The 112,863-nt window shown below is 63.3% G+C and carries 100 protein-coding genes and 1 tRNA gene (2 of these 101 cut by a window edge); 34 read left to right on the plus strand and 67 right to left on the minus strand.

Annotation, left to right across the window (positions count from 1 at the left end; all coding sequences use genetic code 11):
- On the plus strand, window positions 1–1,747 hold the 3' portion of the coding sequence (locus MPC4_RS00915) for an O-linked N-acetylglucosamine transferase family protein (RefSeq protein ID WP_174510869.1). It extends 1,307 nt beyond the left edge of the window; 1,747 of the gene's 3,054 nt are visible here — the last part of the coding sequence; its start codon lies off the left edge, out of view; its stop codon occupies window positions 1,745–1,747.
- Window positions 1,748–2,016: 269 nt separating this feature from the next.
- Here the strand turns inward: MPC4_RS00915 and MPC4_RS00920 are convergent, their stop codons facing one another.
- Together MPC4_RS00920 and MPC4_RS00925 are read right to left on the minus strand one after the other, a co-directional pair.
- Window positions 2,017–2,595: a L,D-transpeptidase gene (locus MPC4_RS00920; RefSeq protein ID WP_134489878.1), complete on the minus strand. Its 579-nt coding sequence runs from the start codon at window positions 2,593–2,595 to the stop codon at window positions 2,017–2,019.
- Window positions 2,596–2,756: 161 nt separating this feature from the next.
- Window positions 2,757–3,449, minus strand: coding sequence for a glutathione S-transferase family protein (locus MPC4_RS00925; protein WP_174510870.1), 693 nt, complete (start codon window positions 3,447–3,449; stop codon window positions 2,757–2,759).
- 200 nt (window positions 3,450–3,649) lie between these two features.
- On the opposite strand from MPC4_RS00925, the gene purE reads away from it, so the two are divergent.
- The 6 genes from purE (at window position 3,650) to MPC4_RS00955 (ending at window position 8,670) form a co-directional block, all read left to right on the plus strand.
- Entirely contained in the window at window positions 3,650–4,114 is a 465-nt protein-coding gene (gene purE / locus MPC4_RS00930; RefSeq protein WP_244605978.1) for a 5-(carboxyamino)imidazole ribonucleotide mutase, read from the plus strand.
- Between the two features lie 5 nt (window positions 4,115–4,119).
- The gene (locus tag MPC4_RS00935) at window positions 4,120–5,232 is read left to right on the plus strand and encodes a 5-(carboxyamino)imidazole ribonucleotide synthase (RefSeq protein WP_134489872.1); all 1,113 of its coding nucleotides are present in this window, start codon (window positions 4,120–4,122) and stop codon (window positions 5,230–5,232) included.
- Window positions 5,233–5,405: 173 nt separating this feature from the next.
- Complete coding sequence (gene rpsU / locus MPC4_RS00940; RefSeq protein WP_134489870.1) at window positions 5,406–5,645, plus strand: 30S ribosomal protein S21; 240 nt, start codon at window positions 5,406–5,408, stop codon at window positions 5,643–5,645.
- A gap of 92 nt (window positions 5,646–5,737) precedes the next feature.
- On the plus strand, window positions 5,738–6,631 hold the full coding sequence (locus tag MPC4_RS00945) for a tetratricopeptide repeat protein (RefSeq protein ID WP_134489868.1): 894 nt from the start codon (window positions 5,738–5,740) through the stop codon (window positions 6,629–6,631).
- A gap of 276 nt (window positions 6,632–6,907) precedes the next feature.
- Window positions 6,908–7,942 (plus strand): sulfate ABC transporter substrate-binding protein, encoded by a 1,035-nt coding sequence (locus tag MPC4_RS00950; RefSeq protein WP_174510871.1) that lies wholly within the window; start codon window positions 6,908–6,910, stop codon window positions 7,940–7,942.
- Between the two features lie 128 nt (window positions 7,943–8,070).
- Window positions 8,071–8,670, plus strand: coding sequence for a nitroreductase family protein (locus MPC4_RS00955; RefSeq protein ID WP_174510872.1), 600 nt, complete (start codon window positions 8,071–8,073; stop codon window positions 8,668–8,670).
- Window positions 8,671–8,747: 77 nt separating this feature from the next.
- Here MPC4_RS00955 and MPC4_RS00960 read toward each other — a convergent pair whose 3' ends face one another.
- The 6 genes from MPC4_RS00960 to pdxR all read right to left on the minus strand — a co-directional run bounded on the left by MPC4_RS00960 (window position 8,748) and on the right by pdxR (window position 15,391).
- Complete coding sequence (locus MPC4_RS00960; RefSeq protein ID WP_134489864.1) at window positions 8,748–9,197, minus strand: RrF2 family transcriptional regulator; 450 nt, start codon at window positions 9,195–9,197, stop codon at window positions 8,748–8,750.
- Window positions 9,194–9,676, minus strand: a complete 483-nt coding sequence (dut, locus tag MPC4_RS00965; RefSeq protein WP_174510873.1) for a dUTP diphosphatase — start codon at window positions 9,674–9,676, stop codon at window positions 9,194–9,196. Before dut ends, MPC4_RS00960 begins: the two co-directional genes overlap by 4 nt.
- On the minus strand, window positions 9,673–10,929 hold the full coding sequence (gene coaBC, locus MPC4_RS00970) for a bifunctional phosphopantothenoylcysteine decarboxylase/phosphopantothenate--cysteine ligase CoaBC (protein WP_174510874.1): 1,257 nt from the start codon (window positions 10,927–10,929) through the stop codon (window positions 9,673–9,675). The genes dut and coaBC overlap by 4 nt, the downstream gene beginning before the upstream one ends.
- A 246-nt stretch (window positions 10,930–11,175) precedes the next feature.
- Entirely contained in the window at window positions 11,176–12,741 is a 1,566-nt protein-coding gene (gene ubiB / locus MPC4_RS00975) for a 2-polyprenylphenol 6-hydroxylase (protein WP_174510875.1), read from the minus strand.
- 61 nt (window positions 12,742–12,802) lie between these two features.
- Window positions 12,803–13,552 carry a bifunctional demethylmenaquinone methyltransferase/2-methoxy-6-polyprenyl-1,4-benzoquinol methylase UbiE gene (ubiE, locus tag MPC4_RS00980; RefSeq protein ID WP_174510876.1) on the minus strand — a complete coding sequence of 250 codons (750 nt, stop codon included), beginning with the start codon at window positions 13,550–13,552 and terminating at the stop codon, window positions 12,803–12,805.
- Window positions 13,553–13,927: 375 nt separating this feature from the next.
- Entirely contained in the window at window positions 13,928–15,391 is a 1,464-nt protein-coding gene (gene pdxR, locus MPC4_RS00985; protein ID WP_174510877.1) for a MocR-like pyridoxine biosynthesis transcription factor PdxR, read from the minus strand.
- 252 nt (window positions 15,392–15,643) lie between these two features.
- Between pdxR and MPC4_RS00990 the strand changes: the two genes are divergently transcribed.
- On the plus strand, window positions 15,644–17,770 hold the full coding sequence (locus MPC4_RS00990) for a molybdopterin-containing oxidoreductase family protein (RefSeq protein ID WP_174510878.1): 2,127 nt from the start codon (window positions 15,644–15,646) through the stop codon (window positions 17,768–17,770).
- A gap of 313 nt (window positions 17,771–18,083) precedes the next feature.
- On the opposite strand, the gene MPC4_RS00995 is transcribed toward MPC4_RS00990, so the two are convergent.
- Complete coding sequence (locus tag MPC4_RS00995; RefSeq protein ID WP_174510879.1) at window positions 18,084–19,328, minus strand: L,D-transpeptidase family protein; 1,245 nt, start codon at window positions 19,326–19,328, stop codon at window positions 18,084–18,086.
- A 409-nt stretch (window positions 19,329–19,737) separates the two neighbouring features.
- On the opposite strand from MPC4_RS00995, the gene MPC4_RS01000 reads away from it, so the two are divergent.
- Window positions 19,738–21,120 carry a phospholipase D-like domain-containing protein gene (locus MPC4_RS01000; RefSeq protein ID WP_174510880.1) on the plus strand — a complete coding sequence of 461 codons (1,383 nt, stop codon included), beginning with the start codon at window positions 19,738–19,740 and terminating at the stop codon, window positions 21,118–21,120.
- Between the two features lie 75 nt (window positions 21,121–21,195).
- On the opposite strand, the gene MPC4_RS01005 is transcribed toward MPC4_RS01000, so the two are convergent.
- Window positions 21,196–21,432 (minus strand): FmdB family zinc ribbon protein, encoded by a 237-nt coding sequence (locus tag MPC4_RS01005; RefSeq protein WP_174510881.1) that lies wholly within the window; start codon window positions 21,430–21,432, stop codon window positions 21,196–21,198.
- A gap of 155 nt (window positions 21,433–21,587) precedes the next feature.
- On the opposite strand from MPC4_RS01005, the gene MPC4_RS01010 reads away from it, so the two are divergent.
- The gene (locus MPC4_RS01010; RefSeq protein WP_174510882.1) at window positions 21,588–22,544 is read left to right on the plus strand and encodes an NAD(P)-dependent oxidoreductase; all 957 of its coding nucleotides are present in this window, start codon (window positions 21,588–21,590) and stop codon (window positions 22,542–22,544) included.
- 24 nt (window positions 22,545–22,568) lie between these two features.
- Here the strand turns inward: MPC4_RS01010 and lon are convergent, their stop codons facing one another.
- On the minus strand, window positions 22,569–25,004 hold the full coding sequence (gene lon, locus MPC4_RS01015; protein ID WP_174510883.1) for an endopeptidase La: 2,436 nt from the start codon (window positions 25,002–25,004) through the stop codon (window positions 22,569–22,571).
- Between the two features lie 110 nt (window positions 25,005–25,114).
- Window positions 25,115–25,522 carry an Hsp20/alpha crystallin family protein gene (locus MPC4_RS01020; RefSeq protein ID WP_174510884.1) on the minus strand — a complete coding sequence of 136 codons (408 nt, stop codon included), beginning with the start codon at window positions 25,520–25,522 and terminating at the stop codon, window positions 25,115–25,117.
- A gap of 278 nt (window positions 25,523–25,800) precedes the next feature.
- On the opposite strand from MPC4_RS01020, the gene MPC4_RS01025 reads away from it, so the two are divergent.
- From MPC4_RS01025 to MPC4_RS01035, 3 genes are all read left to right on the plus strand, one after another.
- A complete protein-coding gene (locus MPC4_RS01025) occupies window positions 25,801–27,189 on the plus strand; it encodes a hypothetical protein (protein ID WP_174510885.1) in 1,389 nt (462 codons plus the stop codon).
- Between the two features lie 420 nt (window positions 27,190–27,609).
- The gene (locus tag MPC4_RS01030) at window positions 27,610–28,395 is read left to right on the plus strand and encodes a DUF7007 domain-containing protein (protein ID WP_174510886.1); all 786 of its coding nucleotides are present in this window, start codon (window positions 27,610–27,612) and stop codon (window positions 28,393–28,395) included.
- A gap of 280 nt (window positions 28,396–28,675) precedes the next feature.
- Window positions 28,676–30,127, plus strand: a complete 1,452-nt coding sequence (locus MPC4_RS01035; protein ID WP_174510887.1) for an undecaprenyl-phosphate glucose phosphotransferase — start codon at window positions 28,676–28,678, stop codon at window positions 30,125–30,127.
- Between the two features lie 190 nt (window positions 30,128–30,317).
- On the opposite strand, the gene MPC4_RS01040 is transcribed toward MPC4_RS01035, so the two are convergent.
- From MPC4_RS01040 to mdcA, 11 genes are all read right to left on the minus strand, one after another.
- Window positions 30,318–31,493 carry a glycosyltransferase family 4 protein gene (locus MPC4_RS01040; RefSeq protein ID WP_174510888.1) on the minus strand — a complete coding sequence of 392 codons (1,176 nt, stop codon included), beginning with the start codon at window positions 31,491–31,493 and terminating at the stop codon, window positions 30,318–30,320.
- Between the two features lie 281 nt (window positions 31,494–31,774).
- Entirely contained in the window at window positions 31,775–32,164 is a 390-nt protein-coding gene (locus tag MPC4_RS01045) for a thioredoxin family protein (protein ID WP_174510889.1), read from the minus strand.
- An 85-nt stretch (window positions 32,165–32,249) separates the two neighbouring features.
- Window positions 32,250–32,825, minus strand: coding sequence for a rhodanese-like domain-containing protein (locus MPC4_RS01050; protein ID WP_174510890.1), 576 nt, complete (start codon window positions 32,823–32,825; stop codon window positions 32,250–32,252).
- Window positions 32,826–32,836: 11 nt separating this feature from the next.
- Window positions 32,837–33,670 carry a quinoprotein dehydrogenase-associated SoxYZ-like carrier gene (locus MPC4_RS01055; protein ID WP_174510891.1) on the minus strand — a complete coding sequence of 278 codons (834 nt, stop codon included), beginning with the start codon at window positions 33,668–33,670 and terminating at the stop codon, window positions 32,837–32,839.
- A gap of 172 nt (window positions 33,671–33,842) precedes the next feature.
- Entirely contained in the window at window positions 33,843–34,784 is a 942-nt protein-coding gene (locus MPC4_RS01060) for an ACP S-malonyltransferase (RefSeq protein WP_174510892.1), read from the minus strand.
- A complete protein-coding gene (mdcB, locus tag MPC4_RS01065) occupies window positions 34,781–35,701 on the minus strand; it encodes a triphosphoribosyl-dephospho-CoA synthase MdcB (RefSeq protein ID WP_244628771.1) in 921 nt (306 codons plus the stop codon). The genes MPC4_RS01060 and mdcB overlap by 4 nt, the downstream gene beginning before the upstream one ends.
- The gene (gene mdcG, locus MPC4_RS01070) at window positions 35,698–36,420 is read right to left on the minus strand and encodes a malonate decarboxylase holo-[acyl-carrier-protein] synthase (protein ID WP_174510894.1); all 723 of its coding nucleotides are present in this window, start codon (window positions 36,418–36,420) and stop codon (window positions 35,698–35,700) included. The genes mdcB and mdcG overlap by 4 nt, the downstream gene beginning before the upstream one ends.
- A complete protein-coding gene (gene mdcE / locus MPC4_RS01075; protein WP_174510895.1) occupies window positions 36,413–37,141 on the minus strand; it encodes a biotin-independent malonate decarboxylase subunit gamma in 729 nt (242 codons plus the stop codon). Before mdcE ends, mdcG begins: the two co-directional genes overlap by 8 nt.
- The gene (locus MPC4_RS01080) at window positions 37,128–38,048 is read right to left on the minus strand and encodes a biotin-independent malonate decarboxylase subunit beta (protein WP_174510896.1); all 921 of its coding nucleotides are present in this window, start codon (window positions 38,046–38,048) and stop codon (window positions 37,128–37,130) included. The genes mdcE and MPC4_RS01080 overlap by 14 nt, the downstream gene beginning before the upstream one ends.
- Window positions 38,045–38,362, minus strand: coding sequence for a malonate decarboxylase acyl carrier protein (gene mdcC, locus MPC4_RS01085; protein ID WP_174510897.1), 318 nt, complete (start codon window positions 38,360–38,362; stop codon window positions 38,045–38,047). Before mdcC ends, MPC4_RS01080 begins: the two co-directional genes overlap by 4 nt.
- Window positions 38,363–38,373: 11 nt before the next feature.
- Complete coding sequence (gene mdcA, locus MPC4_RS01090; RefSeq protein ID WP_174510898.1) at window positions 38,374–40,020, minus strand: malonate decarboxylase subunit alpha; 1,647 nt, start codon at window positions 40,018–40,020, stop codon at window positions 38,374–38,376.
- 522 nt (window positions 40,021–40,542) lie between these two features.
- Between mdcA and madL the strand changes: the two genes are divergently transcribed.
- From madL to MPC4_RS01110, 4 genes are all read left to right on the plus strand, one after another.
- A complete protein-coding gene (madL, locus tag MPC4_RS01095) occupies window positions 40,543–40,992 on the plus strand; it encodes a malonate transporter subunit MadL (protein ID WP_174510899.1) in 450 nt (149 codons plus the stop codon).
- A 5-nt stretch (window positions 40,993–40,997) separates the two neighbouring features.
- Window positions 40,998–41,762: a malonate transporter subunit MadM gene (madM, locus tag MPC4_RS01100; RefSeq protein WP_174510900.1), complete on the plus strand. Its 765-nt coding sequence runs from the start codon at window positions 40,998–41,000 to the stop codon at window positions 41,760–41,762.
- 2 nt (window positions 41,763–41,764) lie between these two features.
- Window positions 41,765–42,490, plus strand: a complete 726-nt coding sequence (locus MPC4_RS01105) for a GntR family transcriptional regulator (RefSeq protein ID WP_174510901.1) — start codon at window positions 41,765–41,767, stop codon at window positions 42,488–42,490.
- Between the two features lie 140 nt (window positions 42,491–42,630).
- A complete protein-coding gene (locus tag MPC4_RS01110; RefSeq protein WP_210253570.1) occupies window positions 42,631–43,893 on the plus strand; it encodes an alkaline phosphatase family protein in 1,263 nt (420 codons plus the stop codon).
- Between the two features lie 223 nt (window positions 43,894–44,116).
- Here the strand turns inward: MPC4_RS01110 and MPC4_RS01115 are convergent, their stop codons facing one another.
- Together MPC4_RS01115 and MPC4_RS01120 are read right to left on the minus strand one after the other, a co-directional pair.
- On the minus strand, window positions 44,117–44,539 hold the full coding sequence (locus MPC4_RS01115; protein ID WP_134489807.1) for an OsmC family protein: 423 nt from the start codon (window positions 44,537–44,539) through the stop codon (window positions 44,117–44,119).
- Window positions 44,540–44,658: 119 nt separating this feature from the next.
- Complete coding sequence (locus MPC4_RS01120; RefSeq protein ID WP_174510902.1) at window positions 44,659–45,480, minus strand: DODA-type extradiol aromatic ring-opening family dioxygenase; 822 nt, start codon at window positions 45,478–45,480, stop codon at window positions 44,659–44,661.
- 207 nt (window positions 45,481–45,687) lie between these two features.
- On the opposite strand from MPC4_RS01120, the gene MPC4_RS01125 reads away from it, so the two are divergent.
- Window positions 45,688–45,933: a hypothetical protein gene (locus MPC4_RS01125; RefSeq protein ID WP_134489803.1), complete on the plus strand. Its 246-nt coding sequence runs from the start codon at window positions 45,688–45,690 to the stop codon at window positions 45,931–45,933.
- 75 nt (window positions 45,934–46,008) lie between these two features.
- On the opposite strand, the gene MPC4_RS01130 is transcribed toward MPC4_RS01125, so the two are convergent.
- Window positions 46,009–46,647 (minus strand): YceI family protein, encoded by a 639-nt coding sequence (locus tag MPC4_RS01130; protein ID WP_134489801.1) that lies wholly within the window; start codon window positions 46,645–46,647, stop codon window positions 46,009–46,011.
- 115 nt (window positions 46,648–46,762) lie between these two features.
- Here MPC4_RS01130 and MPC4_RS01135 point away from each other — a divergent pair, with 115 nt between their 5' ends.
- Entirely contained in the window at window positions 46,763–47,686 is a 924-nt protein-coding gene (locus MPC4_RS01135) for a LysR family transcriptional regulator (RefSeq protein ID WP_174510903.1), read from the plus strand.
- A gap of 6 nt (window positions 47,687–47,692) precedes the next feature.
- Here the strand turns inward: MPC4_RS01135 and MPC4_RS01140 are convergent, their stop codons facing one another.
- The 4 genes from MPC4_RS01140 to MPC4_RS01155 form a co-directional block, all read right to left on the minus strand.
- Complete coding sequence (locus MPC4_RS01140; protein WP_174510904.1) at window positions 47,693–48,133, minus strand: DUF983 domain-containing protein; 441 nt, start codon at window positions 48,131–48,133, stop codon at window positions 47,693–47,695.
- A 244-nt stretch (window positions 48,134–48,377) separates the two neighbouring features.
- Window positions 48,378–49,772, minus strand: a complete 1,395-nt coding sequence (locus tag MPC4_RS01145) for an aminotransferase-like domain-containing protein (protein ID WP_174510905.1) — start codon at window positions 49,770–49,772, stop codon at window positions 48,378–48,380.
- 107 nt (window positions 49,773–49,879) lie between these two features.
- A complete protein-coding gene (locus MPC4_RS01150) occupies window positions 49,880–50,590 on the minus strand; it encodes a cytochrome c biogenesis CcdA family protein (protein WP_210253571.1) in 711 nt (236 codons plus the stop codon).
- Window positions 50,591–50,768: 178 nt separating this feature from the next.
- Window positions 50,769–51,983, minus strand: coding sequence for a nitrate/nitrite transporter (locus MPC4_RS01155; protein ID WP_174510907.1), 1,215 nt, complete (start codon window positions 51,981–51,983; stop codon window positions 50,769–50,771).
- A 136-nt stretch (window positions 51,984–52,119) separates the two neighbouring features.
- Between MPC4_RS01155 and MPC4_RS01160 the strand changes: the two genes are divergently transcribed.
- On the plus strand, window positions 52,120–53,856 hold the full coding sequence (locus MPC4_RS01160) for a bifunctional protein-serine/threonine kinase/phosphatase (protein ID WP_244628772.1): 1,737 nt from the start codon (window positions 52,120–52,122) through the stop codon (window positions 53,854–53,856).
- 48 nt (window positions 53,857–53,904) lie between these two features.
- Here MPC4_RS01160 and MPC4_RS01165 read toward each other — a convergent pair whose 3' ends face one another.
- On the minus strand, window positions 53,905–54,342 hold the full coding sequence (locus MPC4_RS01165) for a universal stress protein (RefSeq protein ID WP_134489791.1): 438 nt from the start codon (window positions 54,340–54,342) through the stop codon (window positions 53,905–53,907).
- Between the two features lie 591 nt (window positions 54,343–54,933).
- On the opposite strand from MPC4_RS01165, the gene MPC4_RS01170 reads away from it, so the two are divergent.
- Entirely contained in the window at window positions 54,934–55,527 is a 594-nt protein-coding gene (locus tag MPC4_RS01170; protein ID WP_174510908.1) for an HdeD family acid-resistance protein, read from the plus strand.
- Window positions 55,528–55,602: 75 nt separating this feature from the next.
- Here the strand turns inward: MPC4_RS01170 and MPC4_RS01175 are convergent, their stop codons facing one another.
- On the minus strand, window positions 55,603–57,471 hold the full coding sequence (locus MPC4_RS01175; RefSeq protein ID WP_174510909.1) for a CHASE3 domain-containing protein: 1,869 nt from the start codon (window positions 57,469–57,471) through the stop codon (window positions 55,603–55,605).
- Window positions 57,472–57,718: 247 nt separating this feature from the next.
- On the minus strand, window positions 57,719–58,198 hold the full coding sequence (locus MPC4_RS01180; protein WP_174510910.1) for a MaoC family dehydratase: 480 nt from the start codon (window positions 58,196–58,198) through the stop codon (window positions 57,719–57,721).
- A gap of 234 nt (window positions 58,199–58,432) precedes the next feature.
- Here MPC4_RS01180 and MPC4_RS01185 point away from each other — a divergent pair, with 234 nt between their 5' ends.
- Window positions 58,433–58,954: a DUF1993 domain-containing protein gene (locus MPC4_RS01185; RefSeq protein WP_174510911.1), complete on the plus strand. Its 522-nt coding sequence runs from the start codon at window positions 58,433–58,435 to the stop codon at window positions 58,952–58,954.
- A gap of 20 nt (window positions 58,955–58,974) precedes the next feature.
- Here the strand turns inward: MPC4_RS01185 and MPC4_RS01190 are convergent, their stop codons facing one another.
- From MPC4_RS01190 to MPC4_RS01215, 6 genes are all read right to left on the minus strand, one after another.
- Window positions 58,975–60,000 (minus strand): aldo/keto reductase, encoded by a 1,026-nt coding sequence (locus MPC4_RS01190; RefSeq protein ID WP_174510912.1) that lies wholly within the window; start codon window positions 59,998–60,000, stop codon window positions 58,975–58,977.
- A 115-nt stretch (window positions 60,001–60,115) separates the two neighbouring features.
- Entirely contained in the window at window positions 60,116–60,496 is a 381-nt protein-coding gene (locus tag MPC4_RS01195; protein ID WP_174510913.1) for a tautomerase family protein, read from the minus strand.
- Between the two features lie 88 nt (window positions 60,497–60,584).
- Complete coding sequence (gene ybaK / locus MPC4_RS01200) at window positions 60,585–61,058, minus strand: Cys-tRNA(Pro) deacylase (RefSeq protein WP_174510914.1); 474 nt, start codon at window positions 61,056–61,058, stop codon at window positions 60,585–60,587.
- Between the two features lie 40 nt (window positions 61,059–61,098).
- Complete coding sequence (locus MPC4_RS01205) at window positions 61,099–61,668, minus strand: group III truncated hemoglobin (RefSeq protein WP_425312409.1); 570 nt, start codon at window positions 61,666–61,668, stop codon at window positions 61,099–61,101.
- Window positions 61,658–62,056: a DUF488 domain-containing protein gene (locus MPC4_RS01210; RefSeq protein ID WP_174510915.1), complete on the minus strand. Its 399-nt coding sequence runs from the start codon at window positions 62,054–62,056 to the stop codon at window positions 61,658–61,660. The genes MPC4_RS01205 and MPC4_RS01210 overlap by 11 nt, the downstream gene beginning before the upstream one ends.
- A gap of 65 nt (window positions 62,057–62,121) precedes the next feature.
- Window positions 62,122–62,598 (minus strand): hypothetical protein, encoded by a 477-nt coding sequence (locus tag MPC4_RS01215; RefSeq protein WP_174510916.1) that lies wholly within the window; start codon window positions 62,596–62,598, stop codon window positions 62,122–62,124.
- 257 nt (window positions 62,599–62,855) lie between these two features.
- Here MPC4_RS01215 and MPC4_RS01220 point away from each other — a divergent pair, with 257 nt between their 5' ends.
- A complete protein-coding gene (locus MPC4_RS01220) occupies window positions 62,856–63,560 on the plus strand; it encodes a Crp/Fnr family transcriptional regulator (RefSeq protein ID WP_174510917.1) in 705 nt (234 codons plus the stop codon).
- Window positions 63,561–63,576: 16 nt separating this feature from the next.
- Here the strand turns inward: MPC4_RS01220 and MPC4_RS01225 are convergent, their stop codons facing one another.
- Entirely contained in the window at window positions 63,577–64,479 is a 903-nt protein-coding gene (locus tag MPC4_RS01225; RefSeq protein ID WP_174510918.1) for a LysR family transcriptional regulator, read from the minus strand.
- 143 nt (window positions 64,480–64,622) lie between these two features.
- On the opposite strand from MPC4_RS01225, the gene MPC4_RS01230 reads away from it, so the two are divergent.
- The 3 genes from MPC4_RS01230 (at window position 64,623) to MPC4_RS01240 (ending at window position 66,505) form a co-directional block, all read left to right on the plus strand.
- The gene (locus MPC4_RS01230; protein WP_134489767.1) at window positions 64,623–65,321 is read left to right on the plus strand and encodes a pirin family protein; all 699 of its coding nucleotides are present in this window, start codon (window positions 64,623–64,625) and stop codon (window positions 65,319–65,321) included.
- A 129-nt stretch (window positions 65,322–65,450) separates the two neighbouring features.
- Window positions 65,451–66,050, plus strand: coding sequence for an NAD(P)H:quinone oxidoreductase (gene wrbA / locus MPC4_RS01235; RefSeq protein WP_174510919.1), 600 nt, complete (start codon window positions 65,451–65,453; stop codon window positions 66,048–66,050).
- A gap of 62 nt (window positions 66,051–66,112) precedes the next feature.
- Window positions 66,113–66,505 carry a DoxX family protein gene (locus MPC4_RS01240; RefSeq protein ID WP_134489763.1) on the plus strand — a complete coding sequence of 131 codons (393 nt, stop codon included), beginning with the start codon at window positions 66,113–66,115 and terminating at the stop codon, window positions 66,503–66,505.
- Window positions 66,506–66,517: 12 nt separating this feature from the next.
- Here MPC4_RS01240 and MPC4_RS21445 read toward each other — a convergent pair whose 3' ends face one another.
- The 3 genes from MPC4_RS21445 to MPC4_RS01250 form a co-directional block, all read right to left on the minus strand.
- On the minus strand, window positions 66,518–66,652 hold the full coding sequence (locus tag MPC4_RS21445; RefSeq protein WP_280514701.1) for a hypothetical protein: 135 nt from the start codon (window positions 66,650–66,652) through the stop codon (window positions 66,518–66,520).
- Window positions 66,653–66,725: 73 nt separating this feature from the next.
- Window positions 66,726–67,520, minus strand: coding sequence for a CDP-diacylglycerol diphosphatase (locus tag MPC4_RS01245; protein WP_174510920.1), 795 nt, complete (start codon window positions 67,518–67,520; stop codon window positions 66,726–66,728).
- 161 nt (window positions 67,521–67,681) lie between these two features.
- Window positions 67,682–69,235 (minus strand): FAD-dependent oxidoreductase, encoded by a 1,554-nt coding sequence (locus MPC4_RS01250; protein ID WP_174510921.1) that lies wholly within the window; start codon window positions 69,233–69,235, stop codon window positions 67,682–67,684.
- Between the two features lie 239 nt (window positions 69,236–69,474).
- Between MPC4_RS01250 and MPC4_RS01255 the strand changes: the two genes are divergently transcribed.
- Complete coding sequence (locus MPC4_RS01255; RefSeq protein WP_174510922.1) at window positions 69,475–70,479, plus strand: DUF58 domain-containing protein; 1,005 nt, start codon at window positions 69,475–69,477, stop codon at window positions 70,477–70,479.
- Between the two features lie 8 nt (window positions 70,480–70,487).
- Here MPC4_RS01255 and MPC4_RS01260 read toward each other — a convergent pair whose 3' ends face one another.
- From MPC4_RS01260 to MPC4_RS01290, 7 genes are all read right to left on the minus strand, one after another.
- Window positions 70,488–73,631: an efflux RND transporter permease subunit gene (locus MPC4_RS01260; RefSeq protein WP_174510923.1), complete on the minus strand. Its 3,144-nt coding sequence runs from the start codon at window positions 73,629–73,631 to the stop codon at window positions 70,488–70,490.
- Window positions 73,632–73,635: 4 nt separating this feature from the next.
- On the minus strand, window positions 73,636–74,766 hold the full coding sequence (locus tag MPC4_RS01265) for an efflux RND transporter periplasmic adaptor subunit (protein WP_174510924.1): 1,131 nt from the start codon (window positions 74,764–74,766) through the stop codon (window positions 73,636–73,638).
- A 329-nt stretch (window positions 74,767–75,095) separates the two neighbouring features.
- Complete coding sequence (locus MPC4_RS01270; protein WP_174510925.1) at window positions 75,096–75,413, minus strand: DUF2853 family protein; 318 nt, start codon at window positions 75,411–75,413, stop codon at window positions 75,096–75,098.
- 33 nt (window positions 75,414–75,446) lie between these two features.
- The gene (gene ilvD / locus MPC4_RS01275; RefSeq protein ID WP_174510926.1) at window positions 75,447–77,297 is read right to left on the minus strand and encodes a dihydroxy-acid dehydratase; all 1,851 of its coding nucleotides are present in this window, start codon (window positions 77,295–77,297) and stop codon (window positions 75,447–75,449) included.
- Between the two features lie 142 nt (window positions 77,298–77,439).
- Complete coding sequence (locus MPC4_RS01280) at window positions 77,440–78,243, minus strand: hypothetical protein (protein WP_174510927.1); 804 nt, start codon at window positions 78,241–78,243, stop codon at window positions 77,440–77,442.
- Window positions 78,237–79,139 carry an IS1595 family transposase gene (locus MPC4_RS01285; protein ID WP_174510928.1) on the minus strand — a complete coding sequence of 301 codons (903 nt, stop codon included), beginning with the start codon at window positions 79,137–79,139 and terminating at the stop codon, window positions 78,237–78,239. Before MPC4_RS01285 ends, MPC4_RS01280 begins: the two co-directional genes overlap by 7 nt.
- A 74-nt stretch (window positions 79,140–79,213) precedes the next feature.
- A complete protein-coding gene (locus MPC4_RS01290; protein WP_174510929.1) occupies window positions 79,214–80,140 on the minus strand; it encodes a LysR substrate-binding domain-containing protein in 927 nt (308 codons plus the stop codon).
- 119 nt (window positions 80,141–80,259) lie between these two features.
- Here MPC4_RS01290 and MPC4_RS01295 point away from each other — a divergent pair, with 119 nt between their 5' ends.
- Window positions 80,260–81,483, plus strand: a complete 1,224-nt coding sequence (locus tag MPC4_RS01295) for a TDT family transporter (RefSeq protein WP_174510930.1) — start codon at window positions 80,260–80,262, stop codon at window positions 81,481–81,483.
- 17 nt (window positions 81,484–81,500) lie between these two features.
- Here the strand turns inward: MPC4_RS01295 and cobF are convergent, their stop codons facing one another.
- Window positions 81,501–82,265, minus strand: coding sequence for a precorrin-6A synthase (deacetylating) (cobF, locus tag MPC4_RS01300; RefSeq protein ID WP_174510931.1), 765 nt, complete (start codon window positions 82,263–82,265; stop codon window positions 81,501–81,503).
- A 257-nt stretch (window positions 82,266–82,522) separates the two neighbouring features.
- On the opposite strand from cobF, the gene MPC4_RS01305 reads away from it, so the two are divergent.
- Complete coding sequence (locus tag MPC4_RS01305; protein ID WP_174510932.1) at window positions 82,523–83,902, plus strand: FAD-containing oxidoreductase; 1,380 nt, start codon at window positions 82,523–82,525, stop codon at window positions 83,900–83,902.
- Window positions 83,903–83,913: 11 nt separating this feature from the next.
- On the opposite strand, the gene MPC4_RS21560 is transcribed toward MPC4_RS01305, so the two are convergent.
- The 7 genes from MPC4_RS21560 to tagH form a co-directional block, all read right to left on the minus strand.
- Complete coding sequence (locus tag MPC4_RS21560; RefSeq protein WP_342343600.1) at window positions 83,914–84,057, minus strand: hypothetical protein; 144 nt, start codon at window positions 84,055–84,057, stop codon at window positions 83,914–83,916.
- Window positions 84,058–84,451: 394 nt separating this feature from the next.
- Entirely contained in the window at window positions 84,452–86,299 is a 1,848-nt protein-coding gene (locus MPC4_RS01315; RefSeq protein ID WP_174510933.1) for a serine/threonine-protein kinase, read from the minus strand.
- The gene (locus MPC4_RS01320; RefSeq protein ID WP_174510934.1) at window positions 86,296–87,084 is read right to left on the minus strand and encodes a PP2C family protein-serine/threonine phosphatase; all 789 of its coding nucleotides are present in this window, start codon (window positions 87,082–87,084) and stop codon (window positions 86,296–86,298) included. Before MPC4_RS01320 ends, MPC4_RS01315 begins: the two co-directional genes overlap by 4 nt.
- A gap of 5 nt (window positions 87,085–87,089) precedes the next feature.
- The gene (gene tagF / locus MPC4_RS01325; protein ID WP_174510935.1) at window positions 87,090–87,764 is read right to left on the minus strand and encodes a type VI secretion system-associated protein TagF; all 675 of its coding nucleotides are present in this window, start codon (window positions 87,762–87,764) and stop codon (window positions 87,090–87,092) included.
- A 5-nt stretch (window positions 87,765–87,769) separates the two neighbouring features.
- Entirely contained in the window at window positions 87,770–91,195 is a 3,426-nt protein-coding gene (gene tssM / locus MPC4_RS01330) for a type VI secretion system membrane subunit TssM (RefSeq protein ID WP_174510936.1), read from the minus strand.
- Window positions 91,196–91,285: 90 nt separating this feature from the next.
- Window positions 91,286–92,743, minus strand: a complete 1,458-nt coding sequence (gene tssL, locus MPC4_RS01335; RefSeq protein WP_174510937.1) for a type VI secretion system protein TssL, long form — start codon at window positions 92,741–92,743, stop codon at window positions 91,286–91,288.
- A gap of 183 nt (window positions 92,744–92,926) precedes the next feature.
- Window positions 92,927–94,459: a type VI secretion system-associated FHA domain protein TagH gene (tagH, locus tag MPC4_RS01340; protein ID WP_174510938.1), complete on the minus strand. Its 1,533-nt coding sequence runs from the start codon at window positions 94,457–94,459 to the stop codon at window positions 92,927–92,929.
- A 288-nt stretch (window positions 94,460–94,747) separates the two neighbouring features.
- On the opposite strand from tagH, the gene MPC4_RS01345 reads away from it, so the two are divergent.
- The 5 genes from MPC4_RS01345 to trmD all read left to right on the plus strand — a co-directional run bounded on the left by MPC4_RS01345 (window position 94,748) and on the right by trmD (window position 101,188).
- On the plus strand, window positions 94,748–97,945 hold the full coding sequence (locus MPC4_RS01345; RefSeq protein WP_174510939.1) for a caspase family protein: 3,198 nt from the start codon (window positions 94,748–94,750) through the stop codon (window positions 97,943–97,945).
- Between the two features lie 148 nt (window positions 97,946–98,093).
- Window positions 98,094–98,168: transfer RNA gene (locus MPC4_RS01350), tRNA-Val, on the plus strand.
- Window positions 98,169–98,478: 310 nt separating this feature from the next.
- A complete protein-coding gene (locus MPC4_RS01355; RefSeq protein WP_244628774.1) occupies window positions 98,479–99,903 on the plus strand; it encodes an aspartate aminotransferase family protein in 1,425 nt (474 codons plus the stop codon).
- Window positions 99,904–99,916: 13 nt separating this feature from the next.
- Window positions 99,917–100,471 carry a ribosome maturation factor RimM gene (gene rimM, locus MPC4_RS01360; RefSeq protein ID WP_174510941.1) on the plus strand — a complete coding sequence of 185 codons (555 nt, stop codon included), beginning with the start codon at window positions 99,917–99,919 and terminating at the stop codon, window positions 100,469–100,471.
- Between the two features lie 21 nt (window positions 100,472–100,492).
- Window positions 100,493–101,188 (plus strand): tRNA (guanosine(37)-N1)-methyltransferase TrmD, encoded by a 696-nt coding sequence (gene trmD, locus MPC4_RS01365; RefSeq protein ID WP_174510942.1) that lies wholly within the window; start codon window positions 100,493–100,495, stop codon window positions 101,186–101,188.
- 43 nt (window positions 101,189–101,231) lie between these two features.
- Here the strand turns inward: trmD and MPC4_RS01370 are convergent, their stop codons facing one another.
- From MPC4_RS01370 to miaB, 9 genes are all read right to left on the minus strand, one after another.
- Window positions 101,232–103,349, minus strand: coding sequence for a glycosyltransferase (locus MPC4_RS01370; protein WP_174510943.1), 2,118 nt, complete (start codon window positions 103,347–103,349; stop codon window positions 101,232–101,234).
- Between the two features lie 718 nt (window positions 103,350–104,067).
- Window positions 104,068–104,820, minus strand: coding sequence for a tRNA (guanosine(46)-N7)-methyltransferase TrmB (gene trmB / locus MPC4_RS01375; RefSeq protein ID WP_244628795.1), 753 nt, complete (start codon window positions 104,818–104,820; stop codon window positions 104,068–104,070).
- A 118-nt stretch (window positions 104,821–104,938) separates the two neighbouring features.
- Window positions 104,939–106,135, minus strand: a complete 1,197-nt coding sequence (gene metK, locus MPC4_RS01380; RefSeq protein WP_134489717.1) for a methionine adenosyltransferase — start codon at window positions 106,133–106,135, stop codon at window positions 104,939–104,941.
- Between the two features lie 135 nt (window positions 106,136–106,270).
- Entirely contained in the window at window positions 106,271–106,765 is a 495-nt protein-coding gene (locus tag MPC4_RS01385; protein ID WP_134489714.1) for a helix-turn-helix domain-containing protein, read from the minus strand.
- A gap of 157 nt (window positions 106,766–106,922) precedes the next feature.
- Window positions 106,923–108,611, minus strand: coding sequence for an apolipoprotein N-acyltransferase (gene lnt, locus MPC4_RS01390; protein WP_174510945.1), 1,689 nt, complete (start codon window positions 108,609–108,611; stop codon window positions 106,923–106,925).
- Between the two features lie 354 nt (window positions 108,612–108,965).
- On the minus strand, window positions 108,966–110,027 hold the full coding sequence (locus MPC4_RS01395) for a hemolysin family protein (protein WP_174510946.1): 1,062 nt from the start codon (window positions 110,025–110,027) through the stop codon (window positions 108,966–108,968).
- A 2-nt stretch (window positions 110,028–110,029) separates the two neighbouring features.
- A complete protein-coding gene (gene ybeY / locus MPC4_RS01400) occupies window positions 110,030–110,518 on the minus strand; it encodes an rRNA maturation RNase YbeY (protein WP_134489708.1) in 489 nt (162 codons plus the stop codon).
- The gene (locus MPC4_RS01405; protein ID WP_244628796.1) at window positions 110,515–111,549 is read right to left on the minus strand and encodes a PhoH family protein; all 1,035 of its coding nucleotides are present in this window, start codon (window positions 111,547–111,549) and stop codon (window positions 110,515–110,517) included. Before MPC4_RS01405 ends, ybeY begins: the two co-directional genes overlap by 4 nt.
- 23 nt (window positions 111,550–111,572) lie before the next feature.
- Window positions 111,573–112,863, minus strand: partial view of a tRNA (N6-isopentenyl adenosine(37)-C2)-methylthiotransferase MiaB gene (gene miaB, locus MPC4_RS01410; protein ID WP_174511088.1) — the 3' portion only. Its footprint extends 188 nt past the window's final position; only the last 1,291 of its 1,479 coding nucleotides appear in the window; the start codon falls outside the window, past its right edge; it ends in the stop codon at window positions 111,573–111,575.

Here is a 112,863-nt window from a genome sequence, read left to right on the forward strand (position 1 = left end):
CCTGCGCGCTCTCTCAGACGACGAGGCGGCGCGCCGCATCCATGCCGACGGGATCGACATTCTGATCGACATGAAGGGCTATACCTCCGGCGCGCGAACGGGAATTCCGGCGCGGCGGCCAGCGCCCGTGCAGGCGAGCTTCATCGGCTTTCCGGGCACGATGGGGGCCGACTTCATCGATTACATTATCGCCGATCCGTTCGTCCTTCCGATGGATCAGCAAAGCGCCTTCGTCGAAAAAATCGTCCAGCTGCCGCATTGCTATCAGCCGAATGACACGCGGCGCCTCATCGCCGACGTGACGCCGACGCGCGCGCAATGCGGACTTCCCGAGCGCGGCTTCGTCTTCTGCTCATTCAACAACAGCTACAAGCTGACGCCGGCTTTCTTCGATATATGGATGCGTCTTCTTCGCGCGGCCCCTGGCAGCGTTCTTTGGCTGCTCGAAGCAAATGCGCTGGTCAAAGAGAATCTGCGCCGGCAAGCGAGCCAGCGCGGCGTTGACCCCGACCGGCTGGTCTTCGCGCCGCGCATTCCTTCGCCCGAGCATCTTGCGAGGCACCGTCTCGCCGATCTTTTTCTCGATACGCTTCCATATAACGCGCATACGACGGCGAGCGACGCGCTCTGGGCTGGGCTGCCGGTTTTGACATGCGCGGGCGACACATTCGCCGGTCGCGTCGCTGGCAGTCTTTTACATGCCGTCGGCCTGCCCGAACTCATCACGGCGTCTCTTGACGACTATGAAGCGCTGGCGGGAAAGCTGTCCTGCGGCGATCCCCGCCTCCTGCAGGGTCTTCGCCACAAGCTGCTCGGCGCGAGACTGGCTTCGCCTCTGTTCGACAGCGCGCGCTATGCGCGGCATTTCGAGGCCGCCCTGACGCAGATGTGGGAGAATCATCGCGACGGGGGCGCGCCGCGCGCTTTCGCGGTAACGGATGTCGGCGAAACGGCGCCGCCCGCGCCCTCGATCCAAAGGGTTCGCTACCGCGCGTGCCCGCTTTGCGGCGGCGGCGACATACCAGCCATTCTCGGCGCCGACTGCACCAAACACGCCCTCTACCAGCCGGCGTTGCCGCCGGTGATCAACTGGCATGAGTGCAAAGGCTGCGGGCATGTCTTCACGGAAGGGTACTTCGACGCCGCAGCGGCGGAGGTGATCTTCTCCAAAACGCATCAAAATCAGATTGTCGGCCATGACATGGAGCGCCAGCGCCCAGTTTCCGCCCGCATGGTCGAGCGCGTCGCAAGGCGCGCCGCGACAGGCCGTTGGCTCGATGTCGGCTTTGGCAACGGCTCGCTCCTGTTCACGGCGGAGGAATGGGGCTTTACGCCGGTTGGACTTGATCTGCGCAAAGAGAATGTCGCGGCGCTGAGGACGCTTGGCTATGAGGCGCACTGCGCGTCGATCGAGGAACTCGATCACGAGCAGCGCTACAGCGTCGTCAGCATGGCCGACGTGCTGGAGCATATGGCTTTTCCAAAGGCCGGGCTCCTCGCCGCGCGCGCGCTGCTGCGCCCAGGCGGCGCGCTTTTTCTCTCCATGCCGAACGCGGACAATATGGTCTGGCGCCTGCTCCATGCCAACAAGGTGAACCCCTACTGGGGCGAGATCGAGCACTACCACAACTTCACCCGCAAGCGCCTCTACGCGCTTTTGGAGGAGCATGGATTTCAGCCTGTGGAATATGGCGTCAGCGAGCGTTATCGGGTGTGCATGGAGGTCGTCGCGGTCAAGAGCGGCTGAGCCGCGCGAGCGGAGTTCGCAAATCGGCGGAAGGCGAAAGAGCCTCATAGCCTTCCGGCGTTTTCGCGCGCTGCCGGCGCCTTTTTCGCTCCGCATGGCGAGAAGAGGCAAAGCGCCTCCTCGAATCCGCCTGGGGCCGCAACGCCCGGAGCCGGATGGCGCTGATGGAATCGCGCCGCGATTCCATCCAGCTCCTGAATGCGTCGTTCAACCAATAAGTTGGAGCATGACGTCGCCCGAAAACCGGTCCCGCTTTTCGGCATCGTTCTCTAACGAAGCACGATCACTTTCGTGCCGACTTTGACTCGATCGGCGAGATCGACGACATCCCTGTTGGTCATGCGGATGCAGCCTGACGACACGGCGGCGCCGATTGTGTCCGGCTCGTTCGACCCATGAATGCGATAGAAGCTCGAGCCGAGATAGATCGCCCGCGCTCCGAGCGGATTGTCGATCCCGCCCGGCATGTGGCGCGGCAGATCGGGCCGGCGCTTGAGCATTTGTGGAGGGGGAGTCCAGCCCGGCCAGTCGCGTATCATTGTGACTTTCTTCGTGCCGGACCACGCAAAGCCCTCGCGGCCAACGCCGACGCCATATTGAATCGCTTGCCCGTTCGGAAGGACATAGTAGAGGCGGCGCTCGCTTGTCGAGACGACGACCGTTCCCGGAGGCTGGCCGCCGTCCCAGGAGACGACCCGGCGCGGGATGGCCGGTTGCTGAAAAACATTGAGAAAATCCGCGATCGGTCCCTGCGTGAGTAAACCGCCGAGCGGGTTATCGAGGGCCCAAGCCGGAGATCCGCACAAGATGACGGCAAACAGCAAGGCGCGGGTAAAACGGAGAGCCATTATTGTCCTTTGATCGTCTGCGCGTCGGAGCGAACGCAGCGGAGCGCTACTCCTGCCGCGGTTTGAGGCTAAAGTTGGGCGCGGCGCGGCTGGCGGCGCGGAGCCGGCCCAAGTTTGTTCAGCGCCGGTCAGGTTTGCGCGGCGATGTTGTGCGCGCGCAACTACCTCGACACGGCCGCGTGAATGGCCTCGCAATGACGCAGGAGGTTTGCCTGCGCCGAGACGAAAGCCTTGAGCGGCGTGTCGATGTCGAAGAAAATCATGTTGGCGATGAAGCCGTAGACGCTGGCGTCGATGCTGCTTGGCTGCGCGCCGAACAGAAAACCATCGTCGGGGACGAGATGCGCCAGCGCCTCGAGGTCGGCGAGGCCACGGGCGTAGGCCGCGTCGCGATCATAACGGCCGATCCCCTGATAGTAATAGCGCTGGAAATTATAGTCTCGCGCCTCTTCGAGGCTCTGCGCCGTCACCCCCTCGTGCGTCTTCAGGATTTGATGTCTGAACAGGGGCCAATACCGCTCGTCGCGCCAGCGCGAGTAGGACATCACCCAATAGAGGTCGTCGAGCGTTCGTCTGAGCATGAGGTCGATATCGCGCTGCGTCGCGGACATGGCGCTGTCGATCATGAGATGATGTCGATTAATGAGATGCGCGATGATCGCGTCGCTGTCGCCGATGATCTCGCCATCGTCGTCGATATAGGGCAACTGCCCGCGCGGGGCGGATCTCGCGTCGAAAATATGCTCGTGCCGGAAAGGCAGTTTGGAGAGCTTCAGGAATGCGAAGACCTTGAGCCCGTAGGGATTATTATCGGCGACGCCGAACAGTTCCGGGTATGAAAACAGCGTCAACATGCTTTTCGCCTTTTGCAGCCTTCGATCGCCTGCCGCTTAAGCGCCCCCGCGGCGCTCGGACGGGATCGCGCGGCTCAAGGCGCAGCCTCCGTGGCACAGCCTTGCGCGCCGCCTTCGCTTGGTCTATGCCGCTCCCTTCGCCGAAATTCAAAGACTTTAGGCCGCTTTTGTCCGCTCCCCAAAAACCCGTCGCCATTATCATGGGCAGCCAGTCCGATTGGGAGACGATGCGCCACGCCGCCGCCATGCTGGACGAGCTCGAGGTCGGTTTCGAGACCAGGATCGTGTCGGCCCACCGGACGCCCGACCGCCTCTACGAGTTCGCCAAGGGCGCGAAGGCGGCTGGTTTCAAGGTCATCGTCGCGGGGGCCGGCGGCGCGGCTCATCTGCCCGGCATGACGGCGTCTTTGACGGCGCTTCCGGTGCTCGGCGTTCCCATCGAGACCAAGGCGCTGCACGGACAAGATTCGCTCCTGTCGATCGTCCAGATGCCCGCTGGCGTTCCCGTCGGCGCCCTCGCGATCGGCCGCGCCGGCGCGATCAATGCGGCGCTTCTCGCGGCGGCGATTCTCGCTTTGACCGACGCGGCCCTCGACGCGCGTCTCTTCGCCTGGCGGGAGGCGCAAACACAAGCGGTGGCCGTCGAGCCCGTGCGCGAAGGCTGAGCGGCATGGCCTTTCAACTCTCCCCTGGCTCATTTGCCCCGGGCGCGCGCGTCGGCATCCTCGGCGGCGGCCAATTGGGACGCATGCTCGCAATGGCGGCGGCGGGCCTCGGCCTTAAGGCGCATATTTTTGCGCCGGAGCCGGACAGTCCCGCCTTTGACGTTTGCGTCGAGAAGACAGTCGCGGCTTACGAAGACGAAGCCGCTCTCGCTTTTTTCGCCGCCAATGTTGACGTGATCACCTATGAATTCGAAAACGTTCCGGCGCGGACGGCGGCGCTGTTGTCGGATCTTTGTCTCGTGCGGCCAAGCGCGGCGGCGCTCGCGGCCTGCCAGGATCGCCTCGTCGAAAAGGAATTTCTCGCCGATATAGGCATTCCGACCGCCGCCTATATGCGTGTCGACGACGCCGGATCAATGGCCCGCGCAGTGGCCCAGCTGGGACGCCCGTCAATTCTCAAGACGCGGCGTTTTGGCTATGACGGCAAAGGTCAGGTTCTCGTCCGCGAAGGCGCGGATCTTGCCGTCACCTTCCGCTCTCTCGGCGGCGGCCCGGCGATTCTCGAGGCGATCGTTCCTTTCGCAAAAGAGGTGTCCGTCGTCGCGGCGCGCGGCGCGGACGGCGCTTTTGCCGCCTATGACGTCTGCGAAAACAGGCACGAGAATCATATTCTGAAAGTGACGCGCGCGCCTGCCCGCATCTCTCCCGGCACGGCGGCGGAGGCCGTCGAACTGACTCGCGCCATCGCTGAGGCGCTCGATTATGTCGGGGTCATCGCAGTCGAAATGTTCGTTGTCGAGCAGGCTGGCGGCGGCGAGCAGCTCCGCGTCAACGAAATTGCGCCGCGCGTGCATAATTCCGGGCACTGGACGCTCGACGGGTCGGCGACGTCGCAATTCGAGCAGCATATCCGCGCCATTGTCGGCTGGCCGCTTGGCGCCACATGGCGGCATGGCGAAACGGTCGAGATGGAAAATCTGATCGGCGAAGAGGTCTTCGGCTTCGAGCGCGTCCTCCGGGAGCCGGGGGCGAGCCTTCATCTTTACGGCAAGGCGGAAGCCCGGGCCGGCCGCAAGATGGGGCATGTGACGCGCGTTGCGCCGGGCCACAAGGCGTGAAGCCCAAGGTTTTCGCCGCGAGCGGCGGGCGAACTCTGGACAGCGGGCCCCGATGCTGCTATTCGCCTGTCTTTCAAGTTTCAGGCGCTTTTCAGCGCCGGATTTTCTGTTCCATCATTCCTGTCGGCTCCGTCGCGCTAAGCGGCGTCTGACGTCACATCAAGGACTCATGCGTGCAAGTTCTCGTTCGCGACAATAATGTCGATCAGGCCCTCAAGGCGCTCAAGAAAAAAATGCAGCGCGAGGGCATTTTCCGCGAGATGAAGCTTCGTGGCCATTATGAGAAGCCGTCCGAAAAGCGCGCTCGCGAGAAGGCCGAAGCCATTCGCCGCGCGCGCAAGCTGGCCCGCAAGAAGATGCAGCGTGAAGGCCTCCTGCCGATGAAGCCGAAGCCTGTTCTCGGCGTTCGCTGATTTTTCACGGCTTCGATCCAAGTTCGATCATTGACGCACTTAAAGCAGGTTGGGGCCGCAAGGCTGTTCGACTGGCGGATGAGGATGACCGGATGGCGGCTTTCGCGACCAGGGCCAAGGCGACGAGGGCCAAGCGAGCGACGCCGTTGCGGCGCCTGACGGGTCCTTGCTCGGCGCTGGCGATTGCCGCTTTGGCGCTCGCAGGCTGCGAATCGACGAATAATGTGATCGGGAAGGCGGGAACCGGAGTCGCCGAGGTGGCGAGCCAGTCGCCGCAGGAAGCGCAGGCCAATCTCGCATCGCTGACCGAGGTCGTGCAGCGCAATCCCAACAGCGGGGAAGCCTATAATACGCGAGGCGTCGCTTACGCGAAGATCGGCAAATTTCCCGAAGCGATCGCCGATTTCAGTCAGGCGATCAAGATCTCGCCGAACGCCGCGACGCTGACCAATCGGGCGCTCGCCTATCGACAGGTCAACCGCAACGACGCCGCCATGACGGACTTCAACGACGCCATCGCCGCCGATCCAAATCACGCCCCCGCCTATCTCGGCCGCGCCAATCTCGAACGGGTGCAGGGCAATCTCGACGCCGCCCACGCCGATCTCGATCAGGCGATCAGGCTCAATCCCGAGAACGCGCAGGCCTTTCATGCGCGCGGCCTCATCTATCAGCGCGAAGGCAATCATCCGCAGGCGATCACCGATTTCGATAATGCGATCGATCGCGATCCCTTCGCCGGAGCGCCTTATCAGGCGCGCGGACAAAGCCTCATCGCCGTCGGTAAATACGACAAGGCGATCGAGGATTTCAACGCCGCGCTCAATGTCAACAACAAGAACCCCGACGCCTGGGCCGGCCTTGGCCTCGCCTATGAGAAATCAGGCGACCGCGCCAAAGCCGTTGAGTCCTATCAGCGCGCGCTGGTGTTTGATCCAGCCAATCAGCTCGCCAAGGACGGCCTGTCGCGAAGCGGGCATTCCTAAGACAGGACGCGGGAAAGCCGCGGACTTTACGGCCGGCGCCGTGCGGTAAAACAAAGGCGTAAAGAGCGGAATGCAATTCCGCTCAGGCGCATTCCGCTCTAAGCATCAGTTGCGAAAAAAGGGCGCCGGTTCGTCCGCGCCTGGTCCTCCAGAACGTTTCCGCGAAAGGCAAAACTTGAAAATGCGCGCCTGCCGCAACCGCGGCGCGAGCGGCGCTGCGCCTTGACTTAGATCACTGTTTCTATAGAAACAGTATACAAGTAGCGGAGCAGCTCCATGTTCAAGGCCCGGCCCTTCACCTTTGCGATTTTCGGCGCGGCTTTGGCCCTCACGACGCCGTCGCCCCTTTTCCCAGGGTCGCAGGCGCAAGCCGCGAGCGAATTGCTCAACGCCTCATATGATCCGACGCGCGAGCTTTACCGCGCGATCAGCGAAGCTTTCAGCGCCGAGTGGAAAGCCAAGACGGGAGAGACGGTGGCCGTGCGCAGCTCCCATGCCGGGTCGGGCGGGCAGGCGCGCGCGGTGATCGACGGCTTGCCGGCCGACGTCGTCACTCTGGCGCTCGCCGCCGATATCGACGCCATCGCCGGCAAGACGGGGAAGATTCCAGCCGACTGGCAGAAACGGCTGCCGAACAATTCGACCCCCTATACATCGACGATCGTGTTCCTTGTCCGCAAAGGCAATCCCAAGGGGATCAAGGACTGGGACGATCTGATCAGGCCGGGCGTCTCCGTCATTACGCCAAATCCAAAGACGTCGGGCGGCGCGCGCTGGAATTTTCTGGCCGCCTGGGGCTACGCCGCCAGAAAATTCAACGGGGACGAGGCCAGGATCAAAGACTTCGTTGCGGCGATCTACAAGAACACGCCGGTTCTTGACACAGGCGCACGCGGTTCGACCATCAGCTTCGCGCAACGTGGGCAGGGCGATGTGCTGATTTCCTGGGAAAACGACGCCTTTCTCGCCTCCGAGGAGTTCGGCAAAGACAAATTCGAAGTCGTCGCGCCTTCGGTCTCGGTTCTGACCGAGCCGCCCGTCGCCCTCGTCGATGGCAATGTCGACGCCAATAATAGCCGTAAGGTGGCCGAGGCTTTTCTGGATTTCCTTTATTCGCCGAAGGCGCAGGCGATCATCGCCAAGAACTATTATCACCCTGTCAAACCGGAATTCGCCGACCCCAGGGACCTTGCGCGTCTCGCCCATATTCCGCTGGTCACGGTCGATGGCGACTTTGGCGGGTGGCAAAAAGCGCAGGCGAAATTCTTCGCCAATGGCGGCGTATTCGATCAAATCTACGCGGGTCACTGAGGTCATTCGCGACACGGGCCAGCGTCTTCGCTAGAAGGGCCAAGCATGTTTCCGGGCTCGCTTGAGACGGCGGAGTCCTGCACGCTGATGCGCTCTTCTGACAGCAGGGCCGGACGGAGTTCCCCGATATGACAACCGCCAATTCACGCGCCGCCGATTATCCGATCGAAGCGTTGTTCCTTGAACGCTGGTCGCCGCGCGCCTTTACCGGAGAAGCGATCCCCGACGCTGATCTCCGGACGATTTTCGAGGCGGCGCGCTGGGCGCCCTCCTCGTATAATTCGCAGCCCTGGCGCTTTCTTTACGCCAAGCGCGACACGCCCGCATTCACGAAATTCCTGGGGCTCCTCAGCGAATTCAATCAGTCATGGGCCAAAAACGCCTCGATGCTGATCATCGTTCTGTCAAAGAAAGCCTTCACGCCGCCGGGCAAAACGGAGGCCGTCGCATCGCATAGTCATTCATTCGACGCCGGCGCGGCCTGGGGCTATCTGGCTCTCCAGGCCTGGCGTTCGGGTTATGCCGCGCATGCCATGACCGGCTTTGACATTCCCCGCGCGGCGATCGAACTCAACGCCCCCGACGATTGCCGGGTGGAGGCCGCAATCGCCATCGGACGCGTCGGCGACAAATCCATTCTGCCGGAAGCCGCGCGCGAAAGAGAAAAACCGAACAGCCGCAATCCGCAGTCGGACTTTGTTTTTGAAGGCGGCTTTCCGGCGTCCTGAACTTAGGAGGGCGCCCGATAGCATGATGCAGAAAAGTTGCAGACTTTTCGGATCAACATCATGCGTTAAAGCAAAGGCTATATCGTGAAATCGGTCCCCGGCGGCGCATCGTCGGTGAGTTTCAGCTCTTCGGCGCGGTGGCAGATATCGTCGATGGTGATGATGTCGAGCTCTTTCAGGAAGGCGGCGCCCGCCAACTCCACCATCGGCGCGATGACATCGCCGATCAGCTTGCAGGCAACGCCCTCGCTGCTTTCGATCGTCGTTTCGTTCAACACGGCGCGAAGGATGTCCGCCGCCGTGATCTTGCGCCTCTCGCGCGCCAGCTCATAGCCCCCGCGCGGGCCGCGCAGACCCTTCAAAATGTTCGCCCGCACGAGCGCCTGAAGCAAAGTTTCGAGGTGGCGCGGCGGCAGATCGAGACGGGCGGCGAGGGATTTCGCGGCGACGGGAAGCGGGCGGGAATGGATGGCGATGTCGGCCACCGCCGCAATGGCGAGAAGAGCGCGGCGCGAAAGCACAATCATCGCGGCGTTTCCTTGTCGGTCATCTGGCCTGTCGATCCGAAGCCGTTCGCGCCGCGCGCGGTGTCCGCCAGCTCTAGCGTCGTAAAAAGGCCGGCCCGGATCACCGGGGCGAAGACAAGTTGCGCGATGCGGTCGCCCCGGGCGATCTCGAAGGGCGCGGCGCCATGATTGATCAGGATGACGCCGATTTCGCCACGGTAATCAGCATCGATCGTGCCCGGCGCGTTGAGGACTGTGACCCCGGCCTTCGCCGCGAGGCCCGATCTTGGCCTGATCTGACCTTCATAATCGGAGGGGATCGCAAGCGCGATGCCGGTCGGGATGACAAGACGTCCGCCAGGCGGCAGCGTGACCGTCGTCGCGGTCGGCAGGGCGGCGAGGAGATCCATTCCGGCCGCTCCCGCGCTTTGGTAGGAGGGTAAGGGAAGGCCCATGCCGTTCGGCAGGATCTTCACGCCAACGGCGAGCGGCTGGCTCATTGGCGCGCCTCGCTTAGCTTTTTGGCGAATGCCGCGACGAGCCGCGCCGCCACTTCCGTCTTGGTGAGGTTCGGCCAGCTTTCCCTGCCTGCCGCGCTGATCAGCGTCACCTCATTGCGATCGCCGCCGAAAACATTGGCGCCCGCTCCGACGTGATTGGCGACGATGATGTCGCAGCCTTTGCTGAGACGCTTGGCTTCGGCGTGTTCGATCAGCCTATCCGTCTCGGCGGCGAAGCCGGCGACGAGCGCGGGCCGGTCGCGTTTGCGCCGCCCTATGGCCGCGAGAATATCCGGGTTTTCGACGAGCGCGAGGCTCGGCGGGTTTTTAGCCCCCTTCTTGATCTTCTCGGGAGCGGCTTCCACGACGCGCCAGTCCGCGACCGCCGCGGCGCCGACGAAAATATCGGCCGGAAGCGCCTGCTCGACCGCCTGCTGCATCTCGCGCGCGGTCTCGACATGGATCGTCGTCACGCCCCAGGGATCGGCGAGCGCCACCGGTCCGCTAACGAGCGTCACTTCAGCTCCGGCTTCGCGCGCGGCGGCGGCGATCGCATGACCCTGCTTGCCGGACGAGCGATTGCCGATATAGCGCACCGGATCGATCGGCTCATGAGTCGGGCCCGAGGTCACGATCACGCGGCGCCCCTTGAGCGCGGCGGTTGACGGACGCGCAAAACCTTCCGGCAGCGGCAGAACCGTGTCCGTAGCGAGAGCGGCCTCGATGGCGGCGACGATTTCAAGCGGCTCGCTCATCCGGCCGGGGCCATATTCGCCGCAGGCCATGTCGCCGTTCTGAGGCCCCTCGAAGATCACCCCGTCCCCTTGCAAGGCGGCGATGTTGCGCTGGGTCGGCTTCGCAAGCCACATGCGCAGATTCATCGCCGGCGCGACGAGAATTTTCTTGTCGGTGGCGAGGAGCAGGGTCGAGGCGAGGTCATCGGCGAGGCCATGCGCCATCTTGGCCAGAAGGTCAGCCGTGGCGGGAGCGACGACGACGAGATCGGCGTCGCGGGACAATTCGATATGGCCCATAGTCGCCTCGCTGGTCAGAGCGAAAAGATCGGCGAAGACCTGCTCGCCCGAAAGGCTTGCGACGGAAAGCGGCGTCACGAAATGATGCGCCGCGGCGGTCATGACGGCGCGCACAAAGGCACCCCTTTCGAGCAGGCGCCGGATAAGATCGAGCGTCTTATACGCCGCGACGCCGCCGCCTATGACGAGAAGGATTCGTTTTCCTGGCAATTGGCTCATGCGGCCAAACATCCCCCCCGGGCGAACAAGCGCGGATTACGACAGCGCGCGCTCATTGTTTCTTTTTTACGCATGATCGAGGTTTGATTTGAACCTCGATACCTTTTTTATCTGTTTCTAACGCAAGGCGCGAAATCCGCAACTCACGCGATGGCGTTGGTTCGGGCCTTGGACCGAGAATTCGGCTGAAGCCGGGGGCTTTAGGCGGACACGATGGTTGAAATACGGCCTGGCGGCGGCTTTCGCCTATCGCAGCAGCAGCACGAGCGCGGCGCCGGCAATAATCCACAGGGCGATATGGCCAAGACGGGCGCCGCGCGCGGCCGCCTCTCCCATGCGGCTGAGAGCGTTATCGGAGAGTTCAAGTCCCCCTTCCGCCATATCCTCTATCTGCGTCAAGACATTTTCCGCGCGCAGAAGCGCCGAAGGCAGTTGAGAAGCGAAGCGCCCCAGCGTCTGCGCGGCCCGGCCGGCGTCCTGCAACTTGCCGATAGGCCCGAGATTCTGCTCGATCCAGGCGCGGACGACAGGTTCGGCCGTCGCCCACATGTTGAGTTTTGGATCGAGCGTGCGGCCGACGCCTTCGACGACCACCATGGTTTTTTGCAGCAGCACGAGTTCGGTCCGCGTCTTCATGTCGAACAGCCCGGTAATCTCGAAAAGAAGCGTCAGAAGCTTCGCCATCGAGATTTGATCGGCTGTGCGGGCATGGATCGGCTCGCCGATGGCGCGAATGGCCTGCGCGAAATCCTCGACCTTATGGATGCGCGGCACATAGCCCGCCTCGAAATGCACCTCGGCGACGCGCCGGTAATCGCGCTTGATGAAACCGTAGAGAATCTCCGCCAGAAACCGCCGCTCATTGAAGCCAAGGCGTCCCATGATGCCGAAATCGACGGCGGTCAGACGGCCCTCGGAATCGACGAAGAGATTGCCCTGATGCATGTCGGCATGAAAAAATCCGTCGCGCATCGCGTGGCGCAGGAACGACTGGATGACGATGCGCCCGAGGTCCGGCAGGTCATAACCCTTGGCGGCAAGCGCGGAAATATCGGACAAAGGGACGCCATCGACCCATTCGAGGGTCAGCACCTCCTTCGCCGTCCGGTCCCAGTCGATTTTCGGGATCCGGAAATCCTGATCGGCGGCCGCGTTCTCGGCAAATTCCGACGCGGCCGCGGCCTCCAGGCGAAAGTCCATCTCCATTTTGACCGAGCGGGCCATGGTGTCGATCACTTCGACGGGCTTCAGGCGGCGGATGTCGTCAATCCAGCGCTCGGCCAGCCGCGCGGCGAAATACATATCGCCGAGATCGCGCCGGAACCGCCGCTCGACGCCGGGGCGCAGCACTTTGACGGCGACGTCGCGCTCGCCGGTTTCATCTTTCACGCGGCCCTTGTGGACCTGCGCGATCGAGGCGGCGGCGACCGGCTCGCCGAGGCTGACGAAGACCTCCGCGAGCGGCCGGCCGAAGGCCGCTTCGATCGTTGCGATGGCGATTTCGCGCGAAAACGGCGCCATCCGGTCCTGCAGCAGCTCGAGATGGCGCACGACGTCCGCGCCGACGACGTCCGGCCGCGTCGCGAGGAACTGGCCGAGCTTGACGTAGGACGGCCCGAGCGCGCTGATCGCGGCGGGAAGATTGCTGAGGCCAGGCCGTCCCGTGCGCCGCGCGACGAGCTTCGCCACCGCCAGCGGCAGCCGCGCGGCCGGCGGCAGAATGGCGGGATCGACATCGCTGAAGACGCCGGCGCGCGCCAGCACGAAACCGGCGCGGGTCAATCGGTAAAGGGAGCCGAAGAGAAAAACCACGCCGCCCCGCCTACAGCGTTTTCAAGCGAAACGGCGCTGGGCCTTGCGAATCGACCATGATCTAGAGCTTCCAGCCGGAATGGATAGCGACGACGCCGCCGGAAAGGCGCGTGAATGTGGCGCGCTCCAGTCCGGCGGCGGCGATCTTGTCGCGAAAACTTTCGGCGTCGGGAAAGCGCGCGATCGATTCGACGAGATAGCGATAGGCGTCGGCGTCTCCCGTCACCCATTGGCCAAGGCGCGGAATGGCGCTGAACGAATAGGCTTCATAGAGGCGGTCGAGGAACGGCACGTCGACGTTGGAGAATTCGAGGCAGAGAAACCGGCCGCCGCGTTTCAGGACGCGCCGCGCCTCCGCCAGCGCAACGTCGATGCGCGGCACGTTGCGGATGCCGAAAGCGATCGTATAGGCGTCGAAGGAATTGTCCGGGAACGGCAGATCCTCGGCGTTGGCCTGCACGAATTCGAGCTTTGCGTCGAAAGGGCGCTTGGCGGCGCGCGCCCGCCCGACGTCAAGCATGTCGGCGTTGATGTCGAGCACCACGATTTCGGTCAGTCTTGAGCCCGCCTTGGCGATGCGGAAAGCGATGTCGCCGGTGCCGCCCGCGACGTCGAGATGGCGGAACGGCGCCTTTCGCGAAGGATGGACTTTTGCGGCGAAAATATCCTTCCAGACGCGGTGCAGGCCGGCGGACATCAGATCGTTCATCAGGTCGTAGCGCGACGCGACCTTGTGGAAAACCTCGTCCACCCGGGCCTGCTTGTCTTGCAGGGGGACGCGGGAAAAACCGAAATGCGTCTCTTCGGACATGGATTCTTGCGCTCGAGCCGGCGGGCTGGTTGATTTAAGGATGCGCGACCATAGCGGCTGATTTAGGCAATGGCTATGCGGAGGTGATGGGAGGAGTGCGGCAATTTGAATGTCGGCGAAGGGTGGTTTTCCGGCTGTCAGCTTGCGAACCGCGATGCGCGGAGCAGGACATTCGGTTCACGGCTGGGTCGGGCCGAGGGCGGGATGGCGGGTTTTAGGTGCGTGGCGCGGTAAAGCATACCTTGGCGCGAGCGGGCGTTTCGCGGCTTCCGGCCCGAAGCAGAAATGGCGATCGGCTGACGGGGGCTGGCGTGAGAAGTTGCTTGTAGCGACGCCCCTCGCGTCCGATCACGGGCGCCCCGTGAGGCTGAGGCTTTATTTTAGGATGAATAGCTGACGGAGCGCCGTCACGGCGGTTTGGATTTTCGCCACGTCGAGGGATGAATACCCAAAAACAAGGATGTCATCGTTTGGTGCGTCATCGAAATCGAATGCCGCACCACTCGATAGCGCGTAGACGCCCACGCCAATTTCACGCGCCTTGAGCTGTATCTCCCGTGCTCTGGGGAAATCTTGCGGAAGCTGCCAAACGAGATGCAGTCCGCTTTCGGTTCCCGAAATCTTCGGTTCTTTAAAGTTGGCGTTAAGGGATGCGACGAGGCAGTCCCGCCGCGACATATAGATTTGCCGCAACTTCCGCAAATGTCGGTCAAAATGCCCGTCGTTGATGAAAAATGAGAGCGCACTCTGCTCAAGCCAAGATTGGCCGTTGCTCATTCGCGCCTTAAGCAATCTCGCCTCATCCCATCTTATACGCGGCAATGCGGCAAAACCGATCCGGAGACCGGCCCCCACGGATTTCGAGAAAGTACCGACATAAAAGACGCGCCGCCCGCGATCGAGGCCGGCCAAGGCAGTCAGCGGTGGTCCGTCGTATCGGAAGTCGCTGTCATAATCGTCCTCAATGATGAAACTGTCGGTTTCATCGGCCCATCGGAGAAGTGCGAGACGCCGGCTTAGGGTCATCACCACGCCCGTGGGAAATTGGTGGGAGGGCGTCACGTAGAGCAGATTCCCGCGCGCGGTCGGAAGACATTCTGTTTGAATGCCTTCTTCATCGACTGGCACTGGATGCAAGGGAAGCGTCGCGCTGTTGAAGAGCATTGACGCGCCCAGGTAGCACGGATTTTCAATACAGAGCTGGCGGGTATGCGACCGCAGGAGGCTCAGAACCAGATTTAATGCATCCTGTCCGCCCCCGGTAACGATGATTTGGTTGTGTGTGATAGCCATGCCGCGAGTTCTGCCGAGGTGGTGGGCGATGGCCTCCCTCAACTCCGGAAGCCCAGCAGGATCGCAATAATCGGTGAGGTGAGAGGTCTCCCTTGAAAGCAATCGATTCACGATGCGCCGCCAGGTCATGAGCGGGAACGCCGTTGGATCAGAGCGGCCCACCCAGAAATCATAGGCTGGCCGTTGGGCGCCGCCGCCAGATGAACCCGCAAAGCAAAGAAGAGGCTCGCTCGATGCTGGCAGTATTGGCCCGTTGTCCTGTGCCAGGCCGCCGTTCTGGATGAGAAGCAAGTCGTCGGGCGGGATGGCTGACACATAGACGCCTGCTGTCCCACGGGCCTCGACATAGCCTTCACCGGCCAATCGATCATAGGCGTTCGTCACCGTATTGCGGGAGACGTTAAGTCGCTCGGCCAGGATCCGGCTCGGCGTTAAAGTCATTCCGGCCTTTAGCTGTCCATTCAGAATCATCTGCCGGACCTGTTCGAAGATCTGCGTCTGGAGCGATTTTTCAGTCCTTTGGGCCAAAGAGAGTGTTAGTTCCATTCGCGTTTCCTCTTCCGTTCTCGGCTCCAGCGCGATCCACGGTCGCGGCGCAGGTTCAGCGCGCGGCAATGGTAACCTCGCTCGCGCCACCAAACGTCGTCGCCGAGCGAGGGGCGCCTTGGCGCCATAAAACATGTCACAATTGGCTCTTACGCTAAGCCAATTTTCAAGCTGTTTATCAGCCAAAGAGTGCGCAAAGACAGGTCTCCACGACACCTGTCCCGAAAGCACGGCAACGCAGGGGAGGCGCATATGAACGAGCTTACGGAGCCAAAAACCTTCTTTGGCGGCTGTCCGCATGACTGTCCCGACACTTGTTCGATGATTTTCGAGGTCAGCGGCGGCGTCCTGCAGGGCGTGAGGGGAAACCCCGACCATCCGATGACGCGCGGCGGCCTCTGCGTGAAACTCAAGGATTACGAGCTTCGGCACTATCACCCCGACCGGGTTCTTTACCCGCTTCGTCGTGTTGGGCCTAAAGGATCTAAACAATTCGAGCGCATAACCTGGGACGAGGCGCTCGATGAGATCGTAACGCGCTGGAAGGCGATTATCGCCGATCACGGCCCGCAGGCGATCATCCCCTACAGCTATCTCGGGCATCAAGGGCTCGTGCACGGTCTGAATGGAGGCGACGCCTTCTTTAACCGCCTGGGGGCGACCGTCTGCGAGCGGACATTCTGCGGTGAGGGCTCCTGCACGGCTTGGCTGCTGACCGTTGGCCCAACAGCTGGCCTCGACCCCGAGAGCTACATTCACTCGAAGTACATCGTAATCTGGGCGTGCAATAGCGTCAGCACCAACCTGCATCACTGGGCCATCGTTCGCGATGCCCAGAAGGCGGGCGCCAAGGTCGTCGTTATCGACGCCTACTCCTCGCGCACCGCCAAGGCTGCGGATTGGCACATTTGTCCCAAGCCTGGGACCGATGCGGCGCTGGCGATGGCGCTGATCAATTCGATCATCGAAGAGGGTCTGGTCGACCAGGACTATGTCGATAATTACACAAAAGGCTTTGAGGACCTGAAAGAGCGTGCTCGCACCCGGACGCCGGAATGGGCCGAGGCAATTACCGGCGTGCCCGCGGCTGACATCCGCAAGCTCGCTTACGAACTCGCGACCGCACAACCAGCCGCCATTCGGATGGGCGTCGCGCTCGAACGTCATTTTGGCGGCGGCCAAACCATCCGCGCCGTCACCTGTATCCCGGCGCTGACGGGCGCGTGGCGCCATGTCGGCGGCGGCGCAACCCAGTTCCCCGTCTGGGAGCATCCCTACAAGTTCGACGTGATCTGCCGGCCCGACCTCATTCCCGAGGGCACGCGTGTCGTCAACAACCTGCAGATCGGCCGTGCGCTAACTGGTGAACTGCCTCTCGACCCGCCGATCATGTCGATGATGTGCTGGAATTCGAATCCGGTCACACAGGCGCCGGAGACCGATAAGATCGTTCAAGGCCTGATGCGGGACGATCTGTTTTTGGTCTCTGCCGAACACTTTATCTCGGATACGGCATCGTACGCCGATATTGTTCTGCCGGCGTCCATGGGCGCGGAAATGGAGGATATGATCCTATCGTGGGGCCACCTCTACCTCACCTATAATACGAAATGCGCGGACTCGCCCGGCGAGGCGATCCCGAATAATGAGATCTTCCGCCGCCTCGCCGCCCGGATGGGTTTCGAAGAAGAAAACTTCAAATGGACGGATTCGGAGTGCCTTGAGCACTATGTGGATTGGTCTTCACCCGCCTGCGAGGGCATCGACCTTGCCTACTTGCGTCAGCACGGTTTTGCGCGGCTTAAGGTTGGAACCCCTGACGACCGCGCGCCACATCGAGAAGGGAATTTCCCGACGGCCTCCGGCAAATGCGAGTTACGGATCGATGGCGCCAAAAATTTCGTCGCCGGTCCATTCCGGCAGATGTACGAAGGCTTCCAACCTGGCGAGGATTTGGACCCATTGCCGGACTACGTGGGATCGCGAGAGTCGCACACGAACGATCCCGAACTAGCCAAGAGGTATCCGCTCAACATCGTCTCGCCGAAGAGCCATGGATTTTTGAATTCGTGCTACGCCAACATGGACCACAAGATTAAAGGCCAAGGCGAACAGTTCGTTTTGATCAACCGGGTCGACGCGGACCGGCGCGCCATCGTCGATGGGGACCGCGTTCAGGTCGCCAACGATCGCGGCGCCTTTAAGGGCGTCGCCCGCATCACCGGCGACGTCAATCCGGGGGTCGTCGTCGCGACGCTCGGCTATTGGCGCCAGCTCAACGACGGCACGGTCAATAGCGTTAGCTCCTCAGCTTTCGCAGACATGGGCCATGCTCCGTCTTTCTCGGACAACCTCGTCGAGGTCACGCGAGCCAACTGAGTTGCCTGGGGACGGTGGGGGATCGCTGCGCATAGCGAACGGTCACCTACCGGCCGAATCGTTCCCTTTTGCGCGGCGGACGCCATCCGGCCGTCGGGCCTCAATGGCCGCTTTCCTCCCCGTCCCGGTCAACAAGGCACTCGGGCGCCGCGTCCGCTTTCGGGAAGCCGGTTAGGATACCTCGGCGGCGGAGATGGGCGCGAAGCCGTCGGCGCCGAGCGGCGCTGAACGTCCGCTCCAGAGATCGCGTAACGGGCCGGCCTATGACAAGCAAGGGTCGGCATCCGACTTTCAAACCGACCCGCCGAAACCCTCAATCGAACCAGACCGCCGGCAGCACCGGCATGCCGCCCGCGATGGTGGATTGCGCGGGCGCGGGGCGTCCGAGGCTGTAGCAAAACGGCGCCGGGGCGAGGGTTATCGGTTCGGTTTGCGGCATCGGCGCCACGCGAGCCGCCGCGAGGATGATCCGCGGCTGGTCCGCGGCCGGCGCGTCCATCCTCGGTTGATCCGCCGCGGCCTTCGTGGCTTCCGGTCCCCTGCCGATCGCGTCGGGACAGCCGCCCTTGCGGGCGCAAACGCCTCTGGCCGGAGAGAGAACCTCATCCACCCCGGCGAAGGCGAGCGCCTCCGGCCGGCTGACGTCGCCAAGATGGGCGCCTTTGCGCAGCAGCGCGGCGAAATAGGGGTTCTGCCCGCCGTCCGAATAGGTCGTGCGCACGGCGGCGCTTCCCTCCTTGATGAAGGCGGCGACGCGCGCCTGCTCGCGCGCATGGCGGGCGGCGGCGAGAAGCTCATTGGCCGGGTCCTTTGAGGGCGCAAAGGCGTAGCGGCCGTTGACGACGCTGACGTCGAGCTCCTCGCCCGTCGCCTCGAACCGGTCGGACCCCTCCTTCAATTCGCGCCAGAAGGCGATGTTGGGGTCGGAGCGGTAGCGCGCCATGTTTTGCGCGCTCATGCGGAAAGGATAGGACTGGAACTGGAAGGCGCTCTGGCCGCCCCGCAGCGCCTCGCGCGCGAGGGCGAAGATCTCCGCGACCTGCCTGTCGGTCATGGCGAAGCATCCGGCCGAGGAGCAGGTGCCATGCACCATAACGTCCGACCCCGAACCGCCGTGCGCGCGGTCATAGGCGTTCGGATAGCCGGTGTCAAAGGAAAGGTAATAGTGCGAATAGGGGTTCATCTGGTGCGGCCCGACGGCGTAGAAGCCCTCCGGCGTCTGGCGGTCGCCCTGCCTTGTCTTCGGTCCCAGCGCGCCCGACCAGCGGCAGATCGGGAAGCTTTTCAGGAAGACATAACGTCCGCTCTTGTTCAGCTTCCAGACCTCGATCTCCGATTCTTTCTTGTAGGCGCGCATCAGGATCGGGGCGTCGGGCGTCGTGTCGCGCGCCGCCATCAGCGCGAGCGTCGCCGCCGGTATGGGCAGCTCGCCCTTTGACGCGCCGGCGGCGGCGGCCCCCGCCATGAACAGCGCGGCCAGCAGAGCGGCGATCAATGCGGCGGCGCGGCGCGGTTCCTTCAAAGTCTCGATCCGTGTCTTATCAATAAGTTGGAGCATGATTTCCATCATGCTTGGGGACGCGGCCTCCCGGCTTTGGCTCCGCCAGAACCGGATTTATCTTGTATCTCTCGAATTTGCGGCGGCAATAGGGGATTGACGCTTGCCTCTGCGTAAGCGCGTAAGGTTAAAATTTCAGCCGCCGGGCTGGAGAGCGGAAGCTGATGTGTCTTCATGGGGAGCGAGGAATTCAATGAATGCCAAGCCTGCGCCGGAAAGCCTGCGCCGGAAGGCCTGCGCGCGGCTGGCGAAGGTCACGCAAGGCGGGGCCGCCGCGTCCGCGGACGGCGGCCTTATCGCGTCATAAACCATTTTCAGGCGATAGAATGCGTCCTGCTCGCCTAGAAGGAATGCGCCCACGCAAGAGGCGCCTCTTGTCAATTGGGGCAGGTTAGGCTCAGTGATCGCGATGTTTGATTCGATTATCGCTTCCAATTTTTCGATGATCGCGGGCGTGGCGATGACCATCCTGATCATCCCGCGCATGCTGCGCCAGCGCCGTTCGGCCGCCAGCACGACAGCGTGGATGCTGGCGATCCTGCTGATCCCCTGGCTCGGCATTCCCGCTTATTTCGTGCTGGGCGGACGCAAGCTCAAGGGCGCCCAGCTGCTGAAGCCGCCGCTCGGCTCGGCCGAGCCGGTTGTCGGGCTGCCGCCCGGCGAGGCCAGCGCCGACCGGCTGGTGCAGAGCTATGGCCTGCCGCCGGCGCGTTTTGGCAACCGGTTTATCCTTTGCGCCGATGGGGTCGACATCTACCGCCGCTTCATGGAGACGATCGACAGCGCCGAAAAACACATCCATATGGCGAGCTTCATCCTGCATCCAGACCCTGTTGGCCTCGCCATCGTCGAGGCGCTGGCGAGGCGCGCACGCTCCGGCCTCGACGTGCGCCTTATGCTCGACGGCGTCGGATCGTTTTCGACGTCGAAGCGCTCGCTCGATCCGTTGGTGCGGGCCGGCGGCGAGGTCGCCTTCTTTCTTCCCGTGCGCCTCGCGCATTTCACCCGCACCAATATGCGCAATCATCGCAAGATGCTGATCGCCGACGATGTGAGGGTCGTCGCGGGCGGCGCCAATGTCGCGGTCGAATATATGGGCCCAGAGCCGGATCCGAAGCGGTGGCGCGATTTGTCTTTTCTGCTCGAAGGTCCGGCCGTTCGCGATTACGCGGCGCTGTTTGCAGCCGACTGGCAATTCGTTACCGGCGAGCGCATCAAAACTTCGCCCCCGCCGCCAGCGGCGCCGGGTTTCGGAGAAGCTGTGGTGCAGATCGCGCCTTCAGGCCCGGATGTTCCGGGCGATCCCGTCTATGCCGCCATCGTATCGGCCGCTTTCGCGGCGCGGCGGCGCCTTTGGATCGTGACGCCTTATTTCATTCCGCCGGAAGGACTCGCGGAAGCGCTGGCTCTCGCGGCTCATCGCGGCGTCGACGTGCGCGTTTACGTGCCGGACCCTTCCAATCATTTCATCGCGGACCTTGCCCGCGGCCAGCCGCTGCGCGACGCCGCGGCGGCGGGCGTCAGCGTCATCCGTTTCATCGGCGGCATGGTGCATGCGAAAATCCTCGTCGTCGACGATGGTCTCGCTATGGTCGGCTCGGTCAATATCGACCCGCGCAGCCTGTTCCTGAATTTTGAGGCGAACGCCATTGTCTATGGCGCCGAACAGGTCGGCGCCGTCGCGGCATGGATCGAGAACCTGCACGACACGACGCAAAAGGGCGTGACGCCCGTCTCGGATTTACGCGATACGATTGAAGGAGTCGCGCGGATGCTCGACCCGCTGCTTTGAGGCGGGATGACTGCGTCAGCCGGACTGGATCATTTCAGACAGTCATTTTAACTGATCGCGAATGCGCCGCTTCGGCTAAGCCTTCTTCGTTTGCAGCTCCTGCTTGCTGAAATTTGAAAGGTCTCCTTCTCGCGCCGCGGCCTTGCGCCATGATTTTGCGACGGCTGGATATTTTATGTCGACGCAGATCCTGGCGATCTGCTGTTGCAGTTTCTCGCTGGCGCAGGACGGACACGCCGGGACATCGGAAGTCCGAACCAGGAGCTCGAAGTCGGCATCGCAGTCTTGGCATTTGTAAGCGTAGAGCGGCATAAAATCCTCGCGTTGCTCGTCGACGTGACTGGCACGGCCCTTTTTTCGGCGGCCGGAGCACGGGATCGAAGCAACTTTTGCGCCGGGCGTTTTGTCCTGAAAACGACAATGGCGCGGCTGTCTCCGATTTTGCGACGCGCTCGAAGGAGCCATTGATGAAAATCATTCTTGAGGGCGCCCCCAGCCGCGCTGAGTTGCAGGATGTCGCGGCCCGCCACGGCGTTGAACTTGTCAGCGTCGATAGTCTTGCCGATTTTGTCAGAGAGCTGCCCGAGGCCGACGCGCTCTGGACCGACCCGACCGTTTATGACGCCGAACGCGCGGCCGCCCTCAAACGCGACGCCGGCCGTCTCAAATGGATTCAACTGAAGAGCATGGGGTTCGACATCGTAAAGCGTTACAGCGCGCCCGGCGGCGTTGTCGTCACCAATGCGGGGGACGCCTATGCGCCTTTTGTCGCCGAACATGCGCTCGCCCTGCTGCTGGCGCTCTTTCGGCGGCTCCCCGACGCCCTCGGCCAGATGGCCAAGCACGAATGGGACCCCGCGATCGGTGCGGGGATGAAAACGCTCGATGAGGCCGTCGTGACAATTTTCGGCTTCGGCAACATCGGGCGGGAGATCGCCGCAAGGCTGCGCCCTTTTGGAGCGCGCATCATCGCGGTGAACCGAGCCGGAACGCCCCAGCCGCTCGCTGATGAAACGTTCTCCCGCGATCAGCTCGGCGAGGCGCTGAAGGTCAGCGACGCCCTCATCGTCGCGGCCCCGCTGACGGAGAGCACGCGCCATGCCATCGGCGCCGATGAGCTCGCCGCGCTGCCCCGGCGCGCGGTTGTCGTCAATATCGCCCGCGGCGAGATCATCGACGCGGGCGCTCTTTCCGCGGCGCTCGAAAAGGGCGTCATCGCCGGGGCGGGTCTCGACGTCACCGATCCCGAGCCGCCGCCATCCGACGATCCGCTGTGGACCTGCAGGAATGTCGTCATCACGCCGCATGTCGCGGTGATGGGCGGGGAACTCCCCTCACGCCGCCTCGCGGCCATCGTCGAACGCAACCTCGTGCGCTTCATGAAGGGCGAGGAGCTGGAACATTGCGTCTCCCTGAAAGACTGACGGCGCCGTTCCTCGCGCCTCGTCTCAGCCTGGCGTCGCAATCGCCGCTGCTTCCTTGCCTTCAAAGGCCGCGGCCACGGCGTCGTCGACGCGCTCCAGCCAGACGAATTCCAGGCGCTCGCGCGCATCAGGCGGAATGTCGTCATAATCGCGCCGGTTTCGGGCCGGGAGAAGGACGCGGGTCAATCCCGCGCGCGCCGCCGCGACGACCTTTTCCTTGATGCCGCCGACGGGCAGCACGAGGCCGCGCAGACTGATCTCGCCGGTCATGGCGGTGTCGTTGCGAACGAGGCGCCCGGTCAGGACCGAAACCAGCGCGACAAACATCGCAACGCCGGCGCTCGGGCCGTCCTTTGGCGTCGCGCCGGCCGGCACATGGACGTGAATGTCCGTCTTGTCGAAGGTCTCCGGATCGATCCCGAGATCCGCCGCACGGCTCTTGACGAGGCTGAGGGCGGCCTGAACGCTTTCGCGCATGACCTCGCCGAGCTGGCCGGTGAGAATGAGCTTGCCGTGGCCGGGCGTTTTCGTCGCTTCGATGAAGAGGATGTCGCCGCCGACGGGCGTCCAGGCGAGGCCGGTTGCGACGCCGGGCAGGCTGACGCGCATTGCGACTTCATCCTCGAAGCGCGGCGGCCCGAGAAGTTCGGCGAGGTCGGCGCGGGTGATATGCGCATGGCTGGCGCTGCCCTCCGCGATGCGGACCGCGACATGGCGCAGCGCGCGGCCGATTTCCCGCTCGAGATTGCGCACGCCGGCCTCGCGCGTATAGCCGCGGATGACGTCGGCGAGCGCGTCATCGTCGATCTCGACCTGATCCTGCGTCAAGCCGTTCGCCTCGAGCTGGCGGCGGACAAGATAGCGGCGCGCGATCTGCAGCTTTTCGGAATCCGTATAGCCGGCGAGGCTGATGATCTCCATACGGTCGCGCAGCGGACCCGGGATGGTGTCGAGCAGATTGGCGGTGGCGATAAAGACCACGCGGGACAAATCGAAAGGAACGGCCAGATAATTGTCGCGAAACGTGCCGTTCTGTTCGGGGTCCAGCACTTCGAGCATGGCGGAGGCCGGATCGCCATGAATGCCGGAGCCCATCTTGTCGATCTCGTCGAGCATCATGACGCAGTTGCGCGCGCCGGCCTTGCGGATGGCCTGAATGATATTGCCGGGCAGGGCGCCGACATAGGTGCGGCGGTGGCCCCTGATTTCGGCCTCGTCGTGAACGCCGCCGAGGCTGACGCGGACGAATTTGCGGCTCATGGCGCGGGCGATGGATTGGCCGAGCGAGGTCTTGCCGACGCCGGGCGGCCCGACAAAGCAAAGGATCGGCGCCTTGCCCCGCGGCGCGAGCTTGCGCACCGCGAGGTATTCGACGATGCGCTGCTTGATCTTTTCGAGGCCGAAATGGTCCGCGTCGAGAATGCGGCGCGCTTCCGCGATGTCGATTGGCGCTTCATCTGGAAGCGCCCAGGGCAATTCGATCAGCCAGTCGAGATAGGTGCGGATCATGCCATATTCGCCCGCGGCGTCGGGCATGCGCTCCAGCCTGCGCAATTCCTTGCGCGCGGCCTCTTCGACTTCCGGAGGCATGCCGGCCTTGGCGATCGCCTCAGTCAGCTCGGCGATCTCCTGCGCCTTGCCGTCGCCTTCGCCGAGCTGGCGCTGGATCGAGGCCATCTGTTCGCGCAGCAGGATCTCGCGCTGGCGTTCATCGAGGGAGGCCTTGGTCTGGCGGCTGATCTCCTGCGAGAGGCGGAGCACCTCGATGCGCTGGGCGAGCAGCCGGGCGATCTTGTCCATGCGCGCGGGCAGGTCGATGGTTTCGAGAATGTCCTGCTTTTGCTCCGGCGTTGCATCCATATAGGCGGCGACGAGGTCGCTGAGGGCCGCCGGCGAGGGCGCATTATTGACGGCGGCGATCAGTTCGGGCGGCGTCTGCGGCAGCAGCTGCAGCGCCTCCGACGCCTGGCCCTGGAGATGCACGAAACGCGCTTCAATGTCGGGCGAGCGGACGTCCTGCTCCTCGATGCGCCGTACGCGCGCGGCGAGGAAGGGCTTCTCCTTCACGAATTCTTCGACGTAGAAACGCTGCTCGCCCTGGCAGATCAGATGATGGCCGCCATCCTGCGCGGTGACGTAGCGCAAGATCGTCGCGACGACGCCCATGCGATGCATGCTCAGCGGCGTTGGATCGTCCTCCGCGGGGTCGCGCTGCATGAGGAGGCCGATCGGGCGTCCCTGGCGCACAGCCTCCTGCGCCGCCGCGATCGACGCCGGCCGGCCGATCGTCACCGGCATGACGACGCCGGGAAACAGCACGAAGCCGCGAACCGGCACGATGATCAGCGCGTCCTTGTGCGGATCGGCGTCGTTCGTGTCCGCGGCGGGGGCGGCGGCGCCGGTCGCGGCGTCTGCGGCGTGGACGGCCTGTGCAAAGAGCGGGGAGGCGAAGCGCGACATGGCGGGATTTCCGGTTGGACGATGATCTTGCAGGAAATAGCCGACGCCTGGCTGAGATCATTCGTCAAAATAGGGAAGTGATGAGCAGGACGGATTTAGCTCATCGCGCTCTAAATCACTTTACGCAGGACGATGGCGAGACAGCCATTGGCCGCCGAAGGCCGCAAAACTTCATAGCGGCCGGGCGGCAGCGGCAGCGTCCGTTCGAAGCGTCCCTGCGGCAGCTCCAGGCGATGGATCGCGGCGGTTCTGAACTCCGGCGGCAGCAGCCGTTCGCCCGCGATCACCAGTTGACCGTTCTCGATCGCCACCTTGATGTTTTGCGGATCGACGCCGGGCAGCGCCGCCAGCACGATCACTTCGCGGTCGGTCTCGACGACGTCGACGGGCGGCTCCCAGCTGGATTTGCGGCTTTGGCTCGAGGCGAGCTGGAAGAGCTGGCGATGAAGACGGTCCGCGCGCGCCAGCATATCCACCGCGTCGGACCACATCCAGGCCCGCGCATCCGGGTTCTTCATGCCAATTCCTCCGTCAGTAGGGCTCGGGCGGACCTTTGCGGGCGGCGGCCTCGTGCGACCGCCGCCGATATGCTTTTAACCGCCCGAACACCATCACGCAAACGCCGGAGGCAACGTGATCCCGCCGCCCGGCTCGCGAGCTTGTGTTGGTTCAGGCCGCTGGAATCTTCCTCAAGGCGTTACGCAGGGTTTATGATCCTGTCCGCCCATTTTGGCCGGACGCCGCGCATTAGGATGCCTTCGAAGCGCCCCTGGCGAAGAACGGGTTGGGAGCAAATATGAGCTTGCGCGCTTTGACCCTCGCTTTAGCGATTGCCCTTGGCCTCGCGGGGGCCTCCGCGGCCGCCCCTGACGCGTCCGAGCCGAACCCGTGGAGGGGCAAGATCAATGGGTATGACGCTTACCTTCCTGACCTCGCAAAACCCGCGCGGGCGGCTTTCATCAATATCAGCCCGGTGTGGCTGCCCGACGGCGAGCCAAACTGGCGCGCCGCCGCCGCCGAGTTCAACAGCATCCAGCTCGATTTGCCGCTGACCTATTCCGACCCTGAGGGCAACGCAAAGAAGATTCTCGACACGCTGCGGGCGGCGGCCCGCCGACTCCCGAACCACCCCGAGATCGAGAATCTCAACGTCGTATTGTTCGGCTTTTCGGTCGGCGCGGCGGCGGCGGGCGGAACCGCGTCCAGCCCGCTTCTCTCAAACGCCGATTCGCGACTGCCGCCGCAAAGGGTTCTCGCCGTCATCGGCCTCGATGAACTTGATCAGCCGCCCTATCAGGCGCCGGCGTGGGTTCCGCAATTATTCCTTTCCGATCCGGACGACGGCTTTGGCGGACTTTTAACCGACGTCGAGGATGCAAACCCCAAGATTACGCACGACGCCTTCGCCCGCAACCTCGCCGCAAAAGCCGGCGCGCCCCTCACCTTGATCAGCCAGCCGGGGCATTGGCATGGCGGCTCGGTGCATGGATATCAGCATAGAATCGACTTTCGGTTTCTGCGGGTCTGGCTTGAGGAAGTGCTGAAGCTGCGCCTGCCCGCGACGCCTCCGCTCGCCGGCCCCGCTCTTGCGCCGGACTGGCGGAACCACGCGGGATGGCTTGGGACTTACGACGTCGCGGTCAGGACGTCGACACAGCCCTGGGGCGACGGCGAGCGCATGGTCAATGTTGCGATCAGCCCGCGCGACGGCTACCACGATCCGCGACCGTTCATCTGGCTGCCGAGCGAACGCGCCGCGAAGGTCTGGCGCGCTTACGCCGCCACGGGCAATATGCCGCCGCTGACGCCAGACGAGCCAATGACGCCTCTTGGCGCTTTCATCCGCCCCGGCTCCGATCCCACAGCCAAGGTCAACGATGCGATGGCGGCGGTTTCATCGGATCCAGGCGCCGCCGCCGCGCTGCCTTCCGTGAATTGCGGCTTCGGCGGCGTCGGCGCCGATGCGTCGGTGCTGGTCGCCTTCGACCGGGCGATCAAGGCGGGGGAGGCTGCAAGCGAAGGCGTCGCGGCTGTCGACGCTCCGCCTGAGTTCTGGTCGAACGTCATGATCATCAGGCTGAAGAGCCTTGCGAGCGCGGGCCGGCTGAAGCTTACCTTGAGCAAGCTCACGCCCGCCGACGGCGGCCAGCCCGTTGACGCGGTGGTCACGGCGTCCTGCCGGTGACGACGACGCCTTAGCGGAGCGTCCCGGCGCCAGCGCGCCGATCGTCGTCTTTGGAAGCGTCCCCGGAGGGCCGCGCGGTCGGGCTTGAGCCGGCGGCGGCGAACGTCTCCCTTTCATTCAAATGCCGAACATCTTTTTAGATCAGCGGCAAAGTTTCAAGGTCATCTTACCTTGCCAGCGCTGACCAGGCAGCGGCGCAACTTAAAATTGAGTGAATAAGGCAGGCGGGATCTTGGCGATTTACCGTAGAGAATAAATGATTATTAAAAACTGCGATCCCATCGAAATGATGTAATATATTTTCGATGGTTTTCAGACTGATTATTAGGACGGCGCAGTTTTTTACAAAGCTCTAGCTTTGATCGTCAAAGGCCCCCGAAACGCTTTTGATCGGCGGTTCATATTTGGAGGGATGCGGTTATGCCCTATTTTTTTGATCGGCTGGAGGTGGAGTTGCCTCCTCTGACGCTGGCCGAGATCGGAGGCGCCGATCAGGGTCCGACGCCTTCGCTTTGGAGCAGGCTGGCGGCCCGTCCTTCGCCGAAGCCGGCTTTGAGCCCGTGGGGCGAGGTCGCCGATGCGAGGGAAATCGCCCCGGGCATCATGTGGTTTGCGACGCAAACGAGAAGCGGCTACCAGCTTTCTCCCTCGCGTCAGAAAGCCTTGCCGCGCTATCTGCGGACAGAGGACCGCTGGTACGAAGATACAACGGAATGGGCTGCCGTCGCCGTCGTGTTCGATCGAATCTTTGACAGAATGCCGTCGGGCGCGGCGACGGGCCATCAGTCGCTTTATCAGATCGGCAAGGAAACCCTGCGGCAGTGGAAACCGGAAGAATATGAATCCTGGTTTCAGACGACCTTGGACCCGGACGAGATCTGGAGCCTCGCAGTTATGCAATTCCATCGGCTTCGCGCCGACCACTGGATCGTCATCGATGTTTTCGACGATCGTCACGCGTTCGTTCCGGCGGGGCATCTTCATGCTCGGGCGAAGCGAGGGGGCGATCCGCCATACAGCGCCGAAGCCGGTGGAGCCAAGGCTCTGAGCCGCTGGTTCCGCGTGCACGCCCACGAGTTTACGCATAGGCGCGGCAGGCCGTTTCATATCGATCCGGTGAAACATCCTGAAATTGACGAGCCGAACTGCGCCGCGCGGTTTTTAGACGCGAATCACACCGAATTTGGCGAAGCCTTCGCGATGTGAGGGTTTTCTCGCAGGGCGCGTTAGGGGGCGGCGAGCTATCTGCGCTTGCCAGCCCGTATTGTCGCTCGGCTGATGGACCGACCGCTTAATGTGCAGCTTCGCGCAAGGTTCCTGAAGCACTGTCTCCGCGATCGCACGCATTGAAGCAATATCGGCGACGCGCAGCACAGGCTCAAAACTCAACTCCCCATGCGGCCGCAAACGGCATGACATCCGCACTGGCCTCGGCTCGCCCGGCATTGCGCCGCTTTATTATTTCCGCGCCAAGGACAATCGAGTGATGGTCAGCCTAGTCCAAAGCACGATCGGCAGACGCGCCGCGAAGCCGTTCTCGACGCCTGTCTTTATTGGCGTCGTGCGCGTCCTCGATTTCGCGCTTTTTCTTTTCGCCGCCTGTCTTGCGGCGAATGGACTCGCCGCCTGCTTCGAGGCGCCTTTGCCTGGTCCTTCCATGCTCGCCGCAATCATCGGCGCGTCGACCGGTTGCGCCATCCTCGCCTCGACGGGCTGCTATGCGATTGATCGCCTGCGCGTCGCGCAAACGCAGATGTGGGGGATCCTGAAAGCGGTTGTTCTCGCGGATGGCGCCGTGATCGCCTGCCTGTTCCTCGCCAATGCGCAGGCGCCGCCGCTTCGCGCCTTTCCCTTCGCCTTCGCGGCTTCGGGGCTTTTGACGCTGGCCGGCTTCCGCTTTGCCCTCGCGGCGTTGATGCGGCGCTGGATACAGGCCGGACGCTTTCGCCGCCGCATCGCCGTCGTCGCCGTGAGCGACTTCAGCCGTGAATTCATCGAGCGGCTGCGAACTGAACCGGAGGCCTTCGAGATCGTTGGGATCTACGACGACCGCTTACGCTCCGGCCGAGTCCCTGCGACGCACGCCAATGTCGCCGTTCGGGGTTCGGTCGCCGATCTCGTGCGCGATAGCCGCGAAGAGAAAATCGAGTTGATCGCCGTTGCGCTGCCGCTCAGCGCGGCGCAGCGCATCTTGGATGTATTGGAGCAATTGAGCAGCACGGTCGCGGATGTCTGCCTCACCACGGACCTTGCCGGCCTCGCCTATCGCGGACATCAGTTCCGCGTCGTCGGCTCGAACCCGGTCATCTCGATCGGCGAAAATCCTCTGAAGGACTGGCGGGCCGCGAAGAAGCTCTGTTTCGACTATGTCGTCGGCGGGCTGGCCCTCATTTTTCTTTCGCCTCTGTTTGCCATGCTCGCTTTGATCATCCGGCTCGACAGCCCCGGACCGATCCTGTTCCGCCAACCTCGCCTCGGTTTCAACAACAGGATGTTCGTCTGCTATAAATTTCGCACCATGTATGCGGATATGACGGATGTCATGGCGGATCGCCAAACGACGCGCGACGATCCACGCATCACGCGGGTTGGAAAATGGCTGCGCAAATCCAGTCTTGACGAGCTGACGCAACTTTTCAATGTGATGAATGGCACGATGTCGTTGGTCGGACCACGACCACATGCGCCAAACACCAAGGCGGCCGATCGGCTGTTCGCGGATGTGGTGCAACAATATGCGCTACGTCATCGCGTCAAGCCCGGCATTACCGGCTGGGCGCAGGTCAATGGCTGGCGCGGCGAGACGACAACCATCGAACAGGTAGAGAACCGCGTGCGCTGCGATCTGTTTTATATCGACAATTGGTCTGTGCTTTTCGATATCAAGATTGGCGTCATGACCATCCTGCGCGAGATTCATAGTGAAAACGCATTCTGAACCAGATTGCTTTATTCCGCAGCGCGAGGCCGGAAGTTGCAGGCTCTTCGGACCAATAACGCGCGTTAATACAAAAGCTTAAAGAGAGGAATGCGATTCCGCGACGAACGAATGAGTCGGGATAGCCAGGGACGGGAGGCGCTCGGCATAGAACAGGCCGCTTCAGTCCTCACGCTATCGCCCATCGCGTTCAAGGCTGCAATGACACCTTTCCGCCTGAAGCAAATTTGTGCCGGAGCGCATCGCTGGACAATTCCTCCAGGATGGCGTCGAGGTGAAGGCGAAAGTTCGTGTTGAGATATTTCCGCTCGACCTTCTGACGGCCGCGTTCGCCCATCGCCTTCGCCAGCCCGGGCTGCGTCAGCAGGTCGTGGAGCCGATCCGCCAACGCTGAAACATTGGTCGGATCGATGACGTATCCGTCAACGCCATCCGATACGATTTCACTCGGCGCGCCAACCGAACTGCAGATGACCGGCAAGCCGTGTTGCCACGCCTCGAGATAGACAATGCCAAATCCCTCCTTGTTGGACGGCATGGCGAAGACCGAGGCCCGCGCGTAGGCCTTTTGCAAATCCCGATCGTCGAGGCGCCCGTGAAATGTGACGTTGTCGTCAAGACCCAGTCCCCTCGCCATCGCTTCAAGCTCGGGCCGTAGGGCGCCGTCGCCCACGATCTCATATCTGACGCCTGGCAGTCTCTCTTTCAGGGCGGCCACGGCGGTGATCATCAAGCCGACGTTTTTCTCGCGATCGGCGGAGCCGAGACGGGCGACCGTCAAAATTGTGAGAGGCTGCCCGGCGGAAGCGGCGGCCGCGCCTTCCAACGGATCGACCGCGTTCGGCAGCACCCTGAATTTTTCTGGCGCGACGTGAAATTCCCGCGCCATGACATCCGCCGTGAATTGGCTAACCGAGGCGATCCGAGTCAGCACGCCGATCAACGGCGTTTCGTAGAAACGCTTCTTGCGGTGGATTTGCTGATTCCACACGTCGTCCCCGTGCACGAACATCAAAATCGGCAGTTTGGGGCGAAATAGTCGGACCGCGATGGCGATGGGAAGCAGATTGATAAGGCCCAGAACCAGAATATCGGCTTCCATTACTCCGGCCCAAACGGACGCGATGAAAAATCGCCACCGTCCTTTAGGCGTCGCAATATCGAGCCCGTCGAAGGTTGGAATCTCGACCCCGTCGTCGCCAGCCAATATTGCAAGCGCGGACTGCTTTTGCCGGCCATCGCGTGAGCGCGACGCTACATTGACCAGCACCCGCCGGTTGAAATTCTGCAGGCCGCCAACGCATGAATAGGTCTCGAGCATGCAGATGACCGGGCGCGTCTTTTTGCGCCGCCAAATTGACAGCATAGCAGCCTCACGAATACGAATGACTGATGAATATGAATAAAGTTCAATAAGCGTTAGATATCGAATCGAATATTTTGCGATTAGCCAAGGATCAGCGGCGCAACATTCAGTATATACCGCCGTTTTTTCAAAGTCTTGACGCGAATGGGTAACCAGCGGGTTGAAAAACGCCGAGGACGCAGGTTGAGGCGCCATGCCGGCAGAGCGCGCGCGCCGTCAGCTCCGGCCAGCCCATGCTCATCGCGGCGCCCGGCGCGGCGCTTTCGTCGGGACGCATCCAGCTAAAGCGTCTTTTCAAGGAGTTGCTCGATCCATTCGGCTTGCGTCTCGCCAATGGAGCGGCCTGTCTCCTGCGTCCCCTTGAAGCAGATCAAGGTGCTTTGCAGATGCGCGCCAAAGCGGCGCACCAGCTCCTTTTGCGTGTCGAAATCTACGTTGAAAATCTCGAGTTCCTTGAAGCGCGGATCCGTGCGCAGCTTTTCGATGATTGGCTTTTGCGCCGCGCACACTGGACACCACGGCGCGGTGATTTCGACGAGGATCGGCTTGCCCGCCTTTTGCGCCGCTTCAAAAGCGCTTTGATCGAAGGGCGTTGGCGGCCCTCCGGCGAGAGCCGCGTGGAAGCTGAGAGCGGCGATCGAGGCGGCAAGCAAAGCGCGGCGACTGAGCATGGCTTAACCCCTTTGGGCTGATCCTCGGCCCGGCGCCCGCGGGCGCCATCCGCCCGAGGGCCCCTGATTGCAGCCGCGCCGTCGGTTATCGCGGCTGATCTGCCGGGTCGGCCTCCGCCCAGACCGGATCGGCCTTGACGGTGGCGGGGTCGCGCTCGGCCTGCCAGCCCTCCAGTCCTTCCGGGTACCAGTAAACCTCTTTGTAGCCGAGCCCGACCAGACGTTTGGCGGCGTTCCAGCTGCCCCAGCATTCGGGATGGCAGAAGGTGACGATAGGGCGCGACAGATCTCCGCCCGTCAGATCCGCGATGCGGCGGGCGAATGCGTCTGCAAAGGGCGCGTCGGACGATCCGCCGCCAGCGCCCGGCATCCACACAGCGCCCGGGATCGACCTGTGCGCCGGCATCCAGGGAGCCGACGCCGCCATGGACGGCGGCTTCTTGTCGGCGAGCGCGACATCGATCAGCACGGGCTTTTTTTCAGCGAGGAGCCTGGTCAGAGCCGCGGTGTCGAGGACGCTCGCGCCTTCGACCGTGTTCGGCGTATAGCCGTGCATCGGCCCCTGCCAGAGGCCGGCCGGCTCCGGCACATGGCCGGGACTGTCGGCCGGCGCCGCGGCGATCAAGGCGAGGCCGAAAGCAATCGCAGTGAAATGGCGCATGTTCGCCGATCTCAATTGCTCAGCTGCGGCCCGGGAAAACTCTTTTCCCAATGGGCTTTGTCGCTGTCGTCGACGGCGATCTTGACCTCGCCCTGCGGCACGAGGCCGAAGCTGATCACCGGGTTGCTGGCGAGCGAAATATCGGTTGAAAGATCGAACACTTTTTTATCGCCAGTCGTGACGCTGATCGACTGGATATAGCGCGCCGGCGTATACATGCGGCTGATCTGATCCATCTGCATCCCGTTGAAGTTTGGATGGCGCACCATGAGCGTCGCTTGCGTCGCCTTGCCCGGCGCGGCGTCCGGCGGGAATTTCAGTCTGATGTCGCCGATGTCCTTCATCGCTTCTTCATTGGACATGCCCATCGGCGCGGAGCATCCGCCCGCCGCCTTGATGAACCTGACGGCCTCGTAAAGTCCGCCGTCCGCCGTTTCCGCTATGGCATGGACATTCGTGTAGGTGTTGACGCGCACGCGAAGCTTGATTTCGCGGGGATCGGCGGCGGGTCCGAAGATAAAATGCGCGGCGACGGGCGAGGGATTGTCGTCGATGATGAGATACATGCCTTTGATCGGCTCTTTGCCGGAGAGCGTGACGGTCATCGGCACGAGAGAAGCGTCCTCCGCGCGAAGCGACGTTCCGAGCTCTATGACGCCCGCGCCATCCTTCGGCGCGCGATCGCCGAACACTGTCTTGGCGATGTCCTGCCAGCGGGCTTCCCGCTCCGCCGGATCATCGCCCGCCGCCGCCCGCGCAGGAGGCGAGGCCATGAAGGCGGCCGTCAACGCCGCCAGCGCAAAGCCGAAGGAAGCAACGGCCCTTGGCGCGAAAAATGCCCGCATTTTCATCTCCTCCAAGCGGTCTCATCGGTCTTGTGGACGCCGGATGCGCGCCGCCGATATTTTTTGATTTTGAACGTATAAACGTATAAACGGGGACAGGCAACTTCGCCATATCTGTTCCCGCCTCCAAACAAATGTGGGTTCTCGCCTTAAAAAGCAAGACAGCGCCCCGTCAGCCCGGACTTTTTGCGAGCCAGGCTCTGACCCCATCAAGACCGCGGAAATCTTCGAGACCGCGCGCCGGGATTTTGGGATAGGCCTCGCTCGTCATATTCGCCAGCGCCCGCCCGGGGCCAAGCTCGATAAATCTATCGACGCCTGCCTCGACGCAGGCCTCAAGGCAGGCCACCCAGTCGATCGTTTGCGAAATCTGAGCGGCGAGCTTGTCGAGGCCCGTTTCGACATTCAGCACGGCCGCGGCGTCAATGCCGCTGAGGAGGCGCATGCGCGACGGCGGGCGTTGCAGCGGCCGCTCTGCCGCTAAAGCTTGGCGATAGCGCGCGCTGGCGGCTTTGAGGCGGGGGGTGTGAGAGGCGGCGTTGACTTTGAGCGCGCCCGCCTTGGAGGCTCCCTGGCGCAGCGCCTCATCGCACAACGCGCCGAGTTCAATGCGATCGCCGCCGAGAATAAAGGTTTCGCCGGGGTTGATGATGGCGATGGCGCAAGCGTGACGCGCGCAGAGCGCGTCGATGCGCTGGCGGTCGAGGCCGCGGACGAAGGCGAGGCCATCGCCGGGAGCGCCCGCTTCATCCATCATCGCCGCCCGTTGCCGAGCAAGATCAATCGTCGCCGCCGGCGTAAAAAGCCCCGCGCAGCCCCAGGCCGCCAGCTCCCCGATGCTGTAGCCCGCGATCGTGGTGCGTCCGGAAAGGGATTCGACGACCGACGTGAGAGCCGCGAAGCCCGCGAGCGCCTGCGTCACGCAAAGAATTTGCCCGGCCGCGTTGGCGTGCATCGTCGCATCGCTGCTTTCATGAACGAAGGCGCGCGGATCGCAGCCGAGCGCCTCAGTCGCCGCGGCGAAGACGCCGGCGGCTTCCGGCGCGTCCGCCGTCAGGGCGAACATGTCGCGATGCTGGGCTCCCTGGCCCGAGCAGAGGATGGCGAGCGTCATTGCGCCCCGCGCGCATGATCGAATTCGCTCCGCATGGATCGGGCAGGTCGCTCGACCGCGCGGACAAAAAGGCTCATGCTCAGGAGATCAGCCGAACCGCCGGGGCTGAGACGGCGCGCGACGAATTCGTCATGGACGCGGGCCGCCCTTTCGCGCCAGCCTGGTGCGCCGACGCCGCCCCGGTCCAGAAACTCCGCCGCGCGCCTTTGCGCGAAGGCGAGGCCCTCGGCGCCGCCGCGATGCAGAATATTGGTGTCCGCGACGCCAGCGATGAGCGCGAAGATCGCCTGCACCCGCGCGGCTTCCGGATCATGCGGCGCAAGCCTTAGACCTTCGTCGAGAGCGGGCGCGCCCAAACCATAGACGCTTGGAAATCCCGTCGCCGCTTCGCCCCTCGCGCCGCTCGCGCCATATCTGCGGGCCGCCCGCGATCCATGGCTATGCGGCGCGGCGGGGCCTTCGTGGATCGCCCGCCCCCAACGGCGGCTGACGGTCGCGCCAAGCGTTGGTTCGCGGGCGTTGCGCAAGGCGGCGGCGGCGCAAAGGAGGCCAAGGCCGAAGATCGCGCCTCTATGGGTGTTGACGCCGCCGGTCGCCGCCAGCATCTCGGCTTCCGCCGCCATGCCGACGCCGCGCAGGCGATCCATATCGGCGCCGGCGCCGGCGGCCTTTGCGATCGCCGCGAAAAACGGTTCGAGACCCCCCGCGCTGCGATGAAGCAAAGCGGCGTCCATATCGGCGTGGCTGCCATTATCGACATGGCTGACGAGGCCGGGCTTTGGCCAGGTCTCGACCTCGAGGCGAAGACAGGCCGTGGCGAGCGCGCCGATCGCTTCCGGCGTCAAGGCGGCCTTTTCGCCGCTCGCCGGGTTTTGGGGCGCTCGCGGGCAGACGCGTAGAGCAAGCGCGGCGCTCACGAGGCGGCGCGCCAGTCTCGCGCTCCCCGAGTCGCGACGCCCGGAGTAAGGAATGCGCGCCGCGGCCATAGAGCGACGTCTTTGATGGTCTTGACGAGGATTTCTTCGGCTCCAGCGGCGAGTTCGCGCCAGTTTCCTGCAAAGCCCACATCGAGCCGCAGGATCTCGCCGTCGAGCCGCATGGGAGCGCCGGCGTCGATCCGCGCCAGCCCTTCAAGCAGCGCCGCGACGTCAGCGTCGGGCGCGACGGCGAAAAGAAGATCGAGGTCGGAGGAGGGGCTCAAATAATCGAGGCCGGTCAGGGCGGACCAGGCAAGGGCGCCGAAAACGCGCGGCTCAACGCCAACGCCATTGCAAAAGTGTAAGATCGCCTCGATCGCCGGGCGCCACCCTGCTGGCGCGAAGGCTGCGCAATCGGCGAGAAGCGGCGGCGGCTCAAGGCTCAAAATCGCGCCCGGCGCGAGTTGCAAAGCGATGCGCTTCTTGCCATGCGCAGGCGGCAACGGAACGCCGGCCGGAACGAGGTCTCTTGCGTCGCAAGGCGCGCGGCGCCGGGCGATCAGCGGGCGGTCCGCCAGAACCCAATCCTTGAGGAGCGGGTCCGTGAGGTCCGGCCGTTCGGCGAGCATCAAGGCGTAAGCTTGCGCCTCGACGCGAAGCAGCGCGTGGCGCGCGGGCGAAGCTGGCGTTCCCCACGCCGCGAACAAACGGTCAGACATCGCTGGCCGCGAGGGACTGGACGCGCAACGCTATGTCCGCGGCTTTGGGTCTCCCGCCGCGCGCCTTGCCGAGGGCGTCGCGGTGATCGCCGGCGGTCGGTTGGCGTTGAAGCAGCTCCGATAGCTGCGCGGCAAGCGATCTATTCGGGTCCCAGCTTTCGAGCACGGCGCCGGTCTGCGCGAGATTATCGAGCCCCGGCGCAAAGACGGGGGTCGATTTCGCCTTCTCTTTCAACACGTCGATGGAAAGCTTCGTCACGCGCGACATGGATGGCAGGTCCATCACTTCGGGGTCGGCGCCCGGCAGGGCGACCAGAACGCGCGTCGAAAGCGCGGTGGCGATGAAGGCGCCCGCAGCGGTGTGGCCATAGAGCAGGCCGATCGTCGCTATGCCGCGCAAATCAGCGAGGATCAGGCATTTTGACAGATGCGCGAGATATTCGCTGAGGCCCAGCATCTCGTCGCGCTTGCTCATGCGCTGGCTGTCGCTGTCGACGAGAACGAGCAGGGGCCCCGTGTGGCCCGCCTCGATGACCGCCAGCACCTTTCGCGCCAATTTCACCGCGCCGTCGACGCCGAGCGCGGCCCTGTGCGCAATGCCGATCACTTCAGTGCGGGCGCCGTTTTCTAAAGGCCCCGAACCGGAGACAAGCCCTTCATCGTCGACCACGACATCATGGCCTTGGGGGAAGAGCGAGGCCAGGATTTCATCGGGCGTCATGGCTTTTCTCCTGAACCGCGTCGGCGATCTCGATGAAGGCGTCGGTTTCCATGTCGGGAATTTTTTCGGGCGCGGCGACGCCGAGCTTGGCCCAGATTTCCGTCGCGTCCGCGCAGGCGCCGAAGCGCTCCAGCCTTTGTTCGAGCCGCGCCTGCTCGGCCAGCATGGAGGCGAGATCGAAGCGCGGAGCGGTTTGGATCAGTTCCAGCGCCGCCTCGCGAAAACTCTCGATCGAATCATCGGCAAAACCATCGGCGACGCCAAGCAGGCGGCGGCTCTTGCCGCCCATCGTCCGCCAGACGAGCGCGCGGTCTTGTGAATCGAATTCCTCGACGCCTTTGTTGGTCTCGATCACTTCGGGGCCCGAGACGCTGATGCGGCCTTGCTCGGAGATCACAAGAGCGCTGCAACAGCCGGAGATCAATCCGCCGCCGCCATAACAGCCGGCGCGGCCGCCGATCAGTCCGATGACGCGCCCGCCAGCGGCGCGCAAGTCAAGGACGGCGCGCATGATCTCCGCGATCGCCAGTTCTCCGGCGTTCGCTTCCTGCAGCCGGACCCCGCCCGTATCGAACAGGATGAGCACGTCGCTGACATTTGCGCGGGCGGCGCGCAAAAGCCCGACAAGCTTCGCGCCATGCACTTCGCCGAAGGCGCCGCCCATGAAGCGGCCTTCCTGCGCGGCGATGAAAAGTTTTTTGCCCTTGAGCGTCCCGCGCCCGACGACCATGCCGTCGTCGAACTGCCTGGGCAGGTCGAAGATATCGAGATGCGGGCTTTCTTCGCGCTCCGCCGGGCCGATGAATTCCTGGAAACTGCCGGGATCGACGAGGCCCGCGATGCGCGCGCGGGCGCTCGCCTCGTACCAGCTCACAAGGGCGGGATGGGCGTTCAGCAAGGCGCTCAAGCGCTTTCCTCCTCGATCAGCCGCAGCCCCTGGGCGAGCCGCAAGGCGACGGTATCCGGCCGCGCGCCGCCATCATTGATCGACATGCGCAATCCTCCGGGCGAATAGCGCTCGACGAAATCGGCGACGACCGCCGACCAGACTTCCCCGAAGCCATGCGCGGCGGTGGCGACGTCGATCAGGCAATCCTCATCCGGCAGCATGCGCTCGACCAGCACTTCGAGATTGCCGGAGGCGACGACGCCGACGATCGCCTCGCGCTTCGTTCCCGACGCGGGCTTTCTGGTTTTATGACGAAATGTGAGATTTTCCATTGGTCCGCTCCTCACCAGTTGCGGAATTTCGACGGCGGCCGGTAGAGACCGCCCGACCAGCGCACAAGGTCCTTGATTGATCGCGCCGCGAGCAGGCTGCGGTCGGCGTCGAGCACGTCGACGCCAAGATCTTCCGGGCGCTGAATGACGCCGCGTTCGCGCAGGCGCCGCACCATTTTGGCGTCGCGCCCGCGGCCGACTTCTGTATAACCCGCGACGCCCCGCACGGCCTGTTCCCGCTCATCCCTGTCGCGGCAGAGGAGGAGATTGGCGATTCCCTCCTCGGTCACAATATGCGTCACATCGTCAGCGTAGATCATCACCGGCGCCAGATCGAGATGCAGTCTTTCAGCGAGCGCGATAGCGTCGAGCTTTTCAACGAATGTCGGCGCATTGCCCTCGCCAAAGGTCTCGCCGATCTGGACGACGAGTTTCCGCCCCCGACGCAGAGCGGGGCTGCCGTCGGGGTCCGCCTCCTTGCCAGCCTGTAGCCAGGGCTGGCTTGGATGGCGCCGTCCGCGTGCGTCGGAACCCATGTTCGGCGCGCCGCCAAAGCCGGCGATGCGCGAAGTCGTGACCGTTGAGCTGTTGCCGTTGACGTCGATCTGCAGCGTCGAGCCGATGAACATGTCGCAGGCGTAAAGCCCGGCGGTCTGGCAGAAGGCGCGGTTGGAGCGCAGCGATCCATCGGGCCCGGTGAAATAAATGTCGGAGCGCGCCTCGATATAATCATCCATGCCGACCTCGGAGCCGAAGCAATGGATCTGCTCGACGAAGCCGGATTCGATCGCCGGAATCAATGTCGGATGCGGGTTCAGCGCCCAGCGCGTCGCAATTTTGCCCTTGAGGCCAAGACGCTCGGCGAAGGTCGGCAGCAACAGTTCGATCGCCGCCGTGTTGAAACCGATGCCATGGTTCAGCCGCTTCACGCCATAGGGGGCGTAAATGCCTTTTATCGCCAGCATCGCGGTGAGGATCTGCGTTTCGGTGATGGCGCCTGGATCGCGCGTAAACAGCGGCTCGACATAAAACGGTTTGGGCGCCTCGATGACGAAATGAACGCGGTCGCCCGGGATATCGACGCGCGGCACCTTGTCGACGATGGCGTTCACTTGCGCGATCACGACGCCGCTCTTGAAGGCCGCCGCCTCGACGACCGTCGGCGTGTCCTCGGTGTTGGGTCCGGTGTAGAGATTGCCGTCGCGGTCCGCGCTGACCGCCGCGATCAGCGCGACATTGGGGGTCAGATCTATGAAGTAGCGCGCGAACAGCTCGAGGTAGGTATGGACGGCGCCAAGCTCGATCTGGCCGCCGAACAGCATTTTCGCGATGCGCGCCGCCTGCGGGCCGGAATAAGCGTAATCGAGCCGCTTCGCGACGCCGATTTCAAAGACATCGAGGTGCTCGGGCAGCACGACGCCCGACTGCACCATATGGAGATCGTGGATCTTGGCCGGGTCGACGTCCGCGAGCGCCCTTGCGAGCAGATCCGCCTGTTTCTGATTGTCGCCTTCGAGGCAGACGCGATCGAAGGGTTTTATCACCGCTTCGAGAAGGGCGACGGCCATGTCGGCGCCGACGATCTTGCCCGCCGCCAGCGATGCCCCCGCTGTGATCCGCTGCGCCCGCTCCGCCCGCTCCGCGCCCCATTGGCTCATGCTTCGCCCCTCGACATTCATTGGTTGGCACGGGCTTCGGGCGGCGGCCAATGTGCCGACGCCCCCGGCCGCCGCGTCAGGCGCCGCGCCTGGTCGTGTTGTATACAAAAATATGAGAAAATCAATACGCCGTATACACAAAGTCCGTAAAAGCCGACAGCCTCCCTTACGCATTCCCAGCTGCTCCAAGCGCGAGCTTAATCTTGGCCAGCTTGGTCAAACTTATCGATGAGTGGCATAAAGCGCCATGTAATCAATAAATTGGAGACACAGAATAGCTCGCCAGGCTGTCGCATGGACCAAATCAAAAGGACTTGCCGGCTTGCGAAGTTACAGTTCGCCCGCGCGCGCCTGGATCTTTTTCGCGCTGGTTGCGTATACAAGATTGCGTTTTTAGTATCATCACGTATACTTCTGTCGCCGCCAGCAAGAGCGGCGCTTTTGCAGGAGGAAACGCGGAATGAGCCTTAGCCGTCTCATCATTGGCGCGTCGCGCCGCGACTTTGCCAGGAGCGCGGGATCATGACGATTTTCGGCGTCGCCCTTCTTTCGATCTGCACCCTCATCGGCGTCTTTCTCGGCGATGTTCTCGGTCTCCTTCTCGGCGTCAAGGCGAATGTCGGCGGCGTCGGCCTTGCGATGATGCTGCTGATCGCGGCGCGCGTCTGGCTGCAGAAGTCAGGCGCCCTCTCCCACGGCGTCAAGCTGGGCGTCGAGTTCTGGGGCACGATGTATATCCCCATCGTCGTCGCAATGGCGTCTCAGCAAAATGTCGTCGCGGCGCTTCGCGGCGGCCCGCTGGTGCTTGTGACGGCGATCGGGACCGTCATCGCCTGTTTCGGCGCGACGGCGCTCATCGGGCGGATCGGCAGAGAGCGGCCCTCGGACGTCCATGATGAAGCCGAGGTCGAACGTGGCGGCGAGATTATTTCCGGCGATCTCGTTCCCGATGCTCCGGGCAAAAAGGCTTGATGCTCATGATGCATATGATCCAGCACATCTTCATCGAGCAAAGCCTCGTCGCCGCCTTCGCCTTCGTCGGCGTCGTCATGTGGGTTTCGCTCATCATTTCAAAACGGCTGACCATGGGGCGCATCCACGGCTCGGCCATCGCGATCGTCATGGGTCTTGGCCTTGCCTATGTCGGCGGCCTTGTCACCGGCGGCCAGAAAGGGATCGCCGACATGCCCGTCTTTGCCGGAATCGGCCTTCTCGGCGGCGCCATGCTGCGCGATTTCGCGATCGTCGCGACGGCCTTCGAGGTCGATGTCGTTGAGGCGCGCAAAGCGGGAATGCTCGGCGTTTTCGCTCTCGTGATCGGCACCGTGCTTCCCTTCATCATCGGCGCCGCGGCCGCGGTGGCCTTCGGCTATTCGGACGCCGTGAGCATCACGACGATCGGCGCCGGCGCGATCACCTATATCGTTGGCCCCGTCACCGGAGCGGCGCTCGGCGCGAGTTCGACCGTCATCGCGCTTGCGATCGCAACAGGCGTGCTGAAAGCCGTGCTCATCATGGTGACGACGCCGATGCTCGCCCGCTTTGTCGGCCTCGACAATCCGCGCTCCGCCATGGCTTTCGGCGGCTTGATGGGAACGGTGAGCGGCGTCGCCGGCGGGCTCGCCGCGACAGATCCGAAACTGGTGCCCTATGGCGCTTTGACGGCGACATTTCATACAGGCATCGGTTGCCTTGTCGGACCGTCCATTCTCTATCTGGCGGTCCGCGCGATAACAGGATGACTATGGCCAGGATCACGCAAAGCAGCAACGGCAAAATTGAGTCGTCGCCACTCTCCACAAAACGCAACCGCGAAGATCCGGGCCTGCTGTCGGATCAGATCCGTAACGCTCTTACCGATGAAATCGCGTCGGGCAAGCTCCCCGCCGGCGCGGCGCTCGATGAGCAGGATCTCGCCAATCGCTTCGGGGCCTCGCGCACGCCGGTGCGAGAGGCGCTTCGCCAATTATCGGTCAGCGGCCTCGTCGAGATGAGGCCGAGGCGGGGGGTCGTCGTCACGCGCCTGACGCCGGAGCAGATCATGGATATGTTCGAGACGACGGCGGAAGTTGAGGCGATGTGCGTGAGGCTCGCCACCTATCGCATGACGCCGCTCGAACGCAGCCATTTGCTCGATCTGCACGAGGCTTCGCGCAGTCTCGTCGAAAAGGGCGACATCGACGGCTATGACGCCTTCAACAGCCGTTTCCACGAGGCGATCTATCTCGCAACCCACAACAGTTTCATGGCCGAGCAGGCGCTCGCGATCCGCGCGCGGCTCAAATCATTCCGCCGCACGCAATTGCGCCAAGCCGACCGCATCCATCGCTCGCGGGACGAACATGAGGGCATCATGGTCGCCATCGCGCAAGGTGACGGCGAGGAGGCCTCGCGGCGAATGCGGGCGCATATGCTGAACGCTGCGAGCGCTATTGGCGGCTATATCGCGGCGCATTCGATCGCGGACTGAGACTTCGCCGACGCGTGATAATGCCGAATTCCACACTTTGGAAGTGAAGTTGTCATATCGGAGTTATATGCAACCGCCTCATGTTGAACTGACGCGCTCAGGCTGTGCTGGGCGGGCGTCTTTTTTAACGGGGGGGCTAAATGATCAGGTTGCTTCGGTTGGCGTTTGCGTCGCTGGCTTTCGCCGCGGCCTTGGCGATGCCCGGGACCGCGTCGTCACGGGATTGGGATTGGCATGGTCCTGGCGGCTCTCACCGAATCGAACATGTGTTCGTCATAACTTTGGAGAACGAGGGCTATGACGTCACCTTCGGCGCCGCCTCGAAGGCGCCCTATCTGTCGCAGACCCTGAAGGCGAAAGGCGCGTTGCTGACGCAATATTTCGGCACGGGGCATTTTAGCCTTGATAACTATATCGCCATGATCAGCGGTCAGGCGGCGACCAACGAGACGCGCGCTGATTGCCAGACCTACGCCGATTTCCAGCTAAGCGGCATGACGGCGGACGGCCAGGCGATCGGCATCGGCTGCGTTTACCCAAGAACGATCAAAACCCTGCCGGATCAGATGAGAGCGGCCGGCAAGACGTGGCGCGCCTATATGGAGGATATGGGCGCCGATCCCAGCCGGGAAGCGTCAACCTGCGGTCATCCCGTTCTCAACGCGGCCGACAACACGCAGAACGCCGAAGCGCCGAACGCCAAAGCGCCTCGAGGCGATCAATACGCGAGCCGGCATAATCCTTTCGTTTATTTCCATTCCATCATCGACTCCGCCGATTGCGAGGCCAATGTCGTCAATCTCGATCGCCTGTCTCACGACATCGCATTTGAGGCGACGACGCCCAATTTTGTTTTCATCACGCCCAATCTTTGCAATGACGGGCATGACGCGCCTTGCGTCAACGGTCAGCCCGGCGGCCTCGTTTCGGCGGATCAATTTCTGCAGAAATGGGTTCCGATCATCATGGCGTCGCCTGCCTATCAGCGCGGCGGCCTTTTGGTCATCAATTTTGACGAAGGCGGAATTGGGAGCATCACCAAAAATGCGTCCGGCGGCTATGTCATCAGCACACCGGGAGAGAGCTGCTGTAGCGAACAGCCGGGACCAAATCTCGGATCGTTTCCGCAAACCATCAAGATCGGCTCGTATACGCTCACCAATCAGGCGTTTGGCGGCGATAGGTCGGGCGCCCTGTTGCTTTCGCCTTTCATCAAGCCGGGCTCCGTCTCCAACACGCCCTTTAACCATTATTCTCTGCTGAAGACCGTGGAGGATATATTCGGCCTCGATTACCTCGGTTACGCGGCCCAGCCTGGCCTTGTCGGCTTCTTTGGTTGCGTCTCTTCGGACATCGCCGTGAACACTGAAGATCAATTCTCTACTTGCAAGCAGCGCCGATAATTCGGCTTTTGCGGGCGGGTTCTGGCGGGCGGGATGTGGCGGGCGAGCGTCAGGCTCGCCCGTTTTTCCTGTCTGAACGAATCGTTCGGGACGCTGCAATCCAACAGGGGCATCCAACAGGGATATGGCGCCGCTGTGAGGTTAGCGGCGTCCCGTTCTCACAACACGGGACCCCGGGGCGGGGCGCCGCCGCGGCCTGCCTCAGGCCGGCACGGCGTCCGCGTCAGACGAGAGCCGCGTCGAGCGTGATTTCCGCTTTCAGAAGTTTGGAAACCGGGCAGCCTTGTTTGGCCTTGTTGGCGAGTTCGAGGAAAGTCGCCTGATCGGCCCCCGGCACTTGCGCGCGCAAAGTGAGATGCACCTTGGTGATGGTGAAACCGTCGCCCTCTTTCTCGAGCGTCACTTCCGCCGTCGTGTCCATCTGTTCGGCGGTGAGCTTGGCCTCACCGAGAATGAGCGAGAGCGCCATGGTGAAGCAGCCGGCGTGCGCGGCGCCGATGAGTTCCTCCGGATTGGTGCCGGGCTGACCCTCAAAACGGCTGGCGAAGCCGTAAGGATAGGCCTTCAAGGCGCCGCTTTCGGTCGAGATGGAGCCTTTGCCGTCCTTGATGCCGCCCTGCCAGGCGGCCGATCCGGTTTTTTTCATGGATGTTCTCCTTGCGCTCGTTCGGCGCGCATCCTGCCCGCCGCACTGAGCGATGACCTAAAACCGGCGGCGTGACAAGAAGGTTCCAAGCTGCAAGCAACAGCGCAGCTCAGCGCCGATCAGCCAAAACGGTAGCCCGAAATGGGGGCGCCGAAAACATGGTCGCTATAGTCCCTGACGCCCTGATCGGCCCCGGCGGCGCCCGCCGCGACCATCAGCGGGATCAGATGATCCTCATAAGGCTGGCTGATGCGTGCGCCGGGCGCCTGATCCCACGCGGCCAAAGCGGCGTCGCGGGCGGCGGGGTCAGCGTTCGTCACGGCTTTGGTCAGCCATGCGTCGAATGTTTCGGCGACGGCGAGCACGCGGCGGTCGGCGCCATAGAAATTTTGCAGATTGTGGAAGCTGAGGCCGCTCCCGATAATCAGCACGCCCTCGTCGCGCAAGGGCGCCAGAGCGCGGCCGATGGCGATATGGCGCGCGGGATCGAGCGGATGGACCATGGAGAGCTGAACCACCGGAATATCGGCGTCTGGATATAACAGCAGCAGCGGGATGAAGACGCCATGATCGAAGCCGCGCGACAAATCCTCGCCGCTGTCGATCCCGGCGGCTTTCAGGCGAGCGATGACCTCGGCGGCAAGTTCTGGATCACCGGGCGAGGGATAGCGCAAATCGTAGGTGTGCGGCGGAAAGCCGAAATAATCATAGATCAGCGGCGGATTGGCGGCCGCGGTAACGGTCGGACGGTTTTCCTGCCAATGGCCGGAAATAATCAGGATCGCGCGCGGGCGCTGCTGGCCGACGGCGGCCGGGATGCCGCGCAGGTAAGCCTCCATGGCTTTCCATGCGTTCGGGGCTTTGGCTGGCGGGTCCATGAAGAAACACGGGCCGCCGCCATGCGGGATGAACCAGACGGGCAGGCGGTTTGTTGCAGTCATGGAGCCAGCTTTCTCTTTTTCACTTTTTTGGCGGCCAAACGACTCGGCCATGATAGCGGCCTGAGCCCGATCTGCTCAAGTCCATTGTCCTGTTTGCGACACGCTCTTGCGCGCACGCCTCTGATCCACCGCGGCAGGAACCTTGCTTATCGGCGGCGCGGGCGCGCCGGCGCGCGGATCCGCGAGAGATATTGACGGGGATGTTACATGCCAGCAGATTCGGGTTTCTTCGTGGATTGGGACGGAAACACGCGAAGCACCTCGGATCCAGGGGGCGGCTATCTCTGCGAGATCGACGTTCCAGCCCGCTATGTCGCCGTCACAACCAGGAGCGGCGCGCTGGTCCATGAGGGCACGCTCTACAAGACCCTGGCCGATGTCGAGAAGGCCGGACTGAAGACGCGGTTCGTGCCTGGATCGCATCCCTGGGGCCGTCCTGAAGACGGTTTTTGATCCGAACTTGCAGCGTCGCGCCGCCGGCAAAGCAGGCTCGCGGCGGCGCGGGCGGTCGAGAGGATTGCGGACCGCTTACTCCTGCCGCTCGAACCCCGCGCTGATAATGAGATCGACCTCGTCGCCGATGAGCGGCAGATAAGTCTTCACGCCGAAATCGCTGCGCTTGATCGAGCCCGTCGCATTGAAGCCGGCGGTATATTTCTTGTTCAGCGGGTTGACCCCGGCGTCGTTGAATGTGACGGCGAGCGTGACGGGCTTGGTGACGCCGTGAAAGGTCAGATCGCCGGTGAGCTTGCCGGTTCCCTTGCCGGTCTCGACGACTTTGACCGACTTGAACGTAATGTCGGGAAATTTCGCGGCGTCGAACCATTGGTCGCCCTTCAGCTCGCCGTCGAGCTTGGCGTTGCTGGTCGAGACCGTGTTGGTTGGAATGTGGATCTCGACGGCGCTTTTTGCCGGCGCCTTCGGGTCGAGGTCCAGCGTGCCCGTGACATTGGTGAATTCGCCGTACCAGGTCGTAAAGCCCATATGCGAAACGCTGAACAGAACGCGGGTATGAATAGGATCGACCGCATAGGCGCCGGGCTGGACGGCGGCGGGATTGGTCTTGCGCGCGGACGTGGCGGGCGGCTCGGCCTTGACGCTCGACCCGGCGAGGGGCGACGTCAGAAGGGCCGCGCCGAGGAGGACTGGAAAGAGTTTTTGCAACATGGCTTTGGCTCGCTCTCCGTGGGGCTGAATGCGCCCCAGATCGGCGTGACATAGCCGCATCTTTGTGCCAAAAAAACTGATAAAGAATTGATAAACTCTATCCGAAAGTTCGATAATGTCCGTCTCGGCCCCGTCGTTCGACCAGTTGCGCGTCTTGCTGGCGGTTGTCGAGGAAGGCAGCTTTTCCGGCGCCGCGCGGCGGCTGAACCGGGCGCAATCGGCGATCACCTACGCCGTCCAGCGACTGGAGGAGCAGCTCGGCGTCGCCCTTTTCGACCGCGCGGGCTACCGTCCGATCCTGACCGAAGCCGGGCAAACGCTGCTGCCGCGCGCGCGGCTCATCGCGGACGAGATGCAGGCTCTTTGCAATCATGCAGAGGGGGTCAACGCCGGCATTGAGCCTGAACTGCGGCTTGTTGTCGACGCAATGTTCCCGATGTGCGCCCTTGTCGAGGCGCTGCGCGATTTCAGCGGGCGCTTTCCTTCGGCCCCGCCGCGGATTTTCGTCGAGACTTTGGGCTCTGCAACCGAACTGGTGCTGAACGAGACCTGCGCCATTGGGCTGCTCTTGGGCTTCAACAGCGATTTTGAATCGCTGCAACGGCAGAAGCTCATGGAAATCGCCATGATTCCCGTCGCCGCGCCAGATCATCCGCTCGGGCTCATGGGCCGCGCCGTCGGTAAGGAAGAGCTTCGCCAGCATGTGCAACTCGTCCTTTCGGACCGCTCGGGGCTCTCGGGCAGCCGAGATTATGGCGTGTTCTCGCCGAAGACATGGCGGCTCGCCGATCTTGGCGCGAAGCACGCCATGCTGAAGGCCGGGCTTGGCTGGGGGAGCCTGCCGGCTCACCTTGTTGAAGAGGATCTGGCGGCGGGCCATTTGCGCCGGATCGAGATTCTGGCGGAGGACGGCGCAGTCGAGACTGTGACGCTGCCGCTCTGCTCCGCCTATCGCCGCGATCGGCCGCCGGGTCCAGCCGGGCGATGGCTGCTCAATCATCTCGCCGGGTTGACGGAAATCCGGAAGATCGCCGGATGAGCGTCCTCAAAGGACGCTCTTGGCCTCGACGTCCGGTCCGCGCACGCTTTCCCTCGGAGACGCCGCGAAGCGGCCTTCCTCCGCCTTGTAGAAATATTGGCTCGCCACCAGCCAGCCCTTGAGCGGTCGGAGCGGCAAAATGCAGGAGATCAGCAGCACGGGCAGGCTGGTCACGAGATGAACCCAGAGCGGCGGCGCATAGGCATAGTCGAGCCAGACGGCGAAGAAAACCGCGGGGACGCAGAAGAAGCAGATGACGAAGAAGGCCGGGCCGTCGGCCGGATCCGCGAATGAATAATCGAGGCGGCACACCTCGCACTCTCGTCGCAGCTTCAGAAAACCCTGGAAGAGATGCCCCTTGCCGCAGCGCGGACACCGCCCTCTGACGCCCGTGCGAATCGGGCTGAGCGGCGGCCACTCCTCCTTTGTCTTGAATTCATCAATCATCGACCTGTTCCAATCCCGCAAATTGTATGTAATCAATCTGCGCGCCCGTAGCTTTCCGGAAGCCAAATCCGCCCTGCCCGAGTCCGAAAACGTTCCACATGGGCAGAATTGACATCACATTGTATGTAGACAGGCGCCCCGCCTTGTCAAGCGCAGCCGTGCGCCGGCTCTGCGGCGCCAATGTCGCAGTGCGCCGCGCGCCCAGGTGATCGCGTGGAGATGGGCGCTGGATCGCTGGCCGCGGCTAAACCACCGTCGAGGACATCGCGGGCGATTGCGCGAGAAGATCAGCGATGATCTCGAGGCTTTGCGCAAGCTCCTGCCGCGTCGCCGCCGCGCCAAGGCCAAGCCGGACCGCTTCCGGCGGCGCCGACAGCGCGAAGGCGTCGCTGGCGACGACGCTGACGCCGGCCGTGCGCAGCAAGCTGACGAATTCGCCGCGCGTCCAGGGCGCCGGCAGCCTGAGCCAGAGATGAAACGCTTCTTTATTGGCGCCGCGCGCCGCGATTGGGAGCTTCTCTGCGACGATCGTCCGCCGCGCCGCGGTCTCCTTACGGATGGCGGCGAGCGCGGCCTCGGCGACGCCGTCGTCGATCCAGCGTGTCGCGATCGCGGCGGTCAGCGGCGAGGCCATCCCCATTGTGGCGCGGATGGCGCCCGCGAGACGGGCGGCCATCCTGGCGTCCGGGGCGACGAGATAGGCGATGCGCAGCGCCGGAGACAGGCATTTGCCGAGGCCCGCGACATGATAGACGAGATCGGGCGCCAGAGCTGCGAGCGGCGGCGGCCCGTGCTTCGGCAGCAGGCCGTAGGCGTCGTCCTCGATGATCGGAACCTTATGGCGGAGCGCCAGCGCGGCGAGCGCCTCGCGCCGCCCGAGCGACATGGTGGCGGTGGTCGGATTATGCAGCGTCGGCGTGCAATAGAGGGCTTTGGGCCGCTCCTTGCGGCAGATTGCGTCGAAGGCCTCCGGCACGACGCCTTCCGTGTCGATTGCGACCTCAGTAAGCTTGATGCGCAGATGCGCCGCCAGCGCGCGAAAGCCGGGATAGGTCAGCGCCTCGGCGCAGATGGTTTCTCCGGGCGCGGCGATGAGGCTCAAGATGGCGAGCAGGGCGCCTTGCGCGCCGGGAGCGACCAGCACGCGCTCGCTTGAAACCCCAGGCAGACGCTCCGCGAGCCAATGCGCGCCAGCGGCGCGGTCGGCGCTCGCGCCGCCCGGCTCCTGGTAGCGCATCAGGAGACCAAGGCCGTGGCTCGCTTCGAGTTTGGCCATGGCTTCCCACATCCGCGAGGACAAAGCTGGATCGTCAAAGCGCGGCGGCAGATTCATGCTCATGTCAATGAGGCCGCTCGCTGGACCCCCCTGAGGCGCCGCCCGCTTCTGGCGGACGTAGGTGCCTTGCCCGACTCTGCCCTCGATGAGGCCGCGCCGGCGCGCCTCGGCATAGGCGCGGCTGACCGTCGTGAAGTCGATTCCCAGCGAATCGGCGAGCGTCCTCTGCGGAGGCAGGCGGACGCCGCCTGCAAGCGCGCCGGTGAGAATGTCGGCGGCGATGGCGTCGGCGATGGCGAGATAGAGAGGGCCTGCCGCTTTTCTGATCGACGGCGTCCAGACGCCTGCGTCAATATCGTCCATCGCGGCTCCTTGCTGCGGTTACCTGCGGCAAATTCTATCGATGTATGTATATTGTATGCTTATGTTGCTGCGCAAGGGTGTTTGCGACGCCAGTTCCGCGAGGACGTTCAGAACCGCGTCGTCAAGGCGATGAGCCAAGCAGGGCTTGCCGAAAGCGCCGCCGCCTCCAATGCGCGGTCGAACCCCGTGAGAATCGCGAGGCCGGCGGCGATCAGGACGATCGCGAAGGCGGCGCGCCCGAGCCGCGCCGTCCGTCCGGCCATCCAGCGCCCGCGCGCGGCAAGCCGGCCAAAGCCGTAGCCGACGCCAAGCAGCGCGAGCGCCGCCCCCAGCGAAAACAGAAACATCGTCGCGATCGCAGCGGCGACCGAGCCGCCGCTGGCGGCGAGCGCAAAGGCCGCCCCCAGGGTCGGGCCAACGCAAGGGGCCCAAGCGAAAGCCAGCACGACTCCCGCCCCGGCAAAGCCCCAGAGGCCCGCGGATGGCAAATGTTTTGAAAGACCCTCGCCCCATTGCGACAGGGAGGAAAGCGCTCGCTCCGATCCAAGGCCGAGCGCCGGGATCAGGATGATGACGCCGGCGGCCACCATGATCGCCGCCGCGATGGCGCGAACGAAGCCGGCGTCGCCAAGCCCGACGCCAAAAGAGGCGATGGCGCCGCCAACGACGCCAAAGGTCAGGGCGAGCCCCAAAGCCAGCGCGATCGGACCGCGCGGATCGCGCGATCGCGCGCCGGCGATGATGATCGGCGCCAGCGGCAGCACGCAGGGGCTGAAAACGCTGAGCAATCCAGCGATGAAGGCGAGCCCGAGGTTCATAGTGTCAACGGCCGCCTGCGCCCGCGCGATTTTTTCCTCCGCTGTGCTGCACGACGGGCCGGCTCCTTGCATGATGAGCGATCGCAGTCTGACGCGAAAAATCAGCCGCGCCGACGGCGTCTTTTGCGCATCATAGCCGGTTTTGCAAAGGAAGTGGGGCGCAGGCCGTGGATTGAGGTCAGATCCTCGCGGCGGTGAGACTCGCGGATCCCCACGTCGTGCGCCAGCGCGTTTTCACCGACGTCAGGCCGACGAGAGCCAGCACAGCAAGTGCGGCGAAGATCATGAGGCCGAGCTGATAGCTGCCGGTCAGCTGCTTTGAAAAGCCAAGGCTCGAGGCGAGGAAAAAGCCGCCGACGCCGCCGGTCATGCCGATAAGGCCCGTCATCACCCCCATTTCGGCCCTGAATCGCTGAGGCACGAGCTGAAAGACGGCGCCATTGCCCATGCCGAGCGCCAGCATCCCGATGATGAAGATCGCCAGCGCCATGCCCGCCTGGGGCAGATGGAAGCTGACGATGGCGAGCACGGCCGCGGCGACGGAATACATGATGGTCAGCGTCCTGATGCCGCCGATGCGGTCGGCGAGCGCGCCGCCGATCGGGCGCACCATTGAACCGGCGAAAACCGCCGCGGCGGTGAAATAGCCAGCGCTGATCGCGCTGAGGCTATATTCTGTATTGAAGTAGATGGTCAGGGATGACGCGAGCCCGGAAAAGCCGCCGAACGTCACGGCGTAGAAGAACATGAACCACCAGCTGTCCGGTATTTTCAGCACCGCCATATATTCCTTCAAGGTTTTCGGCGGCGGCGTCGTCGGGCTGTCTTTGGCGAAGACCGCATAGACGACGAAGGCGATGATGAGCGGTATCGCGGCAAGGCCAATGACATTGATCCAGCCATAGGCGGCGGCGAGCGCCGGCGCGAAAAGCGCGGCGAAGACCGTGCCGGAATTGCCGGCGCCTGCGATGCCGAGCGCGATTCCCTGATATTGCGGCGGATACCAGCGCGAGGCGAGCGGAAGCGCGACGGCGAAGGACGCGCCGGCGAAGCCGAGCACGAGCCCGAACAGCAGGATCTGGGCGAAACTGTCTATGCCGATCAGCCAGGCGGCGGCGACGCCAAGGATCACGATCGTCTGGCCGACGAGACCGGCGGCCTTCGGCTTCACGCGATCGACGAGAACGCCCATGACGACGCGCAGCAAGGCCCCCGCGAGAATGGGGACCGCCACCATCAAGCCTTTCTGGGCTGGATCAAGATGCAGGCTGCTGGCGATCTGAACGCCGAGCGGGCCGAGGATCACCCACACCATGAAGCTCATGTCGAAATAGAAGAAAGCAGAAAGGAGAGTTGGTAAATGGCCTGCTTTTAAGAACTCTCGCTTGATCATCGCCCCTCGCGTATCGTTATTATGGATGGCCTCCCGCCAAATCTTGGCGCATCGGACCGTTCTTGAAGAAAGCAATCGTTGTGCCGGTTGAAACAAAAGCGCGCGCGTCCGCCGCCGACCCGCGGAGCCTTCGCCATTGACCCGGGACCCGCCGCCTCTTATCGCCGACAGCGGATCTGCCCCGCTCGACGTGCAAGCCGGCCTCAAAAGCGAGCGCGGCCGTCGTGAGCGCAACGAGGATTACGCGGGCGTCTATTTCGGCACGCCGGATCAAAGGGCGCGGCTTGGCGTCGTCGCGGCGATCGCCGACGGAATCGGCGGCGCCAAGGGCGGGCGCGTCGCGGCGGAGCTTGCCGTGCGCAGCTTCATCGACGGTTATCTCAGCCAATCGGAGACGCGCGGCGTGCGGCTCGCCGGCGCAAGATGCCTTGAGGCGATCAATCGCTGGACCCATGCGATGGGACGCGCCGACGCCGGCCTGCAGGACATGGGCTCGACCTTCACCGCTTTGATTTTGCGCGGGCGCCAGGCGCATATTCTGCACGTCGGCGATTCCCGGCTCTATCGTCTGCGAGACGATCGATTGAGCCTTTTGACCAATGACCACACGCTGAGAGGGGCGGGGCGCAACCACATATTGACGCGCGCGATCGGGCCGGCGGCAGGGCTCCAGATTGACTATGTGATGGAGGACGCGCGCCCGCATGACCGCTTCCTTCTATGCAGCGACGGCGTTCACGGCGTTCTGTCCGAACGGGCGCTGGAGGCGGAGCTGGCCCGCCGCGCCGCCCCGGAGGAGACGGCGGCGCAAATCGTCGATGCGGCGATCGACGCCCGCGGCGGCGACAACGCCACGGCCCTGGTGATTGACGTATTGAGTCTTCCGGCCGCCAATCTCGCGGATTTGCAACTGGCGGCCGCCGCCATTCCGATCGCGCCGCCGCCAAACGCCGGCGCACGCGTCGATGATTATTTTTTAGGCGCCATGATCTCCGATGGCCCCTACAGCCGCGTGTTTAGCGGGATCGACGAGGCGACGCACCAGCCGGTTATTGTCAAGTTTCCGAAACCGTTGATCGCCGCCGACGCCGTTCTGCGGCAGGCTTTTCTGCGCGAAAGCTGGATCGCGACGCGCGTGCGCAGCCCCTTTGTGGCTGAGTGCGTCGAGGTACCATCGCAGCGGCGAAGCTGCCTCTATACGGTGATGCCGCTCTACCAAGGCGAGACGCTGGAGCGCCGGCTCCTGCGCGCGCCGACGATCCGCCTCGCCTCGGGGCTCGGCATTGCGATCAAGCTCGCCAAGGCGGTGGCGGCGCTGCACCGCGCCGGCGTCATCCATCGCGATGTGAAGCCGGATAATGTCATCCTTCAGCCGGACGGCGGATTGAAGCTGGTCGATCTCGGCGTCGCCCGGCTGCCGCAACTTGAGGATGTGCCGATGGCCGCGGCGCCTGGCACGCCGAGCTTCATGGCGCCGGAACTGATCGCGGGAGCCGCGGGGGACGAGAAGTCGGATCAGTTTGCGCTGGGCGTCACAATCTTTCGGATGTTTACGGGCGCGCTGCCCTATGGCGAAATCGAGCCGTTTTCGCATCCGCGCTTCGGCCGTCCTGTGGCGCTGACGAAATTGCGCCCGGATCTCCCGGCCTGGCTCGACAGGCTTCTTGCCCGCGCCTTCGCGCTCCGGCCGGAAGACAGGTTCGACGATGTGCTGGAGTTGATCTTCGAGCTCGAACATGGCGCCGACCGCGCGCGGCCCATCGATGACGCGCCTGCGCCGCTCTATGAGCGCAACCCGCTGATCGTCTGGAAGGCAATCTCGGCGATGCTGGCGGCGGCGCTCATTGCGGCGCTCGCCCTGCATCGGCATTGACGTCGCCGGTTCCGATCAGATCAAGCTTCGGCTTGAAACGTTCCGCTCTCACCGATGGACGAGCACCGGCACCTTGCAATGGGTCAGCACCTTCGAAGTCTCGCTGCCGAGGATCAGCGCCGAGATGCCTTTGCGGCCATGTGAGGCCATGATGATCAAATCGGCGCCTTTTGAGGCCGCCGTGTCGATGATCGCCTGATAGGGGCGGTCATCCTCGACCTGAAGCGTCTCGACGGGAACGCCGGCCGCCACCGCCACGGCTGAGGCCTCGCCGAGGGTTTTTTCCGCCTGTTCTGCGAGGCGGGTGGTATAGTCATCGGGCGTGTCTTCAATCATCGCAGCTTCAGCCGAGAAAACGCGGAAGGGCAGGGTGACCGTGAGAATCGTGACCTTCGCGCCGATCGCTTTCGCCAGCTCGACGCCGTGGCTGACCGCCTTCGACGCCAGTTCAGAACCATCGGTCGGGATAAGGATGTTGCTATACACGGGGGCTTCCTCCTTGGTCTTGATGATTTGAAGGCGTCTTGGGCCTTGATGATTTGAAGCTGTCTTGACGATTTAGGGAGCGGCTCGAAACCGCGCCGACACCGGCCTACTCATGATACATGACGTAAGCGTTGACGCTGATCAATCCGTGATCGAAATACGCCCTTATGGCTTTTTAGGAAGGCGGCCGCCTTTACCGGGGCTTGCAAAGGAGCGCTCCAGAATTGTTGCCGGGCGTCACGCGATAAAGACTCGATCAAAGCATTATCGCGCGAAAGCGCCGCCAATTTGTTTAGAGATAGTGCGACAGAATAAAGAACTCTGGAGCGCAATCCTGGAAAAGGTGTAGACTTTTTCGCGTAGTCTCATGCGCCCGAAGAATGAGATGACGAGCATGATCGATTCGGCGTCGAAACATCGTGCGTCTTGCGGCCTTTGTCGCCGCTGTGCGCGCTGGCATGAGCTGGATCTTCCGCTGAAATCGTTGCGGCGCAGGGTTGCGGCCGACGATTGCTTCCCGTGGTTTGACGCATCGCGCCGCCGATCACGCCCTTGATCAAGACCGCCAACGATTAGAATAGGAGAAATATCATGATCGACTCACCTGCGGCGAGACCACTCGGTCCGTCCGGCATTTCAGCCGCGTTCGGCAAATCCATAGGCGGGCATTGGAAGCTCTTTCTCGCCGAAGGGGCCATCCTTGTCGTGCTCGGCATCCTCGCGGTGCTTGCTCCCTTCCTCGCCGGCGTCGCCGCCACGATCTTCATCGGCTGGCTGTTTCTGTTCGCGGGCGTCTCCGGATTGATATTCTCCTACCAGTCGCGGACGGCGCCCGGCTTCTGGTGGGCGTTGCTCTCATCTGCGGTCGCGTTGCTGGCGGGCATCGCCCTGCTGTGGAGCCCCCTTGCCGGTCTTTTTACTCTGACAGTGGTGTTGATCGCCTATTTCATCGTCGACGGCGTGCTCACCATCCTGCTCGGACTCGAGCATCGCCGCGAATTGACGGACCGGTGGCAATGGATCGTCGTCAACGGCGTCATCGACCTGGTGCTCGCCGCCATCCTTATATCCGGCCTTCCGGGCTCTGTCCTTTGGGCGCTGGGCCTGCTCGTCGGCATCGATCTCATTTTCGGCGGCGCCTCCATCATCAGCCTGGCGCTGGCGGCGCGCAAAGCAGCCGCCTGAGCTCCTCCAACTCCTGCGCGCAACGCCATGCATTTCTGTTTCACGCGAGGCTCTCGCTGCTTCGCGTGGCGGGCCTTATTCCGCCCCCTTCAACACGGCGCGGACCTTTCGCGCCAATTGCTCCAGGGTAAACGGCTTTGTCAGGAAATTAACGTCGCGATCCAGCACGCCATTGTGAATCACGGCGTTGCGGCTGAAGCCTGTCGTATAGATAACTTTCAGGCCGGGGCGCTGGCGCAGAGCCTCCTCCGCCAGACTGCGCCCGCTCATCTCGGGCATCACGACATCCGTGAACAAAAGACTGATATCGGGACGTTCAGCGATGATCCGCAGCGCTGTCGCGGGACCATCAGCCTGAAGCGCGGTGTAGCCGAGATCATGGAAAGCCGCGGACGCGAGGCGAAGCATTCGGTCTTCGTCCTCGACAACAAGGACGACAATATCCGGGCTTCCCATCGGAACGACGGCGGCCGCCGCCGCGGGCGAGGACGCCGGCTCGGTATCATCTCCGAAAAAGCGCGGCAGGTAGATCTTGATCGCTGTTCCCTGTTTAGGCTCGGAGTAGATTTTGACGTGGCCGCCCGACTGCTTCACGAAGCCGAACACCTGGCTCAAGCCGAGCCCGGTTCCCTTGCCGATCCCCTTGGTCGTGTAGAAGGGATCGAACGCTTTGGCGGCGACTTCTGGCGCCATGCCGACTCCGGTGTCAGTCACTGTGACGAGAACATACTGGCCCGCCGGAACGCCGACATGCTGCGCGGCGTAAACGTCGTCGAGACTGGCGTTTCCGGTTTCGATCGTGAGCCTGCCGCCGTCCGGCATGGCGTCGCGTCCATTGACGGCGAGATTGAGGACGGCGCTTTCGAGTTCGCTCGGGTCGACGAATGTGCGCCACAGGCCGCCGGCCAGAACGGTCTCGACCTTGACCATCTCGCCGAGCGTGCGGCGGAGCAGATCGGACATGCCCGCGACGAATTTGTTGCAATCGACGGCCTGCGGAGAAAGCGGCTGCTGGCGGGCGAAAGCGAGCAGACGGTGCGTTAGCACCGCCGCGCGTTCCGCGCCGTCGAGCGCGCTATCTGCGAATTTCAGGAAATCTTTTTCGCCGCGCTCCGCCCGTCGTTTCAACAGGTTCAGGCTGCTAATGATCACCGCCAGCATATTGTTGAAATCATGCGCTATGCCGCCGGTCAGATGGCCGATAGCCTCGAGCTTTTGTGATTGCCGCAACTGTTGTTCGAGGCGCTCCTTTTGCTGTGATTCTTCAAGCACTTTCGTGTTGGCTACTCGAAGCGCTTCGTTGGCGTCCGCGATCTTTGCGAAGAGCCGCTGGCTGTCTTTGATCGTCAGCGCGCCGAGCACGATCGCGAGGAGCAACGCCAATATTTCTCCGGTGCGGGTCAGAGCCGCGGCGCGAGCCGAATAGGCCTGCCTTTCCACCAGGATTTGCTGTTCGGCGGCGCTCATTCGCTGCACCGCTTCGCGCGCGCGGCGCATCAAGGCCTGGCCTCTGTCGCTGCGCACCTCCTCAAGCGCGTCCTCCATCCTGCCGTCGCGAACGAGTTCTATCGTTTTGCGCAGTTCGGCAAGTTTTTCCTGGACGTCGACGCGGAGCGCCGCCAGCGCCGCGACCCGATGTTGGTTATCGGAGACCCTGGCGCCGAGAGCGGCGAATTCGGCGTCGAGTTCCCGCACGGCGGCTTCATAGGGGAGAAGATAGCTTTCCTTTTCAGTCAGGAGAAAGCCGCGCTGGCCCGTTTCGGCGTCCTGCACCAATGAGAAAACGTGGGCGAGACGAAGTTCGATGTCGAGGGAGCGCTGAACATTCGCCTGATCGCGCTGCTGGCGCGCGTTGATAAGGACGGTGGCGACGATGACGCCGAGCAACAGCGTGAAAGCGATAAGCAGGGAGACAATGGAGCGCTTCCTCAGGAAGGTCGGCATCAAAAGTCCCTTTTCGCGGCGCCGACGCCCTTCACATGAAGAATATCTTGCACATGAAGAATACTTGTCAAAGCGCCAGTTCGTCCACGCTTGATATGTATAAAACTAGACAAAGCGCGGGCGCGCGATGAAAAAGACAATAACTCTCCTCGCAAAGCGCGACAAGATTGCGGCTCATGTTGATTCGTGTCAGGCGTGCGGGCCGTGTCGCCGCCGGCGACCCGGTCGCGTCAACTCCGGCGGCTTCTCAGACCGATGGGGGCAGCCGGCGCGCGACGACCAGTTTCGCCGTGAGGATCTGCACGACTTCGCCGCGCTGATTGCGCGTTTCGCTGCGCACCGTGACCATTCCGCGTTCGGGCCGTGAGCGCGAAGGCTTTATGTCGATGATTTCGCTTTCGACTCGAAGCCGGTCGCCCGGCCGGGTTGGCCGCGGCCACGCGACCTCGCCGCCAGCGCCGATGACGCCGCCCGCGAGCGGCGCGCCGCCTTCGACGAGAAGCTTCATCGTGATAGACGCCGTATGCCAGCCGCTGGCGGCGAGGCCGCCGAAGAGCGAGTCTTTCGCCGACTCATCGTCGAGATGGAAGGGCTGAGGATCGAATTTGGCGGCGAAGGCCTTGATCTCGGCCTCGTCCATCGTGTGCGAGCCGCTGACGAAGCGCTGGCCGATTTTGAGATCGTCGAGATAAAACAGGCTGCTTTCCTCGCCCTTGCTCTGTTCCATCAGACATCTCCAAGGCTACTTACGATTTCTCTGCTCCGGCCAAACCGCCGGCGCGACGCTGGCATTCGCTCCCGCCGTGTCACGAAAATGCAGTCCAGCACAGAGAGGCCGGGAAAGCATCCCGCCATCGAGCGACATGATGCGTTAAATCAATGATTTGAGGAGCAGGATTCGATTCCGCCCGGACGCATTCTGCTGTAAGAGGCAGATCGCACGGGAAAGACAAGGACGACGATGGCGATTTCGCTCTACGACGGAAGCGTGAACAGTTACCTGCAGACGCTGGACGCGGTCAACGGCTTCCTGGACCGGGGCCTCTCGCATTGCCGAAACAACAACATTAACCCGGAGGAAATCGTCGAGACGCGCCTGTTCCCGGACATGCGGCCCTTCCGCTTCCAGATCCAGTCCGTCGTCCACCATTCCGTAAACGCGATCGAGGCCATTAAAAGCGGCCTGATCGGTCTGCCGGGCGAGAGGCCGCTCCATGACTACGCAGGCCTGCAAGGGCTCATCAACGATGCGCGGAGCGCTTTACGCAAGCTGACGCCGGAAGAGATCAACGCCCGCGAAGGAGCCGACGTCATATTCAAGGTCGGCGACTCCGAACGGCTTTTTACGGCGGAGGGATTTTTGATGTCGTTCTCCCTGCCCAATTTCCATTTCCACGCAACAACAGCCTACGACATCCTTCGGATGAAAGGCGCGCCCCTCGGCAAGCGCGACTATATGGGCGCGCTGCGCCTCAAGGCGTGAGGCGCAACGGCGGCGGTGGCTCAGACGGGCGGAGGATTGCGTTCGGCAAAATCGTGCTGATGCCAATAAGGATAGGCCGGCGTCCGATGGCTCGCCGCGTCCAGTCTGGCGATCTGTTCAGGGGTCAAGGACCAGCCGACGGCGCCGAGGTTTTGCCGCAGTTGCGTCTCGTCGCGCGCGCCGATGATGACGCTCGATACGGTCGGCCTCTGAAGCAGCCAGTTCAACGCGATCTGCGGCACGGATTTGCCGGTCTCCTTCGCGATTTCGTCGAGAGCGTCGACAACGCGATAGAGGTATTCCTCCTCGATCTGCGGGCCCTTGTCGCCGGTCTTATGGAGCCGGCTGGTCTCGGGAAGCGGCTGGCCGCGCCGGATCTTTCCGGTAAGCCGCCCCCAGCCGAGCGGGCTCCACACCATCGCGCCCACTTTCTGGTCGAGCCCCAGCGGCATCAGCTCCCATTCATAGTCGCGCCCAACAAGCGAATAATAGGCCTGATTGGCGATATAGCGCGGCAGATTGTAGCGATCTGCCACGGCCAGCGATTTCATGAGATGCCAGCCGGAGAAATTCGAGCAGCCGACATAGCGGATTTTTCCGGCTCGCACGAGGTCGTCGAGCGCTGATAGCGTCTCCTCCACGGGAGTCATGGCGTCGAAGCCATGCAGCTGAAACAAGTCGATATGATCGGTCTGCAAGCGCCGCAAGGCGGCTTCCACCGCTTCGATCAGATGAAACCGCGATGCGCCGACGTCGTTTGGACCTTCGCCCGACCGGAAGGTCGCTTTCGTGGAGATCAACGCTTCGTTGCGCCGTCCCTTGAGGGCTTCGCCAAGGATCTCTTCGGCCGCGCCCGACGAATAGATGTCGGCGCTGTCAAAGAGCGTCAGCCCGGCCTCAAGGCAAATATCGACGAGGCGGCTCGCCTCTTTGACGTCGGTCGCGCCCCACGCCGAGAAAAACTCTCCCTTGCCGCCAAATGTGCCTGTGCCGAAGCTCAAGACCGGAACGCTGAAGCCGGATCCGCCAAGACGTCTATATTCCATGTGCGGCCTCTTTCTTTGAGATTTTGCGAAACTCAGGCGCTGCCGGCAGCGCCCCTCAGCTTGGCTGTGTAACGCATGATCTCGTCCGAGCATGCGCAACTTTTCGCGAGGCTTGCTATGCGTATTGCGCCTCGCCATTGCCGAAGGACCAGTTCTCCTTAGCCGTCTCGACGAGGTTGATGAAGACGTCCTCGCGACGCAGATCGAGGCGCTGATGCAATCCGTCCGCGACCGCCTTGTAGAAGGCGCGCTTCAGATCCACCGATCTTCCAGCGTTGAGAGTCACCTGAATGACGATCACGTCGTCGGTGCGTTTGATGCCGAGATAATTCTGATCGACGATGAAGTCGATTGGCGAATGCTCGGCGATGATCTGGAAGCGATCGTCGGCGGGCACGTTCAAGGTTGCGATCATGGCTTCATAGACCACGTCGCCGACGGTCTGGCGATAATGTTCCGTCTTGCCGCGGGCAAGATCGATGCGAACGAGCGGCATAAGAGGCGCCTCTTGGATTGACAGGGTCTTTTCCGTAAGCCGGGAGCGGCTCGATTGTCCAGAGCGCGCGAGCGCAAAGCCCAGGCGGTCACGCCGTCAAAGACGCGACCTTTGCTTTGAGAAGGGCGCTCGCCTCCCGCGGGTCGAGCCGCAGCTGCAAGCCGCGCTGGCCGCCGTTGACGAACACAAAGTCCTGTCCCAGGGCGGTTTCCTCGATCGCCGTTTCGACCTTGCGCTTCTGGCCGAACGGGCTGATGCCGCCGACGTGGTAGCCCGTCATCCGCTCAGCGTCGGCGGGGCGCATCATCCTCGCTGATTTGCCGCTGAAAGCCGCCGCCAGCTTCTTCATGCTGACTTCGCGATCCGAGGGAATGATGACGCAGACCGGCCTGCCGTCAACTTCCGCCATCAATGTCTTGAGAACGCGATGCGGCGGCTCGCCGATCGCTTCCGCCGCCTGCATCCCGATGCTGGCGGCGCCGGGATCGTAGACGTAGCTTCGCGTCGTAAAGGCGATTGCGGCGCGCTCAAGGGCGATGACGGCGGGCGTTCTTCTTGACATGCGCCCTTTTTATCAGGCCGCGCCCAACGGCCAAGAGGGATCAACGCTGGGGCGCGAAGCGTTCGCCCTTGCCGAGGATCACGCCCTGCGCGCCGGCGATTCCGAGCTCCAGACTTTCGGCGACGCGGCGCGCCCGCTCGATGAATTGATCGGCGGCCGCGGGCGGACAGGTCTCGCGCGCCGTTGCTTCGAACAAGGCAAGCCAGCGATCGAAATGAGCGCCTTCGATCGGCAGCGGAAGATGCATGCGCATCGGCTGGCCATGATAGCTTCCGCTCATCAGCATGAGCGATGACCAGAAGGAAAACATGCGGTGCAGATGCGGCTCCCAATCTTTGATCTTCTCGGCGAAAACCGGGCCGATCAAGGCGTCCTCCCGCACGCGGCCGTAGAAAGCGCGCACCAGCTTTTCGATCATCATATCGTCAATTCCCGTCTCGGCTTTGAGCCTTTCGACGGCCTGCGCGCGACGCGTGGCGGCAGTCTCCGTGGGCGACGGCATTTCATGATCTTTCTGTGCAAGCGCCGGGCGTGCATATCCCATATAGGCGGCGTCCGCTTCATGTGCGAAACAGGCGGGCGATGCGAATTCGTTAGGTTCATCCGCCATGGCGGCCTCTCTGGTGAGAAACGCGCGGATGGGTCCCGCGCTTTTGGAGGTAGGACGCAAGGACGATCGCCTGATTATGCTCACGATCATGCGCGGCGTAGAGCAGCGTCGCGGGGCCTTTTTGCAAGAGATCGCGCAGACGTTCAACGGCCTCCCCGTTGGCGTCGAGCTCGGCGCGATAGCGCCGCTGAAATTCCGGCCACAGCGCGGGATCGTGAGCAAACCATTCGCGCAGCTCGGTGCTGGGCGCGATGTCTTTCATCCATAGCGTCAGCGCGGCGGCGGCTTTGCTCAATCCTCTCGGCCACAAGCGATCGACCAGAATGCGCATTCCATCATCGGCGCCGGCAGGCTCGTAAGCGCGCTTCAGTTTGATTTCGATGCTCATGCAATCCCCCATAGAGGACGCCGCTGCGATAAGGCGCAATCCTCGGCGCTCGCCGCCGCGGCCATTCAGAACAAAGACCATCCCTGACTTCCGGCGACAGCGCCGAAGATCGTGACGAGGCTCAGCGCGAGCAAAACCCAATGACCGCGCTGCAAAGCGGCCAAGGCGCCGTCCGGATCGCGCCGCCCCCATTCATGGAAGCGCCGATGCAAGATCAACGGCTCCGCGATGAACAGCAAAATGGCGAAGACGAGCCAGACAAAAACCATGGCGTGCATCCACCAGAATTCGGCGAGACGAAACCGCGCCCAAATATCCAGTCGGTAGAGCATATAGAGACCGCTGAGCCCGACCAGCAAGACGGCGATGCGCGCATGGCCGGAAAAACGGCGCTCGATCGCCTCGAAAGCGGCGATGCGGTTTGGGCCGAGATCGCCGCGCCGCGCCGCCGGCAGGACCGAGAGGGTTATCATGGCGACGCCGCCGATCCAGATCACGACGGCGAGAACATGAATCGCCCTTGCGGCGATGATGTCGTTCATGGTCGATCCTCAACTTGGCGTCCGACACTGGCGATGCGGCCAGAAACGCGACTTCTCGGCGCGACGCGCAAAACATTGCGCGAAGGCGGCGCGGCGTCGTTGCTCCAGCACAAACCTTTCCCACTTTTGCCGCTCTCGTCATAGCGCGGAGGGCGTTTGAGCGGAATCGCATTCCGCTCTTTAAGTCTTTGTTTTAACGCATGATGCGGGTCCGGAAAGTTTGCAACTTTTCGGCGTTATGCTCTAGGATAGCGCGAATGAGAGCTTCTCCTCCCTTGACCCCCAGCGTCCTCGCCGCGCTGGACCTGTTCACAGGGTTGACGGCCGCCGCGCTCACCGACGTCGGCGCCCGGGCGCGCCTCCGGCATATTCCGAAAGACACGCGCATTTTTGCGCAGGGCGATGCGATCGGGCGTTGCCATGCGCTGATCGACGGTTCCGTTCGCATTTCGCAAACCGCGGGCGAGGGCGCCGAAGTCGTCATGCGTTTTATCGGCGCCCGCGAAATGTTTGGTTCGGTTGCGCTGTTCACCGACGGCCGCGCTCCGGCCGAGGCGGTCGCCTTGACCGATTGCGTCGAGATCAGCTGGAGCAAGGCCGATCTCATCGATCTCATCGCCCTTTATCCGGGCATCGGCTTGAACCTCGTCAAAATTATCGGCGCCCGCCTCGGGGAGGCGCAGGACAGGGTGCGCGAACTCTCGACCCAGCGCGTCGGGCGGCGCCTCGCCAACGCCCTGCTGCGTCTTGCCGGAGAGGACGGACGCAGCGCCGGCGAAGCCCGGATTGAGTTTCCATTGACTCGCAAAGATGTCGCCGAACTGGCGGGAACGACGCTGCACACGGCGAGCCGGATTCTGAGCGCCTGGGAAAAGGCGGGGCTGGTTTCCAGTGATCGTCAGCGTGTGACGATTTTAAGACCGTCCGGGATCAAGCGCATCGCGGACGACATCGGCGATTAGGGCGCGACCAGGAAGCTCAACCTCGCCTGGCGAGACGCTCGCCGAGAAAATCAGCCAGCACTTCGACGCGGGCGGGGCGCGGTCCGCCCGGCGGCGTCACCAGAAAGAGGCTGCCCTGCTGGGTCAGCCAATCCGTCAGCACCCTTTTGAGCCGGCCGTCCGCGAGGGCTTCCTTGACGATGAACTCCGGCAGGTCGCCAATGCCAAGGCCCGCGATCAGCGCCGGCATCAGAGCGTCGCCATTATTGGCGCGGAGCTGGCCTTTCGGTTTGACGGCGACTTCTTCCCCGGCTGCGTTGGAAAAGCGCCAGATGTCGGGCGTCTGCAAATAGGTGTAGCCAAGACAGACGTGGCGCGCCAGCTCGGCTGGATGCGCCGGACATCCGCGCCGCGCGAGATAGGAGGGCGCGGCGACGGTATAGCGCGGCGAGGCGCAGAGCCTTCGCGCAATGAGCGAGGAATCCGGCAGGAAACCGAGGCGAAGGGCGGCGTCGAAGCCGTCGCCGATCAGATCGACGACCGCGTCGCTGAGATGGAGATCGACCGAGACTTCCGGGTAAAGGTTGAGAAAATCCGGCAGGATCGGCGCGACTTCCCGCAGGCCAAACGACATCGGCGCTGCGAGCCGCACGAGGCCGCGCGGGTTCGCGGACTGCGCGAGGAGGTCGTTTTCCGCCGCCTCCGCATCGGTGACGAGGCGGGTCGCGCGCTCGGCCAGCTGTTGCCCGGCGTCGGTGAGCGCGAGACGGCGCGAGGTCCGGTTGAACAGCCGCGCGCCAAGTCTTTTCTCAAGGCGGCTCAACGCCTTCGAGACGGTCGGCGAGGACAGCCCGAGATCGGCCGCCGTCGCGGCGATGGAGCGCATTTCCACAACTTTGGCGAAGATCGCCAGTCCTTCGAGATCGGGCAGCTTTGACATTCGAATCCGGTTGATCATTAAATAATGGAAAGGGTGTCTTTCCAAGCTTTCTATTTTTTATTTCAGCTCATGCCATAGATTTGGCCCATCGGCTAGGGCATGATCTCAAAGGTCATGCGTCGAGGCCACGACGGAGACCTCAGATGATCGAGCGCAGAAACTTCAACGGACTTGGCGGCGCGGACCACGGCTGGCTGAAGGCCAAACATCATTTCTCATTCGCGAGCTATTACGACCCGAAGCGCATGGGCGTCGGCGCCCTGCGCGTCTGGAACGACGATGAAATCGCTCCGAATACCGGCTTTCCGCCGCACCCGCATTCCGACATGGAGATCATCACCTATGTCCGCGAGGGCGCGATCACGCATAAGGACAACCTTGGCAATCAGGGCCGCACGGAGGCTGGCGACGTCCAGGTGATGAGCGCGGGGACCGGCATCCGCCATTCGGAATATAATCTCGAACCCAAATCGACGAAGATCTTCCAGATCTGGATCGAACCGACGCGTCCTGGCGGCGCGCCGTCCTGGGGCGCGAAACCCTTTCCGAAAACGAGCCGCGATGGACGCCTTGTTACCCTTGCGAGCGGCTTTGCGGGCGACGGGGACGCGCTGCCGATCCGCGCCGACGCGCGGGTGCTGGGGGCGACGCTGAAGGCCGGCGAGACGATCGAATATCCGCTCGGCGCGGAGCGCGTCGGCTATCTCGTGCCGGCGACAGGCTCGGTCGACGTCAATGGCGTGCGTCTCGAGGCTCGGGACGGCGGGGCGATCCAGCACGAGGCGGCGCTGAAGATCACCGCGCTCGAGGATGCGGAGATCGTTCTCGTCGACGCCGCCTAATCGGCGGGGCTGACGTTTTCCGAGCACGGCATGTCCGAATAAAAATGAAGAGCATGGCTCCGAAGCGGTCATGCTCTCGTCATCCTGCCTTTGTTGAAGATCGAGCAGGACGTTTCCCAGGGGATCCAAATGGCAAAAGTTCTCGTTCTTTATTATTCCGCCTATGGCCATATCGAGACGATGGCGGAGGCTGTCGCGGAGGGCGCTCGCGAAGCCGGCGCGACCGTCGACGTCAAACGCGTGCCGGAGCTCGTGCCGCCGGAGGTCGCCAAGGCGTCCCATTACAAGCTCGATCAGGCGGCGCCCGTCGCAACGGTCGCCGAACTCGAACAGTACGACGCGATCATCGTGGGGACAGGCACGCGCTTTGGCCGGGTCAGTTCGCAAATGGCGAATTTCCTCGATCAGGCGGGCGGCCTTTGGGCGCGCGGCGCCTTGAACGGCAAGGTCGGCGGCGCCTTCGCCTCGTCCGCCAGCCAGCACGGCGGGCAGGAGACGACGCTGTTCTCCATCATCACCAATCTTCTCCATTTCGGCCTCGTCGTCGTCGGGCTCGACTATGGCTTTGGCGGCCAGCTTAAGCTTGACGAGGTGACTGGCGGTTCGCCCTATGGCGCGACGACGATCGCCGGCGGCGACGGCTCGCGTAAGCCAAGCCAGAACGAACTCGACGGCGCGCGCTATCAGGGCCGAAGGATCGCCGAGGTCGCCAAAAAGCTTCACGGCTGAGACGCGTTTTCGCGGCTGTCCGCCCGCCCGCGCCGGTTCCGCTGCCTCGAAGGACAGAGTCCATGGTCAATCTCGATCGCTACGCCGCCGCCATCGGCCGATTATTGCTCGTCGCGCTGTTTTTCGTCAGCGCCATTGGCAAGCTGACGGCTCCCGCCGCCACCAAAGCCTATATCGTCGCCATGGGGCTGCCGTTGCCGGATCTCGCCTTCTGGGTTTCGATCCTTGTCGAGCTATGCGGCGGCGCCCTGTTTCTCCTTGGCTACCAGACACGGATCGTCGCCGCCGGGCTGGCGCTCTATTCGATCGCGACGGCCCTCGTTTTTCATCACAATTTCGCTGAACAGAACGAGATGTTTCATTTCCTGAAGGACCTCGCCATCGCGGGCGGCTTTTTGCAGGCCGCAGCCTTTGGCGGCGGCGCCTGCAGCCTTGACGCCCGCAAGGCGGCCTAGAGCATATTCCGATCAGATCGGTTCGATCTGATGGGCAGGAATATGCTCAAGCTTTTGAATCTGGAGCGATTTCTGATCGATCGAATGACCCCATTCGATCGAAAAGCGCTCCAGAGCGCCGGCGAGCGCGCCCGCTTTGTCAACCACAAACCATGAACAAAAAGGAGAGGCAAAGCTGTGCGATCAGGGCCTTGCTTCGCGCGTTCGGGCGCCCGCGCAGCTATCGCGCCGCCACGGCGCAGCTGTGATCGAGGAGGTTTTCCGTATGAACGGCGCCGCGCGGCGCCTGCTCCGCAAGAAGGACAAAGCCCGGCTTTCCGTCCGAAAAGCGGGCGCCGATGACGGCGAGCGAATCCTCGCTCAAAGGCGCTGACCGTTTATCCTCGGCGAGCAGCCTGAAAGGGTCGGGGTCCGGCGCCTCCCCGTCGATTCGGCGGGCTCGATAGCGGGCGCCCAGCAAAGTGAAATCGGCCCAATGCGCGCCGATTTCGGCTGACCTGCCGGCAAGAGCGTCACGCACGTCCGGCCGTACGCAATCGATGTGAATGTGCAGCTGATCCTGCGTGCGCGCGCCGGCGCCGTTGATCGCCATGCCGATCTCATCGCGCGAGAGATCCCTCCGCGCATTTTTGGCGACGAGATTGCGCGCATCCCAGGCGGCGCTCCAATAATTTGGCAATCCGTCCGTGCCGATGAGCGGATCTTCGATGCCGGTGAGGCGGCGCGTTGGAATGAGCAGGAACTGTGTCTTGCCAAGAATATCCTTCAACACCGCCGATCCCTGCGCTTCGCCGCCCTCGAGATCGACCGACGCGCAGGGCGCCGAGGTATGAAGGTGCGTCTTGTCAAACACGCAAAGCCCGTGGACGATGCTCCACAGGGCGTTAGGGTCGGAAGCGGCCGCGACTCCGATCGCGGCGGCGCCGATCAGGCAGATCGCGCCAAGCGCGGCGCCAAAGCGGCGAAGGCTTTTTGCCTCGGACGCCGCCGGCGCGGGGGGAGTTTCAATCAACATGGGGCGCCGGCAATCCTTTCGACGCCTTCACTAAGCAAGGTCGTGTTGGCGCGCCAGGCTCGCCTTGCTCTGGATTCTGTAATTTGGCGCCATTTTGATCCGAAAACCCCCATTCACTTTTCGGGGGTGATGCTTAGCCTCCCGCCGCGGTTTCGTCCAGCTCAGGAAGCCCCGCATGATGCGCCGCCTCCATCTTGCGCCGCCGCGCGCTCCATGCGCTCGCGCTCTTCGAGGCAGGCCATGTCGCGGCCGATCATCACGCTCGCCATCACCTTGCCATCGAGGAGATAGCGCGCCGTGCAATCCTGCTTCTCGACGTCGCCGTCTATATTGATCGTGTCCCACTCCGCCGCATGGCCGAGATAGAGCGGCGAAAAGTCGAACTGCCTGGTCCAAAAAAACGGAACGTCGGTAAAGGGTCTTCGCGCGCCGAGCATATTCTGCGCGGCGACCTGCCCCTGCCGGACGGCGACATTCCAATGTTCGACGCGAAGCCGCTGGCCGGAGTGCGGATCGGGCCAGGCGGCGATGTCGCCCGCGGCGAAGATATCCGGATCGCTCGTGCGCAAAAACGCATCGACGACGACGCCATGATCGACCCTGAGGCCCGCGGCTTCCGCAAGCCGAAGGCGCGGCGTGACGCCGATGCCGGCCAGCACGAGATCGGCGGCCAGGCGCGCGCCGTCGTCGAGCGTGACGAACGCCCCATCGAAGGCTGCGATCTTGCGTCCAAGATGGAGCCTGACGCCATGTTTTTCATGAACGCCGACGATGGCTTTTGCGATTTCGGCTCCGAAAACGCGCGCCATAGGAGCCGTATCCTGGCTGACGACATCGACTTCAAGGCCCCGATTGCGCAAGCTCGCCGCCGCCTCGAGCCCGATGAAGCTCGACCCCAGCACGACCACGCGCCGCGCCGATTTCGCCGCCGCGACGATCGCGCGGCAATCCGCCAGCGAGCGCAGGAGATGAACCCGCGGCAGCGCCGCCCCCTCGAAATCGGGCCGGCGCGGCTCGGCTCCGGTCGCAAGAAGAAGCTTCCGGTATGGCAATTCTCGGCCATCGGCCAGCGCCGCGACATGCCGATGGGGATCGACGCTGACGACTTCCGAGCGGAGCTCGATTGCGACGCCCCGCCGGTCGAGCGGCTCGGCGCCGAGGTTGATGCGCGGGTTGTCCCATGACCCCTCGAGATAATCCTTGGTCAGCAGGGTGCGCTCATAGGGCGGCGATTCATCCTGCGAAACAAGCGTGATCCCGCCCCCGGCGCCTTCACGGCAAAGCATGTCGGCCGCGGCGAAGCCAGCGCCGCCGCCGCCGATAATGAGGAAGGGCCCTGCGCTCGCCGCGCCGGAGGGCTTCCCCGCTTGCGCCGCCTGCGGCGTCTCCAGCCGCGCCTTGCCGTCTTTGATCTCGACGCCGTAGCGTTTCAATGGCGCAAAAGCGGGCGCCGCGATGGCCTCGCCCGAGCGAAGATCGAAACAGGCCTGATGCCAGGGGCAACGCACCCGGTCGCCAACAAGCAGGCCCTCGGCCAGCGGACCTCCAAGGTGGGTGCAGGTTCCACGAAAAGCCCTGATGTCGTCGCCCCGCCGCAGAATGACGAGCGTCTTGCCGTCGAATTTGCCTCTGACGAGCCGCCCCTCCGGGATCGAGTCGACGGGGACCGGCTCATTGAAGTCAAGGGCATCGTTTTCGCTATCGTTCGCCGCCATTGGACGTCACCGGTAAAGAGTGGGATCGAAGCATTAACGCCACGGCCGCGCGAACGTTGCGCCTTCCTCTCGGGCGCAGCGCAGCATTAAGCGCTTGCACATGGGTGAAGGTCGTGGCTATCTTGGCGGTAGTCAAGAAAGCTCCATACAACGTTCCGCTGCATCGCCAGCTCCCTCTGTCGCCAGCTTCACGCTTCTGGCGGCCGGCGATCGGCTGGCGCCATGATCGAGGGATTGCAATGGGCCTTTCCTACGCCGCCATGGGCCGACTGTCAGCGCCGCGCCGGATCCGCGAAGCCTCTTCCGCCTCGCGCCACGGAGTCTATACGTCGATCGCCGATCTCGTCGCCCTCCATTCGACCGCTCGCGAGTTCAGCTTTCCCCCACGCCACCCTGTGCAGAGCCTGCATTCGGGCGGTCATCCGTCGCATCCGTTCGACGGCCATGCCTCCGAGGATGCGCTCCCGCCGCTGGCGCGAGGCGAAGAGACCGGCGTCATCGAGCGGCGCGCCGGCGCGCGCGCGCGGCAGGCCTTCGGGCCGCCAGGCTTCGAGGAGAAGGTCCGGCCGGCCCTGGTCGTCGTCGACCAGCGTCCCAACATGTTCTTCGGTTCGCGCCGCTCCATGAAATCCGTCGCGGCTGCGGAGGCGGCGGCGCTCTGCGTTTGGGGGATTCTCGATCATGGCGCGCCGATAGGCGGCGTCGTCTTCAATGATGCGCTGATCGAGCGCGTCGAGCCGCGTTGCAGCAGCACAGCCGCCATGCGGCTCATCGAGGCGGTGGCGACGCAGAACGCCGAACTGCGGGCGGATTCGACGCGAGCGCGGGGACCGTCAAAGCTCGACGCCGCGCTCGAAGCGGCCGCGCGCCTTGCGCCCCAGGATCATCTCATCGTGGTGATCAGCGATTTCGAGGGCCAGGGTCCGCGCACCCGCGAATCCCTCATCCGCCTCGCCGCGAAAAACGAGGTTCTCGCGGTTCTCGTCTATGATCCATTCCTGCTGGACCTGCCCAAGACCGGGGCCATCATCGTCAGCCGCGGCGAATTGCAGATCGATCTTGAATTCGGCAGCGGGCGCATCCGAAGGAGCCTGTTCGACTTCGCCGACGCCCGCGCGCAGGACATTCTCGCCTTCGAACGCACAATCGGGGTCCCCGTGCTGCCGCTGTCGGCGGCCGAAGAAACCGCGCCGCAGATGAGACGCTGGGTCGACCAGAGTTTTTGGCGGCAGGTCGGCGGTTAGCCCCCGCCTCACGCTTTCGGAGCGGCCGCGGCCTTCTTGCCAAAGCCGCCCTTGACCTTCTCGCGCAGCGCCTGGAACATCACATAGAGCGCCGGAATCGCGAAAATCCCGATGAAGGATGCGGCGAGCATGCCGCCGAACACCGGCGTCGAAACATTGCGCCGGGCAAGCATCGCCGCGCCCGTGCCAAACACCAGCGGCGTGAGGCCGAGAATGAAGGCGAACGACGTCATCATCACCGGCCGGAACCGCAGCCTCGCCCCCTCCGTCGCCGCCTCGAGCAAAGGCATTCCGTGCTCGCGGCGCTCCTTGGCGAATTCGACGATGAGGATGCCGTTCTTGGCGGCAAGGCCAATCAGCACGATCATGCCGATCTGCGCATAGAGATCGAGCGTCAGATGGGCGACGACGATCGCCGCGAAAGCGCCAACAATGCCGATCGTCACAGACAGCAGCACGGGCACCGGGATCGTCCAGCTTTCATAGAGCCCGACGAGGAAGAGAAAAGCGAACAGCACCGCGAAGCCGAGGATGATCGCGGTCTTGCCTTCGGCGCGCTTCTCCTGGAACGAGATGTCGGTCCATTCGCCGCTATAGCCGCGCGGCAGCGCCTTGGCGGCGACGCTCTCCATGGCGTTCAGCGCCTGACCTGACGAAACGCCCGGCGCCGGAGATCCCTGCACCGTGACGGCGAGGCGGTTGTTGTAGCGGATCAAGGCTTGCGGCCCGATCACGACTTTCGTCTCGACGAGGCTGCGCAGCGCGATCATCTGGCCGTCCTTGCTGCGGACATTGATGCGGTTGATATCCTCGATCGACTTGCGGTCGGCGGCCTCCGCCTGCGCCTGGACCTGCCAGGTCCGGCCGAACAGATTGACGTCATTGATGTAGATTCCGCCAAGCGACGTCTGCAGCGCCTGAAAAATATCGCTGATGTCGACGCCGAGGATCTGCGCCTTGTCGCGATCGATGTCGAGATAGATCGATGGATTGCTGGCCGAGAAGGTGCTGAACACGCGCGACAGCTGCGGGTCCTGATTGGCGGCGACCAGCAGGCCGCGCAGCACCTGCGACAGCGCCTTCGGGTCGCTGCCGCCCAGGGCGCGGAGCACATAGCTGAAGCCGCCGCCAGTGCCAAGCCCGATGATCGGCGGCGGCGCGAGGGGAATGGCGCGCGCGCCTCTGACGGCGGTGAGCTTCTGGCCCAGGCGCGCGATGATCGCCGGGGCGGAATCGGCCTCGCCCTTGCGTTCATCGAAGGGTTTCAGTGAAACGATGACGAAGGCGGCGTTGGGCTGCGAATAATTGTCAACGAAGTTCAGCCCGACGATCGACGAATAGTCGGCGATCGCCTCCTCCTGCTTTAAGATCTCTTCGACCTGCTTGACCGCGTCCTCGGTGCGGCCGATCGAGGCGGCGTCGGGCAATTGAACAACGACGAAAAAGGCGCCCTGATCCTCCTCCGGCAAGAAGCCCGTGGGGGTGATCTTGCTCAGCGCGACGACGCCAAAAATCGCGACGGCGACCATCACCGCGCCAATGACCGAAATGCGCACGAGGCGCGCCACCACGGCGCCATAGGCGTCGCGCACATGATCGATGCCGCGCATGACGGCGCCGATCGGACCGCGTCGAGGTCCATGATGCGGCCGCAGCAAAATCGCGCAAAGCGCGGGCGATAAGGTCAAGGCGTTGATCGCCGAGAGGAACATCGAGACAGCGACGGTGACGGCGAACTGCCGGAACAATTCGCCGCTGATTCCGGGAATGAACGCGACCGGCACGAAGACCGAGAGAAGCACGAGCGTGATGGCGATGATCGGCGCCGTGATCTCCTGCATCGCGGCCTTCGTCGCGTCGGCGGGCGAGAGTTCGGGATGCTGCTCCATCTTGGCTTCGACCGCCTCGACCACGACGATGGCGTCGTCGACGACGATGCCGATCGCCAGCACCAGCGCGAGAAGCGAGACTGTATTGGCCGAATAGCCGACGGCGTTCAGCACGACGAATGTTCCGATCAGGCTGACCGGCACGGCGATTGTCGGGATCAGCGTCGCCCGCAAATTGCCGAGGAATAGAAAGACGACGAGCACAACGAGAATGAACGCCTCGACCAGCGTGTGCTCCACGACCTCGATCGTCGCCGAGACGAAGGTCGTCGGATCGTAAGTGACTTTCCAGGCAAGATCCTCGGGAAAGTTCTTCTGCGCTTCCTCCAGCTTCTGTTTGACGGCCTTCAGCGTCTGCAGGGCGTTAGCGCCCGGCGACTGGTAGATGCCCATGAGGGTCGCTGGCGCGCCGTTGAGGCGCGTCGCGCGGTCGAGGTTCGAGGCGCCGAGTTCGACGCGCGCGACGTCGGAGAGCCGGAGCACCGAGCCGTCGGGGTTCGTGCGGATGATGATCTTGTTGAAATCCTCGATCGACGACAGGCGGCCGAGAGTCTGGATGTTCAGCTGCAATTGCTGATCGTCGGAGATCGGCCGCGCGCCGATGCGGCCGACCGCGGCCTGCACGTTCTGGCTCTTGATGGCTTTGATAAGATCGGCCGAGGTGAGCCCGAGACCCGTCAGCCTGTCCGTCTGGATCCAGATCCTGATGGCGTAGTCCTGGGGCGCAAACAGTTTTGCGTCGCCGACGCCGGCGGTGCTTCTGACGTCATCGACGAGGTTGATGGTCGCGTAATTGGAGATGAAAAGTTCGTCGTGCGTGAGCTTCGGCGAATAGAGGGCGATAACGCCAAGAAGCGCCGAGGATTGCTTTTTGACCGTCACGCCCTGCCGCTGCACGTCCTCCGGCAGTTTCGACAACGCGACCTGCACCCGGTTGTTGACGTTGACGGCGTTGATGTCGGGATTGGTTCCAAGCTCGAAAGAGGCGAGCAGCGAATAGCTGCCGTCATTGCCGCTAACGCTCTTCATGTAGATCGCCTTGTCGACGCCGACGATCTGACTTTCGAGCGGTTGGGCAATTGTGGATTCCACCACGGCGGCCGAGGCGCCGGGATAGGTGGTCGTGACGGAAACCTGCGGCGGCACGATGTCTGGATATTGCGCAATGGGGATGGCGAGCAGCGACACAAGGCCCGCGATGACCGTCACCAGCGCGATAACGATGGCGAGCCGCGGCCGGTCTACGAAAACGGATGAGATCATCGCCTCAGCTCCGGCCGGGGGTCTTGGCCGCGGGCGAAGCGATCACCGCCGCGCCGGGACGCAAGGCCTCCATCCCTTCGACGATGACTTGCTCGCCCCCTGAAAGTCCGGACTCGACGATGGCGTTCGGCCCGCTCTCACCGCCGATCTTCAGGCGCCGGACGGCGGCCTTGCCATCCTCCACGACAAATACATAGACGCCCTGCTGGTCGGCGATGAGCGCCGATTGCGGAACCAGTATTTTCTCCTCAGGCTTGGCGCCCTGCACCGAGACCTTGACCAGCTGGCCGTCGATCAGCCGGCCCTGCGGGTTCGGCACGCTCGCCCGCACCATCACGCTGTCGGTCGCCCGGTCCACCGACACATCGATGAAATTGATCTTGCCGGGGAATTCATAGGTCGATCCGTTGGAGAAGCGCAGAGTGACGACGAGGTTCGTGCTCCCGGCCCGGCGCTCATCGGCCTTCAGCTGGAGGAATTCGCGCTGGCTGACGGGGACTGTCACATACATCGGATCCTGGCTGACGATCGTCGTCAGAATGCCGCTGTCGGGTCCGACGACATTGCCTTTGGTGACGCTGGTGCGGCCGATCATGCCTGAAATCGGAGCCTTGATTTCCGTGTAGCCGAGGTTGATCTGGGCCGTCTGCAGATTGGCCTGCGCAACCAGCGCATCGCCTCGCGCCGTCTGTTCTTCGGCTGTCCTTTGGTCTCGCACGGCGGCCGAGCCAGCCTGCGTCTTGAGAAGGGTCTCGGCGCGCTCGAGCTGGGCGCTAGCGTTCGCCACCTGACCCTGCGCCTTAACCAGCGCGCCTTGGGCCTGCTGCACCGCCGCCTGGAAAGGCTCCGGCTCTATGCGGTAGAGCGGCGCGCCTTCCTTGACTATCGCGCCTTCCTTGAACAGCACCTCCTGCAGATAGCCGGTGATGCGCGCGCGCACGCTGACCCGCTCCACCGCTTCGACGCGGCCGACGAATTCCTGTGCGGGATTGATCGGCTCCTTCGCGGCGAGGACCGTGCCGACGCGCGTCGCAGCCGGGGCTTGCGCCAGCGCCGCACTCGCCGAAAGAGCGGCGGCGGGAACGACAAGGAAAAGCCGGGCAGCAAAGCTCGCGGCGAGGATCGAAAGGCGCATCGCTGTCCTCCAGGATCTGGGCCGTTGCGGCGCGACGGTCGGGGGCCGGCGACGTGATCGACGCTGCGCCGGCCTTGCGCGGTTCTGTGGCGCTGTCGGTTGAATGGGTGCGGACGGAGAAAGCAAAACAGGAATGGAGCTGATCTTTTGATTGGACCGCAGCCTGCTAGCGGCGCCTGCGAATGTCAATCTCGCGTGATCGCGCGCGGCGTCTTTTTGATCACGCGGGATTTTCGCGAACGACAGCCTCAGGCGCGCGGCCAGTGGCCGCTGCGCCCCGCGTCCCGTCGGCAACAACGGATGGCGTTAGCCTGGGCGCATAAGAACCGCTACGCGGAAAATGCCTCGAGCTTGTCGAAATGTTCCGCCAGCAGATAGTAGAAGGTCAGGCGGGATTTATTGTGCTCGTCCTTCATCGCCTCGCAAACGGCTTTGATGGCGCCGTCGAGGTCGCCACCGGTCAGTCCCAGTTTCTTTTTGAGGAAGTTTTCCCGCACCGTGTCGCGCTCGGCCGGATCGGAACAGGCGACAAAACGCGAGTCGGCCTGGCTCAACACCAGCCGATAGGTCTTTTCAAGGCCAGCGAGAGCCGCTTCATTCACCGCCTTTTTGGCGTATTTCGTGACGTCGGCAAGATGATCAGCCATCGCAATGCTTCCCCTGTCTGTTTCTATCTGCTTTCAGCGCTCCAGCTGCTCCACATCGCGCACGGCGCCGCGCGCGGCGCTGGTCGTAAAAGCGGCATAGGCTTTGAGCGCCGTCGAGACCTTTCGCGTGCGGTGCGCCGGTTTCCAGGCGGCTTTGCCCTTTTCCTGCATCGCCGCCCGGCGATGGGCGAGCTCTTCGTCCGATACGGCAAGATGAATGCGCCGGTTCGGGATGTCGATCTCGATCCGGTCGCCATCCTCGACGAGCCCAATGGCGCCGCCCTCCGCCGCTTCCGGCGAGACATGGCCGATCGAAAGTCCCGAAGTGCCGCCGGAAAAACGTCCGTCCGTGATGAGCGCGCAAGCCTTGCCGAGGCCCTTCGACTTCAGATAGCTCGTCGGATAGAGCATCTCCTGCATGCCGGGGCCGCCGCGCGGTCCTTCATAGCGGATGATGACGACGTCGCCGGCCTTGACGCCATTGCCGAGAATCCCCTCGACAGCCGAGTCCTGACTTTCGAAAACCCGCGCCGGTCCGGCGAAGACAAGGTTCAAAGCGTCGACGCCCGCTGTCTTCACGATGGCGCCATCCTCGGCGAGATTGCCGTAGAGAACGGCGAGGCCGCCATCCCTGGAATAGGCGTGTTCGGCGTCGCGGATGACGCCGGCCTTGCGATCGAGATCGGTCTCAGCCCAGCGCGCGCTCTGGCTGAAGGCGGTCTGCGTCGGCACGCCGCCGGGCGCCGCGCGATAAAATTCCGCCACCGTTTCGCTGGAGGTGCGCCGCACGTCCCAGCGCTCCAGCGCGTCCTTAAGGCTCAAAGCGTGAACGACCGGGACATCGGCATGAACGAGGCCGGCCCGCTCCAATTCGCCGAGAATGGCCATGACGCCGCCGGCCCGATGCACGTCTTCGAGATGAACGTCGGGGACGGAAGGGGCGACCTTGCACAGAACCGGCACGCGCCGCGACAGCCGGTCGATGTCCTGCATCGTGAAGTCGATCTGGCCCTCATGCGCGGCGGCGAGCAGATGCAGCACTGTATTGGTGGAGCCGCCCATCGCAATGTCGAGCGTCATGGCGTTCTCGAAGGCTTCAAAGCTCGCGATCGACCGCGGCAGGACGGTCACGTCATCCTGTTCATAATAGCGCCGCGCCAGATCGACGATAAGATGGCCAGCCTCGACGAAAAGCCGCCGGCGGTCCGCGTGCGTCGCCAGCACCGAGCCATTGCCCGGCAGCGAGAGGCCGAGCGCCTCGGTCAGGCAATTCATCGAATTGGCGGTGAACATGCCGGAGCACGAGCCGCAGGTCGGGCAGGCGGAGCGCTCTATGGCGGCGACATCCTCGGCGGAGACTTTGTCGTCCGCGGCGGCGACCATGGCGTCGATGAGGTCGAGCGCTTTCGTTTTGCCGCCGAGCAGGACCTTTCCCGCCTCCATGGGGCCGCCCGAGACGAAAACCACGGGAATGTTGAGGCGCAGCGAGGCCATCAGCATGCCGGGGGTGATCTTGTCGCAGTTGGAAATGCACACCATCGCGTCGGCGCAATGGGCGTTGACCATATATTCGACCGAATCCGCGATGATTTCCCGCGACGGCAGACTATAGAGCATCCCGTCATGGCCCATCGCGATGCCATCATCGACTGCGATCGTGTTGAATTCCTTGGCGACGCCGCCCGCCGCCTCGATCTCGCGCGCGACCAGCTGGCCGAGGTCCTTCAGATGGACATGACCCGGCACGAATTGCGTGAAGGAATTGACGACGGCGATGATCGGCTTGCCGAAATCGCTGTCCTTCATTCCCGTCGCGCGCCAGAGTCCCCGAGCGCCGGCCATGTTGCGTCCATGCGTTGTCGTGCGAGAGCGATATGGGGGCATTGGTTTGGTCCAGGCGTTTGAAATTCTGCGAACCCGCAGCTTATAGGGAAATCGATCCGGCGCGTCACCTTTTTAGGACGATTATCCCGTACTTGACTTTCTAAAACGGCTACGATATGGCTGGTTGCGACAGGCCGGCGCTCTAATAGCTTTCTGTGTATGCCTCTGGGCCTTCGGGAACGATCATGAATCCAGAGCCGGATTCATTGAGGGAAACGAAACGATAACAAAACTTCGCCCCGTGCTTTTTGTTAATGAAGTCCCTGTAAAGGATTATTCCGTAAACCCAGAAAAACGTGTTTGGCCTGATCGATTCATCCGTGAATACAGACAAACTATTGTTGTCTCTTGCGACCAAATCCCTGACGCCATCTTTGGGGATAATCGTTCCTGGGCCAACATCAATAATTGCGTTGTATTGTGGGGTGCTTGGCAACGGCTCATGCGAAATGTCGGCGGATTGATGAGTAACGAGCGCGGGAGTTCTCCCGTAGTTGGTTACAGAGATGACAACAGACCAGAGACTGTCATTCACCCTGTTAACTTTGACGCTAGAGAAGAGCCTCGGCAGTTCGATACCTATGGCCGCTTGCGCGGACAAGTCGGCGGCCTCCGCGGTTATCCGGGCAGTTTTATCTCCCCGGATCAAAAAACGAATCTGGATTGCGGAGACAATAACCAGCGCAAGGGTGAAACACGACAAGACAAATGTGAAGAACGCAACCGGATCGTCAAACGTCCGATCCCAAATTATAGCCAACCTCTCCCCGTCGGATTTGGGTGGGCCGTGCTGTGTTTTAGTATAATTGGGGCCGTTATCTTGGCGGGAATTATTTTCGGATTGCTGTGGGTTGGTGAACGACTTTGGTGGTTCGTCGAGTGCAAAACACGCGGACGAGATTATAAGTGACAAAAATAGAAGCGCTTTTTTAAATAGTGCTAGCATTCCCCGATCGCCTCTCCGAAGATGTCAGGGTTGTGGCGGTTGTTATAGCGGAACTGAAACTCGGCAACATAGAGATGCATGTATTTACGGCTGACCTTGTAGAAGCTGCCGACAATGCCGCGCTTGAAAATCGACCAGAAGCCTTCGATTTTTTGGGTATGTATAGAGCCTATAACGTATTGGCCCCTAGAGTGATCGACAATACCATGCGGGTACTCTTTGCCAAGCTTCCTGTAACCGGCCCATTGGTCGGTGCAGAGCAGGCTGACTTTGTTGGAAACGGCTTCGTTCACGAAGGCTTCGAGCGTAGCGGCGGTAACATTGGAGACAACGCGGGCGATGACATTGCCCTTGCGCTTGACCGCGCCGACGATTGGCGTCTTGCCAGAGCCGATTCCACCCGTCCCGCCGCCCTTGCCGCGCTTGTCGATATGCTTGTTTTTCGCGAGACCGCCAACGAAGGTTTCATCAACCTCGACAATTCCACCCAGTTTTATAACGTCTTCGATCAGCGCAGTCCTGACCTTGTGGCACATTTCCCACGCGGTTTTGTAGGAACCGAAGCCCATGTAGCGCATGATCTGAAGCGCGCTCATCCCTTTCTTGCTGGTCAGCATCAGGTGAATGACGCGAAACCACTCGCGGAGAGGCTTGTTGGTGTTCTCGAAGATTGTTCCCGCGAGGTGAGAAAACCGATAGCTGGTCTCTGGCGCGCATTGGTAGCACTGCCAGCTCCAAGGGCGGCTAGGGTTCTTATGGGGGTTCTCAGCGCCGCAGCGCGGGCAACGAACGCCGTCAGGCCAGCGGCGCGCAACGAGATAGGCGCAGCAAGCGTCTTCGTTCGGAAACATTTTCTCGAACTCGGCAACGCTCATTTGGTGGACTGGCTTGGGCATAGGGCAGTTCCTTCCGTCTATAAAAAAGCATGCATTGTCCTAGAACAAAGTCAAGTCAGGGATAATCGCCCTTTTTAGCGCGTGTTCCCTGCGGATCCCTTGACGGTTTCCGCAGGCGGCGCGGATTGCCCGATGATGGCGAGCAGAGCCTTCGCCGCGCGGCTCTGGCGCCGCTCGCGATGGCTCAATGCGTAAAATGCGCGGTCGGGCAGATCAAGCGGCGCCTGACGCAGCAAGCCGGCTTCGAGACTGGGCGCGGCGACCGACGCTGAGAGCGCGGTCGCGCCAAGGCCCGCCTCGACCACCGCCCGGACGGCCTCGTTGGAGGGCATTTCCATGACGACGCGAAGCGCGCGCGCATCAACGCCAAGCTGCATCAGCGCCGCCTCGAAGACGGATCGCGTGCCGGAACCCTTTTCGCGCAACACCCAGTCGCCGCGGATCAGTTCGGATGCGTCGAGCCCGGACCGTTCGGCCCACGGATGCTCCGGGCCGACGACCAGGGCCAGTTGATCGCGCGCGACGGGCGCCGCGGCGAGATGCTCGTTCTCGATGGCGCCCTCGATAAATCCGATTTCAACCGCGCCCTGCTCGACGGCGGCGGCGACCTGCGCCGTATTGCCGATCGTAAGCTTGATCTCCATCAGCGGATAGGCGCCGTGAAAAGCGACGAGGTGGCGGGGCAGCCAATAGCTGGCGATGGTCTGGCTCGCCTGTACGGTGAGCGCGCCACGCCGCAAGCCGTTGATTTCACGTAAGGTGCGTTCCGCGGACTCGGCTTGCGCCAGCACCGAACGCGCCTCGTCAAGGAAAATCCGGCCGGCCTCAGTCAGCTCGATCCGGCGCCCGACGCGATTGAAGAGTTTGGCGTCGTGGCGCGCCTCGAGCGCGGCGATGGCGCTGGAAGCCGCCGACTGCGCCAGATTGAGATCGCGCGCCGCTTGCGTCATGTGCTGGCGCTCCGCGACGGCGACGAAAATGCGAAGTTGTTCCAGTGTCATGGCGATCCTCGATTGCAAGAACAATCACAAATATAGATTATAACGATATAATCAATATGTTATCATGATTGATCGCTCCGCGCTAACTATCGCGCCACACACTGACGTGGAGCCGGATCATGACGCAAATCGATATTTTGAAGTTCCCGAACGCGGTCGCGGCGCGATCGCTCCCCTCGGGACGAAGCCGAAAATTGCAACGCTTCCGCCTGCGGGAAATCGTGCGGCAGTTCACGCCCAACTGGTTCGCCGCCACCATGGGCTCCGGCGTGCTGGCGCTGGCGCTTAATCAGTTTCCGTTCGCCATTCCGGGGCTTCATGAGACCGCGAGGGCGCTGTGGATGTTCAACATCGCCCTTTTCGTTTTGTTCAGCCTTCTCTACACGGCGCGGTGGGTTTTCTTCTTCGATGGCGCGCGGCGCATCTTCGGGCATCCGGTCGCCTCGATGTTCTTTGGCGCAATTCCGATGGGACTTGCGACGATCGTCAATGGCTTTCTCGTGTTCGGCGTTCCGCTCTGGGGCGAGAGGGCGGTCGCCATCGCCGGGGCGCTGTGGCGGGCGGATGTCGCCCTGTCGCTCGCCTGCGGCGTCCTCATTCCGTTCCTGATGTTCACGCGGCAGGATCACAGCATCGCGAAGATGACGGCGGTCTGGCTCTTGCCCGTGGTCGCGGCCGAGGTCGCCGCCGCGAGCGGCGCTTTGCTGGCGCCCCATCTCGCGCCGTCCGAGGCCTTCGGCGTCGTTATTGCGAGCTATGCGCTCTGGGCTTTTTCCGTGCCGCTGGCGATGAGCCTTCTCGTGATTTTGCTGCTGCGGCTTGCCTTGCACAAATTGCCGGAGCGGGAGATGGCGGCGTCCGGCTGGCTGGCGCTGGGGCCGATCGGCACCGGCGCTCTCGGCCTCCTGCTGCTCGGCGCTGACGCGCCGCATATTTTCGCAGCCGCCGGCCTTTCCGGCGTCGGAGAGGTCGCCTTCGGGGTCGGCGTTCTCGGCGGCGTTATGCTGTGGGGCTATGGCGCCTGGTGGCTCATGCTCGCGCTTTTGAAGACGGCTTCGTATCTCCTCCGCGGCATGCCGTTCAACATGGGTTGGTGGGGCTTTACGTTTCCGCTCGGCGTCTATGCGCTGGCGACGCTCGCCCTGGCGAATGTCACGCATCTGGCCATCTTCTCCGCGATCGGCGGCGGCTTGACCTTTGGCCTCGCCGCGCTCTGGGTGATCGTCGCGGCGCGGACGGCGCATGGGGCCTGGCGCGGCTTTCTCTTCGTCTGCCCGTGTCTTACGGTGGCCGAAACGGCTGGCGAGATCGAAGCGGAGGAAGCGGCGAAGGCGCTTCTATAAGACGGATGCTTCTCGTTTCATCCGTCTTTCGCCTTGCGCAGGAGATAGGCGTCCATCACCCAGCCGTTCTCGCGTTTCAATCGCACGCGCAGGGCCTTGATCTCGTCCTTCACGTCGGCGAGTTTGCCGGACGCCAGCAGCTCTTCAGGCGCGCCTATATTGGCGCCCCAATAGATCTCCATGTCCTCGTCATTGATGGACGCGAACGTCTGGTCGCCGTCGAGCAGCACGACGACGCTATCCGCGTCGGACGGAAATTTCTCCGCCAGTTTGCGGCCTGTGGTGACGAGGACGGATTCGCCGATGCGGTTCAAGGAGATCTTGTGCTTTGCCGCCAGCGCCTGGATGCTGCTGATGCCGGGGATGATCTCGTAATCGAAAGCGATTGCCCCGCTCGCCAGAAGGTTCTCGACGATGCGCAAGGTGCTGTCATAGAGCGCCGGATCGCCCCAGACGAGGAAGGCGCCGCATTGGTCTTCGCCGAGCTCCTCAGCGAACATGCGTTTATAGCTTTGTTCGATCGCCGCATGCCAGTCCGCGACATTGGCTTTATAGTCGGTAAAATCCTTCGCGCGCTCCGGCGTTCGAAACGTCACGAAGCGAGGCGCCTTCGCCTTGATATAACGCTCGCAGATGGCGAGGCGCTGGTTTCTGAGGCCGGCTTTTTCATCGCCCTTGTCGGGAATGAAGAAGACGTCGGCGCGGTTCAGCGCATTGATCGCCTGAACAGTCATGTAGTCCGGGTCGCCCGCGCCAATTCCGATGATCAGAATTTTCCGCAACCGCTCTCTCCTTGTCGCGCCTTCCCGTGATGCGCCTTTCGCCGAAGAATACCAGCGCCGGCTGCGGCGCAAGTTTTGTTTCGCCGGGTGACGGCGCGACCGGCTCAAGCTTGATGTCATGCGCGCCGGGATAGTATTATGGCGATAGGCGCGCCAGACAATGCGCTGGGCGGGCGATGAGCCGCTGCCAGATGGGAGGAGAAGCCGATGTCCCTTTTTATCCTCGCAGCGGCCGCGATCGTCGCCGCGAGGCTCGCGTGAGCTCCCGTTTCGACGCGATCATCATTGGCGCTGGCCAGGCCGGGCCGCCGCTCGCCGGGCGTCTCACAAAGGCGGGACTGAAAGTCGCGCTTGTCGAGCGTAAGTTTTTCGGCGGCACCTGCGTCAATACCGGCTGCATCCCCACAAAAACCCTCGTCGCCAGCGCCTATGCTGCGCATATGGCGCGGCGGGCGGCCGATTTCGGCGTCATGATCGGCGGCGGCGTCGGCGTCGACATGAAGGCGGTGAAGGCGCGCGCCGACGCCATTTCCGGCAAGGCCCGCGCTGGCGTCGAATCCTGGCTGAGAGGCATGGCGAATTGCGTAGTCTACCAGGGCCACGCTCGCTTTGAGTCGACGCGGGAGGTCCGGGTCGGCGACGACCTTTTGGAAGCCGACCGCATCTTCATCAATGTCGGCGCCCGCGCGATCATTCCGCACATGCCGGGGATCGACCGGATCAATTATTTGACCAATTCCTCCGTCTTGCAGCTCGACGCTTTGCCGAGGCGTCTCTGCATCATCGGCGGAAGCTATATCGGGCTCGAATTCGCGCAAATGTACCGCCGCTTCGGCGCTGACGTGACTGTTGTCGAGATGCGGCCGCGTCTCATCGGGCGCGAGGATGAGGATGTATCGGCGGCCGTCAAGGACATGCTCGAAAAGGAGGGCGTCGAGATCCGGCTCGACGCGGAATGCGTCAGTTTCAGATCCGAAGGCGATGTCATCGGCGTCGGCGTCAACTGCCGATCGGGCGAGCCGGAAATCTCCTGCTCGCATGTTTTGCTGGCGGTGGGCCGGCGCCCCAACACTGACGACCTCGGGCTTGACAGAGCGGGCGTTGAAATCGATGAGCGCGGCCACATTGTCGTCGATGATCAGCTGCGCACCACTGTTCCGGGCGTTTGGGCGCTCGGAGAGTGCAATGGCAAGGGGGCCTTTACCCACACCGCCTATCATGATTTCGAGATCGCCGCGGCGAATATTCTCGATGGAGATCCGCGCCGGATCAGCGACCGCATCGAGGCCTATGCGCTCTATGTCGATCCCCCTTTGGCGCGGATCGGCCTCACGGAACTCGCGGCGCGCGCCTCAGGCAGGCGCGTGCTCGTCGGAGAGCGCCCCATGACGCGGGTTGGACGCGCTGTCGAGAAGGCCGAGACGACGGGCTTCATGAGAATACTCGTCGACGCCGACAGCAGGGAAATTCTCGGTGCGACGATACTCGGGACCAGCGGAGACGAGGCGATCCACTGTATTCTTGATGTGATGTACGCCAAGGCGCCCTATACGGTTCTGCAGCGCGCCGTGCATATTCATCCAACGGTCTCGGAACTTCTTCCAACGCTGCTTGGAGAGCTTAAGCCCCTGGTTTGAGGCCCGGCGGTTCAGGCCGCCGGAAACAGATCCACCACATTGGAGATCACAACGGAGGCGGGCCGGGCGTGGCGGGAGGAGGCCGCCGCGCAGCCGCCCTCATGGGCCTGCGCGTGAGAATGCTCGGCAAGCGTATCGTTGATGATTTTTCGCACCGTCGCAAAGCATCGTCCGCAATTGGGGCTGCAGCCCAAACATTTGTAAACGGCGCCCGGCGTCCGGGGGCAAACATGGCCGTTCGACGGATCCAGGGCGGACCTGATATTGGAATCGCTCAAAACATTGCACGAGCATACGATCATTGGGAATGCCAAAATCCGAGCAACAGCGCGTCAAAGTGCAGCGTAGATCACAACTAACGCATTGCGCATGAATTTGCAATGCGCAATCAAAGATTAGAGTGAGACTAGATAAACATATCGGCTACAGCGTAGTTTAAAATCATTCAAAAATACTGATGAGTACGATCGCCGAGCGCAGCTTCCGAAAAGTCGCCTTGCCGCGAATTTGATCGCCTTGTCCTTCAGCCTCCCGTTCGCCTCTCAAGCTTCACTTATCGACTTTGAAAGATTGCGCCGCCGCGGCGATCGTTTGGCCGTTTCGCTCGGCTTCGTTCAGAATCTGCGGAAACAATTTCCCCGCCGCGCCCGCCTGGCCCGGACGCAGACCGGGCAGGACCTTCGGCGCGGCCACGGCAAGGACGAACTGCAGCTTGCCGTTGCCAAGCTCGGCGCTGGCGCGGAAGCTGAAAGTCAGAGCGTCGTCGCGCGAGCGCGTCGTCGGAATGACGCGCACCGAGCCGTCGTCGGCGACGGTGACGACGCTGACCTCGCGCCCGTCGGCGCCTGAAATCGTTCCCGTCAGCGGCTGGCCGACGCGAAGGGATGAGGCGGCGAGCTCGATTTTCAAAGGCGCAGCCGGCGTGTTGCGCAATTGACCGAGGAAGGTGACCGCAGGGCATTGCGCCGCCGCCACCTGCCGCACGCCGATATCGGCCTCATAGCCATTGGCTTGCTCGAAGGCTTGATCGAGGCTGCGAAACGGCGCCGTCGAAAGCCCGAATCCTTCGATCGCGGGACTTTGGTCGGCAAGCACGATTGGTCTCGCGAAGACGCAGTCTCCGCCATCAAATTGATTGATCATCTTGGTGATGGCTTGCAGGCGGGCGCGCTGCTCCGCCTCGGTTAGCGCCGCAGTTTTCAGCATCGCCGGCTGTTCGGGATCGAGTCTTGCGAGATTCATCGGCGCGAGTCCCGGCCGGGCGGGCGCCGTATCCGGGATCGCCGCGAGCGCTGGCGCGGAGCGCTGGGGAGGCGCCGGCTCGCGGAGGTTCGACGCGCTTTCGCTTTGCAGCAACGGGGCCGGCGGGATGATGGATGGCGGCGGATGCAGAGCCGAATAAAGGAGCGGCGCGGTCACGAGGAGGCCGACGGCGGCGGCGCCCGCCAGCATCAAAGTCAGCCGGCTGAAGCTGACGCTGGCGCGCGCCGGCTTTGCCGCCTGCGCCTGAGAGGCGCGCCGCCGCGCTGGCCGCTTGGCCCCGCTGGCGTCCGCGCGCCATGCCGCCACCTCCGCCATGGAGGCTGGCCGGTCGTCGGGGTTTGGCTGCAGCATGTGCTCGATCAGGGGACGCAGGCGCTCGTCGATGCCGCTGAGGTCCGGCACGACGCGGCGTTTTTCGATGACGTCGACATGGTTGCCGCCCATGTCGATCGGGCCGTTGCGCAAAGCTTCGGCGAGCACGAGGCCAAGACTGTAGATATCGGATTTCGGCGTGATGTGGCCGCCGAACAAGCCGAGCTGCTCGGGCGAAACATAATTATACTTGCCGGCGAAGCCGCTGCCGATCACCGTTCCTTCGTCCTCGAGACGGGTCGAACGGGCGATCCCGAAATCGATGATTTTCGCGCGCGCCATGTCGCCCGCCGGGATGATGATATTGTCCGGCGAGACATCGCGGTGCACGATGCCGCGTTCATGCGCGGCGTCGAGTCCGGCGGCGATGCGCTGCATCAGCCTTTGCACCGCGTCGAAGGCGAGCGGCCCCCCGCGCAACATCGCCGACAGCGATTGCCCGTCGACATATTCCATCGCGAGATAGGGCCGCTCCAGCACGGGATCGACCGTGAAGACATAATAGCGGACGATCGCCTCATGATAGAGGTTGTGGAGCGCGGAGGCTTCCTTCCGAAACAGCGCGAAGGCCGCCTCGGCTTCGGCGAGGTCGGAGCGGATCAGTTTGATCGCAACGATGTCGCCGGTCTGGATCGCGTGGCCCTTGTAGATTTCGCCCATGCCGCCGGCGGCGATCGGCTCGTCGATCTCATAAATGCCATTCAGCTGCGTCCCGGCCGGAATGATCGGCCGCGTCGATCCGAATGTGGCGGCCTGATTCATCGCGGCATCCAACGCGCCTGCGGCGCATTATCCTGCGCGAAGACGACTGTCGAACCACGCGGCGCGTAGTGTGTGATGACGACCGTCACATTATCAATGGCGCCGCGCTCCATGGTCAGCGCGACCAGCCTGTCGCAAGCGCCCTGGGGAGCGATGAGGCAGGCGCTTTCCAGGATTTCGGCGTCGCTGACATGCGTCGTCAATCCGTCGCTGCAGATGACGAAGACGTCGTCCTTTTCAAGCACGCCCTGGGCGACGTCGAGTTCGAGTTCATGATAGACGCCGACGGCTCGCGTGATGACGTTGCGGCGCGGCCAGGTCTGCGCCTCCTCCGCGGTCAGGACGCCCTCGGCGACGAGCTCCGCGACCTCGGTGTGATCGCGCGAAATCTGCTGGATCGCGCCCTGGCGCACCAGATAGATGCGGCTGTCGCCCGACCAGACGCAGGCGTAATAGCCCTCCCAGGCGAGAACGGCCGCGACCGTCGCGCCGATGACGATGCCGCCGCGTTCGTCGGCGATCTCGAGCAGCTGGTCATTGGCGAGGGCGAGGCGCTCGCGGCAGCGGGTCAAGAGTTCGGCGACGGAGGATGGCTCGGCGATCTTGCGCAAGGCGTCGATGACGACCGTGCTCGCCAGTTTTCCGGCTTCGTGGCCGCCCATGCCGTCAGCGACCGCGAAGATGCCGCTTTCGGGGAGCACGAGGTGCGCGTCCTCGTTTTCGAGCCGCACCTTGCCGACGTCCGTGGCGGCCCCGCTTTCGAACTTGCGCGACATGTCTTTCATGGGCCTCATCCCGATTGTACGATCGCTTGCGGACGGTTCTCTTTTTCGGCGTCCTGGAGATGACTTTGGCGCCGGCTCATCATGTCGGCAAACGTCGCGGGCGTCGGCATCGCCTCGCGCATCAGCGCCAGAGGCGGGCAGTCGGCGCCTCCGACCGTCCACCAGAATGTCGCGGTCTCGGCGGGGAGCGCCGGCTGCTCGCGCCGCATGGCGGCGAACAGCCTGGCCAGCGCGTTTTCATGCGGCGGCGCGCGCGCGGCGCCAAGCGCGGCGAGCCTTTCGACAAGGGTCTCGAAGGCGGCGTCCGGATCGAGCGCGTCAAGCAGCAGATCCTCGACCTCCGCGAACCACTGGTCGCGAGGGGCGACGTCGGGAGGCTCCAGCGCATCGGCCCCCGAGGCGGCGCCGGTCAGCGTCAGGGGAAACATCCGGCCGAGCGCATCGACGGATGGCATGAGGGCGCCCGTGAAAGCCTCGCCGCACAGCGCCGGTCCGAGCCAGAAACGCCAGATCGGCGCCGAATTGAAAATCGCTGTCCAATCGCCGGCTGCGCCCTGCTCGCGTCCTTCCTTTAGGCCAGCCTCGAGCCAGGGCTCCCAGACGCGCAGGAAAGCGCGCGGCGTCGATATCGCAATGAAATCGCGCTTGCAGGGCAGTTTTCCATAGAGGCCGCAGCGCATGGCGATCAGGCTCCGCCCGGACAATGGAAATTGCGCAATTGCGTGATGTTCAAGGGCTTCAGGGCCGCGCCCGGCGTCGCTGGCGTGGCGTTGAAGCGATAGGTCAGCTCGCGGCCCGCAAGCGAGAAAGTGGCGACCGTCGCATCGCTGTTGAGTCGCGCGGCGTCGAGCATGCGGTAGATCGACCAGACGCCGGACTGCACCAGGATAGGCGCGCGGCCGCCGGCGGGGCGGAGCGCCAGCAGGGTGCGATGATTTTCGGTCGAGCCGGGCCATTGCACCGTCGTCGGGCCAGCGCCCCCATTGATGACGGTCGCGTCAATCTCCATGCGCGCGTCTTTCACCGGCGGCGGCGTGACGGTGAAGGAAAAGCGCGGACTTGCCGGATCGGAGCCAAAAAATGCGGCTTTGAAGTCGGCGGCGAGCTCAAAGTCGGCCAATGCCGTCGGCGTCAGCTGACTGGCGAGGGCGCTGCCGTCGCGCCACTTCCATTGTGGCCCCGAGGTGTCGGCGGAGGCGAGAATATAGGAGCTGACGAACTGATCGATGAGGCCCTTTGGCCCGAACATGCGGGCGAAATCGTCAAGATCAACGTCGCGATCCGCGTTCTTGGCGAAGGGATAGCGCGTTCCGATTTTTTCCTGGCAGGTGAAGGTGACTTGCTCGCGCAGTTTCGAGACGGTCCGCGCGACGTTCGAATCTGCAATCTCGCGGAGGATGCCGGCGCCCGTGTCGTCCATCATGGCGGCGAAGGGCGCCGGCAGCTTGGCCGCGTCCGCTCTCAGTTTTTCAACGCCGCTCGTGATCCTGTCAGCCAGTTCGTCGGCCGGCGCCCCATTGGTCGCGAGACGGCTCAAATTGGCGCGGATCTCATTCAGCTGAGACAGAATTTGGTCGATCGGGCGCTGTCCCGGATCGCCCTCGACGAGACGGTGATAGGGCGCGAGCGCCCCGTCGATGATCTGCGCCGGTGGTTGGCCGGAGGCGCCGACGATGGGGCCGTCCTCCGGATTGACGCTGGCGGGCTCGACGGCGGCCGCGGCGGGCTGGCTTTCGGAAAGGGTGGTTTCGTCGCTGATCGATTCGAGGAGGCGGCTGAACGGCGAGGTGACGGAGGACGCCGCCGTCAACAGCGGATAGGACGGCCGCTCGACGGTGAGCGGGCGGATCTTCAGTCGCTCGATCGCCGTTCGCCAGGCGTCGATGAAAGCCTTGGCGTAGGCGTCGGCGAGATTTTCGCGCAGATGGTCATATTGGGCCGAGATCTCCGGCTGCTCGCCGGCCGCGCCAAGCACCCAGCGATCGCGCGCCATCTCCTCGATGACGCCGGGCAGGGCCTTGAGGAATCCCTCAAAGCCCGACTTCGTCAGAAAGTAGGGAACCGTGACGCCGTCGATCGAAGGGTCGAAGATCACAAGCGCCCCGGCGCCGCCGGCTTTGCTCGCGGTCCAATCCGGCCGCAAGCTCGCCTTCGCGCGCGCCGCGAGGATCTTCAACGCGCGGTCGGCGACGTTTTCGCGCGCGAGGGCCGCCTGCGCCTTCTCGACGAGCGGCCCGTTCAGCTGCACGAAAGAGCCATGTCCGGTCTCGAGATCGAGCATGGCGACGAGATGCTGTTCGAGCTCCTTGCGGCCCTCGCTGTTTCTTGGGCCCGGATAGAGATTTTCCGACCAGTCGCGCTCCATCCAGTTGATCAGCAATTGCCGGTCCACCGTCTCAAGGCCGCCGAGCATCAGATAGACCTTCAGCGCGTCGAACAGGGCGGCCGGATCGTTGGCGCTGGCGTCGAGCTGCTCCTCCAGCCGGTAGACGAGGCGGGGCCGCAGCATGCGTTCGAGGCCGACGCCGTAAGCGGTCTCCGCCGCCGAGCGCAGGCGCGCCGACTGATTGAGGCCGAGGCCGCCGGTCGCGGCTTCGGTCTGCCCGTCGCCATAGCCGCCTGGAAGAAAACGCAAGGCGTGCAGCGCCGGCAGGACCTTGCTGAGGTCGCGGTCGCTTACGACGTCGGACTGGCCGAGCCCGCGCGACATCGCGGCATATTTCTGCGCCGCCTCCTCGCTCTGGCTGATGCGGTCGAGGTTCTTGGCGTAGCTGACCCACCAGGCGCCGACGGCGAGGGGCGTTGCGATGAGCAGCGTCGCGAAAGCCGCCATCTTGAGCAGGCGATTGCCGCGCCGCGTCGAAACCCAGCCCGCTTCGCCGATGACGACCTTTTTGATGAGGTCCGTCAAAAAGAAGCTCTTGCCCTGGCCGGAATAGGCTGGCCGTCCAACCGCTTCGGCGCCAAATCCCCTGGCGAGCGCGCCGAGCAATTGGTCGATCGGCGTTCCTTCCTGCGTGCCCGAGGTGAAGTAAAAGCCGCGCAGGGCCGCTTTGATCTTGTAATGGGCGGGATCGAAGATGGCGTTGAGGAAGCCGGTCACGGGCGCCTGCAACGCCGCCATCTGGGCCGGGAAGCCGAATGCCAGAACGCGGCTCGCGGCGTCGTTTTCCGCCTCGAGCCGGTCGCGCGCCAGCTGCGGCAAAGGCTCGACGAGCGCCTGGAATTCGTCCGGCGCTTCCCCGACCGTCGATTTGCTCTTGTCCATGGTCTGGAAAGTCGCGCCCCACACCTGCCGCCGGGCCGCCTCGTCGAGATTGCCGAAGAATTCCATGAAGCCGATGACGAGATCGGCTTTGGTGAAAAGCGCGTAGACCGGAAAATCGACCTTCAGGCGCTGGTGCAATTCGACGAGCCGCGCCTTGATCGCCGCCGCATGCGCCGCGATCTCCTTTGGCGAAAGCGTCAGCAGGTCCTCGAGGCTGATCGCGACGAGAACGCCATTGATCGGCTGGCGCGGCCGGTTTCTCTTGAGCAGATCGAGGAAGGCGAGCCAGCTCTTCTGATCTGCTTTGGCGTCGGAATCCTGCGTCGTGTAGCGGCCCGCCGTGTCGATCAGCACGGCGTCCTCCGTGAACCACCAGTCGCAATAGCGCGTGCCGCCGACGCCCTTGACGGCGCCCGGCGTGACGCCGCCGGCGAGGGGAAACTGCAGCCCCGAATTGACGAGCGCGGTGGTTTTGCCAGAGCCGGGCGGTCCGATCAGCACATACCAGGGAAGATCGTAAAGATAGCTCGCGCGGCCCCCGCGCCCGCGCAGAACGGCGAGCGCCTCTTTCATGCGTTCGGCGAGAACCGGCGCGTCGCTGTCGTCGACGCTCATGCCGCGGGCGATCCGCTCGGCTCCCTTGCGCCGGCGGTAGAGGCGATAGACGCCGGCGCCCGCGATCAGCGCCAGCAGAATCGCGATCGCCGCGATGCGCGGCGCCGGCTCCTCCAGCGGATGGGCGTCGCGCACGACGATGAACGGGGCGGCGAACCAGATCAGCGACGCGACAGCGGCCGCGCCGACGAGGCTGATGAGGAGCCGGAGCCAGAATTTTCGATTCATCAAACTCGCCCGCCGAACCAGTTAAAAGACTGCATTACGCTCAAATAAATTTATATATCAATCAGTTAGATAATCCATGGCGGCGCTCCCTCAGTCCCTGCGCGGCACGACGATTTCAACCCGCCGGTTCTTGGCGCGTCCTTCGGGCGTGTCATTGGAGGCGATCGGCGCATCGGCTCCCTTGCCTTCGGTTTCGACCCGCTCCGGATGCGACAGGGATTGCTTCAGGAGAGCGCCGACGACCTTGGCGCGCTCGAGCGACAATTCGAAATTCGAAGCAAAGCGCGCGTTCGAGATCGGCGTATTGTCGGAATGGCCGACGACCTTGACCGCGCCTTTATCATCATCGAGCGCCATGGCGATATACATCATCAACGGCTTCACGTCGTCGAGGATCGCCGACTTGCCGGGCTGAAACAGATCCCTGTCGACGATGCGGATGACGATCTGATTGGCGCTCGAATCGACGCTCAGCGCGCCGGAGGCGATGTTCGGCGCAAGCACATTGCGGATATGTTCGAGCTGCGAGGCCTGCGCCGGCGTCGGCGGGGGCGCCGGCGGCGGCGCGACGGCGACTTTACGGCCGATCGTGACCGGCGTCAGCGGGTTCAGCGCGCCCATGCTCTGCGCCGCGGCTTCGGCCCGCTGACTAAGCGAGATGCGAAACGTGAGGAAAGCCCCGAAAAGCACGAGGCCGACAACGCCCGCGGCGGCCCAGAGCGGCACGCGCAAGCGGACCGCGTGGCTGGCGAGGGGCTGGCCTTGCCAATGGGGCGACAGACTTTGGGGCGGCGCCGGCCCGGTCTTGTGCAGCGTCTCAAAGAGGTCGGCGCGAATGGCGTCGACGGCGCCGCCCGGCGCGCTCTGACGCCCGCCCTGAAAGGCGAGGGCCAGACAGGCGTAGAATAATTCGAGCAGGAAATAATGCGCGCGGGGGTCTTTCTCGACGCGGTCGAGTTCGTCGAAGAAACGGCGCCCGCCATTGTTTTCGCCAAAGAAGCGCGTCATCAGGCCAGATCGCGCGGAGGCGCCGCGTTCATCGGCCGGAAGATGGGCCAGCACCTCGTCGGCGGTGGCGCAGAGAACGTATTTGGCGGTATTGGCCTCTTCCGGCGCGATCCCGGCGGCGGCCATCTCGCGATCGCATTTTTCGATCGCCCCTGCGATCTGCGCGGTCAGGTTCGGCCCCGGGGCGCGCAGCAGGGCGGCGCGCAGGCGGCCGAGCAGAAGCAGAAGCGGACCGGCCGCCCGCATGATCGGGTTGGGGTTGGGCGCCGCGAGATCCGCGCCCTCAATCGCGGCCTTGCGCGCGGCGGGGGGCGCCGTCCTTGACGCTGGATGCGCGGCGTGCGGATGAGGCGCCTGAGCGTCGCCGGGCGCCTGCGGGCGGCGGCCTGCCGGGTTGGGCCGGAAGATGGTGCGCTCCTCGGGCGCCGGCGCCTGGGCCGGATCGCGCGCCGGCGCCGCCGGGCGCTGGGGCGGCATCGGGCGAAAAATCGTCCTGTCGTCACGCTCTTCCGGGCCCGGGAACCGATCTTTGTCGCTCATCGCGCTATCTGGCCTCGTTGCGGGAGGTTTTTTCTGATCTTCACACAATCAGAAAAGGCCTCCTCGATTTTTTCATTTTATCGCATTGTCAGGGCAAAGATCGGTTTTTTGCTTCTCGAAACACGCCCTGGCGCTCGGGGGGCCGCGATCGTGACCGCCACCGTGCCCAAGCCGGTTCTTCGCTCACTTTGGCTCCCTGGCTTCGTCGTAGCATTGGGCGAAATAGAGCATGAAAGCATCGACGAGGCCGTCTTCGTGGCGCAAGGTCTTTGCCTGCCATCGCGCAAGATAGAGGTCCCAGAGGCGGGCCTTATGCGCCCCGAACAAAGCGGCAAGGCCCTTATCCTCTCCGGCGGCGTCTTCGATGACCTTGGGATCGAGGTCCTCAACAAGCATGCGCACGGCCTGCTGCATCGCGGCGAAAGTATTGATCTGATGCGTCTTGAGATCGGTGAAGGCGCCCTCGAAGGCGCGTTTGGCGTCAAGATATCCGCTCGTGCGCGGTCCGAACATGATTTTCAGGGCGTCGTCCGCGGTTGGAGCGAATTTCAACGGATTATTGTCGAGCGCCTGGATCATTGTCTGGCTCGAGGTGCGCGCAAAGCGCTTCGCCTTGAAGCGCGCGCTGAGCAGCTGGGTGAGATCGGAGACCGCCATGCGCATCAGGGCGCCAAGATCCTCGGCGACCTTGAGACCGTCCTGACGCGCGAAAATATGCTCCGGGATGCCGGCGCCCTTGGCGAAGCTGCGTAGAAAATCATCGAGGCCTGGCGCCGGCGCCGATGAGGCTTTTGCCGCGCCGGCATTGACGTCAGCCGCCGGACTCTCGGCGCACGCGCCTGCCGGTTCGTCCGAAATCTTTGTTTGCGCGATCCGCTCCGGCGTTTTCCAAGCCCGCGCCTCCGCTTCCTGGGCGTCAATGAGCGGCGCATCGGCCGTTTCGGCCTCAGGCGATTGGGCGCGGCTGGTCGTGGCGGCGTCTGGCGGAGGCGATGCGACGAGCGAGGCGCCCTCGGCCTCTGGCGATGGCGCGCTGAAGGATCGGGCCTCCGGCGGACGTTCGGCGGTCTCGCGAAACGGCGCCGGGGGCGAAGGAAAGCCGCGCGCCCTGATCATCGTGAAAGGCGGCGGCGCGGGAGCGCCTCCGCGATTGACGGGAGGAAGCTCAAAGACGCTTGCGGAGCCGCTCGTCCGGCTCGTCGCGTCGACCTGTGGTTCCGGCTGCGTTTGCAACGGCGGGGCGGCGTCGGACGCGGTTTCGATCGCGATCGCCTGCGCGATCTCGGCGTCGAGCGCGGCTGCGTCCTTCGGCTGGATCGGCGCCAGCGCGGCGACGCTTTCGGCCGCCGCCGCATCGGCGTCCGCGCCGTCGACAATGTCGCTTTCCGGCTCGCCGTCGGTTTCGATGGCCACCGCGATGACATAGGCGCCGATGGCGAGCCTGTCGCCGTGGCGCAGCTTGTGGGGCGCCTGGATGCGCCTTGCGCTATCGTTCAAGAAGGTGCCGTTGGTGGAGAGGTCGTTCAGCCAGTAGCCGTCGTCGCGATAGCGCACTTCGCAGTGCCTGCCTGAAATGAAACGCGTCGGATCCGGCAGGGACCAATCGATGCTGGCGGAGCGGCCGATGTCGATGCCGCGCCGGTCGGTCAGCCTGACGCTCACTGGAGCCCCATTCGGCAGGCTCTGTTCATTCTCGATCGTCAGGATCAGCGTCATTTCAGCCCCTCCATAACTTTACAAAGAGACGCCTGTTTTTTCGCTCGCGCCCGAGCGGCCTTGATCCGGCCTGTCTGGCATAGCCCAAACGAGCGATGCACGCCACAGCATCGCCATTATCCGGCCGTCCTCAGTGTGCGGGCGCACGCTTCGCGCCGCGCTCCGGCGTGCTGTCATTGTTTAAATTCTAAACCGAACCTATGTTATCGTCGATATTTTACGCACGCGCGATGTGCGCGGAAGCTCGAAGCAGGCGTGCGTCTATTGGTCGAAAGCCGCAGTTGGAATATGCAAAGTCCGCTCCGCGCCGCCGCCCTGCTGCTTGTCGCTATTCTCGCAATGGCGGCGATGGCGGCCGCGATGACGGGCGATTGCGCCGCCGCGGAGCGTCGCGTCGCGCTTGTGATCGGCAATTCGGCCTACAAGAATCCGGCGCTCGCCATTCCCAACGCCCGCAATGACGCCGAAGACGTCGCCGCCGCGCTGACAGCGCTCGGCTTCGACGTTCTTTTGCAAACCGACGTCGACCTCGCGGCTGCGAGCAAGGCGATCCAGCAGTTCGCGCGCATGTCAGTCGGCGCGGATTCGACGCTCTTCTATTTCGCGGGCCACGCCGTCCAATATCAGGGGCACAACTATCTTTTGCCGATCGACGCGGAGGTCAAGGACGAGATCAGCCTCCCGTTCGAGACGATCGCCGTCGACAATATCCGCGCTGTCCTCGACCGCTCGAACGGCGTCAAGATCATGGTGCTCGACGCCTGCCGCACCAACCCCATCTCCGAGCGGCTGGCCAAGCTCGCCAGCTCCTCCGCCCCGGTCGAGCCGGGCGAGCGCACGCGGGGACTGGAGCGGATCGACAGGTCGGAGGGCATCATTGTCGCTTATGCGACCTCGCCCGGGGACGTCGCGCTCGACGGTCAGGAGCGCAACAGTCCGTTCACGAAAGCCTTTCTGCGGCGCCTGAACGAGCCTGGCCTCGAGATCGAAATGATGTTTCGCCGCATCGCGAATGACGTCCGCGCCGCGACGAGCGGGCGCCAAAGACCTGAAACCTATGTCTCTCTCGTCAATGAATATTATATCAATCAGAACGACAGAATCGCCTGGGACAAGATCAAGGGAACGGACGATCCGGCCCTCCTCAATGATTTTCTGGAGCGCTTTCCCTCCTCGTTCTACGCGATCGAGGCGCACTACCGCCTGCAGACCCTGGAGCGGGCGATCGCCGAGGCCAAGGAGCGGGCGCTGCGCGAGGCCGAGATCGCCCGGCGGGAAAAAGAGCTCGCCGCCGAACAGGCGGCCCAGCGCCTGAAGGCGGAACAGGCCTGCGCCAGCGATCGCGCCGCCCTTTCCGCCGTCGCGCCGCGCGACGCTGACGGTCTGCGCGGGCTCGCCGCCCATGCGTGCGATGAAGTAAAGACAGCGGCGCAAAAGCGTCTCAGCGATCTCGAAGCTACGTTTGCGGCGGAGGCGGCGGCCTGCCGTCGCGATGGCGACGCGCTCGCCTCTCTGGGGGCGCGTGATCTCGATGGGCTGCGCGCTCTGGCCCAATCAACCCCTTGCGCCAGCGTCAAGACGGCCGCAGAGGCGAAGGCCGCCGCCGCCGAGGCGGTTCTCGCCAAGGAGACGGAAACCTGCCAGCGCGAAGCTGGCGAACTCAAGGGACTGATCGAACGCGGCGACGCCGCCAATCTCGAGGCGCTGCGCGGCAGCGCGCAGTGTCCGGCGACGCTGGCGGCGATTCCCGAGGGCCTGCGCGCGATCGCCGCCGCCGCCAAAGCGGTTTGCGACCGCGACGGCGCGGCGCTCGCCGCCATTCCGGCGCGGGACGCCGCCGCGCTGCGTGACCTTGCGGCGAAAACTGAGTGCGCGCCGGTCAAAGCAACGGCTTCGACCCGTCTCACGGATCTGGAGGCGCTTCTCGCGCGCGAGGCCGCTCAATGCGCGAGGGAGGACGCCGAACTGAAAGGATTGGCCGATCGCAACGACGCGGCCAGGATCGAGGCGCTGCGCGGACGCGCGCAATGCCCGGCGAGCGTCGCCGCGGCTGAGCGCAGCCTGCGAGATATCGCCGCTGCGGCGGACGCCGCCTGCGCCCGGGACAACGCCGCGCTGAACGCCATTGCTCCGCGCGACGCCGATGCGTTGCGCAATTTGACGAACAGTACGCCCTGCGCGCCCGTCAAGACGGCCGCCGCCCAGCGGCTTAAAGACGTCGAGGCGGCGCTCGCTCACGAGGCGGAGCTTTGCCAGCGTGACGAGGCGCAATGGAAAGAACTCTCGCCGTCAGGGAGCCGCGCCGACGTCGAGGCGTTTCGCGCCCATGCCGAATGCGCGCCGATCGCGGCCGCCGCCGACCGCAGACTGGCGGAGCTTAAAACAATATGCCGCGACGACGCGGCGGCTCTCGCCGCCATAGCGCCGCGCGACGCAGAGGGATTGCGCGGATTCATCGGCAAATCGGGCTGCGATGAGGTCAAGACCGCCGCGCAGGACCGGCTGGCCGCGCTGGAGGCGTCCCTCGCGCATGAAACCGAACTCTGCCAGCGCGATGAGGCGCAGTGGAAAGACATTTCGGCCGGGGCCGACGGCGCGGCGCTGACGGTTTTGCGCCAGCGCGTCGAATGTCCGGGCGTCATCGCTGCGATTGATCACGCCCTGGCCGATTTGAAAACCGCCTGCGCGCGCGAACAGGGCGCGCTTGCCGCGATCGGCCCGAACGATCGTGAGGCGACGAAGGCGTTTCTCGCCAGCGCCGTCTGCGCTGACGTCAAGACGGCCGCCGAGGCGAAGGTCGCCAAGCTTGAGGCGGAGGAAGCGCGCCAGGAGGAAGCATGCCGCCGCGAGGATGTCGAATTGACCGCGCTCAAGACGCAAGGCGCGGAGGCGCGGGACAAGCTCGTCGAGATGAGGCGGCGCATGAGCTGCGCGCGGCTGCGCCCCGACCTCGAGGCGGCTCTGGAGCAGCTTCCGCCGCCGCCGGTTTTCAATAGCAGAAGTCAGATCCGCTCGGCGCAGGCGCAGTTGCAGCGTTTGGGATGTCTCGCGGCGACCGACAGCGGCAAGCTCGACGCCAGGACACAAGAAGGCATCGCGCGCTATTTTGAAGCCAAGGGCGACGCCGCGCCCGCCGCCGCCGAGGTCAAGGTGACGGACGAATTCATCAGCAGGCTCGAGGCGGAAAGCCCGAGTCTTTGCGCGCCGGCGGCCGTCGCCGCGCCAGAACCCTCGGTTGACAGGTTGCTGCGGCGCCCGAAGGGAAATGTCGCGCGTCTGCCGCCGAAAGAGGAGCCGCATCAAAAGGACATCGAGCCAAGGCCGGCGAAGGAAAAGGCGGCAAGGCCCGCGCCTGATGAAAAGCCCGCCCGGATCGCCAGGCCACGCCAGCCGGAACGGCCGCAGGCCCCCGCGCCGGCTCAGGCGACGGCCAACAGGGCGCCCGCGCATCCGGCCTCCTCGGCCCCGCTCGGCGTCGGGTTTTAGCGAGGCGCCCGGCTTGGGCGTCGCCATTTGATGGCGGGTGACGAGTTGGTCGATTTCAGGCCAAAAATAGCAAGTTTTTGCGACTTGCGCCTGCTTCTGCAAGCCGATATACCCTGTCGCCGAAGCTGTTCCCTTGATCGAGGGAGTGGGGCGCGTAGCTCAGCGGGAGAGCACTACGTTGACATCGTAGGGGTCACAGGTTCGATCCCTGTCGCGCCCACCATCAGCTGCGGGAACGAGAACAGCGCGACGTAAACGGAGCGTTTGCAATTGTCCGAGGTTCGGCGGCTCCTGGCAGGCTGCGTCTATCCGCGGCGCCCGGGTTTCTCCCGCAAAACCGATTCCGCCGCAATGCCGCCTTGCTCGCGGCATGGAACGGTCTTAAAGCTCGACCGTTGTCAGTGGCGAGGGCGAGGGTCCTTAATCTGACTCGATTTTCCGATGGCCTGACGTCATCAGGCGCCGCCGCGACCGTGAAGGATTCAGCTACAGTTGCGACGCTCGAAAGCAGCAAAGTGTGACGAATGAAAGCCATGCCTTTTCCTGAACTGCAATCCGAGCGCGGCCGTCAGCCTTTCGACATTCGCAGACTGATCGCCGAGCGCGAGCCGGAGCGTTATGCCCTGCATGCGCAGCACATGAACGAGATGATGGTGCGCGTGTTTCAGACGATCGGCACCGATGTCGGCTTTCAAAAGGGGCACGGGCAATATCTTTATGACGGGCGCGGGGGTCGTTATCTCGACCTGCTGAGCGGCTGGGGCGTTTTTGGCGTCGGCCGCAACCATCCGCTGGTGCGCGAAACGCTGGAAAGCGTGCTTGCCGCCGATCTGCCCAATCTCGTGCAAATGGACGTCTCGGTTCTCGCCGGCCTGCTCGCCGAGCGTCTGCTCGCCTTCACGCCTTATCTCGATAAGGTGTTCTTCACAAATTCGGGCACGGAAGCCGTCGAGGCCGCAATCAAATTCGCCCGCCGCACGACAGGCCGGTCCGGCGTCATCCATTGCAGCCATGCCTTTCACGGCCTCTCTTATGGGTCCTTGTCCCTCAACGGCGACGCGATTTTCAGGGAGGGTTTTGGGCCCTTGCTGCCGGGCTGCGTCGAGGTTCCCTTCAACGATCTCGCCGCTCTTGAGAAGGCGCTGTCGGCCGGGGACGTCGCCGCGTTCATCGTCGAACCGATCCAGGGCAAGGGCGTCAATATGCCCGATGACTGGTATTTGCGCGACGCGGCGGCGCTCTGCCGCAAATATGGCGCGCTCTTCATCGCCGATGAAATCCAGACCGGGATCGGCCGCACGGGGCGTTTTCTTGCCGTCGAACATTGGGGCGTTGAACCCGATATGGTGCTGATCGCCAAAGCCTTGTCGGGGGGCCACGTGCCCGTCGGGGCGGTTTTGACCCGTAAACATGTGTTCGACAAGGTGTTCAACCGCATGGATCGCGCCGTCGTGCACGGATCGACCTTCGCCAAGAATGACCTCGCCATGGCGGCGGGGCTGGCGACGCTCGAGGTGATTGAATCCGAGGGCCTCATCGCCAACGCGGCGCGCACCGGCGAGCGGCTGCTCAAAAGCTTCGGGAAAATGGAAGAGCGCTATGAGCTCGTCAAATCGGCGCGCGGCAAAGGTTTGATGATCGGCGTTGAATTCGGAAATCCCCAGTCGCTGAAATTGAAGGCGGCCTGGAACGTCGTCGAGGCGGTCAATCCCGGCCTTTTTTGTCAGCTCATCACCTTGCCTCTTTTCAAGGATCACAAAATTCTCGTTCAGGTCGCCGGCCACGGCAATCATACGATCAAGCTGCTGCCGGCGCTGGTCATCAATGACGCCGATTGCGACTGGATCGAAAGTTCGTTCGACAGCGTCATCGCCGACAGCCACCGCGTGCCGGGGGCCGTCTGGTCGCTTGGCAAGACTCTCGCCGACCACGCCCTCAAAGCCCGGGCCGCCAAATAGAGTTCAAAACGGCATGAGCGATCGGCGTGTGCTCGTCGGCCGGTTTGGCGCTCCGCATGGCGTCAGGGGAGAGGTGCGGCTGCAAAGCTTCACGGAGGACCCGGCCGCGATAGGCAACTATCGGCCGTTGAGCGACGCCACCGGACGGCGGCAGTTTGCGATCAAGTCTCTGCGCCATGTCAAAGACAATGTTTTCGTCGCGAGAATCGCCGGCGTCGATAACCGCACGAGCGCCGAAAGCCTGACCAATATCGAGCTGTTTCTGCCGCGCGCGCATCTGCCCGCGGCCGCCGAAGACGAATTCTATTTCGCCGATCTGATAGGATTGACGGCTTTGAGCATGACCCGCGCCCCGATCGGGCGCGTCAAGGACATTCTCGACTTTGGCGCCGGCCCCATTCTCGAGATTACGCCGGCCGAGGGCGGCGAGACGCTGCTTCTGCCCTTCGCAAAAGCCGTTGTTCCCGAAATCGATGTGGCGGGGGGCTGGATCCTGGTCGTCCCGCCGGTCGAGATCGAAGCGCGGGACGAAACCGAGTCCGCGCCGCGCGAAGAGAATCCGAGCTAAAACGTGAAACGGGCTTGATCCATGTGGCGGGCGACGATTTTTACCCTTTTTCCGAGCATGTTCCCCGGCCCGCTCGGCGTCTCGCTCGCAGGCGATGCGCTCGCGCGCAATATTTTTGAGATCAATACATATGACATTCGCGCGCAGGGGCTCGGCCGCCATCGCGCGGTCGACGATACGCCCGCGGGCGGTGGCCCCGGCATGGTGATCCGCGCCGATGTCCTCGCCGCCGCCCTCGACGCGGGGCTCGCCGCCGCCGATCGCCGGCCACGCCTCATGCTCAGTCCGCGCGGACCCGCCTTGACGCAGGCGCGGGCGCGGGCGCTCGCAGCGGGCGAGGGCGTCGTCCTGATCTGCGGACGTTTTGAAGGGGTCGATGAGCGGGTGATCGAGGCGCGCAACCTCGAAGAAATCTCCATCGGTGATTATGTGCTGTCGGGCGGCGAAATCGCGGCGATGGTCGTGCTCGACGCCTGCGTGCGTCTGCTGCCCGGGGTGATGGGCAAGGAGGCCTCCGGTTTCGAGGAAAGTTTTGAAAGCGGGCTGCTGGAATATCCGCAATTTACGCGTCCTCGCGAGTGGGAAGGGCGCGAAATTCCGCCTGTGCTCCTGTCTGGTGATCACGCCAGGATCAAAGCCTGGCGCGAGGCGGAGGCGCTGCGCGTCACGCGCGAGCGCCGGCCGGATTTGATCGCGGACGTCGGCAAGCCGCGCTGACGTTTTCGCATGCTTTCAAGTGAAGCGGATTCTCGGGACGCCTTCAGGCCTGCTCCCGAAAAAGGCTCAAGGTCGAGACGCGTTTCCAGACGGTCTCGAAACCGGCCTTCAACTCTGTCTTCAGTCTGGCCACGATCCGCGACCTGGCCGGCGCTCCGATCGACCGGGATCCCGTCTTCCCCTTCACTTTGGCGGCGCTCCCGGCGAGCGCCAGGGCGCTCCGGCGGGAACTGCGCGCGAGGCCATGCTCGGTCTTGTGCCAATGAAACGGACGCAATATGAGGTCGTAAAGCGCCGCCCAGGCCGCGACCGACATCAGGAGATGATAGGGCAGCAGCAGCGGCACAAACAGCCATGATCCGAGCAGTTTTCGCCGCTTCATGCCGATCAGCGTGAGCCAGATCACCGCCCCCGCGCCAAACGCCACGACAGAGAGCCAAAGCGTCGTCTCAACCACGGAGAGCACCGAATCCGGCCGGGGAAAACCGGCGGTCGCCAGCTGAACCAGCATGGCGCTGGTCAAAAGCGGCCAGAGCAGGGGCGCAAAGACCATATTGATCATGATGAGAGAGAAAATGGCGGCGCCGGCCCAGCCGATCTCCCTGACGAGGCGAGCCGGGTCGCGGCTCAGCGTGACAAAGGTCTGCGTCCAGCCTTTCGACCAGCGGCGCCTTTGCGTGAGCCAGGCCTTGAGGCGGGCTGGCGCTTCTTCCTGTGTCGTCGAAGCGAATGTCGCCGAACGATAGCCGAGCCGCGCAAGCCGGAGACCGAGATCGGCGTCTTCTGTTACATTCCAGGGGTCCCAAGCGTAAACTTCGCGCAAAACATCGGTGCGAAAGTGATTGGACGAGCCGCCTAGAGCAAGCGGAAGGCCAAGATCCGCCATGCCATGATGCAAGACGTCGAAGAGGACGGCGTATTCGATGGAAAAAAGCCGGGTGAGCCAGGAATCTTCGACATTGTCGATTGAAAGCTGCGCCTGAAGACAGGCAAGGCTGCGCGGCTCGCGCAAAAAACGCGCGGCGGCGTCGCGCAACTGCTGCGGCGCTGGAATGTCCTCGGCGTCGAAGACCGCGACCAAGTCTCCGCGCACGAGAGAAAGCGCGATATTGAGGGCGCGCGGCTTGGTTCGCGGCCAGCCGTCTGGCGCGACGATGATTTCATAGGCCGGCGGCAGGCCGAGGGCTTGCAGCGCCTGACGCGTCGCCACATCGTCGTCCTCGATGACGAGCTTGATGTCGAGTTTGCCACGCGGATAGTCGATCGCCTCGAGGGACGCGGCGAGCTCGCGGACGACGCTCGCCTCGCGATGCAGCGCCACGATGATCGAATAGGTCGGCAGCAGCCGGTCGTCGATGCGGCGGCCGCGTCCGGCGTAAGCATCCTGATTGCTCGCAGCGCCGGCGAACAACCGCAAACAGATCGCCGCGAGAAAGAGAGAACTGCTCGCGATCGTCAGCGCCGCCAGTCCGAAGGCCGGTTCGAGCGCGCAGATCAGTCCCGCCATAGTGGTCGCGGCGATCACGGCGCAGCACTGCGCCTCGGTCGCCCCCGCTTTGGCGGATAGATGCGGGTCGCGGCCGGCGAGGGCGAAACTCGCCTCATGGACAATGGCGGTCGCCGCGGCGGCGCGCACGAGACGAGACATATGCGCCGGGGTTGTGATGGCGAGGCTCTCTCGCATCTCCTCCCCACGTTCCTTGCGCCGCAGCAAGCTCGTCACCGTTGCTCCCCGTGGGGCGGCAAGCCAGCGTGGCCCCTCGCCGGAAAGCGGAGCGACGCCGACGTGGATCGAATGTGGATAGCGCGCGCCCTCGGCAAGGACGACATCGCGCTCGATGAACGTTACTCCAAGATGCCGGGCAAGCGACTGATAATAGAAGCCTTCTGTGATCGCGCCGGTGGCCAGGATCGCGGCTTCGGGCGTAATCGCCTGCGCACGCGCCAGTGCGGCGGCTTTGAGGAGAAGCGCCGGGGACGCGCCATAGGCGGAAAGAAAGGAGAGCTCGCACGGGAGCTCTTCAAGCTGCCGCCCCCCACGCTGGCTCCCTTCAAGGCGCCGGTCCCGCTCAGCGCGGGCCGCCCGTGAAGGATCGGCGGCGATTGAAGAAATCGGTAGCGTCCGGTGCGCGCCGGACGTGTGGTTGGCTTCAACATTCATTCGGGGAGCGCGCCGGGGGAGAGTTGTGCTGAAGCTTACGCTAACAAAATATTTTAAATCATCAATCGACTTTCGATAGATGGAACCTAAATAACGTGCGATAGTTGTTCTTCTGGTTCGAGCCCCGCGTTTTTGGGGCCGAAGGACGGGAATTTGATAGAAGGCCGCGGTGAAACACCGATGCCGCGCCAATCGCCTTTTAAAATATAAAATTAAAAAAATGAAGAAATAATAGGGAAGGAGTCAAGGACATGTATATGAGCGCTGCGGCGTGTTTAATATGTGCCATAATACTTTCTCGACATTTTAAGTTTTATGTTCTTATACCGGCATCATTCCTTATCGTTGTGACAGTCTGTCTGAAGGATGGATATTTTGGTCAAAGTTTATCGAGGGTAGCGCTCGAGGCCATTATCCTGCTGACGTCTCTTCAGGTTGGCTATGTGTGCGGGCTGCTCTTTCCGCTCATTCCCGCTATTGTGGGGACGGCGCTTAAAGCCTCTTTCGGAGGCGTCCCCGCGCAATCGCTTTCCTTTCACGCTCCCTGGCTGCGGCGTCGGCGAACGGGAACTCCTCCGCGCTCGGCCAGATTCGGCGATCTTCCGCCGGATGCGGCGCGGGCGCATGAGACAGGGCGGCCGGCCGCCTAGAGCGGAATGCGATTCAGCCTAGAGCATATTCCGATCAGATCGGTTCGATCTAATCGACAAGAATATGCTCAAGCTTTTGAATCTGAGCCGCTTTCTGGTCGATCGGATGACTCCATTCCATTCGGGGCTTGCGCCACGGGCGCCTGATTGCGTCTGAAAGTGAAATAGGCCGGCTTCCGCCCTTCGCGTAGCGCTTTTGCCTCATATCGCGTTCCGGGCCACCCGCGCCACGGATCTTGCCAGTCGCTGGCGGTTTCGGGCGCCCAGATGAAATGCGGGGAGCGCAGGAGGCGCGCAAGCGTCCAGCCGGCGTTGTCATCGATGTCCGTGGCGAAGCGAAGTTCGGCTCCGGGCCGCATGACGCGGGCGAGACGGCTCAGCAGGGCATCGGACAAGAAGCGCCGCTTGCGCTGGCGCCTTTTCGGCCAGGGGTCGGGATAGAGCAGATAGACGCCTTGCAGAGCCGCCTCGGGCAGCGCTTCGATGATCGCGCGCGCGTCGCCCTCGTAAAGGCGGACGTTGCGTAATTTCTCCGCCTCGATCGACGCGAGGGCTTTGGCGACGCCGTTTCGAAAGGGCTCGCAGCCGATGTAGCCGACATGCGGATGCGCTTTCGCCAGCGCGGCAAGATGCTCTCCCCCGCCAAAGCCGATTTCGAGCCAAAGCTCGCAGACGCCCTGCGGAAACAGCGCCGCAGGCGCAATTGGCCGCGACGCGTCGAGCGCAACCTCGGGCAGCGCAGTTTGCATCAGTCCGTCGTGGCGCGCAGTCAGCCGCTTGCCTCTGCGGCGGCCAAACAGCGTCGCTTGCGGCCGGACCAGCGCCTCACTTTCGCTGCGAGCATCCGCCCGTGAGGCGCGCTGCCGGGCGGCCAGTGACGCATCGCCGGATCGCTGCTCCGCCGGAACGCGCGCTATTTCCGCGGCAGAGGGGGCGTTATCAGGCAAGATAGGCTTTGATCTTGTCCCCAAGGTCGGTTTTCTCCCAGGAGAAGCCGCCTTCCTCGTCGGGCGCCCGGCCGAAATGGCCGTAAGCCGAAGTTCGCGCATAGATCGGCCGATTGAGCTGCAGGTGCTCGCGAATGCCGCGCGGCGACAGGCGCATGCTCTGGCCGAGGATCGCCTCCAGCTTCTCTTCGGCGACTTGGCCGGTGCCGTGCGTGTCGACATAGATCGAAAGCGGTTCGGCGACGCCGATGGCGTAGGAGAGCTGGATGGTGCAGCGGTCGGCCAGACCGGCCGCCACAACGTTTTTGGCAAGGTAGCGGGCGGCGTAGGCGGCGGAGCGATCGACCTTCGTCGGGTCTTTGCCCGAAAAAGCGCCGCCGCCGTGCGGAGCCGCTCCGCCATAGGTGTCGACGATAATTTTGCGCCCGGTTAAGCCGCAGTCGCCGTCGGGGCCGCCGATGACGAATTTTCCAGTCGGATTGACGTGCCAGACAGTGTCCTGGCCGATCCAGCCCTCCGGCAAAGTGGCGCGAATATAAGGTTCGACGATGGCGCGCACATCCTGAGAACTCAGATTTTCATCAAGATGTTGAGTGGAGAGAACGATCTGGGTGACGCCGACGGGCTTGCCCTTGACATAGCGCACAGTCACCTGGCTTTTGGCGTCCGGGCCGAGCTTGGCGGCGTCGCCTTTGCCGGACTTGCGCTCGCGCGCCAGAACTTCAAGAATTTTGTGGGAATAATAGATCGGCGCCGGCATCAGCTCCGGCGTTTCGCGGCAGGCATAGCCGAACATGATCCCCTGATCGCCGGCGCCTTCGTCCTTGTTGCCGCCGGCGTCTACGCCCTGGGCGATGTCGGCCGATTGGGCGTGCAGCAGTATCTCGACATTGGCGGTGCGCCAATGAAAGCCAGCCTGTTCGTAACCGATGCTCTTGATTGCGCCGCGGGCAGCCGCCTCGATCGCCGCCGGCTCAACCGCCGGGCCGCGCACCTCCCCGGCGATGATGACGCGGTTGGTTGTCGCCAAGGTCTCGCAGGCGACGCGGATCTGATAAGGATCGACGCCGGCGCGCGCGCCCTCCCGGAAAAAAAGATCGACAATCTCGTCTGAGATGCGGTCACAAACCTTGTCGGGGTGTCCCTCCGCGACAGATTCGCTCGTAAAAAGAAAATTCTCGCGAGCCACAGCGGCCTCCGTTAAACATTTTGGGAGGCCCGCAGCCGATAGCGAAGGGCCCATGAAATGAGCCCCAAAAATTTCAATATCCCGTTCGTTTTGTCAAGCGAATTGGGCTGTCCTGTTCGTTAGACCGAACGCGCGCTAGTCGCGCAGGCCTCCGTCCCTCGGGGTTGGGGGCGCCAGATCGGCGCTCGCCTCGTCGCCGGCGAGGGCGGAGACAAGATCGATGATTCGCTTGCGCACCTTGGGGTCGTGAATGCGAGAGAAGGCCATGTTGAGATGCAATCCTTCCGCAGTCGAGAGGAAGTCTGCGACATAACTTGGATTTGCGTCCTCGGCGACGCCAAGCCTTTGTTCAGGAGCGGGGGGGCTCTCGAAAGAAGGCGCGCCTTCGAAGAAGAACGCCGGCGGCACGTCGAGCGTGCGCGAAATCTGCTGCAACCGGCTCGCGCCGATCCGATTCGCGCCCTTCTCGTATTTCTGAACTTGCTGAAAAGTCAGACCCAGAGCTTCGCCCAATTTTTCCTGGCTCATGCCAAGAATGACACGCCTCATGCGCACGCGGCTGCCAACATGACGGTCGATCGGGTTGGGAACTTTCTTGACCTTATCCATGGAGATATTTTGATCGCTCATAGCCCTACCGTGCTTTTATAGTAGAACGTTTCTTGTAAGGTTCGATACTGGGGTTTCATGCGTTCATATCGATACAGCTTCCTCGGGCGACAGCTGTCGGGCTGGTGACCTTTTGATAAAGGATGAAAATAATTACATGACACTTAATCCGCTATTGTCAAACACGCTTTCGCGAAAACACCGCGACGGCAATGGCGAGAACGGCAATCCAGCATAAAAGCGGCGTTAAAAATGGGTGACGGGCGAAAACCGGCGCGGGAATCGCCGCCGGCAAGGAGCCTTTGAGAAGGCCTTCGACGCCCAGAGGCAATTGCTCCTTGACGCGCCCATAGGGATCGACAATGGCCGAGACGCCCGTGTTGGCGGCCCGGATGAGCGGCAATCCCTCTTCGACGGCGCGCAGCCGAGCCTGGGCGAAATGCTGGTAAGGGCCGGCCGTCAATCCGAACCAGCCGTCATTCGTCACATTCAGCAAAAGCCCGGGCCGCGGCGCTCCTGGTTCTTGCGGCAAAACTTCTCCGGGGAAAATCGCCTCATAGCAGATCAGCGGCGCGACCGGCGGCAATCCCGGCACGTTCAGCGTCTTGCGTCCGGGGCCGGGCTCGAAGCCGCCCGGAATGTGGACGAAATGATGCAGACCGATATGGGTCAGCAGCGATTCGAAGGGCAGATATTCGCCAAAAGGCACTAGATGGGCCTTATCGTAGGAGTCGATAAGGACGCCGCCGCTTCCGATGACCTGAATGGCGTTGAAAAAGACCGGGTTGGCCAGTTTCGAGATCGGAAGGCCAAGGCCCGCGGCGATGGTTCTTGGATCTTCCTCCGCCCTCGCGGCGCCAGTGACGAGAATGGAGCCAAGCGGCAGCGCCGCCCCGATTTCGGCCATCGCCTCCGGGTCGCGCGACAGAATGAACGGAAAGGCCGACTCCGGCCAGATCACCACCGTCACGTTGAGCGAATCGGCGTCGGCTGCGAGCGCTGACAGTTTGAGGTAATGATTTAAGATCTCGTCGCGGTATTGGGGCCGAAATTTATCATCCTCCGCGAGATTCGGCTGCATGATCCTCAGCGCGACGCCGGCGACGGAGTTCTGCGGCGCTTGCGCCAGACGCCACGCGCCGAAACCGAATACAGCGGCGAGGGCGACCAGCGCCGCCCCCGTCGGCGCGAGAGGCCGCCGGGAAAAAGGCTGCGCCGCGAGAGTCGCCGGCGCGGAAAAAAGGACGATCGTAACGATGGTCAGCCCATAAAGCCCGATCACCGAGGCGAGCTGTGCGCCAGCGAGGTTGCCGCCGAGCGCCATGCCGAAGGCGTTCCAGGGAAAGCCCGTAAAAAGGCGCCCGCGCAGCCATTCGGTAAAGGTCAACGCCGCGGCGAATGCGAAAATCCGGCTCGGCCCTTGCGTCCATATCAGGCGCGCGAGCATGAAGCCCAAGGCCGGATAAATCGCCATGGCGGCGGGAAGTCCGATGACGCCAAGCGGCATCGCGAAGACGTATTGATCGTTGTCGGCGAGAAACGCCGCCCCGAGCCACCAAAGGCCAGCGAGGAAATAGCCAAATCCCCACCACCAGCCCGCCCAGAAGGCTCGTCGCGCCGCGAGTGGCAGCTTGCGCCAAACCCGCCATTCGCGCCCGGATGAGGTGGAAAGGGGGGTGACGGGTTTCTTTTCGGGCAAAGCGGTCGAGCCGTCGATCAGCCAGACCGCGACCGTCATCGGGACCGCCATCGCCGCAAAAAAGTTGAAGGGCGCCATGGCGAGTGCGCCGACCGCGCCGCAGGAGAGCGCGATCAGACGGCGGCGCCATCCAGCAGCCTTTGTGATCGATGCGGCGAGAGCGAACATGTTAAAGATCCCGAAAGGGAGCTTTAAGCGAAGGCGCCGCCGATTCGCATGACGAAGGCGTGACGAAACAAAGGGCGGGGTGGATGTTCTTGTGCCGCGAAATCAAGGAAGCTCTCCGGCCTGATGATGAGCGCCGGGACGGCCGGCCGCTAAGGCCCCGCTGCCGGCGGTCTATCCCGTTTGACCAAAGGAGGATGTAAATCCGATTCTTGTCTTTAACGCGGAGACGGCCCCCTTTCGCGTTGCGGCCGCCATCGCCAGGTAAGCCGCCATCGCCCTGTAAAATGCCGGAGATTTGCTCCGACGGCGCGTCACCTTCTGGGAGCTCAAACGCCTCCTTTTTTAGCTGCCCGGTCAAGGCGCCGCCGGGGAAGAATCGCCTGCTGTTGAACCGCCCTGCGGCTCCAGGCTTTTGGCGGCGGCTCTTTTCAGGCCAAGGTGAATCCTGACCCGTTTCACGCGGCGCGGATCAGCGTCCAGAATTTCGAATTCGAGGCCGCCTTCGACGATGATTTCGCCGCGCACCGGCACATGGCCGGCCAGCGTCGTGATAAGGCCGCCGATCGTGTCGACCTCCTCGGCGTCGCTGATCGCAGTGAGATCTGCGTCGATCGCCAAAGAGACGTCTTCAAGGCTCGCGCGCGCATCGACGATGAAGCTGCCGTCGGGGGCGGCGTCGATCTTCGGGCTTTCGTCAAGGTCGTGCTCGTCCTCGATGTCGCCGACGATCATTTCGACGATGTCTTCGATCGTGGCGAGCCCGTCCGTGCCGCCATATTCATCGATCACCAGCGCCATATGCGTGCGCGTCGCCTGCATTTTGACGAGCAGATCGAGCGCCGGCATGGAAGGCGGCACAAACAGCACCGGACGCAGAACGTTGGCCTCCGCCAATGGAATGTCGAAATCCGCGAATGTCTTGAGTTTGAAGCTGTCGGCGGCATCTGTCTCTGACACGCTTGGCGGCGTCGGACGATCGCCCTCATCCTCGACCGGCTCCGGAATGCCGGCGGCGAAATAGGCGACGAGATCGCGGATATGTATCATGCCGCGGGGATCGTCGAGCGTCTCGCCATGCACGGGCAAGCGCGAGTGGCCGGCCGTGCGGAAGACTGCGAGCACCTCGATAAGGCTGCTGTCGAGCGAGACCGCGACAATGTCGGCGCGCGGAACCATGACGTCCTCGACCTGGACTTCATGCAGGGCGAGGACATTCCTCAGCATTGTGCGCTCTTGCGGCGACACATCGACCTCGATCGATGAATCGGCAAGCGCATCCTGGATATCGTCGCGGATCGAGGCGCCGCCGAGGCCGAATATGGCGCGCAGTCGATCAAACAGGTTCGGCTTGGCGGGCGCCCTCTCCGTTCCGGCTTCGCCCGCTGCCGGACTTTCGCGTTCGCTCATCGTCGTCATCGTTACGGTTTGGCCCGAACCAGAGGCTCCTGATAAGGATCCTCGATCCCGAGCCGGGCGAGCACAGAGCGCTCGAGAGCCTCCATCGCCTCGGCGTCGGCGTCGGCGATGTGATCATAGCCGATCAAATGCAAAAAGCCGTGCGCGAGAAGATGCGCGACGTGGTCGCGCAACGGCTTTGCGGCTTCTTCGGCTTCTCTGGCGGCGGTTTCGAAGGCGATCACGATATCGCCCAGAACGGGGCTCGAAGCGATCGCGCCGCCGCTCGGAAAGGAGAGCACATTGGTCGGCTTGTCGATGGATCGCCATTTGCGATTGAGATCGGCAATGAAAGCGTCGTCACAAAGGACGATGCTGATTTCCGCGCCCTCGGCCAGCCTGACGCCGCTCTGGCTGATCGTCTGGCCGATCACCGTCTCGGCAAGGCCCGCGGGATCTTCGAATCCATCCCAGGCCTCGGCCTCGATCGCAATGTCGATGAGGGGTTTCATCGTCGGGCTTTCTCGTCCAGGGCCACCGCCTGATGGGCGTATTCATATGCGCCGACGATGCGGCGCACCAGATCGTGACGAACGACGTCGCCTTCCTTGAAGATGACATGGCCGACGCCTTCAAGACCGGACAGCAGCTTGATGGCTTCGCTAAGGCCCGACCTCTGGCCGACCGGAAGGTCCGTCTGCGTCGGATCGCCGGTGACGATCATGCGCGAGCCCTCGCCTAACCGGGTCAGGAACATTTTCATCTGCACCGACGTGGCATTCTGCGCCTCGTCGAGCAGAATGCAGGCGTTGCTGAGGGTTCGTCCGCGCATGAAGGCGAGCGGCGCGACCTCGATCATGCCGGTTTGCATGCCGCGCTCGAGCATGCGCGGGTCCATGAAGTCGGCGAGAGCATCGAAGATCGGGCGCAGATAAGGATCCACCTTGTCCCGCATGTCGCCGGGCAGGAAGCCAAGGCGCTCGCCCGCCTCGACGGCGGGGCGCGACAGAATCAGACGCTCAACCGCGCCCTGCTCAAGCAGAAGCACGGCGTAGCCGACGGCGAGCCAGGTTTTGCCGGTGCCGGCCGGTCCTTCGGCGAACACCAGTTCATGACGTTTCAGCATGCGCAGATAAATGTCCTGGGCGGCGTTGCGGGCGCGCACAGGGCCGCGGCGGCGCGTTCCGATCTGCTCGAAAGCAATGCGCCCCGCATCCGTCTCTTTGGGAAAAAGCGAGCCCTGCAGCGCGCCTTCCTGGATCGCGCCGTCGACGTCCCCGAGGGTCACGGGCTGGCCGGTCTTGACGCGTCCGTAAAGGTTTTCCAGCACGAGGCGGGCGTGCTCGCAGGCGTCCGGCGTTCCCTTGATGGTGACGAGATTGCCATTGGCGTTGGCGATGACGCCGAGCCTTCGCTCCAGCTTGGCGAGATTTTGGTCGTAATGGCCAAAAACCAGCGAGGCGTAGCGATTGTCGTCAAAGGCGAGGTTGATCTCGACGGCTTCGAGGTCGCTCGGCGGACGCTTGATCTCCGGCCGAGGCAGCGCGGGGGAACGATCGGATGGTTTCAAACGGACCCTCGCACACTGTCTTGGATCGCGGCGGGCGGCCGCGATCCCGGCTCGGACGCCAGCCGCCCGAACAAGGAATTGGAGCCTGTCGCGACGATTTCGACCGTGACGATGGCGCCGATGAGATTTTCAGCCCCGTCCAGCTGGACCGGCTGCAGATAGCTTGTCTTGCCGGCGATCTGGCCGGGATGGCGGCCGCGCTTCTCGATCAAGACGTCGAGCTTGCGCCCGACCATGCTCCGATTAAAGGCTTGCCGCTGGCTTTCGAGGAGCGCCTGCAGCCGCGCAAGGCGCTCGACTTTGACGCCTTCCTCGATCTGATCGGAGCGGTCGGCGCCGGGGGTGCCAGGTCGCGGCGAATATTTGAATGAGAACGCGCTGGCGAAGCCGACGGTCTCGATGAGGCGCAGCGTCGCCGCGAAATCCGCATCCGTTTCGCCGGGAAATCCAACGATGAAATCGGATGAGAGCGCGATATCGGGCCGCGCCTCTCTGATCCTCTCGCAGAGCGAAATGTAATCGGCGCTCGTATGTTTGCGGTTCATCGCGGCGAGCACCGCGTCGGAGCCAGATTGCACCGGCAGATGCAGGAAGGGCATCAGCTTCGCCTCGCTGCGATGCGCTTCGATCAGTCCGGCGTCCATGTCGTTCGGGTGGCTCGTCGTGTAGCGAATGCGCGCGATGCCCGGCAGGCTGGCGATGTCCCGGCAGAGCTGCGCGAGCGAGGCCGCGCCTTGGCGCGCCTCGCCGTGGTAGGCGTTGACGTTCTGGCCGAGCAGCGTCACCTCGCGCACGCCGGCGGCGGCGAGCGCCGCCACCTCGTTCACGACGGCCTCGAGCGGGCGCGAATTTTCGGCGCCGCGCGTATAGGGCACGACGCAGAAGGTGCAGAACTTGTCGCAGCCTTCCTGCACCGTCACAAAAGCGCTGACGCCGCGCTTGCGGGTTTGCTGCGGCTCGGGCGCTGCGAGGAAATCAAACTTGTCCTCGGCCGGAAAATCGGTGTCGACGACCCGCTTTTCGGTCTCGGCGCGGCGCAGCAGTTCCGGCAGGCGATGATAGCTTTGCGGCCCGACGACGACATCGACGGCGCTCTGGCGGCGATAGATTTCGGCGCCCTCGGCCTGCGCGACGCATCCAGCGACGACGATCCTGGTGGCGAGCCCCGCGCCGGCGCGCTCCAATTTCAGCGCGCGCAGCCGGCCTAGTTCGGAAAAGATCTTTTCAGCGGCGCGTTCGCGAATATGGCAGGTATTGAGAATCACGAGATCGGCGTCTTCGACCTCC

It is taken from the genome of Methylocella tundrae (assembly GCF_901905185.1).
GTDB classification, from domain to species: Bacteria; Pseudomonadota; Alphaproteobacteria; order Rhizobiales; family Beijerinckiaceae; genus Methylocapsa; species Methylocapsa tundrae.

Excerpts from the sequence above, each read along its gene's own strand:
- MPC4_RS00920 (WP_134489878.1), bottom strand. The coding sequence starts at position 2,595 with ATGGCTCTCCGTTTTACCCGCGCCTTGCTGTTTGCCGTCATCTTGTGC.
- MPC4_RS00925 (WP_174510870.1), bottom strand. The coding sequence starts at position 3,449 with ATGTTGACGCTGTTTTCATACCCGGAACTGTTCGGCGTCGCCGATAAT.
- purE (WP_244605978.1), top strand. The coding sequence starts at position 3,650 with ATGGGCAGCCAGTCCGATTGGGAGACGATGCGCCACGCCGCCGCCATG.
- MPC4_RS00935 (WP_134489872.1), top strand. The coding sequence starts at position 4,120 with ATGGCCTTTCAACTCTCCCCTGGCTCATTTGCCCCGGGCGCGCGCGTC.
- MPC4_RS00945 (WP_134489868.1), top strand. The coding sequence starts at position 5,738 with ATGGCGGCTTTCGCGACCAGGGCCAAGGCGACGAGGGCCAAGCGAGCG.
- MPC4_RS00950 (WP_174510871.1), top strand. The coding sequence starts at position 6,908 with ATGTTCAAGGCCCGGCCCTTCACCTTTGCGATTTTCGGCGCGGCTTTG.
- MPC4_RS00955 (WP_174510872.1), top strand. The coding sequence starts at position 8,071 with ATGACAACCGCCAATTCACGCGCCGCCGATTATCCGATCGAAGCGTTG.
- MPC4_RS00960 (WP_134489864.1), bottom strand. The coding sequence starts at position 9,197 with ATGATTGTGCTTTCGCGCCGCGCTCTTCTCGCCATTGCGGCGGTGGCC.
- dut (WP_174510873.1), bottom strand. The coding sequence starts at position 9,676 with ATGAGCCAGCCGCTCGCCGTTGGCGTGAAGATCCTGCCGAACGGCATG.
- coaBC (WP_174510874.1), bottom strand. The coding sequence starts at position 10,929 with ATGAGCCAATTGCCAGGAAAACGAATCCTTCTCGTCATAGGCGGCGGC.
- ubiE (WP_174510876.1), bottom strand. The coding sequence starts at position 13,552 with ATGTCCGAAGAGACGCATTTCGGTTTTTCCCGCGTCCCCCTGCAAGAC.
- pdxR (WP_174510877.1), bottom strand. The coding sequence starts at position 15,391 with ATGGAACTAACACTCTCTTTGGCCCAAAGGACTGAAAAATCGCTCCAG.
- MPC4_RS00990 (WP_174510878.1), top strand. The coding sequence starts at position 15,644 with ATGAACGAGCTTACGGAGCCAAAAACCTTCTTTGGCGGCTGTCCGCAT.
- MPC4_RS00995 (WP_174510879.1), bottom strand. The coding sequence starts at position 19,328 with ATGCTCCAACTTATTGATAAGACACGGATCGAGACTTTGAAGGAACCG.
- MPC4_RS01000 (WP_174510880.1), top strand. The coding sequence starts at position 19,738 with ATGTTTGATTCGATTATCGCTTCCAATTTTTCGATGATCGCGGGCGTG.
- MPC4_RS01005 (WP_174510881.1), bottom strand. The coding sequence starts at position 21,432 with ATGCCGCTCTACGCTTACAAATGCCAAGACTGCGATGCCGACTTCGAG.
- MPC4_RS01010 (WP_174510882.1), top strand. The coding sequence starts at position 21,588 with ATGAAAATCATTCTTGAGGGCGCCCCCAGCCGCGCTGAGTTGCAGGAT.
- lon (WP_174510883.1), bottom strand. The coding sequence starts at position 25,004 with ATGTCGCGCTTCGCCTCCCCGCTCTTTGCACAGGCCGTCCACGCCGCA.
- MPC4_RS01020 (WP_174510884.1), bottom strand. The coding sequence starts at position 25,522 with ATGAAGAACCCGGATGCGCGGGCCTGGATGTGGTCCGACGCGGTGGAT.
- MPC4_RS01025 (WP_174510885.1), top strand. The coding sequence starts at position 25,801 with ATGAGCTTGCGCGCTTTGACCCTCGCTTTAGCGATTGCCCTTGGCCTC.
- MPC4_RS01030 (WP_174510886.1), top strand. The coding sequence starts at position 27,610 with ATGCCCTATTTTTTTGATCGGCTGGAGGTGGAGTTGCCTCCTCTGACG.
- MPC4_RS01035 (WP_174510887.1), top strand. The coding sequence starts at position 28,676 with ATGGTCAGCCTAGTCCAAAGCACGATCGGCAGACGCGCCGCGAAGCCG.
- MPC4_RS01040 (WP_174510888.1), bottom strand. The coding sequence starts at position 31,493 with ATGCTGTCAATTTGGCGGCGCAAAAAGACGCGCCCGGTCATCTGCATG.
- MPC4_RS01045 (WP_174510889.1), bottom strand. The coding sequence starts at position 32,164 with ATGCTCAGTCGCCGCGCTTTGCTTGCCGCCTCGATCGCCGCTCTCAGC.
- MPC4_RS01050 (WP_174510890.1), bottom strand. The coding sequence starts at position 32,825 with ATGCGCCATTTCACTGCGATTGCTTTCGGCCTCGCCTTGATCGCCGCG.
- MPC4_RS01055 (WP_174510891.1), bottom strand. The coding sequence starts at position 33,670 with ATGCGGGCATTTTTCGCGCCAAGGGCCGTTGCTTCCTTCGGCTTTGCG.
- MPC4_RS01060 (WP_174510892.1), bottom strand. The coding sequence starts at position 34,784 with ATGACGCTCGCCATCCTCTGCTCGGGCCAGGGAGCCCAGCATCGCGAC.
- mdcG (WP_174510894.1), bottom strand. The coding sequence starts at position 36,420 with ATGTCTGACCGTTTGTTCGCGGCGTGGGGAACGCCAGCTTCGCCCGCG.
- mdcE (WP_174510895.1), bottom strand. The coding sequence starts at position 37,141 with ATGACGCCCGATGAAATCCTGGCCTCGCTCTTCCCCCAAGGCCATGAT.
- mdcC (WP_174510897.1), bottom strand. The coding sequence starts at position 38,362 with ATGGAAAATCTCACATTTCGTCATAAAACCAGAAAGCCCGCGTCGGGA.
- mdcA (WP_174510898.1), bottom strand. The coding sequence starts at position 40,020 with ATGAGCCAATGGGGCGCGGAGCGGGCGGAGCGGGCGCAGCGGATCACA.
- madL (WP_174510899.1), top strand. The coding sequence starts at position 40,543 with ATGACGATTTTCGGCGTCGCCCTTCTTTCGATCTGCACCCTCATCGGC.
- madM (WP_174510900.1), top strand. The coding sequence starts at position 40,998 with ATGATGCATATGATCCAGCACATCTTCATCGAGCAAAGCCTCGTCGCC.
- MPC4_RS01105 (WP_174510901.1), top strand. The coding sequence starts at position 41,765 with ATGGCCAGGATCACGCAAAGCAGCAACGGCAAAATTGAGTCGTCGCCA.
- MPC4_RS01110 (WP_210253570.1), top strand. The coding sequence starts at position 42,631 with ATGATCAGGTTGCTTCGGTTGGCGTTTGCGTCGCTGGCTTTCGCCGCG.
- MPC4_RS01115 (WP_134489807.1), bottom strand. The coding sequence starts at position 44,539 with ATGAAAAAAACCGGATCGGCCGCCTGGCAGGGCGGCATCAAGGACGGC.
- MPC4_RS01120 (WP_174510902.1), bottom strand. The coding sequence starts at position 45,480 with ATGACTGCAACAAACCGCCTGCCCGTCTGGTTCATCCCGCATGGCGGC.
- MPC4_RS01125 (WP_134489803.1), top strand. The coding sequence starts at position 45,688 with ATGCCAGCAGATTCGGGTTTCTTCGTGGATTGGGACGGAAACACGCGA.
- MPC4_RS01130 (WP_134489801.1), bottom strand. The coding sequence starts at position 46,647 with ATGTTGCAAAAACTCTTTCCAGTCCTCCTCGGCGCGGCCCTTCTGACG.
- MPC4_RS01135 (WP_174510903.1), top strand. The coding sequence starts at position 46,763 with ATGTCCGTCTCGGCCCCGTCGTTCGACCAGTTGCGCGTCTTGCTGGCG.
- MPC4_RS01140 (WP_174510904.1), bottom strand. The coding sequence starts at position 48,133 with ATGATTGATGAATTCAAGACAAAGGAGGAGTGGCCGCCGCTCAGCCCG.
- MPC4_RS01145 (WP_174510905.1), bottom strand. The coding sequence starts at position 49,772 with ATGGACGATATTGACGCAGGCGTCTGGACGCCGTCGATCAGAAAAGCG.
- MPC4_RS01150 (WP_210253571.1), bottom strand. The coding sequence starts at position 50,590 with ATGAACCTCGGGCTCGCCTTCATCGCTGGATTGCTCAGCGTTTTCAGC.
- MPC4_RS01155 (WP_174510907.1), bottom strand. The coding sequence starts at position 51,983 with ATGATCAAGCGAGAGTTCTTAAAAGCAGGCCATTTACCAACTCTCCTT.
- MPC4_RS01170 (WP_174510908.1), top strand. The coding sequence starts at position 54,934 with ATGATCGACTCACCTGCGGCGAGACCACTCGGTCCGTCCGGCATTTCA.
- MPC4_RS01175 (WP_174510909.1), bottom strand. The coding sequence starts at position 57,471 with ATGCCGACCTTCCTGAGGAAGCGCTCCATTGTCTCCCTGCTTATCGCT.
- MPC4_RS01180 (WP_174510910.1), bottom strand. The coding sequence starts at position 58,198 with ATGGAACAGAGCAAGGGCGAGGAAAGCAGCCTGTTTTATCTCGACGAT.
- MPC4_RS01185 (WP_174510911.1), top strand. The coding sequence starts at position 58,433 with ATGGCGATTTCGCTCTACGACGGAAGCGTGAACAGTTACCTGCAGACG.
- MPC4_RS01190 (WP_174510912.1), bottom strand. The coding sequence starts at position 60,000 with ATGGAATATAGACGTCTTGGCGGATCCGGCTTCAGCGTTCCGGTCTTG.
- MPC4_RS01195 (WP_174510913.1), bottom strand. The coding sequence starts at position 60,496 with ATGCCGCTCGTTCGCATCGATCTTGCCCGCGGCAAGACGGAACATTAT.
- ybaK (WP_174510914.1), bottom strand. The coding sequence starts at position 61,058 with ATGTCAAGAAGAACGCCCGCCGTCATCGCCCTTGAGCGCGCCGCAATC.
- MPC4_RS01205 (WP_425312409.1), bottom strand. The coding sequence starts at position 61,668 with ATGGCGGATGAACCTAACGAATTCGCATCGCCCGCCTGTTTCGCACAT.
- MPC4_RS01210 (WP_174510915.1), bottom strand. The coding sequence starts at position 62,056 with ATGAGCATCGAAATCAAACTGAAGCGCGCTTACGAGCCTGCCGGCGCC.
- MPC4_RS01215 (WP_174510916.1), bottom strand. The coding sequence starts at position 62,598 with ATGAACGACATCATCGCCGCAAGGGCGATTCATGTTCTCGCCGTCGTG.
- MPC4_RS01220 (WP_174510917.1), top strand. The coding sequence starts at position 62,856 with ATGAGAGCTTCTCCTCCCTTGACCCCCAGCGTCCTCGCCGCGCTGGAC.
- MPC4_RS01225 (WP_174510918.1), bottom strand. The coding sequence starts at position 64,479 with ATGTCAAAGCTGCCCGATCTCGAAGGACTGGCGATCTTCGCCAAAGTT.
- MPC4_RS01230 (WP_134489767.1), top strand. The coding sequence starts at position 64,623 with ATGATCGAGCGCAGAAACTTCAACGGACTTGGCGGCGCGGACCACGGC.
- wrbA (WP_174510919.1), top strand. The coding sequence starts at position 65,451 with ATGGCAAAAGTTCTCGTTCTTTATTATTCCGCCTATGGCCATATCGAG.
- MPC4_RS01240 (WP_134489763.1), top strand. The coding sequence starts at position 66,113 with ATGGTCAATCTCGATCGCTACGCCGCCGCCATCGGCCGATTATTGCTC.
- MPC4_RS01245 (WP_174510920.1), bottom strand. The coding sequence starts at position 67,520 with ATGTTGATTGAAACTCCCCCCGCGCCGGCGGCGTCCGAGGCAAAAAGC.
- MPC4_RS01250 (WP_174510921.1), bottom strand. The coding sequence starts at position 69,235 with ATGGCGGCGAACGATAGCGAAAACGATGCCCTTGACTTCAATGAGCCG.
- MPC4_RS01255 (WP_174510922.1), top strand. The coding sequence starts at position 69,475 with ATGGGCCTTTCCTACGCCGCCATGGGCCGACTGTCAGCGCCGCGCCGG.
- MPC4_RS01260 (WP_174510923.1), bottom strand. The coding sequence starts at position 73,631 with ATGATCTCATCCGTTTTCGTAGACCGGCCGCGGCTCGCCATCGTTATC.
- MPC4_RS01265 (WP_174510924.1), bottom strand. The coding sequence starts at position 74,766 with ATGCGCCTTTCGATCCTCGCCGCGAGCTTTGCTGCCCGGCTTTTCCTT.
- MPC4_RS01270 (WP_174510925.1), bottom strand. The coding sequence starts at position 75,413 with ATGGCTGATCATCTTGCCGACGTCACGAAATACGCCAAAAAGGCGGTG.
- ilvD (WP_174510926.1), bottom strand. The coding sequence starts at position 77,297 with ATGCCCCCATATCGCTCTCGCACGACAACGCATGGACGCAACATGGCC.
- MPC4_RS01280 (WP_174510927.1), bottom strand. The coding sequence starts at position 78,243 with ATGCTAGCACTATTTAAAAAAGCGCTTCTATTTTTGTCACTTATAATC.
- MPC4_RS01285 (WP_174510928.1), bottom strand. The coding sequence starts at position 79,139 with ATGCCCAAGCCAGTCCACCAAATGAGCGTTGCCGAGTTCGAGAAAATG.
- MPC4_RS01290 (WP_174510929.1), bottom strand. The coding sequence starts at position 80,140 with ATGACACTGGAACAACTTCGCATTTTCGTCGCCGTCGCGGAGCGCCAG.
- MPC4_RS01295 (WP_174510930.1), top strand. The coding sequence starts at position 80,260 with ATGACGCAAATCGATATTTTGAAGTTCCCGAACGCGGTCGCGGCGCGA.
- MPC4_RS01315 (WP_174510933.1), bottom strand. The coding sequence starts at position 86,299 with ATGAATCAGGCCGCCACATTCGGATCGACGCGGCCGATCATTCCGGCC.
- MPC4_RS01320 (WP_174510934.1), bottom strand. The coding sequence starts at position 87,084 with ATGAAAGACATGTCGCGCAAGTTCGAAAGCGGGGCCGCCACGGACGTC.
- tagF (WP_174510935.1), bottom strand. The coding sequence starts at position 87,764 with ATGCGCTGCGGCCTCTATGGAAAACTGCCCTGCAAGCGCGATTTCATT.
- tssM (WP_174510936.1), bottom strand. The coding sequence starts at position 91,195 with ATGAATCGAAAATTCTGGCTCCGGCTCCTCATCAGCCTCGTCGGCGCG.
- tssL (WP_174510937.1), bottom strand. The coding sequence starts at position 92,743 with ATGAGCGACAAAGATCGGTTCCCGGGCCCGGAAGAGCGTGACGACAGG.
- tagH (WP_174510938.1), bottom strand. The coding sequence starts at position 94,459 with ATGACGCTGATCCTGACGATCGAGAATGAACAGAGCCTGCCGAATGGG.
- MPC4_RS01345 (WP_174510939.1), top strand. The coding sequence starts at position 94,748 with ATGCAAAGTCCGCTCCGCGCCGCCGCCCTGCTGCTTGTCGCTATTCTC.
- MPC4_RS01355 (WP_244628774.1), top strand. The coding sequence starts at position 98,479 with ATGCCTTTTCCTGAACTGCAATCCGAGCGCGGCCGTCAGCCTTTCGAC.
- rimM (WP_174510941.1), top strand. The coding sequence starts at position 99,917 with ATGAGCGATCGGCGTGTGCTCGTCGGCCGGTTTGGCGCTCCGCATGGC.
- trmD (WP_174510942.1), top strand. The coding sequence starts at position 100,493 with ATGTGGCGGGCGACGATTTTTACCCTTTTTCCGAGCATGTTCCCCGGC.
- MPC4_RS01370 (WP_174510943.1), bottom strand. The coding sequence starts at position 103,349 with ATGAATGTTGAAGCCAACCACACGTCCGGCGCGCACCGGACGCTACCG.
- MPC4_RS01385 (WP_134489714.1), bottom strand. The coding sequence starts at position 106,765 with ATGAGCGATCAAAATATCTCCATGGATAAGGTCAAGAAAGTTCCCAAC.
- lnt (WP_174510945.1), bottom strand. The coding sequence starts at position 108,611 with ATGTTCGCTCTCGCCGCATCGATCACAAAGGCTGCTGGATGGCGCCGC.
- MPC4_RS01395 (WP_174510946.1), bottom strand. The coding sequence starts at position 110,027 with ATGACGACGATGAGCGAACGCGAAAGTCCGGCAGCGGGCGAAGCCGGA.
- ybeY (WP_134489708.1), bottom strand. The coding sequence starts at position 110,518 with ATGAAACCCCTCATCGACATTGCGATCGAGGCCGAGGCCTGGGATGGA.